The sequence below is a fragment of the Salmonella sp. SAL04196 genome, from assembly GCF_046550835.1.
Classification (GTDB): Bacteria; Pseudomonadota; Gammaproteobacteria; order Enterobacterales; family Enterobacteriaceae; genus Salmonella; species Salmonella enterica.
Genome location: NZ_JBGDXE010000002.1, coordinates 504,967 through 620,309, shown reverse-complemented (window position 1 = coordinate 620,309; position 115,343 = coordinate 504,967). Strand labels below are relative to the sequence as shown.

95 protein-coding genes, 3 tRNA genes, 1 other RNA gene and 4 pseudogenes (1 of these 103 running past the window's edge) are annotated in these 115,343 nt (G+C 49.9%); 59 read left to right on the top strand and 44 right to left on the bottom strand.

The window, feature by feature from the left end:
- Positions 1-1,102, top strand: the 3' portion of a protein-coding gene (gene pheA, locus ACLJPE_RS12495; RefSeq protein ID WP_000200082.1) for a bifunctional chorismate mutase/prephenate dehydratase. It extends 59 nt beyond the left edge of the window; the window shows 1,102 of its 1,161 coding nt (coding positions 60-1,161); the start codon falls outside the window, past its left edge; its stop codon occupies positions 1,100-1,102.
- Here the strand turns inward: pheA and ACLJPE_RS12490 are convergent.
- From ACLJPE_RS12490 to aroF, 3 genes are read right to left on the bottom strand one after another with little or no spacing between them, the layout of a single operon-like run.
- Positions 1,063-1,971, bottom strand: coding sequence for an SMP-30/gluconolactonase/LRE family protein (locus ACLJPE_RS12490; protein ID WP_023207663.1), 909 nt, complete (start codon positions 1,969-1,971; stop codon positions 1,063-1,065). The two genes, pheA and ACLJPE_RS12490, sit on opposite strands and share 40 nt — an antisense overlap.
- 57 nt (positions 1,972-2,028) lie before the next feature.
- Positions 2,029-3,150: a bifunctional chorismate mutase/prephenate dehydrogenase gene (gene tyrA, locus ACLJPE_RS12485; RefSeq protein WP_000225191.1), complete on the bottom strand. Its 1,122-nt coding sequence runs from the start codon at positions 3,148-3,150 to the stop codon at positions 2,029-2,031.
- 9 nt (positions 3,151-3,159) lie between these two features.
- Complete coding sequence (aroF, locus tag ACLJPE_RS12480) at positions 3,160-4,230, bottom strand: 3-deoxy-7-phosphoheptulonate synthase AroF (RefSeq protein ID WP_001168062.1); 1,071 nt, start codon at positions 4,228-4,230, stop codon at positions 3,160-3,162.
- Between the two features lie 439 nt (positions 4,231-4,669).
- On the opposite strand from aroF, the gene ACLJPE_RS12475 reads away from it, so the two are divergent.
- Positions 4,670-5,188 (top strand): YfiR family protein, encoded by a 519-nt coding sequence (locus ACLJPE_RS12475; protein ID WP_001212375.1) that lies wholly within the window; start codon positions 4,670-4,672, stop codon positions 5,186-5,188.
- Entirely contained in the window at positions 5,181-6,401 is a 1,221-nt protein-coding gene (dgcN, locus tag ACLJPE_RS12470) for a diguanylate cyclase DgcN (protein WP_001030990.1), read from the top strand. Before ACLJPE_RS12475 ends, dgcN begins: the two co-directional genes overlap by 8 nt.
- Before the next feature lie 156 nt (positions 6,402-6,557).
- Here dgcN and rplS read toward each other — a convergent pair whose 3' ends face one another.
- From rplS to ffh, 5 genes are all read right to left on the bottom strand, one after another.
- Positions 6,558-6,905, bottom strand: a complete 348-nt coding sequence (rplS, locus tag ACLJPE_RS12465; protein WP_000065257.1) for a 50S ribosomal protein L19 — start codon at positions 6,903-6,905, stop codon at positions 6,558-6,560.
- Between the two features lie 40 nt (positions 6,906-6,945).
- Positions 6,946-7,713, bottom strand: coding sequence for a tRNA (guanosine(37)-N1)-methyltransferase TrmD (gene trmD / locus ACLJPE_RS12460; RefSeq protein ID WP_000469807.1), 768 nt, complete (start codon positions 7,711-7,713; stop codon positions 6,946-6,948).
- A gap of 44 nt (positions 7,714-7,757) precedes the next feature.
- Entirely contained in the window at positions 7,758-8,306 is a 549-nt protein-coding gene (gene rimM / locus ACLJPE_RS12455; protein ID WP_000043266.1) for a ribosome maturation factor RimM, read from the bottom strand.
- A gap of 18 nt (positions 8,307-8,324) precedes the next feature.
- Positions 8,325-8,573: a 30S ribosomal protein S16 gene (gene rpsP / locus ACLJPE_RS12450; RefSeq protein WP_000256453.1), complete on the bottom strand. Its 249-nt coding sequence runs from the start codon at positions 8,571-8,573 to the stop codon at positions 8,325-8,327.
- Between the two features lie 252 nt (positions 8,574-8,825).
- Positions 8,826-10,187: a signal recognition particle protein gene (ffh, locus tag ACLJPE_RS12445; protein ID WP_000460052.1), complete on the bottom strand. Its 1,362-nt coding sequence runs from the start codon at positions 10,185-10,187 to the stop codon at positions 8,826-8,828.
- A gap of 165 nt (positions 10,188-10,352) precedes the next feature.
- Between ffh and ACLJPE_RS12440 the strand changes: the two genes are divergently transcribed.
- From ACLJPE_RS12440 to ACLJPE_RS12430, 3 genes are all read left to right on the top strand, one after another.
- Positions 10,353-11,144, top strand: a complete 792-nt coding sequence (locus tag ACLJPE_RS12440; protein WP_001537507.1) for an inner membrane protein YpjD — start codon at positions 10,353-10,355, stop codon at positions 11,142-11,144.
- Between the two features lie 19 nt (positions 11,145-11,163).
- On the top strand, positions 11,164-12,450 hold the full coding sequence (locus ACLJPE_RS12435) for an HlyC/CorC family transporter (RefSeq protein ID WP_127172650.1): 1,287 nt from the start codon (positions 11,164-11,166) through the stop codon (positions 12,448-12,450).
- 120 nt (positions 12,451-12,570) lie between these two features.
- A complete protein-coding gene (locus ACLJPE_RS12430; RefSeq protein WP_023136472.1) occupies positions 12,571-13,176 on the top strand; it encodes a hypothetical protein in 606 nt (201 codons plus the stop codon).
- Positions 13,177-13,210: 34 nt separating this feature from the next.
- Here the strand turns inward: ACLJPE_RS12430 and grpE are convergent, their stop codons facing one another.
- Positions 13,211-13,801 (bottom strand): nucleotide exchange factor GrpE, encoded by a 591-nt coding sequence (gene grpE, locus ACLJPE_RS12425; RefSeq protein WP_001518875.1) that lies wholly within the window; start codon positions 13,799-13,801, stop codon positions 13,211-13,213.
- A 122-nt stretch (positions 13,802-13,923) separates the two neighbouring features.
- Between grpE and nadK the strand changes: the two genes are divergently transcribed.
- From nadK to bamE, 3 genes are all read left to right on the top strand, one after another.
- Complete coding sequence (nadK, locus tag ACLJPE_RS12420; protein ID WP_001059160.1) at positions 13,924-14,802, top strand: NAD(+) kinase; 879 nt, start codon at positions 13,924-13,926, stop codon at positions 14,800-14,802.
- 85 nt (positions 14,803-14,887) lie between these two features.
- Entirely contained in the window at positions 14,888-16,549 is a 1,662-nt protein-coding gene (gene recN, locus ACLJPE_RS12415; protein ID WP_000880965.1) for a DNA repair protein RecN, read from the top strand.
- 148 nt (positions 16,550-16,697) lie between these two features.
- Positions 16,698-17,036: an outer membrane protein assembly factor BamE gene (bamE, locus tag ACLJPE_RS12410; RefSeq protein WP_001203445.1), complete on the top strand. Its 339-nt coding sequence runs from the start codon at positions 16,698-16,700 to the stop codon at positions 17,034-17,036.
- Between the two features lie 165 nt (positions 17,037-17,201).
- On the opposite strand, the gene ACLJPE_RS12405 is transcribed toward bamE, so the two are convergent.
- The gene (locus tag ACLJPE_RS12405; protein ID WP_001112990.1) at positions 17,202-17,492 is read right to left on the bottom strand and encodes an RnfH family protein; all 291 of its coding nucleotides are present in this window, start codon (positions 17,490-17,492) and stop codon (positions 17,202-17,204) included.
- Positions 17,482-17,919, bottom strand: a complete 438-nt coding sequence (locus tag ACLJPE_RS12400) for a type II toxin-antitoxin system RatA family toxin (RefSeq protein WP_204163673.1) — start codon at positions 17,917-17,919, stop codon at positions 17,482-17,484. Before ACLJPE_RS12400 ends, ACLJPE_RS12405 begins: the two co-directional genes overlap by 11 nt.
- A 188-nt stretch (positions 17,920-18,107) precedes the next feature.
- Between ACLJPE_RS12400 and smpB the strand changes: the two genes are divergently transcribed.
- The 9 genes and pseudogenes from smpB (at position 18,108) to ACLJPE_RS12355 (ending at position 38,693) form a co-directional block, all read left to right on the top strand.
- Positions 18,108-18,590, top strand: a complete 483-nt coding sequence (gene smpB, locus ACLJPE_RS12395; RefSeq protein WP_001518569.1) for an SsrA-binding protein SmpB — start codon at positions 18,108-18,110, stop codon at positions 18,588-18,590.
- 614 nt (positions 18,591-19,204) lie between these two features.
- A complete protein-coding gene (gene bapA, locus ACLJPE_RS12390) occupies positions 19,205-30,679 on the top strand; it encodes a biofilm-associated protein BapA (RefSeq protein WP_039514821.1) in 11,475 nt (3,824 codons plus the stop codon).
- Positions 30,680-30,743: 64 nt separating this feature from the next.
- Positions 30,744-32,153, top strand: coding sequence for a TolC family outer membrane protein (locus ACLJPE_RS12385; RefSeq protein WP_000533871.1), 1,410 nt, complete (start codon positions 30,744-30,746; stop codon positions 32,151-32,153).
- Positions 32,150-34,330: a type I secretion system permease/ATPase gene (locus tag ACLJPE_RS12380; protein WP_000196150.1), complete on the top strand. Its 2,181-nt coding sequence runs from the start codon at positions 32,150-32,152 to the stop codon at positions 34,328-34,330. Before ACLJPE_RS12385 ends, ACLJPE_RS12380 begins: the two co-directional genes overlap by 4 nt.
- A 7-nt stretch (positions 34,331-34,337) precedes the next feature.
- Positions 34,338-35,501, top strand: a complete 1,164-nt coding sequence (locus tag ACLJPE_RS12375) for an HlyD family type I secretion periplasmic adaptor subunit (RefSeq protein WP_072101562.1) — start codon at positions 34,338-34,340, stop codon at positions 35,499-35,501.
- Positions 35,502-35,572: 71 nt separating this feature from the next.
- Positions 35,573-35,935, top strand: a transfer-messenger RNA (tmRNA) gene (gene ssrA / locus ACLJPE_RS12370).
- Between the two features lie 164 nt (positions 35,936-36,099).
- Positions 36,100-37,329 carry an integrase domain-containing protein gene (locus tag ACLJPE_RS12365; protein ID WP_001389498.1) on the top strand — a complete coding sequence of 410 codons (1,230 nt, stop codon included), beginning with the start codon at positions 36,100-36,102 and terminating at the stop codon, positions 37,327-37,329.
- 17 nt (positions 37,330-37,346) lie between these two features.
- Positions 37,347-37,516: pseudogene (locus ACLJPE_RS12360) on the top strand (integrase); the annotation flags it as partial.
- A 163-nt stretch (positions 37,517-37,679) separates the two neighbouring features.
- Entirely contained in the window at positions 37,680-38,693 is a 1,014-nt protein-coding gene (locus ACLJPE_RS12355) for a hypothetical protein (RefSeq protein WP_031601921.1), read from the top strand.
- Positions 38,694-38,805: 112 nt separating this feature from the next.
- On the opposite strand, the gene pilV is transcribed toward ACLJPE_RS12355, so the two are convergent.
- From pilV to ACLJPE_RS12335, 4 genes are all read right to left on the bottom strand, one after another.
- Positions 38,806-40,269, bottom strand: coding sequence for a shufflon system plasmid conjugative transfer pilus tip adhesin PilV (gene pilV, locus ACLJPE_RS12350; protein ID WP_031601922.1), 1,464 nt, complete (start codon positions 40,267-40,269; stop codon positions 38,806-38,808).
- 52 nt (positions 40,270-40,321) lie between these two features.
- Positions 40,322-40,879, bottom strand: coding sequence for a type IV pilus major subunit protein BfpA (gene bfpA / locus ACLJPE_RS12345; RefSeq protein ID WP_000243504.1), 558 nt, complete (start codon positions 40,877-40,879; stop codon positions 40,322-40,324).
- 397 nt (positions 40,880-41,276) lie between these two features.
- A complete protein-coding gene (locus ACLJPE_RS12340) occupies positions 41,277-41,582 on the bottom strand; it encodes a conjugal transfer protein TraD (protein WP_031601923.1) in 306 nt (101 codons plus the stop codon).
- 10 nt (positions 41,583-41,592) lie between these two features.
- Complete coding sequence (locus tag ACLJPE_RS12335; RefSeq protein WP_031601924.1) at positions 41,593-41,937, bottom strand: hypothetical protein; 345 nt, start codon at positions 41,935-41,937, stop codon at positions 41,593-41,595.
- A gap of 647 nt (positions 41,938-42,584) precedes the next feature.
- On the opposite strand from ACLJPE_RS12335, the gene mobQ reads away from it, so the two are divergent.
- Together mobQ and ACLJPE_RS12325 are read left to right on the top strand one after the other, a co-directional pair.
- The gene (gene mobQ, locus ACLJPE_RS12330) at positions 42,585-44,051 is read left to right on the top strand and encodes a MobQ family relaxase (RefSeq protein WP_031601925.1); all 1,467 of its coding nucleotides are present in this window, start codon (positions 42,585-42,587) and stop codon (positions 44,049-44,051) included.
- A 78-nt stretch (positions 44,052-44,129) separates the two neighbouring features.
- Entirely contained in the window at positions 44,130-45,272 is a 1,143-nt protein-coding gene (locus ACLJPE_RS12325; RefSeq protein ID WP_031601926.1) for a hypothetical protein, read from the top strand.
- Between the two features lie 85 nt (positions 45,273-45,357).
- On the opposite strand, the gene ACLJPE_RS12320 is transcribed toward ACLJPE_RS12325, so the two are convergent.
- The 3 genes from ACLJPE_RS12320 to ACLJPE_RS12310 all read right to left on the bottom strand — a co-directional run bounded on the left by ACLJPE_RS12320 (position 45,358) and on the right by ACLJPE_RS12310 (position 46,757).
- Positions 45,358-45,633 (bottom strand): hypothetical protein, encoded by a 276-nt coding sequence (locus ACLJPE_RS12320; RefSeq protein ID WP_024705430.1) that lies wholly within the window; start codon positions 45,631-45,633, stop codon positions 45,358-45,360.
- Between the two features lie 10 nt (positions 45,634-45,643).
- A complete protein-coding gene (locus ACLJPE_RS12315) occupies positions 45,644-46,174 on the bottom strand; it encodes a lipoprotein (RefSeq protein WP_031601927.1) in 531 nt (176 codons plus the stop codon).
- A 304-nt stretch (positions 46,175-46,478) separates the two neighbouring features.
- Positions 46,479-46,757 carry a hypothetical protein gene (locus ACLJPE_RS12310; protein ID WP_072035442.1) on the bottom strand — a complete coding sequence of 93 codons (279 nt, stop codon included), beginning with the start codon at positions 46,755-46,757 and terminating at the stop codon, positions 46,479-46,481.
- A gap of 1,455 nt (positions 46,758-48,212) precedes the next feature.
- Here ACLJPE_RS12310 and ACLJPE_RS12305 point away from each other — a divergent pair.
- Positions 48,213-48,947 carry a replication/maintenance protein RepL gene (locus ACLJPE_RS12305; protein WP_031601928.1) on the top strand — a complete coding sequence of 245 codons (735 nt, stop codon included), beginning with the start codon at positions 48,213-48,215 and terminating at the stop codon, positions 48,945-48,947.
- Positions 48,948-48,974: 27 nt separating this feature from the next.
- A complete protein-coding gene (locus ACLJPE_RS12300) occupies positions 48,975-49,775 on the top strand; it encodes a hypothetical protein (RefSeq protein WP_031601929.1) in 801 nt (266 codons plus the stop codon).
- 72 nt (positions 49,776-49,847) lie between these two features.
- Here the strand turns inward: ACLJPE_RS12300 and ACLJPE_RS12295 are convergent, their stop codons facing one another.
- Positions 49,848-50,945 (bottom strand): hypothetical protein, encoded by a 1,098-nt coding sequence (locus ACLJPE_RS12295; protein ID WP_031601930.1) that lies wholly within the window; start codon positions 50,943-50,945, stop codon positions 49,848-49,850.
- A 170-nt stretch (positions 50,946-51,115) separates the two neighbouring features.
- Here ACLJPE_RS12295 and ACLJPE_RS12290 point away from each other — a divergent pair.
- The 4 genes and pseudogenes from ACLJPE_RS12290 (at position 51,116) to ACLJPE_RS12275 (ending at position 55,439) form a co-directional block, all read left to right on the top strand.
- Positions 51,116-51,595, top strand: a pseudogene (locus ACLJPE_RS12290) (DUF4756 family protein).
- A 521-nt stretch (positions 51,596-52,116) separates the two neighbouring features.
- Positions 52,117-52,995, top strand: coding sequence for a retron St85 family effector protein (locus ACLJPE_RS12285; RefSeq protein ID WP_049963436.1), 879 nt, complete (start codon positions 52,117-52,119; stop codon positions 52,993-52,995).
- A gap of 316 nt (positions 52,996-53,311) precedes the next feature.
- Positions 53,312-54,265 carry a retron St85 family RNA-directed DNA polymerase gene (locus tag ACLJPE_RS12280; RefSeq protein ID WP_031601932.1) on the top strand — a complete coding sequence of 318 codons (954 nt, stop codon included), beginning with the start codon at positions 53,312-53,314 and terminating at the stop codon, positions 54,263-54,265.
- 142 nt (positions 54,266-54,407) lie between these two features.
- Positions 54,408-55,439, top strand: a pseudogene (locus ACLJPE_RS12275) (IS630 family transposase).
- A gap of 97 nt (positions 55,440-55,536) precedes the next feature.
- Here ACLJPE_RS12275 and ACLJPE_RS12270 read toward each other — a convergent pair.
- From ACLJPE_RS12270 to ACLJPE_RS12245, 6 genes and pseudogenes are all read right to left on the bottom strand, one after another.
- Positions 55,537-55,833: a hypothetical protein gene (locus ACLJPE_RS12270; protein ID WP_031601933.1), complete on the bottom strand. Its 297-nt coding sequence runs from the start codon at positions 55,831-55,833 to the stop codon at positions 55,537-55,539.
- A 52-nt stretch (positions 55,834-55,885) separates the two neighbouring features.
- On the bottom strand, positions 55,886-56,176 hold the full coding sequence (locus ACLJPE_RS12265; protein WP_031601934.1) for a hypothetical protein: 291 nt from the start codon (positions 56,174-56,176) through the stop codon (positions 55,886-55,888).
- An 81-nt stretch (positions 56,177-56,257) separates the two neighbouring features.
- Complete coding sequence (locus tag ACLJPE_RS12260; protein WP_094882064.1) at positions 56,258-56,458, bottom strand: helix-turn-helix transcriptional regulator; 201 nt, start codon at positions 56,456-56,458, stop codon at positions 56,258-56,260.
- An 844-nt stretch (positions 56,459-57,302) separates the two neighbouring features.
- Positions 57,303-57,524: pseudogene (locus ACLJPE_RS12255) on the bottom strand (helix-turn-helix domain-containing protein); the annotation flags it as partial.
- 27 nt (positions 57,525-57,551) lie between these two features.
- Positions 57,552-58,091 (bottom strand): phase 1 flagellin gene repressor FljA, encoded by a 540-nt coding sequence (gene fljA / locus ACLJPE_RS12250; RefSeq protein ID WP_000388998.1) that lies wholly within the window; start codon positions 58,089-58,091, stop codon positions 57,552-57,554.
- Between the two features lie 67 nt (positions 58,092-58,158).
- Entirely contained in the window at positions 58,159-59,664 is a 1,506-nt protein-coding gene (locus ACLJPE_RS12245) for a FliC/FljB family flagellin (protein ID WP_023219298.1), read from the bottom strand.
- 91 nt (positions 59,665-59,755) lie between these two features.
- Between ACLJPE_RS12245 and hin the strand changes: the two genes are divergently transcribed.
- The 5 genes from hin (at position 59,756) to ACLJPE_RS12220 (ending at position 68,464) form a co-directional block, all read left to right on the top strand.
- A complete protein-coding gene (gene hin, locus ACLJPE_RS12240; RefSeq protein WP_000190917.1) occupies positions 59,756-60,328 on the top strand; it encodes a flagellar phase variation DNA invertase Hin in 573 nt (190 codons plus the stop codon).
- A 962-nt stretch (positions 60,329-61,290) separates the two neighbouring features.
- Positions 61,291-62,406, top strand: a complete 1,116-nt coding sequence (iroB, locus tag ACLJPE_RS12235) for a salmochelin biosynthesis C-glycosyltransferase IroB (protein WP_023233248.1) — start codon at positions 61,291-61,293, stop codon at positions 62,404-62,406.
- A gap of 80 nt (positions 62,407-62,486) precedes the next feature.
- Complete coding sequence (gene iroC / locus ACLJPE_RS12230; protein WP_031602334.1) at positions 62,487-66,143, top strand: salmochelin/enterobactin export ABC transporter IroC; 3,657 nt, start codon at positions 62,487-62,489, stop codon at positions 66,141-66,143.
- Positions 66,144-66,252: 109 nt separating this feature from the next.
- Positions 66,253-67,497, top strand: a complete 1,245-nt coding sequence (locus ACLJPE_RS12225) for an esterase family protein (RefSeq protein ID WP_023233246.1) — start codon at positions 66,253-66,255, stop codon at positions 67,495-67,497.
- 31 nt (positions 67,498-67,528) lie between these two features.
- A complete protein-coding gene (locus ACLJPE_RS12220; protein WP_023233245.1) occupies positions 67,529-68,464 on the top strand; it encodes an alpha/beta hydrolase in 936 nt (311 codons plus the stop codon).
- 41 nt (positions 68,465-68,505) lie between these two features.
- Here ACLJPE_RS12220 and ACLJPE_RS12215 read toward each other — a convergent pair whose 3' ends face one another.
- From ACLJPE_RS12215 to pipB2, 3 genes are all read right to left on the bottom strand, one after another.
- On the bottom strand, positions 68,506-70,680 hold the full coding sequence (locus tag ACLJPE_RS12215; protein ID WP_023233244.1) for a TonB-dependent siderophore receptor: 2,175 nt from the start codon (positions 70,678-70,680) through the stop codon (positions 68,506-68,508).
- Positions 70,681-71,210: 530 nt separating this feature from the next.
- Positions 71,211-71,543, bottom strand: coding sequence for a hypothetical protein (locus ACLJPE_RS12210; protein WP_077910037.1), 333 nt, complete (start codon positions 71,541-71,543; stop codon positions 71,211-71,213).
- Between the two features lie 174 nt (positions 71,544-71,717).
- Positions 71,718-72,710 (bottom strand): type III secretion system effector PipB2, encoded by a 993-nt coding sequence (gene pipB2 / locus ACLJPE_RS12205; RefSeq protein WP_001189823.1) that lies wholly within the window; start codon positions 72,708-72,710, stop codon positions 71,718-71,720.
- A gap of 516 nt (positions 72,711-73,226) precedes the next feature.
- Here pipB2 and ACLJPE_RS12200 point away from each other — a divergent pair.
- Positions 73,227-74,156, top strand: a complete 930-nt coding sequence (locus ACLJPE_RS12200) for a VirK family antimicrobial peptide resistance protein (RefSeq protein WP_023233243.1) — start codon at positions 73,227-73,229, stop codon at positions 74,154-74,156.
- Positions 74,157-74,449: 293 nt separating this feature from the next.
- Positions 74,450-75,346, top strand: a complete 897-nt coding sequence (locus tag ACLJPE_RS12195) for an antimicrobial resistance protein Mig-14 (RefSeq protein WP_000701508.1) — start codon at positions 74,450-74,452, stop codon at positions 75,344-75,346.
- Between the two features lie 721 nt (positions 75,347-76,067).
- Here ACLJPE_RS12195 and ACLJPE_RS12190 read toward each other — a convergent pair.
- From ACLJPE_RS12190 to tctD, 3 genes are all read right to left on the bottom strand, one after another.
- Positions 76,068-77,081 carry a HoxN/HupN/NixA family nickel/cobalt transporter gene (locus ACLJPE_RS12190; protein WP_001059353.1) on the bottom strand — a complete coding sequence of 338 codons (1,014 nt, stop codon included), beginning with the start codon at positions 77,079-77,081 and terminating at the stop codon, positions 76,068-76,070.
- Between the two features lie 132 nt (positions 77,082-77,213).
- The gene (locus tag ACLJPE_RS12185) at positions 77,214-78,629 is read right to left on the bottom strand and encodes a sensor histidine kinase (RefSeq protein ID WP_000872338.1); all 1,416 of its coding nucleotides are present in this window, start codon (positions 78,627-78,629) and stop codon (positions 77,214-77,216) included.
- Positions 78,616-79,290 (bottom strand): transcriptional regulator TctD, encoded by a 675-nt coding sequence (gene tctD, locus ACLJPE_RS12180; RefSeq protein WP_001237934.1) that lies wholly within the window; start codon positions 79,288-79,290, stop codon positions 78,616-78,618. Before tctD ends, ACLJPE_RS12185 begins: the two co-directional genes overlap by 14 nt.
- Before the next feature lie 154 nt (positions 79,291-79,444).
- Between tctD and ACLJPE_RS12175 the strand changes: the two genes are divergently transcribed.
- The 9 genes from ACLJPE_RS12175 (at position 79,445) to csiR (ending at position 89,986) form a co-directional block, all read left to right on the top strand.
- Positions 79,445-80,422 (top strand): Bug family tripartite tricarboxylate transporter substrate binding protein, encoded by a 978-nt coding sequence (locus tag ACLJPE_RS12175; protein ID WP_000744413.1) that lies wholly within the window; start codon positions 79,445-79,447, stop codon positions 80,420-80,422.
- Between the two features lie 11 nt (positions 80,423-80,433).
- Complete coding sequence (locus ACLJPE_RS12170) at positions 80,434-80,868, top strand: tripartite tricarboxylate transporter TctB family protein (RefSeq protein WP_001574835.1); 435 nt, start codon at positions 80,434-80,436, stop codon at positions 80,866-80,868.
- A 10-nt stretch (positions 80,869-80,878) separates the two neighbouring features.
- Entirely contained in the window at positions 80,879-82,393 is a 1,515-nt protein-coding gene (locus tag ACLJPE_RS12165) for a tripartite tricarboxylate transporter permease (RefSeq protein WP_039512705.1), read from the top strand.
- Between the two features lie 300 nt (positions 82,394-82,693).
- The gene (gene glaH / locus ACLJPE_RS12160) at positions 82,694-83,671 is read left to right on the top strand and encodes a glutarate dioxygenase GlaH (RefSeq protein WP_039512707.1); all 978 of its coding nucleotides are present in this window, start codon (positions 82,694-82,696) and stop codon (positions 83,669-83,671) included.
- 25 nt (positions 83,672-83,696) lie between these two features.
- A complete protein-coding gene (gene lhgO, locus ACLJPE_RS12155; protein WP_023233241.1) occupies positions 83,697-84,965 on the top strand; it encodes an L-2-hydroxyglutarate oxidase in 1,269 nt (422 codons plus the stop codon).
- A gap of 21 nt (positions 84,966-84,986) precedes the next feature.
- Entirely contained in the window at positions 84,987-86,435 is a 1,449-nt protein-coding gene (gene gabD / locus ACLJPE_RS12150; RefSeq protein WP_001176533.1) for an NADP-dependent succinate-semialdehyde dehydrogenase, read from the top strand.
- Between the two features lie 14 nt (positions 86,436-86,449).
- A complete protein-coding gene (gabT, locus tag ACLJPE_RS12145; protein WP_001095309.1) occupies positions 86,450-87,733 on the top strand; it encodes a 4-aminobutyrate--2-oxoglutarate transaminase in 1,284 nt (427 codons plus the stop codon).
- A gap of 133 nt (positions 87,734-87,866) precedes the next feature.
- A complete protein-coding gene (gene gabP, locus ACLJPE_RS12140) occupies positions 87,867-89,267 on the top strand; it encodes a GABA permease (protein ID WP_000531288.1) in 1,401 nt (466 codons plus the stop codon).
- 41 nt (positions 89,268-89,308) lie between these two features.
- A complete protein-coding gene (gene csiR / locus ACLJPE_RS12135) occupies positions 89,309-89,986 on the top strand; it encodes a DNA-binding transcriptional regulator CsiR (protein ID WP_000126152.1) in 678 nt (225 codons plus the stop codon).
- 21 nt (positions 89,987-90,007) lie between these two features.
- On the opposite strand, the gene lysM is transcribed toward csiR, so the two are convergent.
- Both lysM and ACLJPE_RS12125 read right to left on the bottom strand, forming a co-directional pair.
- Positions 90,008-90,457, bottom strand: a complete 450-nt coding sequence (lysM, locus tag ACLJPE_RS12130; RefSeq protein ID WP_000522406.1) for a peptidoglycan-binding protein LysM — start codon at positions 90,455-90,457, stop codon at positions 90,008-90,010.
- Between the two features lie 99 nt (positions 90,458-90,556).
- Entirely contained in the window at positions 90,557-90,715 is a 159-nt protein-coding gene (locus ACLJPE_RS12125) for a YqaE/Pmp3 family membrane protein (protein WP_000508175.1), read from the bottom strand.
- A 182-nt stretch (positions 90,716-90,897) separates the two neighbouring features.
- On the opposite strand from ACLJPE_RS12125, the gene ACLJPE_RS12120 reads away from it, so the two are divergent.
- The 3 genes from ACLJPE_RS12120 (at position 90,898) to ACLJPE_RS12110 (ending at position 91,992) form a co-directional block, all read left to right on the top strand.
- A complete protein-coding gene (locus ACLJPE_RS12120) occupies positions 90,898-91,197 on the top strand; it encodes an ArsR/SmtB family transcription factor (RefSeq protein ID WP_000137432.1) in 300 nt (99 codons plus the stop codon).
- A 9-nt stretch (positions 91,198-91,206) separates the two neighbouring features.
- Positions 91,207-91,734: a rhodanese family protein gene (locus ACLJPE_RS12115; RefSeq protein ID WP_000022011.1), complete on the top strand. Its 528-nt coding sequence runs from the start codon at positions 91,207-91,209 to the stop codon at positions 91,732-91,734.
- A 78-nt stretch (positions 91,735-91,812) separates the two neighbouring features.
- Positions 91,813-91,992, top strand: coding sequence for a hypothetical protein (locus tag ACLJPE_RS12110; protein ID WP_000494935.1), 180 nt, complete (start codon positions 91,813-91,815; stop codon positions 91,990-91,992).
- A gap of 89 nt (positions 91,993-92,081) precedes the next feature.
- On the opposite strand, the gene stpA is transcribed toward ACLJPE_RS12110, so the two are convergent.
- On the bottom strand, positions 92,082-92,483 hold the full coding sequence (stpA, locus tag ACLJPE_RS12105; protein ID WP_001051100.1) for a DNA-binding protein StpA: 402 nt from the start codon (positions 92,481-92,483) through the stop codon (positions 92,082-92,084).
- An 899-nt stretch (positions 92,484-93,382) separates the two neighbouring features.
- On the opposite strand from stpA, the gene alaE reads away from it, so the two are divergent.
- Positions 93,383-93,832, top strand: coding sequence for an L-alanine exporter AlaE (gene alaE / locus ACLJPE_RS12100; protein WP_000492669.1), 450 nt, complete (start codon positions 93,383-93,385; stop codon positions 93,830-93,832).
- Between the two features lie 34 nt (positions 93,833-93,866).
- Here alaE and ACLJPE_RS12095 read toward each other — a convergent pair whose 3' ends face one another.
- A complete protein-coding gene (locus tag ACLJPE_RS12095) occupies positions 93,867-94,217 on the bottom strand; it encodes a DUF2002 family protein (RefSeq protein WP_000281304.1) in 351 nt (116 codons plus the stop codon).
- Between the two features lie 161 nt (positions 94,218-94,378).
- On the opposite strand from ACLJPE_RS12095, the gene ACLJPE_RS12090 reads away from it, so the two are divergent.
- Positions 94,379-94,705: a DUF883 domain-containing protein gene (locus ACLJPE_RS12090; protein WP_001519557.1), complete on the top strand. Its 327-nt coding sequence runs from the start codon at positions 94,379-94,381 to the stop codon at positions 94,703-94,705.
- 83 nt (positions 94,706-94,788) lie between these two features.
- On the opposite strand, the gene ACLJPE_RS12085 is transcribed toward ACLJPE_RS12090, so the two are convergent.
- Positions 94,789-96,123 (bottom strand): PLP-dependent aminotransferase family protein, encoded by a 1,335-nt coding sequence (locus ACLJPE_RS12085; protein ID WP_001528710.1) that lies wholly within the window; start codon positions 96,121-96,123, stop codon positions 94,789-94,791.
- Between the two features lie 88 nt (positions 96,124-96,211).
- Between ACLJPE_RS12085 and ACLJPE_RS12080 the strand changes: the two genes are divergently transcribed.
- From ACLJPE_RS12080 to emrB, 12 genes are all read left to right on the top strand, one after another.
- A complete protein-coding gene (locus ACLJPE_RS12080; protein WP_000209807.1) occupies positions 96,212-96,643 on the top strand; it encodes a carboxymuconolactone decarboxylase family protein in 432 nt (143 codons plus the stop codon).
- A 271-nt stretch (positions 96,644-96,914) separates the two neighbouring features.
- Positions 96,915-97,160, top strand: coding sequence for a glutaredoxin-like protein NrdH (gene nrdH / locus ACLJPE_RS12075; protein ID WP_000028870.1), 246 nt, complete (start codon positions 96,915-96,917; stop codon positions 97,158-97,160).
- The gene (nrdI, locus tag ACLJPE_RS12070) at positions 97,157-97,567 is read left to right on the top strand and encodes a class Ib ribonucleoside-diphosphate reductase assembly flavoprotein NrdI (RefSeq protein WP_039512715.1); all 411 of its coding nucleotides are present in this window, start codon (positions 97,157-97,159) and stop codon (positions 97,565-97,567) included. Before nrdH ends, nrdI begins: the two co-directional genes overlap by 4 nt.
- Complete coding sequence (gene nrdE, locus ACLJPE_RS12065; RefSeq protein ID WP_371245649.1) at positions 97,567-99,684, top strand: class 1b ribonucleoside-diphosphate reductase subunit alpha; 2,118 nt, start codon at positions 97,567-97,569, stop codon at positions 99,682-99,684. The genes nrdI and nrdE overlap by 1 nt, the downstream gene beginning before the upstream one ends.
- 10 nt (positions 99,685-99,694) lie before the next feature.
- Entirely contained in the window at positions 99,695-100,654 is a 960-nt protein-coding gene (nrdF, locus tag ACLJPE_RS12060) for a class 1b ribonucleoside-diphosphate reductase subunit beta (protein WP_000777903.1), read from the top strand.
- Positions 100,655-101,008: 354 nt separating this feature from the next.
- A complete protein-coding gene (gene proV / locus ACLJPE_RS12055; protein WP_000985529.1) occupies positions 101,009-102,211 on the top strand; it encodes a glycine betaine/L-proline ABC transporter ATP-binding protein ProV in 1,203 nt (400 codons plus the stop codon).
- Positions 102,204-103,268, top strand: coding sequence for a glycine betaine/L-proline ABC transporter permease ProW (gene proW, locus ACLJPE_RS12050; protein WP_000775021.1), 1,065 nt, complete (start codon positions 102,204-102,206; stop codon positions 103,266-103,268). The genes proV and proW overlap by 8 nt, the downstream gene beginning before the upstream one ends.
- 69 nt (positions 103,269-103,337) lie before the next feature.
- On the top strand, positions 103,338-104,333 hold the full coding sequence (gene proX / locus ACLJPE_RS12045; protein ID WP_001216613.1) for a glycine betaine/L-proline ABC transporter substrate-binding protein ProX: 996 nt from the start codon (positions 103,338-103,340) through the stop codon (positions 104,331-104,333).
- A 164-nt stretch (positions 104,334-104,497) separates the two neighbouring features.
- The gene (locus ACLJPE_RS12040; RefSeq protein WP_039512720.1) at positions 104,498-105,682 is read left to right on the top strand and encodes an MFS transporter; all 1,185 of its coding nucleotides are present in this window, start codon (positions 104,498-104,500) and stop codon (positions 105,680-105,682) included.
- A 496-nt stretch (positions 105,683-106,178) separates the two neighbouring features.
- Positions 106,179-106,709 (top strand): transcriptional repressor MprA, encoded by a 531-nt coding sequence (gene mprA / locus ACLJPE_RS12035; RefSeq protein WP_000378431.1) that lies wholly within the window; start codon positions 106,179-106,181, stop codon positions 106,707-106,709.
- Between the two features lie 126 nt (positions 106,710-106,835).
- On the top strand, positions 106,836-108,008 hold the full coding sequence (gene emrA, locus ACLJPE_RS12030) for a multidrug efflux MFS transporter periplasmic adaptor subunit EmrA (protein ID WP_001275602.1): 1,173 nt from the start codon (positions 106,836-106,838) through the stop codon (positions 108,006-108,008).
- A 16-nt stretch (positions 108,009-108,024) separates the two neighbouring features.
- Positions 108,025-109,563, top strand: a complete 1,539-nt coding sequence (gene emrB, locus ACLJPE_RS12025) for a multidrug efflux MFS transporter permease subunit EmrB (RefSeq protein ID WP_001187297.1) — start codon at positions 108,025-108,027, stop codon at positions 109,561-109,563.
- A 48-nt stretch (positions 109,564-109,611) separates the two neighbouring features.
- Here emrB and ACLJPE_RS12020 read toward each other — a convergent pair whose 3' ends face one another.
- From ACLJPE_RS12020 to ACLJPE_RS11985, 8 genes are all read right to left on the bottom strand, one after another.
- A complete protein-coding gene (locus tag ACLJPE_RS12020) occupies positions 109,612-110,982 on the bottom strand; it encodes a carbohydrate porin (RefSeq protein ID WP_000645133.1) in 1,371 nt (456 codons plus the stop codon).
- Positions 110,983-111,327: 345 nt separating this feature from the next.
- The gene (gene luxS / locus ACLJPE_RS12015; protein ID WP_001130194.1) at positions 111,328-111,843 is read right to left on the bottom strand and encodes an S-ribosylhomocysteine lyase; all 516 of its coding nucleotides are present in this window, start codon (positions 111,841-111,843) and stop codon (positions 111,328-111,330) included.
- A gap of 149 nt (positions 111,844-111,992) precedes the next feature.
- Positions 111,993-113,549, bottom strand: a complete 1,557-nt coding sequence (gshA, locus tag ACLJPE_RS12010; RefSeq protein ID WP_000611821.1) for a glutamate--cysteine ligase — start codon at positions 113,547-113,549, stop codon at positions 111,993-111,995.
- A 76-nt stretch (positions 113,550-113,625) separates the two neighbouring features.
- Positions 113,626-114,051, bottom strand: a complete 426-nt coding sequence (locus tag ACLJPE_RS12005) for a YqaA family protein (RefSeq protein WP_001279499.1) — start codon at positions 114,049-114,051, stop codon at positions 113,626-113,628.
- Positions 114,048-114,614: a fructose-1-phosphate/6-phosphogluconate phosphatase gene (yqaB, locus tag ACLJPE_RS12000; RefSeq protein ID WP_000271296.1), complete on the bottom strand. Its 567-nt coding sequence runs from the start codon at positions 114,612-114,614 to the stop codon at positions 114,048-114,050. The genes ACLJPE_RS12005 and yqaB overlap by 4 nt, the downstream gene beginning before the upstream one ends.
- Before the next feature lie 235 nt (positions 114,615-114,849).
- Positions 114,850-114,926: transfer RNA gene (locus tag ACLJPE_RS11995), tRNA-Arg, on the bottom strand.
- Positions 114,927-115,122: 196 nt separating this feature from the next.
- Positions 115,123-115,199, bottom strand: a tRNA-Arg gene (locus tag ACLJPE_RS11990).
- 62 nt (positions 115,200-115,261) lie between these two features.
- Positions 115,262-115,338, bottom strand: a tRNA-Arg gene (locus ACLJPE_RS11985).
- Between the last annotated feature and the right edge of the window lie 5 nt (positions 115,339-115,343).

The window sequence follows — 115,343 nt, the reverse complement described above, 5'->3', positions numbered from 1 at the left end:
GTTACTGGCCTTACTGGCAAAACGACGCGCGCTGGCGATTGAAGTGGGACAAGCAAAACTACTGTCGCATCGTCCGGTTCGGGATATCGATCGTGAACGCGCGCTGCTGGACAGGCTCATCCATCTCGGTAAAGCCCACCATCTCGACGCACACTACATTACCCGTCTGTTCCAGCTTATCATTGAAGACTCCGTGCTTACTCAGCAGGCGCTGCTGCAACAACATCTGAATAATACTCACCCTCATTCGGCACGTATTGCGTTTCTTGGGCCGAAAGGCTCCTATTCTCATCTCGCGGCGCGCCAGTATGCCGCACGCCATTTTGAGCAATTTATTGAGAGCGGTTGCGCAAAATTCACCGATATTTTTCATCAGGTCGAAACCGGCCAGGCCGATTACGCCGTGGTTCCGATAGAGAACACCAGCTCCGGCGCTATCAACGATGTGTACGACTTATTGCAACACACCAGTCTGTCGATTGTCGGTGAGATGACCGTCACTATCGATCACTGCGTGCTGGTTTCCGGCGCTACGGATCTGAATACCATCGAAACGGTGTACAGCCATCCGCAGCCGTTCCAGCAGTGCAGTAAGTTTTTGAGCCGCTATCCGCACTGGAAAATCGACTATACCGAGAGTACGTCGGCAGCGATGGAAAAAGTCGCGCAGGCGAACTCTCCGCGCGTCGCGGCGCTCGGCAGCGAGGCAGGCGGCATGTTGCACGGTTTACAGGTGCTGGAACGCATCGCCGCAAACCAGACGCAGAATATCACCCGCTTTCTGGTACTGGCGCGCAAAGCCATCAACGTTTCCGATCAGGTTCCGGCAAAAACCACTCTGTTAATCGCCACCGGGCAACAGGCAGGCGCGCTGGTCGAAGCGCTGCTGGTGCTGCGTAACCACAATCTCATCATGACGAAACTGGAGTCGCGCCCCATTCACGGCAATCCGTGGGAAGAGATGTTTTATCTCGATGTTCAGGCGAACCTGGAGTCGCAGGTAATGCAAAGCGCGCTAAAAGAGCTGGGCGAGATCACGCGCTCAATGAAAGTGCTTGGCTGCTATCCCAGCGAAAACGTCGTGCCGGTAGAACCTGCCTGACGTTCAATAAAACGGCTTTTCTTCATCCCTGCGACGGCTACCTGCAGGGTGAAGATGGCGCCGGAGAGCGGATAATCCGCCACTTCCTGAGCAGACATATTTTCTCTGGTAGTTGTAATAAACAGCGTTTTCATGTCTGCGCCGCCAAAACAAACCATCGTCGGACAACGTACCGGCAACCGGTACTCTTCCAGCTGCTCTCCTTGCGGTGAGAAACGCGCCACGCGCCAGCCGTCAAACATCGCGCTCCAGTAGCACCCTTCGCTATCCATCGCCGCGCCGTCGGGAAGTCCTTCTCCTTCGCCAAAATGGCGAAAAAGTTCACGCTTGCCCGGTTCGCCATGTTTATCAAGTAACGTGCGGTATATCACGCCATTCGGCGTATCGGAGGTATACATCCACTGGTTATCCGGGCTGAACGCCAGGCCGTTGTGTCCTTGGATATCGCACTGGATCACTTTTGCCGTCAGGTCATGATCGATCCGCATCAGCAACGCGCCATTATAGTCACCTGGCGCCCAGAACGTTCCGGCATAAAAACGTCCATCGCCATCAGTGCCGCCATCGTTGAAACGCGCCAATTTCGTATTAGAGGGATTGTCGCAAACCTTACGCTGCAATAATCCATTTTTATCGGCCAGCCAGATAGCATGACGCATGGCCACAATAAATCCGCCCTGCTCACGCAAGGCAAAACAGCCCACCTCTTCCGGAAACGCCAGCACGCTATGCGTCCCGCTAGCCGGATGGTAACGATGGATCTCCTGTTCCAGGATATCGGTCCAATATAGCGTGCTTTCATCCTCGCTCCATGTGGGGCATTCTGGTAAATGTCCGGCGTAATCAAATAAAACGTGCGGCGTAGTCATAACGGTTCCTTAAACGAAAAAAGCCAGCAAAGCTGGCTTTTAGTATAGATGTCATCATTATGGTCGGCTGTCATTCGCCTGACGCAATAACACACGGCTTTCATTCTGGAAGCGTCTGGCATAATCGCCAAACCAGTGTTCAACTTTGCGAAAACTGTCGATAAAAGCCTGCTTATCGCCCTGTTCCAGTAACCCGATCGCATCGCCAAAACGTTTATAGTAACGCTTGATAAGCGCCAGATTGCGCTCTGACGACATAATTATGTCCGCATACAGTTGCGGGTCCTGGGCGAACAGACGCCCGACCATCGCCAGCTCCAGTCGATAAATCGGCGATGATAGCGCCAGAAGCTGCTCAAGCTGGACGTTCTCTTCCGCCAGATGCAGCCCATAAGCGAAGGTAGCAAAGTGGCGCAACGCCTGGATAAAAGCCATGTTCTGATCGTGCTCGACAGCGCTAATTCGGTGCAACCGCGCGCCCCACACCTGGATTTGCTCAAGGAACCACTGATACGCTTCCGGTTGACGCCCATCACACCAGACCACCACCTGCTTCGCCAGGCTCCCGCTGTCCGGACCAAACATCGGATGCAAGCCCAACACGGGGCCATCATGGGCCGCCAACATTGCCTGCAACGGACCGCTTTTCACCGATGCCAGATCGACCAGAATACAGTCGGACGGCAAGGGCGGCAGTTGCGCTATGACCTGTTCAGTAACATGAATCGGCACGCTGACGATCACCATTCCGGCATCGGCAACAATGTCCCTGGCGCGCGGCCAGTCCTGCTGTTCCAGAATACGGACCTGATAGCCCGACAGCGTGAGCATTTTTTCAAACAGACGCCCCATCTGTCCGCCGCCGCCCACAATGACGACCGGACGCAGAGAAGGACAAAGCGTTTTGAACCCCTTATCATTTTCGCTGGAGTAAGATTCACGCATTACCCGGCGCAGGACATCTTCAATGAGATCGGGCGGGACACCGATCGCTTCTGCTTCCGCCCGTCGTGAAGCCAGCATAGAGGCCTCACGCTCCGGCACGTAAATAGGCAGGCCAAAACGGCTTTTCACCTCGCCGACTTTGGCAACCAGTTCCAGGCGCTTAGCCAGTAAATTCAACAACGCTTTATCGACATCATCTATTTGATCGCGTAACGCGGTCAATTCAGCAACCATAACAACCTCTTATGCGACGCGCACCGCCAGCTGGCCGCTCAAATCTTTATGAATTTCACGTAACAGGGCATCGGTCATCTCCCAGCTAATACAAGCATCGGTGACGGAAACTCCATACTTCATTTCGCTGCGCGGCTGTTCGGAAGACTGATTACCCTCATGAATATTACTTTCAATCATTAAGCCAATGATTGAACGATTGCCATCTTTAATCTGCGCAACCACAGATTCGGCAACGGCTGGCTGGCGGCGATAATCTTTATTGGAGTTACCATGACTGCAATCTACCATCAGCGAAGGACGTAGTCCCGCCTGTTCCATCTCTTTTTCACACTGAGCGACATCTGCCGGGCTATAGTTTGGCGCTTTGCCGCCACGCAGAATCACATGACCATGCGGATTTCCCTGGGTTTGCAATAACGCAACCTGACCGGCCTGGTTAATGCCAACAAAGCGATGGGGTTGAGCAGCGGCGCGCATGGCGTTAATCGCTGTCGCCAGGCTGCCATCCGTGCCGTTTTTAAAGCCGACCGGCATAGAAAGACCAGACGCCATTTCGCGGTGGGTTTGCGATTCGGTTGTGCGCGCGCCTATCGCCGACCAGCTAAACAGATCGCCCAGGTATTGCGGGCTGTTCGGATCCAACGCTTCGGTCGCCAATGGCAACCCCATATTCACCAGTTCCACCAGTAGCTGACGCGCTATTTTCAACCCGGCTTCCACATCAAATGAGCCATCCATGTGAGGATCGTTAATCAGCCCTTTCCAGCCGACGGTAGTCCGCGGCTTTTCAAAATAGACGCGCATTACCAGATAGAGGCTATCGCTGACCTCTGCGGCAAGGGCTTTAAATCGACGGGCATATTCCAGAGCGGTTTCAGGATCGTGAATAGAACAAGGACCGCATACCACCAACAGACGCGGATCGCGCCCGGCAATAATGTCAGAAATGATTCCCCGGGACTGCGCTATCTGCGCTTCCTGCGCCAGGCTCAACGGAAAGGCCGCTTTAAGCTGCTCCGGCGTCATTAATACCTGTTCATCGGTGATACGTACGTTATTCAGCGCGTCTTTTTGCATGATGGCGATCCTGTCTTTTCTTGTTTGCGATAGTTGATCCTCCACGAGGATGTTTAAACCATACCACAAAAAGTAAAGATTTCAATCCATATTACGTAAAACAAACTTTACACCACACGCAATAGTAGATGAAACCCCTCCATTTCGTATCAAAAACTTTACACAACAAGTGAATTATTTTATTCCCAGCCTCAGAAAAGCGGTAAAATGAGCGATGCTCGCTATTTTTTGATTATTTTTTCTTCGCACACATATTTTTACTTTCTGATATAGGGTGATTAATACCATTATCACAAGAATTTAATATCAGGGACGCCAATTAAATTATTCATATTATCAATAAGACATAATGACGATATGGCAAAATAATGTTATTTTGCTACAAACAATCACGGATGTATTTTAATGCTTTACGACTGAAGATGGTGGGGACTTGTTAATGCGTTTTTCTCACCGATTTATCCTTCTGTTATCGCTATTATTAGCAAGCTTGCCTCTGTATGCTCAACGCGTCACGGAAGAAGAGAAATCCGTACGCGCCATCGTCTCCGGTATCGTCAGTTATACACACTGGCCGGCGTTATCCGGGCCGCCAAGGCTATGCATATTTTCATCTGCGCGTTTTGTCAGGGTACTTAGCGAAGAGGCTGACTGGGCTTTCCCTTATCAACCGCTTGTCATCCGTACCACACAAGAAGCCCTGAGCGCCCACTGTGATGGTTTTTACTTTGGCAATGAATCGCCAGCTTATCAGGTGGAGTTAACGCGTCATTATCCAGTTAATGCCTTGTTATTAATTGCCGAGCAAAATACCGAATGTATTATTGGCAGCGCATTTTGTCTGATCATTAACAATGATGAAGTCAAATTTTCCGTCAACCTGGACTCCCTCGCGCATAGCGGCGTGAGAGTGAATCCAGAAGTATTAATGCTTGCACGGAATCAAAAGCATGAATAAGGAATTTTCTCTGTCCAGACCAACATTTAAACGCACACTACGGCGGATTAGTATAATCAGCGTGCTGCTTACGATGACATTGATCTGGCTATTAATTTGCGTTGCGTCTGTCCTTACGCTCAAACAGTATGCGCAAAAGAATCTCGATTTGACCGCCGCCACAATGGCCCATAGCCTTGAAGCGGCACTGGTATTTTCCGATAACACGGCCGCAGCGGAAACGCTCGCCACACTGGGACGCCAGGGACAATTTTCAGCGGCGGAGGTCCGCGATAAAAATGGCCGTATTATCGCCTCATGGCGCTATGATGCGCGAGCCGCAGACGATAAGCTCATTGGCTTAATTAGCCACTGGCTTTTTCCATTGCCGGTATCACAACCCGTCTGGCACAACGGCAGGGCCATCGGCGAAGTACGGCTTGTCGCCCGCGACAGCCTTATTGGTCATTTTATCTGGCTATCGCTGGCAGTGCTGACAGGATGTATTCTGCTGGCATCCGGCATTGCCCTGCTGCTCACGCGTTATTTACACAATGGCGTTGTGGATGCGCTGCAAAATATTACTGAAGTTGTACACGACGTTCGCACTAACCGAAATTTTTCACGCCGGGTACCTGATGAGCGTATTGCGGAATTTCACCTGTTTGCGCAGGATTTCAATAGCCTTCTGGATGAGATGGAAGAATGGCAGCTACGGCTTCAGGCTAAAAATGCCCAGTTACTACGTACCGCGCTGCACGATCCGCTGACGGGGCTTGCCAATCGCGCAGCATTTCGCAGCTGTATTAACGCGCTGATGAAGGACAATTCCGCTCGTAGCAGTTCGGCATTGTTATTTCTGGATGGCGATAACTTTAAATATATTAATGATACCTGGGGACATGCGGCAGGCGACCGGGTACTTATAGAGGTTGCCAAAAGATTAGCGGAATTCGGTGGTAGCCGTTATCAGACTTACCGACTCGGCGGCGATGAATTTGCGATGGTGCTTTACGGTGTACATTCGGAGTATGAAGTACAACGTATTTGCGCAGCGCTATCCCAGGCGTTTAATCGACCTTTTGAACTGCATAACGGCCAGCGGATAACGATGACCCTGAGTATTGGCTTTGCGCTGACATGGGAACATGCCACTGCCGAAAAACTACAAGAACTGGCCGATCGAAATATGTATCAGGCTAAACACCGGCGTGCGGAACGCTCGCTAAACTAAGGAACGGGCCTGGCCGTTTCTGACTCAGCGTTGAGACCACAGACCCGGCCTAATCATGCAACCGTCTATGGCGTGGAGCAACCCATAAAAAAAGGGGCCAGCGTAATGCCAGCCCCTTCTTTTCTACAAGCTTTCGGATGTTGCGAAAGCGCGTTCTTAGTTAAGACGCTCTTTGATACGAGCCGCTTTACCAGTACGCTCACGCAGGTAGTACAGTTTAGCTTTACGAACAGCACCACGACGTTTAACAGCAATGCTGTCAACTACCGGAGAGTGAGTCTGGAAGACACGCTCAACGCCTTCGCCGTTGGAAATTTTACGAACAGTGAATGCAGAGTGCAGACCGCGGTTACGAATAGCGATAACCACGCCCTCGAATGCCTGCAGACGTTTCTTGGTACCTTCAACAACCCATACTTTCACTTCCACGGTATCGCCCGGACGGAAGGAAGGTACGTTCTGCTTCATCTGCTCTTGTTCAAGTTGCTTAATAATGTTGCTCATAATTTAATCTCTTATCCTGGGTAAACTGATATTCGGGGGCCTATGCCATCCCATCATGTTTATGCTGCTGTTGTGCGTGTTCTGTTTTGAACTCCGCCAGCAACCTTGCTTGCTCTTCAGTCAGAGCCAGGTTTTCCAGAAGTTCAGGTCTTCTAAGCCAGGTTCGGCCCAGCGACTGTTTCAAACGCCAGCGACGTATCTCGGCATGGTTTCCCGACAGCAATACTGGCGGTACTTCCATCCCCTCTAACACTTCAGGGCGCGTATAGTGCGGACAATCCAGCAACCCATCAGCAAACGAATCTTCGATTGCTGATGCTTCATGCCCCAGAACTCCCGGTATAAACCGGGCGACGGAGTCAATCAGCGTCATTGCCGGTAGTTCGCCACCGCTGAGAACGTAATCGCCAATTGACCATTCTTCATCAATTTCGGTCTGAATTACGCGCTCATCTACGCCTTCGTAGCGACCACACACCAGAATGAGTTTCTGATTCGTGGCCAGCTCGCTAACGCCCGCTTGATCAAGCTTGCGTCCCTGAGGCGACAGATAAATCACTTTAGCGCCTTCACCTGCCGCGGCTTTTGCTGCGTGAATGGCGTCCCGCAAGGGTTGCACCATCATTAACATCCCCGGTCCGCCGCCGTAAGGACGATCGTCCACGGTACGGTGCCGGTCATGCGTGAAGTCGCGAGGACTCCAGCTTTGGATGTTCAGCAGGCCTTTTTTTACTGCCCGGCCAGTTACCCCGTAATCGGTAATTGCGCGGAACATTTCAGGAAACAGGCTAACTATGCCAATAAACACAAGCCAATCCCCATAACGCCATTTATTACCGTTTATTCGGTGGTTTAAAAACCAGGATCCCAGTCTACTTCGATAGTACGAGTAGCGAGATCGACTTTCTTGATAACCTGCCCATCGAGGAACGGTACTAGTCGTTCCTTGATACCAAATGCATCTTTCAGGTTCGCCTTAATGACGAGAACGTCATTCGACCCGGTTTCCATCATGTCGATAACTTTACCGAGATCGTAGCCTTCAGCGGTGACTACCTGGCAGCCCATCAGGTCTTTCCAGTAGTAGTCTCCCTCCTCAAGCGCAGGAAGTTGCGAGGAATCCACGACAATTTCGCAATTCGTCAGAAGATTCGCGGCATCTCGATCGTCAACGCCTTTCAGCTTGATGATCAGATCCTGATTGTGGTGCTTCCAGCTTTCCAGCTGTACCTGCTGCCACTGACCCGCCTTCTGGATAAACCAGGGCTGATAGTCAAAAATGCTTTCGGCGTCTTCAGTGGAGGAAAACACTCTGAGCCAACCACGGATACCGTATGAAGAACCCATTTTCCCCAGTACAACCGGTTCAGCGGGTACTTGTGCGGCGAGTTGCTTGCTCATCATGACCACCGTGACAGATTAAGCTGCTTTTTTTACTTCTTTGATCAGCGCCGCAACGCGATCGGAAATGGTTGCGCCCTGGCCAACCCAGTGAGCGATGCGATCCAGATCCAGGCGGGTGCCTTCTTCTTTTTCGCTAGCGATTGGGTTGAAGAAACCAACGCGCTCAATGAAGCGACCGTTACGTGCATTACGGCTGTCGGTGACAACAACCTGGTAGAACGGACGCTTTTTAGCGCCGTGACGAGCTAAACGAATAGTTACCATAACATCCTCTTGTGTGAATAAAACAACCGGGCCCCATCGAGGAACGGAGCCCGGCGTCATATTAAAAGCCCGAAAATTTTACTGATTTCTGGGAAAAAAGCAATCAACATGTGATGAAGCTTGATTCCAGGGCGTGACCGTTGCAGCCAGTTTGGCGTCGGCGTGCGCGCAGAAAGCGGAGCGTACACGCAGTACGTGAGCATTTCGAGCACACTCCGGCGTCAAAATGGCAAATAAGGTAGCCCGATATATTTATCTACCCGGGAAGCCTGGCGGCATCATCCCCTTCATACTGCGCATCATCTTCGCCATCCCGCCCTTCTTCATCTTCTTCATCATGCGCTGCATGTCGTCGAACTGTTTCAGAAGGCGGTTAACGTCCTGCACCTGCATCCCACAGCCCTGCGCGATACGACGCTTGCGGGAACCTTTGATGATTTCCGGCTTCGCGCGCTCTTTCAGCGTCATCGAATTGATGATCGCCTCCATACGCACCAGCACCTTGTCATCCATCTGCGATTTAACGTTGTCCGGAATCTGCCCCATGCCCGGTAATTTGCCCATCAGACTGGCCATACCGCCCATGTTTTTCATCTGTTTGAGCTGTTCCAGGAAGTCGTTCAGGTCGAAACCGTCGCCTTTCTTCAGTTTGGTCGCCAGCTTTTCAGCCTGTGCGCGGTCAACTTTGCTTTCGATATCTTCGATAAGAGACAGTACGTCGCCCATGCCGAGAATACGTGAGGCGATACGATCCGGGTGGAACGGCTCCAGCGCGTCGGTTTTCTCGCCGACACCGAGGAATTTAATCGGCTTGCCGGTGATATGACGAATAGAGAGCGCCGCACCGCCACGCGCATCACCATCGACCTTGGTCAGCACCACGCCGGTTAACGGCAGCGCTTCGTTAAAGGCTTTTGCGGTATTCGCGGCATCCTGACCGGTCATCGCATCGACGACAAACAGCGTTTCTACTGGCTTGATAGAAGCGTGGACCTGTTTGATTTCGTCCATCATCGCTTCGTCAACGTGCAGACGACCGGCGGTATCCACCAGCAGCACGTCGTAGAATTTTAGCTTCGCTTCTTTCAGCGCGGCGTTGACGATATCAACCGGTTTCTGGCCGACATCAGACGGGAAGAAATCCACGCCAACCTGTTCAGCCAGCGTTTCGAGCTGTTTGATCGCCGCCGGGCGATAGACGTCGGCAGAGACGACCAGCACTTTCTTCTTGTGCTTCTCGCGCAAGAATTTACCCAGCTTACCGACGCTGGTGGTTTTACCCGCCCCCTGCAGACCCGCCATCAATACTACGGCTGGCGGCTGCGCAGCTAAATTCAGCGTCTGGTTCTCTTCGCCCATCGCCGCAACCAGTTCGCTACGGACAATCTTGACGAACTCCTGCCCTGGGGTCAGGCTCTTGTTAACTTCATGACCAACCGCTTTCTCTTTTACGCGATTGATGAACTCACGCACTACCGGCAGCGCAACGTCAGCCTCCAGCAGCGCCATGCGCACTTCGCGCAGCGTCTCTTTAACGTTGTCTTCAGTAAGGCGCCCACGGCCACTGATATTGCGCAGCGTGCGCGACAAACGATCGGTTAAATTATCAAACATTGTCTCTCGCCTGGGGTGGAAACGGTTGGTCGCCGCAGCGACACAGTTACAGAATTTCGCCACAGTATACCATGAAGCCGTCTTTGTTGTTATGCAACGGTTGGAGCTGCGGTCACGTAACGCTATACTGCTTCTCTTTCTCACTGGTCAACTGTCGACACAACTATGCCCGTTTTTGCTTTACTTGCCCTTGTCGCCTACTCCTTCAGCCTCGCGCTGATCGTTCCCGGACTGTTGCAAAAAAACAGCGGCTGGCGGCGTATGGCTATTCTTTCTGCGGTCATCGCGCTGGTGTGCCATGCTGTCGCGCTGGAATCGCGTATTCTGCCCGGCGGCGACAGTGGACAAAACCTGAGCCTGCTGAATGTCGGTTCGCTGGTCAGCCTGATGATCTGCACGGTAATGACCATTGTCGCGTCGCGTAATCGCGGCTGGCTACTTCTGCCCATTGTCTATGCTTTTGCGCTGATTAACCTGGCCTTCGCCACGTTCATGCCTAATGAATATATTACGCATCTGGAAGCGACCCCAGGCATGATGGTGCACATCGGTCTGTCGCTTTTCTCTTACGCGACGCTGATAATCGCCGCGCTGTATGCGCTACAACTGGCGTGGATCGACTATCAGTTGAAGAACAAAAAGCTGGCGTTTAGTAATGAAATGCCGCCATTGATGAGCATTGAGCGCAAAATGTTTCATATCACGCAGATTGGCGTCGTACTGCTGACCCTTACTCTGTGTACCGGCCTGTTTTACATGCATAACCTGTTCAGTACTGAAAATATTGATAAAGCCGTGCTCTCTATCGTGGCATGGTTTGTCTATATCGTTCTGCTGTGGGGGCATTACCATGAAGGCTGGCGGGGTCGGCGGGTCGTGTGGTTTAACGTCGCAGGCGCGGGTATTCTGACGCTGGCCTATTTTGGTAGCCGCATATTACAGCAATTTGTAAGCTAAGCTTTTAAAGGAGTTTCCCCTGGAACACATCTCCACCACCACGCTGATTATCATATTAATCATCATGGTGGTCATCTCGGCCTATTTTTCCGGTTCCGAAACTGGAATGATGACGCTAAACCGTTACCGTTTACGCCATATGGCGAAGCAAGGTAATCGCTCGGCAAAACGGGTAGAAAAATTACTGCGTAAACCCGACCGACTGATAAGCCTGGTGCTGATCGGCAATAACCTGGTCAACATTCTTGCCTCGGCGCTCGGCACGATTGTGGGTATGCGGCTTTACGGCGACGCCGGCGTGGCTATCGCCACCGGGGTACTGACGTTTGTCGTGTTAGTTTTTGCCGAAGTCCTGCCCAAAACTATCGCCGCGCTCTATCCGGAAAAAGTGGCCTATCCCAGCAGCTTCCTGCTGGCGCCGTTACAGATACTGATGATGCCGCTGGTGTGGTTACTTAACACCATCACCCGCCTGCTGATGCGTCTGATGGGAATTAAAACGGACATCGTGGTTAGCGGGTCGTTAAGCAAAGAGGAATTACGCACTATCGTGCATGAGTCCCGTTCGCAAATCTCTCGCCGCAATCAGGATATGCTGCTATCGGTCCTCGACCTGGAAAAGGTCAGCGTGGATGACATCATGGTACCGCGTAATGAAATTATCGGGATCGATATCAATGACGACTGGAAATCTATCGAGCGGCAGCTTACCCACTCCCCGCACGGACGCATCGTGCTCTATCGCGATTCGCTGGATGACGCCATCAGTATGCTGCGCGTGCGCGAAGCCTGGCGGTTAATGGCCGAGAAAAAAGAGTTCACCAAAGAGATGATGCTGCGCGCCGCCGATGAAATCTATTACGTCCCGGAAGGTACGCCGCTCAGTACGCAACTGATCAAATTTCAGCGCAATAAAAAGAAAGTCGGACTGGTCGTCAACGAATATGGCGATATCCAGGGGCTGGTCACCGTGGAAGATATTCTCGAGGAGATCGTTGGCGACTTCACCACATCGATGTCGCCGACACTGGCGGAAGAGGTCACGCCGCAAAACGACGGTTCGGTCATTATTGACGGTACCGCCAACGTCCGGGAAATCAATAAAGCGTTTAACTGGCACCTGCCGGAAGACGACGCGCGCACCGTCAACGGGGTGATTCTGGAGGCGCTGGAGGAAATTCCGGTTGCTGGCACGCGCGTGCGCATTGAGCAGTACGATATCGATATTCTCGATGTACAGGAAAATATGATTAAGCAGGTAAAGGTTGTACCGGTGAAACCGCTGCGCGAGAGTGTGGCGGAGTAACATAATGGCGAACTCCGGTTCGCCTTTTTTATCGCCGTCTTTTAAGATTCCATCAATTCCTGCCATTTACTTAACAATGCAATAATGACTTTTCAAGCATTCAGAAAGGATATTGATGTTATGTCAGAAGATTATGTAATTGAATGGGATAAGAATTTTGCAGACGACCTCAACGTCGTCGCCAGCGTTTTTTTATCGCACAACCCAACCTTATGGCCCACTATTTTCTCTCAACTTTCGACGCAACCTGAAATCTTTGAAGACGAAGATGAAGACGAATATGGGTTGCAGGACGTTCTGGATTGTAGCGGTGGCGATCTCGGAAATAACGATCTGGCACAGGCATTTTTACAAGTTCTACGCGGCGAAGGATTAATTCACCTCGTTGACTGGAAAGGTGAAGATGAAGAAGGCGAACTGGCTAATTTTGCCGCAGATCGCTTTTATGAACTCACAAAAAACCTGACGGATTCTGAGGAATTAAGAAATCTTCTTGTCGAAATAACCCAAGAGGATGAAATCTCCGATGTCTGTGAAGCCGGAGACCGTTACCTTGACGAGATCTTTGAACGCATTCAGACCGAACTCAATAAAAGGGGCTTCCAGATTTTTGATCTGAATGAAGGAGCTGACACCTATAATGTGGTCGTTCTGCCAATGAGCGAATATAAAAAAATAGAGGATTTCAACACGCCGTGGCTGGAAGTGCAGGATTTTTTAAGCTAAAAAAATGGCCGACTTTACATCGGCCATCAGACTTTTACTTCGCCTTCGCTACCGTCACCATCGCCGCGCGAATGGTACGACCGTTCAGCGTATAGCCTTTCTGCATAATACCCAGCACATTGCCTGCCGGAACCTCTTCCGACTCCACCATCGCAATCGCCTGATGCACGTTCGGGTCCAGCGGCACGTTGGTCTCAGCAATCACTTCCACGCCGAACTTACGCACCACATCCAGCATAGACTTCAGCGTCAGCTCAATCCCTTCGACCATTGCCGCCATATCCGGATTGGCTTTGTCTGCGACTTCCAGCGCGCGATCCAGGCTATCGATTACCGGCAGCAATTCGTTGACGAACTTCTCGAGAGCGAATTTATGCGCTTTTTCGATGTCCTGTTCAGTACGACGGCGCAGGTTTTCCATTTCCGCTTTGATGCGCAACACGGTGTCGCGTTCGCGAGTCTGGGCTTCTGCAAGCTGAACTTCCAGATTCGCAATTTTTTCATCGCGCGGATCCACCTGCTCAGCAGAATCGTTTGGTTCAACTGCCTCAACCTCTTCGTGCTGATCCATGATAATTTCTTCCGGGGCTTGCCCCTCAGGCGTTTTCTGTTCTTTACTACTCATGAATTTCTCCGCGTTTTTTTCGCATTCATCTCGCTAACTTCGCTTATTATGGGGATCAGATTCAGGGTTTCAAGGGAAGTACTCACATTGTCATCAATCTTCGCTACAAGGACCTCAGAAAAATGAATAATCATTTCAAGTGTATCGGCATTGTGGGGCATCCGCGTCATCCCACCGCACTCACGACACATGAAATGCTCTACCGTTGGCTATGCGATCAGGGTTATGAGGTCATTGTGGAGCAACAAATCGCCCACGAATTACAGCTAAAAAATGTACCAACCGGTACGCTGGCGGAAATTGGTCAACAGGCGGATCTGGCGGTAGTCGTGGGCGGCGACGGCAATATGCTTGGCGCAGCGCGTACGCTGGCGCGTTATGACATCAATGTGATTGGCATTAACCGCGGTAATCTTGGCTTCCTGACCGATCTCGATCCGGACAACGCCCTGCAACAATTATCTGATGTGCTGGAAGGGCGCTATATCTCCGAAAAACGTTTTCTGCTGGAAGCGCAGGTCTGCCAACAGGAGCGCCAGAAGCGTATCAGCACAGCCATTAATGAAGTGGTGCTACATCCGGGAAAAGTGGCGCATATGATCGAATTCGAGGTTTATATTGATGAAACCTTCGCTTTTTCACAGCGATCTGATGGTCTGATCATTTCTACGCCGACAGGCTCCACCGCCTATTCGCTCTCCGCAGGCGGCCCTATTCTGACCCCTTCACTGGATGCAATCACCCTGGTGCCGATGTTCCCGCATACCTTGTCGGCGCGCCCGTTAGTCATTAACAGCAGTAGCACGATTCGTCTGCGTTTTTCGCATCGCCGTAGCGATCTGGAAATTAGCTGCGACAGCCAGATAGCGCTGCCTATTCAGGAAGGAGAAGATGTGCTGATTCGCCGCTGCGACTACCACCTCAACCTGATACATCCCAAAGACTATAGCTATTTCAATACATTAAGCACAAAACTCGGTTGGTCAAAAAAATTATTCTAATTTTACGTTAGCCTCTTTACTGTATAAAAAACCAGTTTATACTGTATTTAATTACAGTCATGGTTTTTCATACAGGAAAACAGCTATGTTGGCGCAACTGACCATCAGCAATTTTGCTATCGTTCGTGAGCTTGAGATCGATTTTCAGAGCGGAATGACCGTCATTACTGGTGAAACCGGCGCGGGTAAATCTATTGCGATTGATGCCCTGGGTCTGTGTCTGGGCGGTCGCGCTGAGGCCGATATGGTCCGTACCGGAGCGACCCGCGCCGATTTGTGTGCCCGCTTTGCGCTGAAAGACACGCCTGCGGCATTGCGCTGGCTGGAAGAAAACCAGCTTGAAGAAGGTCGCGAATGCTTACTTCGCCGCGTTATCAGCAGCGATGGCCGCTCACGGGGCTTTATTAACGGCACCGCTGTGCCCCTGTCTCAATTACGCGAGCTCGGTCAGTTGCTGATTCAAATTCATGGTCAACATGCGCACCAGCAGCTTACCAAACCCGAACAGCAAAAATCGCTGCTGGATAGCTATGCCAACGAAGCCGCTTTAGCGCAGCAGATGGCTGCCCGCTACCAATTATGGCATCAAAGCTGCCGCGATCTCGCCCATCACCAGCAACAAAGCCAGGAACGCGCCGCGCGCGCGGAACTGCTGCAATATCAGTTAAAAGAGTTGAACGACTTTAATCCGCAGGCCGGCGAATTCGAGCAAATTGACGAAGAGTACAAACGGCTGGCCAACAGCGGGCAGTTGCTTACGACCAGCCAGAACGCTCTGGCGCTACTCGCGGACGGCGAAGACGTTAACCTGCAAAGCCAGTTATATAGCGCAAAACAACTGGTTAGCGAGCTGGTGGGTATGGACAGCAAGCTTTCCGGCATCCTGGATATGCTGGAAGAAGCCACTATTCAACTCACCGAAGCCAGCGATGAATTACGCCACTATTGCGAGCGGCTGGATTTAGACCCCAATCGCCTGTTTGAGCTTGAACAGCGCATCGCTAAACAAATTTCGCTGGCGCGAAAACATCACGTCAGCCCGGAAGCGTTGCCGCAGCTTTATCAGTCACTGCTCGAAGAACAGCAGCAGCTCGACGATCAGGCCGATTCGCTGGAAACGCTGACGCTGGCGGTTAATAAGCATCACCAACAAGCGCTGGAAACGGCGCAAGCGCTGCATCAACAGCGTCAGTTTTACGCCCAGGAGCTGGGGCAGTTGATCACTGAAAGTATGCATTTACTTTCAATGCCGCACGGTCTGTTTACTATCGACGTGAAATTTGATGAGCATCATCTGAGCAACGACGGCGCCGATCGCGTGGAGTTTAAAGTGACGACAAACCCAGGTCAGCCGCTGCAACCTATCGCTAAAGTCGCGTCTGGCGGTGAACTGTCGCGCATTGCGTTGGCTATTCAGGTGATTACCGCGCGCAAAATGGAAACGCCGGCGCTGATTTTTGACGAGGTCGATGTTGGCATCAGCGGCCCAACCGCCGCCGTGGTCGGTAAACTCCTGCGTCAGCTTGGCGAATCCACTCAGGTGATGTGCGTCACTCACCTGCCACAGGTAGCCGGGTGCGGTCACCAGCACTTCTTTGTCAGTAAAGAAACAGACGGGGCAATGACCGAAACACATATGCAACCTTTGGATAAACGTGCGCGTTTACAGGAACTGGCCCGCCTGTTGGGAGGAAGTGAAGTTACGCGTAATACGCTGGCAAACGCAAAAGAACTGCTGGCGGCGTAAACTTTTTTACCTCCCGAAGGTCTGAGTTCACAACAAAAACGCCGTAAGACCCGACAGCAAAAGGTTTTAAAGTGATGAAAGGTCTATTATCATCGGCATATTAATATGAGCCACGTACTGCTCAGGCCCGAAAAGGAACCCAATCACTATGCGCTGTAAAACGCTGACTGCTGCCGCAGCAGTACTCCTGATGTTGACCGCAGGCTGTTCCACTCTGGAGCGAGTGGTTTACCGACCTGACATCAATCAGGGGAACTATCTTACACCTACGGATGTCGCCAAAGTGCGTGTTGGTATGACGCAACAACAGGTTGCGTATGCTTTAGGCACGCCGATGATGACCGATCCTTTTGGTACGAACACCTGGTTTTACGTCTTCCGCCAGCAGCCAGGACATGAGAACGTGACGCAGCAGACTCTGACGCTCACCTTTAACAGCAGCGGCGTGTTAACCAATATTGATAACAAACCGGCGTTGACGAAGTAATTTTGTGATACCGCCTGATGAGGTTACGTTCATCAGGCCTGCAAACCTCTCCCCCGCCATTTGGTACGAATTTGCCTGATGGCGCTACGTTTATCTGGCTTACAGGCACGCCTGTGCTTCAGGTGTGGTACGGCTTCCACACCGTTATCCGGCAAAAGAGGCTAATTATCTGCCAGCCGATTTTTCGGCGCGCTGGCGGCGTAACGCTTTTGGATCGGCGATTAAGGGACGGTAAATTTCAACCCGATCGCCATCCTGCACCGTATCGGTGAGTTTTACCGGACGACTATAGATACCTACTTTATTTTTCGCCAGATCGATATCCGTGCGCAATTCCAGCAAGCCGGAAGCGCGAATCGCCTCTTCGACCGTCGCGCCCTCCTCCAGCGTTACGCGCTGCAAATACTGCTTTTCCGGCAGCGCATAAGCCACTTCAACCACAAGTTTATCCGGCACGGTAAACCTCTTTGGCGCGAGCCGTAAACGCCTGCACCATGTTGGACGCTAACTCTTTGAATACACGACCAAACGCCAGCTCAATGAGTTTATTGGTAAACTCAAAATCAAGCTGAAACTCAATACGGCACGCCTCGGGGCTGAGCGGGGTAAATTTCCAGCCGCCGATCAGCTTTTTAAAGGGGCCATCCACCAGATGCATCAGAATGCTCTGGTTACGCGTTAGCTGATTACGCGTCGTAAACGTCTTGCTGATACCCGCCTTCGACACGTCAACAGCCGCCGTCATCTGTGCTGGCGATGACTCCAGGACGCGACTACCAACACACCCAGGCAAAAACTGGGGATACGATTGCACGTCATTCACTAACTGATACATCTGTTCCGCACTGTAGGGGACTAAAGCAGTCCGACTAATCTGAGGCATAGCAATTCCCATCAACATAAATCGTGTAAATAATACCACTTATCAGCGAGTAAAAAAAATGCTGTCCCCAACCGTCATGCCTTAATTGTGCGTGCATAGCCCAACTCATGCTAAGATAGATTTTTGCACCTCATCAGGACGTAATGGGGTGTTTTCGATATCAGATTACCTATGAATTCACGACACTTATGACGAAGAAAAAAGCACATAAACCGGGCTCAGCCACCATCGCGCTGAATAAGCGCGCCCGGCACGAATACTTTATCGAAGAAGAGTTCGAGGCTGGTCTCGCCCTGCAAGGCTGGGAAGTAAAATCTCTGCGCGCAGGAAAAGCCAATATCGGCGACAGTTACGTTATCCTCAAAGATGGCGAGGCCTGGCTGTTTGGCGCAAACTTTACGCCGATGGCGGTCGCCTCGACACATGTCGTATGCGACCCAACCCGAACCCGCAAACTGTTGTTAAATCAGCGTGAGCTTGATTCGCTGTATGGCCGTATTAATCGTGAAGGTTATACTGTCGTCGCGCTTTCTCTGTACTGGAAAAATGCCTGGTGCAAAGTGAAGATCGGCGTGGCGAAAGGTAAAAAACAACATGATAAACGTTCCGATCTTAAAGAACGTGAGTGGCAACTGGATAAAGCACGCATTATGAAAAATGCAGGCCGATAATAGACATTTTTTGTGACCAGCTTCTCAGTATGAAGCTGGTCAATATTCATATCTCATTCATGCCTCGAAAATATATTCTCTGTGTCTGACGCTGATCAATAGCAATAAACACGACAACAAGAATATATTCTTTGTTTAAAAAATTTTTATAGCCTAATAACACAATACTTCAAATGATTTTTATAAAATTTAATATTGCTGAATACCTTCACAAAAAGTATTGTTTTCATGTTAAAAAAGAAAAAGAAGAAGAAATTAAAATTCATTATAAAACATAAAGATAAATAAAAAATCATCATGCGTTGTTAGCCCACCCCACCTCTCCTTAACACAAACTCCGTTATATTTCAGACGCACTAACACCTTTATCAATAGATCTTAATTTGCAGAAAGATTTTTTTCTGACTATATCATCTAATACGAAAGCACTAGTCAGGCACAAAAAATAAAGGGTTATTCGGCGAGAAAACCAGACCTGCACCTACGCTCATAAAAAAGAATATGGCTACGGAAATTCATCTCTCATGATGAACGGGAAGGCTCGTCTACGCATTTTGCCCTGAACGTCGTGCCCGTTAATTAATACACAGAGCAAATCCATCAGGAGCTAATTTATGCGTCTACTCGCCGTGGTTTCGAAATTGACTGGCGTCTCCACCACTGTGGAATCCTCAGCGGTCACTCTTAACGCCCCGTCAATTGTTAAATTATCAGTGGCCCGGGAAGAAATTAGTCAACTTACGCGCATTAATCAGGATCTGGTGGTGACGCTCCATTCCGGCGAAACGATCACGATTAAAAACTTTTACGTTACCAACGATCTGGGCGCAAGCCAGCTGGTACTGGCGGAAAATGATGGCACGTTATGGTGGGTAGAAAATCCGCAAGCCGGGCTACATTTTGAACAAATCGCTGATATTAATGAGCTGCTGGTCACTTCCGGCACTTCCCATGAAGCAGGCGGCGCCGTTTGGCCGTGGGTACTGGCTGGCGCGGTGGCGGCTGGCGGCATTGCCGCTATCGCGTCTTCCGGCGGCGGCGATTCCCACCATCATTCGGATGGCGATAATCCGCCCCCCGATAACACCAATCCTGACGGTAATCCCCCTGATAACAGCAATCCCGGCGGCAGTAACCCTAACGGCAATACTCCAGGTAGCAGTAATCCTGTAGATACTACCCCGCCTCTCGCTCCCGGCAAGTTGCTGATTTCAGCGGACGGAAAAACGGTGAGCGGCGAGGCCGAAGCGGGCAGTACCATTACCATCAAAGATCCTTCAGGTAACGTCGTTGGCGAGGGCAAAGCGGATAGCGACGGTAAATTTAGTATTGATCTAACAGCGCCACAGATTAGCGGCGAACAACTTACCGTGACCGCGACTGACGATGCCGGCAATACCGGCCCATCCGCAACCATTGATGCGCCCAACATTCCTCTCCCCGATACACCGATTATCACCGCCGCTATCGATGATGCCGCTCCCCTCACCGGCACGCTGAGCAATAACCAGTTTACGAACGACAATACCCCCACTCTGGAGGGAACCGGCAGCGCAGGCACAGTCATCCATATTTACGCCAATGGTCAGGAAATAGGCTCAACAACGGTTGATAGCCGCGGAAACTGGCATTTTGCCATTACCAGCGCGCTAGCGGATGGGGAAAATCATTTCACCGCCATTGCGACTAACGTTAAAGGCGAAAGTAGCGAATCAGCCCGCTTTTCGCTGACTATCGACACACTCAGCCCCGATGCCCCACGCGTTGAACTGATTGCCGATAACACCGGTTTGCTCACCGGGCCGCTACAGAATAATGACCGGACTGACGAGGCAAAACCGCTATTTTCCGGGCAGGGAGAGGCTGGCAATACCATCACGATTAAAGAGGGTTCAACCGTTATCGGCAGCGCTACCGTAGACGAAAATGGGCGCTGGACCTTTACGCCGACTACACCGTTAAGCGATGGCGAACATACCTTTACCGTCGAACAAAGCGACAAAGCCGGAAACGTGAGCCGCGTGACGACAACGCCTACTATCATTGTGGACACCACGCCGCCTGACGCCGCTATCATTGATAATGTCGCGAAAGACGGCACAACCGTTAGCGGTACCGCTGAAGCTGGCAGTACCGTGTCGATCTATGACCCGGCGGGAAATTACCTGGGCTCCACGATTACCGGAGAAAATAACCACTTCAGCATCACGCTGAATCCGGCCCAGACCCACGGCGAGCGTCTGGAAGCGCGTATTCAGGACGCCGTCGGTAACATCGGCCCCACCACGGAGTTTACCGCTTCTGATTCTCAGTATCCTGCCCAGCCGACTATCCTTACCGTGACGGATGACGCTGGCACCGTTACCGGGCTGCTGAAAAATGGCGATGCCACAGATGATAACCGCCCAACTCTCAGCGGTATTGCCGAACCAGGCAGTACGATATCGATTAACGATAATGGCTTTCCTGTACCGACCTTTCCGCCCATTGTCGCTGACGCTGACGGCAAATGGAGCTTTACCCCCTCGCTGGCACTTGCCGATGGCGACCATATCTTTACCGCTACCGCGACCAACGATCGCGGCACCAGCGGGCAGTCCGCCTCCTTTACCATTGATATCGACACGCAGCCGCCGGTGCTGGAAGGCCTGGCGGTTAGCGACGTCGGCGACAGACTTACCGGCACTACGGAAGCTGGCAGTACTGTGGTTATCAAAGACAGCCAGGGAAATACGCTCGGTAGTGGAACGGCAGGCGACGACGGTACCTTCTCAATAGGTATTAGCCCGGCGAAAATTAACGGCGAAACATTAAGCATTAGCGTTACCGATAAAGCCACGAATAGCGGTCCGGTAGAAACGCTGAACGCGCCGGATAAAACTGCGCCAGCGGCACCGGACGGCCTTATCGTGGCGACCGACGGTCTGTCCGTAAGCGGTCAGGCGGAAGCCGGGGCAACGGTCACTATCCGCGACAGTAGCAACACCGTACTTGGCAGCGCCGTCGCTAACGGCAACGGACAATTTATCGTTCCGCTGAATACGGCGCAGACTAACGGCCAGGCGCTTATCGCTACCGCCACCGATGTCGCGAAAAACGAAAGCGCCGCCGCGACGGTTATCGCGCCGGACAGTACCGCGCCGGAAATGCCAAAAAACGTGGTAATTAGTGAGGATGGCACTAGTATCAGCGGCACCGCCGAACCGGGTAGCGCCATCACGATCGCCACGCCGGACGGCACGCCGCTCGGCAGCGGCAAAGCAGATGGCGAAGGTCATTTTACCCTTCCCCTCGTCCCCGCACAGACCAACGGCGAACAGGTTACCGTCACCGCCACCGACAGCGCCAACAACGTCAGCCCGCCAACCACAGCGCAAGCGCCCGATATCACCGCCCCGGATAAGCCCATTATCACTCAGGTGCTGGACGATGTTGAAAGCTTCACCGGGCCGCTGGTTAACGGACAAACCACCAATGACAACCGCCCCACCCTTAGCGGTACGGCGGAGGCTGGCGCGCGTGTCGAAATTTTTGATAACGGTGTTTCGCTGGGACTCGCCACGCTACAGCCCAACGGCACCTGGACGTTTACGCCGTCGCAAAATTTAGGTGAAGGCGCGCATCGACTGACCGTAATCGCAACCGACGCTAAAGGCAATGCCAGTCCGGCCGCGTCATTCGACCTGGTGGTCGATACGCAATCGCCGCAGCAACCGGTAATCACCTTCATTACAGATGATGCGCCGGGTATTCTCGGTAGCGTCGCGCATCTGGGGCTCACTAACGACAGCACGCCAACGATTAACGGTACAGGTGAACCGGGTTCCACAGTACACCTGTATCAGAATGGCGCCCGGATAGCGGATATTATCGTCGGTAATTCCGGCGTCTGGAGCTACGCTTACACCACGGCCTCGCCACTGGCGGACGACACCTACACCTTTACCGTGACGGCCAGCGACAGTAACGGCAACACCACGCCTTTTTCGACCGATTTTACGATTACCATTGATACCCAGGCCCCTGCCGCCCCCGGCGTTATCGGCGTAGCTGACGGCGACGGAAATACGATTGATACCAATCAGATTACCCAGGAATCCCAGCCCCGGTTGAGCGGTAGCGGCACCGCAGGCGACACAATCATCCTTTACGATAACGGCAATGCCATAGGTCAGGCGCTGGTCGGCACAGACGGGCGCTGGCAGTTTACGCCGCCTGCCGCGCTGGGCGACGGCGACCACCTTCTGACCGCTCGCGCCAACGATCCGGCAGGGAACGAAAGTCCCGAATCCCTCAGCTTTACCCTACGCATCGATACCCAGGCACCGGATGCGCCGCAGATCGTGTCTGCCGCCATCACCGGCGGAGAAGGTGAGGTGCTACTGGCAAACGGCAGTATTACCAATCAGCGTATGCCGACCCTCAGCGGCACCGGCGAACCCGGCGCCATCATCACCCTGTACAATAACGGCGTAGAACTGACTACCGTCCAGGTCAATCCACAGGGTAGCTGGACCTATCCGCTAACCCGTAATCTGAGCGAAGGGTTAAACATCCTGACGGCCACCGCCACGGATGCCGCAGGCAATAGTAGCCAGACCTCCGGCGTTTTCTCCGTTACCCTTGATACCCAGCCTCCAGCGCAGCCTGACGCGCCGCTAATCAGCGATAACGTCGCGCCGGTTATCGGCAACATCGGCAATAATGGCGCAACGAACGATACCACGCCGACCTTCAGCGGCACGGGAGAGATCGGCAGCACGATAATTCTCTACAATAATGGCAGTGAAATTGGTCGCACAACGGTAGGCGATAACGGAAGCTGGAGCTTTACGCCTGCGGCACTGACGCCAGAAACCTATACCATTACCGTCACGGAAACCGATATAGCGGGTAATATCAGTCCACCTTCCGCCTCAGTCACTTTTACGCTAGACACCACTGCGCCCGCCAATCCAGTTATCACTTTTGCCGAAGATAACGTCGGCGAAGTCCAGGATACTATTGTCAGCGGCGCAACCACTGACGACAATACACCGGTCATTCACGGCACTGGCGACATCGGCAGCATTATTACGCTCTATAACGGCAGCAGCGTTTTAGGCGTAGTCACCGTCGATGAGACCGGCACCTGGACGCTGCCGGTGACCAGCGCGTTGCCGGATGGCGTCTACACCCTGACCGCCATTGCCGCCGATGCCGCCGGAAACAGCAGCGGCGTATCGAACAGCTTTGCCTTCACCGTCGACACCGTTCCGTTGCAGCCGCCCGTCGTCAATGAGATCCTTGACGATATTGCGCCAGTGACCGGGCCATTAACCGATGGCGCCTTTACTAACGATCGGACGCTGACTATCAACGGCAGCGGCGAAAACGGCAGCACCGTCACGATTTACGACAATGGCGTGGCAATCGGTACGGCGCTCGTCACCGACGGGGGCTGGACATTCAATACGCCCGAATTGTCAGAAGCCAGCCATGCGCTAACCTTCAGCGCGACTGACGACGCTGGAAATACCACGGCGCAAACCCAGCCGATCACCATTACCGTGGATATCACCGCCCCGCCCGCGCCAACGATCCAGACGGTGGACGACGATGGCACGCGCGTCGCCGGACTTGCCGATCCTTACGCTACCGTTGAAATTCATCATGCCGATGGCACCCTGGTCGGCAGCGCTGTCGCTAATGGCACCGGTGAATTCGTCGTTACGCTCAGTCCGGCGCAAACCGATGGCGGTACGCTGACGGCAATTGCTATCGATCGCGCGGGGAATAACGGCCCGGCTACGAATTTTCCCGCTTCCGACAGCGGTCTGCCCGCCGTCCCGGCCATCACGGCGATTGAAGATGATGTCGGGAGCGTACAGGGGAATATTGCGGCGGGCGGCGCCACGGACGACACCACGCCGACGCTGCGCGGCACTACGGATATCGGCTCTACCGTTGAAATTTTCATTGATGGCGATTCGGCAGGCTTTGCCACCGTTGACGCCAGCGGGAACTGGATCTTTGAGATTGCGACGCCATTAAGCGAAAGCACACATTACTTCACCGTCCAGGCAACCAATGCGAATGGCCAGGGCGGCCTGTCCGCACCGGTCGGGATCACTGTCGATCTTAGCGCGCCGGCGCAACCGGTTATTACCAGCGCAACGGATGATGTCCCCGGCATGACCGGTACGCTGGATAACGGCGCGCTCACCAATGATTCACGCCCGACGCTCAACGGAACGGGAGAAGCAGGCGCCACCATCCGCATTCTGGATAACGGCGTAGAAATCGGTTCCGCCACGGTAGATCAAAGCGGCAACTGGCGCTTCACCCCGAACGCGCCGCTGGAGAACATCGCACACATCTTTACCGCCGTGGCGACCGATCCCGCCGGCAATAGCGGCCAGCCTTCGGACGGCTTTACGCTGAACATTGACGCGCAGGCGCCAGATGTGCCGGTTATCACGTCCGTGATTGACGATAACAATCAACCGACCGTCCCGGTGTTACCGGGGCAATCCACCGACGATCGGCAGCCAATACTGAACGGAACTGGCGAACCTGGCGCGACAATCACCATTTTTGATAACGGTACGCCGCTTGGCACGGCTCAGGTAGGCGAAAACGGTAGCTGGACCTTCCCGGTGCCCCGCAATTTGTCAGAGGGAAGCCATAATCTGACGGTTAGCGCTACCGATCCGGCGGGCAATACCAGCGCGGTCTCCGCGCCGTGGACGATCGTGGTCGATATTACGCCTCCGGCGATCCCGGTTCTCACCTCCGTCGTGGATGACCAACCCGGTATTACCGGCAACCTGGTAAGCGGGCAGCTAACGAACGATGCGACGCCCACCCTGAACGGGCGCGGAGAGGCTGGCGCGACGATTAATGTCTATCTTGACGGTAATCCCGCGTCCATCGGTACCACAACGGTGAATAGCGACGGCACGTGGAGTTTCACGCCGCAGACGCCACTTGCAAACGGTAGCCACACGTTCACCCTTAGCGCCACCGATCCGGCGGGTAATAGCAGCGCGGTGTCCAGCGGATTTGTGCTGACGATTGACGCCACACCGCCCGCCGCGCCGGTTATCGCCAGCGTGGCAGACAATACGGCGCCGGTAACGGGCATCGTCCCCAACGGCGGCTCGACGAACGAAACGCGACCAACACTCTCGGGTACCGGTGAGGCGGGTGCAACCATCTCGATTTATAATGGCAGCGCGCTGGTCGGCACGGCGCAAGTTCAGGCCAACGGTAGCTGGAGCTTTACGCCGTCTACCTCGCTGGGCGCGGGCGTCTGGAACCTGACGGCGACAGCAACCGATGCGGCAGGCAATACCAGCGCCGCGTCCGAAATACGCTCGTTTACTATTGATACCACGGCTCCCGCCGCGCCTGTTATTGATACGGTCTACGACGGTACGGGCCCCATTACCGGCAATCTGAGTTCAGGACAGATCACAGACGAGGCGCGCCCTGTCATTAGCGGCACTCGTGAAGCCAACACAGCTATTCGTCTCTACGATAACGGCACGCTGCTGGCTGAAATTCCCGCCGACAATAGCAGTAGCTGGCGCTACACGCCCGATGCCTCTCTGGCGACGGGCAACCATGTAATTACCGTCATTGCCGTTGATGCCGCAGGCAACGTCAGTCCCGTTTCAGACAGCGTTAATTTCGTCGTCGATACCACGCCGCCGCTGACGCCGGTAATCACATCAGTCAGTGACGATCAGGCGCCAGGCCTCGGCACGATTGCGAACGGCCAAAATACCAACGATCCTACGCCAACCTTCAGCGGCACCGCAGAAGCCGGCGCCACGATTACGCTCTATGAAAATGGTACGGTCATTGGCACGACAACGGCTCAGCCTGACGGCGCGTGGAGCGTCTCCACCTCAACGCTGGCAAGCGGAACGCACGTCATCACCGCCGTCGCCACCGATGCCGCAGGAAACAGCAGCCCGAACAGTACGGCTTTCACCCTGACGGTCGATACCACCGCGCCGCAAACGCCAATCCTGACGTCCGTGGTGGATGACGTCGCGGGCGGGGTCACAGGAAATCTCGCTAATGGTCAGATAACCAATGATAACCGCCCCACGCTGAGCGGCACTGCCGAAGCGGGCAGCGTGATCAGTATCTATGATGGCAACACTCTGCTTGGCGTCACCTCGGCTAACGCGGGCGGCGCGTGGAGCTTCACGCCAACGACAGGGTTAAACGACGGCACGCGCACATTAACAGTGACCGCCACCGACCCGGCAGGTAACGTTAGCCCGGCCACCAGCGGTTTTACTATCGTGGTCGATACCCTTGCGCCAACGGTTCCGCTTATAACCAGCATCGTTGATGATGTCCCGAACAGTACCGGCGCCATTGGCAATGGACAATCGACCAATGACACACAGCCGACGCTCAACGGTACAGCAGAAGCCAACAGCGCGGTAAGCATCTTCGATAATGGCGTGCTGGTCGCGACCGTGAACGCCAATGCCAGCGGCAACTGGAGCTGGACGCCAACCGCCGCGCTCGGCCAGGGAAGTCACGCCTATAGCGTTAGCGCCGCCGATGCGGCTGGCAACGTTAGCGCCGCTTCGCCATCGACAACGATTATCGTGGATACCATTGCGCCCGGCGCGCCCGGCAACCTGGTCATCAATGCTACCGGTAATCGGGTGACGGGCACCGCGGAAGCAGGCAGTACAGTGACGATTACCTCTGAGACTGGTGTGGTACTGGGAACCGCCACCGCCGACGGTACAGGCAGCTTCACCGCCACACTCACGCCCGCGCAGACCAATGGTCAGCCGCTACTGGCATTTGCCCAGGATAAAGCAGGCAACACAGGCATTGCCGCCGGATTTACCGCGCCCGATACGCGTGTGCCGGAAGCACCGATCATCACCAACGTAGTAGATGATGTGGGTATTTATACCGGCGCTATCGCCAACGGCCAGGTCACTAATGACGCACAACCTACATTGAATGGTACCGCTCAGGCGGGCGCCACGGTGAGCATTTATAACAACGGGGCGCTGCTCGGCACCACCACGGCGAACGCCAGCGGAAACTGGAGCTTTACCCCGACAGGCAATTTGACCGAAGGCAGCCACGCCTTCACCGCCACCGCGACTAACGCCAACGGTACAGGCAGCGTCTCCACCGCCGCGACGGTGATTGTCGATACGCTGGCGCCCGGTACGCCGTCAGGTACGCTCAGCGCCGATGGCGGTTCACTTTCCGGACAGGCAGAGGCAAACAGCACCGTAACCGTCACGCTGGCGGGCGGCGTGACGCTCACCACCACCGCCGGCAGCAACGGCGCATGGTCTCTCACCTTGCCGACAAAACAAATTGAAGGTCAACTCATTAACGTGACGGCCACTGACGCTGCGGGTAACGCCTCCGGCATGTTAGGCATTACCGCGCCGGTTCTGCCGCTGGCGGCAAGGGATAACATCACCAGTATTGATCTGACCTCTACCGCCGTCACCAGCACGCAAAACTATTCGGATTACGGCCTGCTGCTGGTTGGCGCGCTTGGCAATGTCGCCTCGGTTTTGGGTAACGATACCGCTCAGGTTGAGTTCACCATTGCTGAAGGTGGTACGGGCGACGTCACCATTGATGCCGCCGCAACGGGAATCGTGCTTTCGCTGCTCAGTACTCAGGAGATTGTGGTACAGCGCTACGACACCAGCCTCGGCGCCTGGACGACGATCGTCAACACCGCCGTTGGCGACTTCGCGAATTTGCTTACCCTGACCGGGAGCGGCGTTACTCTGAACCTGAGCGGCCTGGGCGAAGGCCAGTACCGGGTACTCACTTATAACACCAGTCTGCTCGCCACCGGGTCATATACCAGCCTGGATGTCGATGTACACCAGACCAGCGCAGGTATTATTAGCGGGCCAACCATCAGTACCGGCAACGTCATGGCTGATGATACCGCGCCGACGGGCACCACGGTCACCGCCATCACCAACGCCAACGGTGTCAGTACGCCGGTCGGCGCGGGCGGCGTGGATATCCAGGGGCAATACGGCACGCTGCACATTAATCAGGATGGCAGTTACACCTACACGCTGACTAAGCCCACGGCGGGATACGGACATAAAGAGAGCTTCACCTACACCATTACCCAGAATGGCGTCGGTAGCAGCGCCGCGCAACTGGTTATCAATCTGGGTCCCGCGCCTGTACCGGGCAGCGTGATAGCGACAGACAATAACGCCTCACTGGTCTTTGATACTCACGTTAGCTACGTCAACAACGGTCCCTCGACACAAAGCGGCGTCACGGTATTAAGCGTCGGACTTGGTAATGTACTGAACGCGAATCTGCTTGATGATATGACTAATCCGATCATCTTTAACGTTGAAGAAGGCGCTACGCGAACCATGACGTTACAGGGAACCGTCGGCGGCGTCTCACTGGTTTCCACGTTCGATCTGTACGTTTATCGCTTCAACGATGCCATTCAACAATATGAGCAGTTCCGGGTGCAAAAGGGCTGGATTAACACCCTGCTGTTAGCCGGACAGTCCCAGCCGCTGACCCTGACGTTGCCTGGCGGCGAATACTTGTTCGTGCTGAATACCGCCAGCGGCATTAGCGTCCTCACTGGCTATACGCTGGCGATTTCCCAGGACCACACCTATGCCGTTGACAGTATCACCGCCAACACCACCGGCAACGTACTGACCAATGATGTCGCCCCTACGGACGCCCTCCTCACTGAAGTAAACGGCGTGGCGATTGCGGCGACCGGCACGACGGAGGTAAACGGGTTGTATGGCTCGCTCATCATTGACGCAAGAGGCAACTATACCTACACGCTGAAGAATGGCGTCGGTGCCGACAGCATTAAAACGCCGGACAGCTTTATCTATACGGTCAAAGCGCCAAACGGCGATACCGATACGGCCTCGCTCAATATCACGCCAACCGCCAGGGCGCTGGATGCGATTAATGATGTCAGCGATACCCTTAGCGTCGCCACGCTTCAGGATACCGCTGCCTGGCTGGACTCCAGCGTCGGCAGCGCCAGTTGGGGGCTACTCGGTAAATCGGGCAGCGGGAGCGGCACCTTTGACGTTGCAACGGGCACCGTACTTAAAGGCGCGTCACTGGTCTTTGATGTCTCCACGCTCATTACGCTGGGCAATCTGAATATTAGCTGGGCCATTCAGGAGAACGGGACCGTCATACGCAACGGAACCGTTCCGGTGGCGAATATCACGCTGGGCAGCGCGACGGTGACCGTCAACCTGAGCGGCCTGGAGCTGGATGCCGGAACGTACACGCTTAACTTTACCGGCACCAATACCCTGGCCGGGGCGGCGACGATCACGCCACGCGTCATCGGCACCACCGTCGATCTGGATAATTTTGAAACGTCCGGAACGCATACCGTTCTCGGCAATATTTTTGACGGCAGCGATGCGGCGGGGGCGATGGATCAGCTTAATACGGTGAATACCCGCCTGAGCATTAGCGGGTATAACGGCAGCGCCGCCACGCTGGACGCCGCGGCGAATACCACCAGCGCCACGATTCAGGGACATTACGGCACATTGCAAATTAACCTCGATGGCGCTTACACCTACACCCTGAATAATGGCGTCGCGATGTCGTCCATCACCAGTAAAGAGGTCTTTACCTATCAACTGGATGACAAGATGGGTCATACGGATAGCGCCACATTGACCATTGATATGGCGCCGCAAATCGTCAGTACCAACCAAAACGATGTTCTCATCGGCTCCGCCTATGGCGATACGCTGATTTACCACCTGTTAAACGGTGCGGACGCGACCGGCGGCAATGGCGCCGATCGCTGGCAAAACTTCTCCACCGCGCAGGGCGACAAGATCGATATCCACGAACTGCTGACCGGCTGGGATCATCAGGCGGCGACGCTGGGTAACTTTGTTCAGGTTCATACCAGCGGCGCCAATACGGTGATATCCGTCGATCGCGACGGCGTCGGCAGCGCGTTTAAATCCACTGACCTTGTCACTCTGGAGAATGTGCAGCTCACGCTAAATGATCTTTTGCAAAACAACCACCTGATAACCGGCGGTTGATAAAAAAGCCCCGAACGCCACGACGTTCGGGGCAACAAGCGGTGATATTTAAAAGGGATAAACTATGGGAAGAGTCGCGCCTGTCGCCATCGTACTGGCATTTGCTTTGTTTCATCACCAGCCCCGGGGCGCAGAAGCGCCGCCAATGATTACATCCGAAGGATTAGCAACAGACCAGATGCTTCCTTCGCTGGATGGCTCCGCCGCTGAGTTGCCGCTCAGCGCCGCCGCGCCGGGCAACCTGACGCTCAATGACGCGGTCAATCGCGCCGTTAGCTGGCATCCTTCTATTCGCGAAGCCGTCGGCAAACTGCTCGCACAGAATGAACAAATAGAGGTCGCCAAATCGAAATATTATCCGCAAGTCAGCGCTGGTGTGAACAATGGGTACAGCAATACCTACACCGATCACGGGTATAGTCCCTCGCTGGTGCTGTCGGTATCGCAAATGCTTTATGACTTCGGCAAAGTGGCAAGCCAGGTTCGCGCCGAAACCGCAGGCGCAGCGCAGCAACAGGCCAATGTGTTGCTCAGTATTGATACCGTCGCGCACGAAACCGCCAACGCCATTGTACAAACGCAGAGCTGGCAGCAAATGGTAGAAGCGGCGGAAGAACAGCTCGTCGCGCTGGACAGCATCGGTAAACTTATCCGGCAGCGCAGCGATGAAGGCGCTACGTCGCTATCTGACGTAGTGCAAACCGAAGCCAGAATCGAATCCGCCCGCTCGCAACTGGCGCAGTATCAGGCCAATCTCGACAGTGCGAAAGCCTCACTGATGAGCTGGCTGGGCTGGAATTCGCTTAACGGCATCAATAATGACTTCCCGGCGAAACTTGCTCGCAGCTGTGAGACGGCAACTCCCGACGATCGACTGGTGCCCGCGGTACTGGCCGCCTGGGCGCAGGCCAACGTTGCGCGGGCGAATCTGGACTATGCCAGCGCGCAAATGACGCCGACAATTTCGCTCGAACCTTCCGTTCAACATTATCTTAATGATAAATATCCCAGTCATGAAGTGCTGGATAAAACCCAGTATTCCACCTGGGTGAAAGTTGAGATGCCGCTTTATCAGGGCGGAGGGCTGACTGCCCGACGCAACGCCGCCAGCCATGCGGTAGACGCGGCTCAGTCGACCATTCAGCGCACCCGGCTTGATGTCCGCCAGAAACTAATGGAGGCACGCAGCCAGGCAATGAGTCTTGCCAGCGCGTTACAAATCCTTCGTCGGCAACAGCAGCTTAGCGAACGCACGCGCGAACTGTATCAGCAGCAATACCTTGACCTCGGTTCCCGCCCGCTGCTCGACGTGCTGAATGCGGAGCAGGAAGTTTACCAGGCGCGTTTTGCCGAACTGCAAACGGAAAGCCAGTTGCATCAGTTGCAACTGAACTGTCTGTATAACACCGGCGCGCTTCGTCAGGCGTTCGCGTTAAATCATCGCAGCATTCAATCCGTGGAGATCCAGCCATGACCCGCGCCGCCCCCGATGTAGAAGAGGTACTCAGTGAGCGCGCGCTAAGCCAATGGGCGCAGGCCATCAGCTATGTCGCCGGTCATTATCGCGTTGCCTGTTCTCCCGGTTCAATTCAGGCCAACGCCCCGTGGTTTAGGGGTAAAAGCAGAACGACCGCCTTAACGCAGCTCGCGCGGCAGGCGGGTTTATCCTTTCATGCACCAGACATAGACAAAACGGCATTTAGTCAGTGGCGATTGCCGTTGGTTGTCGAGCTCCGGGACGGGCAGTTATTGGTCATCGAGCATGTTAATGGCGAAGATGCGGCAGACGTTTTTGTGATTGAAGAAGAGGGTCAGCGTAACCGCCTGACGCTCAGCGAGTTATTGCCGGAGATCCTCTATGTTGCCGCGCTACGCCCGCTATCGGCGCTCAAGGATAGCCGCGTCGACCGCTATATCTCCCGCTTTAAACCCGACTGGATGCGCGAGCTGGTTCTGCAGGATATTCGCCCTTATCTACCGGTAATGGTCGCCGCCTTTCTGATTAACGTGCTGTCTCTGGCCGGGATTGTGTTCTCTATGCAGGTTTACGATCGGGTGATCCCCGCTCAGTCATATCCTACCCTGTACGTGCTCTCCTTCGGCGTGCTGGTAGCGGTGCTGTTCGGTTTTCTGCTGCGTGAAGCGCGTACGCACATTATGGACGTGCTCGGTAAACGCGCCGATATGCGCATTTCCGATCGGGTATTCGGTCATGCGTTAAGGCTGCGCAACAGCGCTATCCCCCGTTCCACTGGCAGTTTTATCTCGCAGTTACGCGAACTGGAGCAGATCCGCGAGATGATTACCTCTTCAACGCTGGCGACCATTGTCGATCTGCCTTTCTTTTTCCTGTTTATGGTAGTCCTGGCGATTATTGCCCCACCGCTGGCATGGATAGCGCCCGTGGCGGCGCTGCTGATGATCCTGCCGGGCGTCGCACTGCAAAAAAAACTGGCTGTCCTCGCCAACCAGGCCGCCCACGAAGCGACGCTACGCAATGCAGTCTTGGTCGAAAGCGTTCAGGGACTGGAAGATATTAAACTGATGCAGGCGGAGAACCGCTTTCTTCAGCAGTGGAATAGCTATATCCGTATCACCGGCGAGTCGGGTCTACGCACCCGCAAACTCACGCAAGGGCTTATCAGTTGGGGGATGTCGGTACAAAGTCTGGTGTATGCCGCAGTGATTATGTTCGGCGCGCCGATGGTCATTGAAGGCAGTATGACTACCGGCGCCGTGGTCGCCGCGTCGATGCTCGGCTCGCGGATGATCGCGCCAATGGCTAACCTGTGCGGCGTGCTGGCGCGCTGGCAGCAGGTGAAAGCGGCGAAGATGGGTCTCGACAACATTATGCAACTGCCCACCGAGACACAGCATGACGATAGCCTGATACACCGCGACATCCTCCACGGGCATTACCTCTTTGAAAACGCTCAGTTTCGTTACCATAACGACGATCAACGCATACCGTTGCGCCTCGTGCGTCTGGAGATCATGCCAGGCGAGCGGATTGCGATACTGGGGCGTAACGGTGCGGGTAAATCCACACTTTTACAGGCGATGGCGGGTGGCCTGGAGATGATTCAGGGAGATGCCCGGCTTGATAATCTCAGCTTGTCGCACATCGATATGGCGGATTTACGCCGCAACATCGGCTTTCTTAGCCAGAACGCGCGGCTTTTCTTCGGCACCCTACGAGAGAACCTGACGCTCGGCGCGCCGCACGCCAACGATGAACAGATTTTTGACGCGCTCGAAGTCAGCGGCGGCGCCGTCTTCGTCAGGCGGCTGGCAAAAGGGTTGGATCATCCCATTATGGAGGGTGGTAACGGCCTGTCCGGCGGGCAGCGTCAGTCCCTGTTGCTGGCGAGAATGCTGCTGCGCTCCCCCAATATTGTGCTACTTGACGAACCCAGCGCCTCGCTGGACGAGCATACGGAGCGAGAGTTTATTCAGCGGTTACATCAGTGGCTTGGCAATCGTACCCTGGTCGTCGCGACGCACCGGGTACCAATACTGGAGCTGGTTGAGCGTGTCATTGTCCTGAAAGAAGGACAACTGGTGATGGATGCGCCAAAAGCGCAGGCGCTTAACGCGGATCGGATGCAAAGTCACCGTCGGGAGTGGAAAAATGAAAATCAATCAGCATGATGCCGCGATGGACGATTTCGATATTCAGCGTGAACGGGCGTTTTCCGGCGCGAGTCGTATTGTTCTGATCTGCTCACTGTTATTTCTCATTCTCGGCATCTGGGCGTGGTTTGGCCGGCTGGATGAGGTTTCCACCGGCAACGGGAAAGTGATCCCCAGTTCACGCGAACAGGTTCTGCAGTCGCTGGATGGCGGCATTCTGGCGCAGTTGACGGTGCGGGAAGGCGACAGAGTTCAGGCTAACCAGATTGTCGCCCGGCTTGATCCGACGCGTCTGGCGTCCAATGTTGGTGAAAGTGCGGCAAAATATCGCGCTTCACTCGCCTCCAGCGCACGGTTAACTGCGGAAGTCAGCGACTTACCTCTCGCCTTCCCCGCTGAGCTGAACGGCTGGCCGGATCTGATCGCCGCAGAGACGCGTCTCTATAAAAGCCGCCGCGCGCAGCTGGCCGATACCGAAGCCGAGCTACGGGATGCGCTGGCGTCGGTTAATAAAGAGCTGACCATTACCCAGCGGCTGGAGAAAAGCGGCGCGGCCAGTCATGTTGAAGTGCTACGCCTGCAACGACAAAAAAGCGATTTAGGCTTAAAAATTACCGATCTGCGCTCACAATATTATGTGCAGGCACGCGAAGCGTTATCGAAAGCGAACGCTGAGGTCGATATGCTCTCCGCCATTTTAAAAGGACGCGAGGATTCCGTCACCCGCCTTACCGTGCGTTCGCCGGTACGCGGCATTGTTAAAAATATCCAGGTCACGACGATTGGCGGCGTGATCCCGCCTAACGGCGAGATGATGGAGATAGTGCCGGTAGACGATCGTCTGCTGATTGAAACCCGCCTTTCGCCGCGTGATATCGCCTTTATTCATCCCGGCCAACGCGCATTGGTTAAAATTACTGCTTACGATTACGCCATTTACGGCGGGCTTGACGGCGTGGTGGAGACCATTTCACCGGACACCATTCAGGATAAAGTGAAACCGGAAATTTTCTACTATCGCGTGTTTATCCGCACCCACCAGGACTATCTACAAAATAAATCAGGACGCCGTTTTTCGATTGTTCCAGGCATGATCGCCACGGTGGATATCAAAACCGGTGAAAAAACCATTGTCGACTATTTAATCAAACCGTTTAATCGCGCGAAAGAAGCGCTGCGCGAGCGGTAAATCGTTGAAGATAAGAAGATACGGGGGCTGGTCACGCGTGTCACAAGTCTGTTATACTTACCTTACACATTGGGGCTGATTCTGGATTCGACGGGATTTGCGAAACCCAAGGTGCATGCCGAGGGGCGGTTGGCCTCGTAAAAAGCCGCAAAAAAATAGTCGCAAACGACGAAACCTACGCTTTAGCAGCTTAATAACCTGCTTAGAGCCCTCTCTCCCTAGCCTCCGCTCTTAGGACGGGGATCAAGAGAGGTCAAACCCAAAAGAGATCGCGCGGATGCCCTGCCTGGGGTTGAAGCGTTAAAACGAATCAGGCTAGTCTGGTAGTGGCGTGTCCGTCCGCAGGTGCCAGGCGAATGTAAAGACTGACTAAGCATGTAGTACCGAGGATGTAGGAATTTCGGACGCGGGTTCAACTCCCGCCAGCTCCACCAAATATTGATACACTAAAGTTCAGTGAAGTTCACTAAGCCCGCACAGCACAAGCTCTGCGGGCTTTTTTACGTTCACTATAGTTCAGGGAGAATTGCTGAGAACCACAACTTATGGCACCCTTTTTGGGACCCAACGGAAAGGGTCCAAAACTTGAGGGTCCCAAATGGCAAAGCTCGCAAAAAAACTTACTGATACTGAAATCAAAAATACCAAACCCGGCGATAAGGAAATCAACCTCTTTGATGGAGATGGATTACTGCTACGCATAGCGCCAGACACAAAAGGAGGGAAGAAAAACTGGTATTTCAGGTATTCAGTGCCAGTGACCAAAAAACGCACAAAAATGAGTCTTGGAACCTACCCTCACCTTACCTTGGCTAAGGCACGAACTTTGCGGGATGAGTATCTCTCCCTACTTGCCAACGGTATCGATCCTCAAGTCCATAACAACGAAAAAGCCAATGCACTAAAAGATGCGACTGAAAACACGCTACAGGCTGTTGCAAGAAAGTGGTTGGATGAAAAGATTAAGACTTCCGGTATATCCCAAGATCATGCACAAGACATCTGGCGTAGCCTTGAACGGAACATCTTTCCCACTCTGGGTGATGTCCCTATCAAAGAGATCCGCCCCAAAATGCTCAAGCAGCATCTCGACCCAATTGAACAACGGGGTGTGCTTGAAACTCTACGTCGCATCATTTCCCGCCTGAATGAAATTTTTCGCTATGCTGCCACAGAAGAACTCATTGAGTTCAACCCAGCCGACAACCTTGGTCAACGTTTCAGTAAGCCCAAAAAACAAAATATGCCAGCATTACCACCAAGCGAAATCCCCCGGTTTATGATTGCACTGGCTAACGCATCCATCCGTCTGGAAACCCGTATGCTGATTGAATGGCAACTGCTGACATGGGTTCGTCCCGGTGAGGCTGTTCGTGCTCGTTGGGCTGATATTGATACAGAGAATAAAATCTGGAACATCCCACCAGAGTTTATGAAGATGAAACGGCCTCATAAAGTGCCATTAAGCAAAGAGGCACTTCGCATTCTGGAAAACATGCAGCCTATCAGCGGTCATCGTGAATGGGTATTTCCCAGCATAAAAACACCCTTGACCCACATGCATGAGCAGACAGCTAACGCCGCATTGATTCGTATGGGGTTGGGTGGTGAACTGGTAGCTCATGGTATGCGTTCTATTGCCAGAACAGCCGCCGAAGAGAGTGGCAAATTCAGAACAGAAGTTCTTGAAGCAGCATTGGCCCATACCAAAAGCACTGAAATCATAGCAGCCTACAATCGAGCTGAATATTTAGGAGAGCGAGAAGTGCTTATGCAATGGTGGGGTGATTACGTTAAGGCGCAGAAATATAGGGCTATGGCAGCTTGATAATGGAGATAGATCACTTCCGTGATTGGGCTGGCAAAACCACATAATATCAACGTGAAGTGATTAAACATGTGTTGCTCACCAGTTGGCAGATAAGGCAGAGGCTACGTATCAACGTGGGACGTTATGGCCTAAGCGGGTGGCGTTGATGGATGAATGGTCGGGGTATTGTGCGAATAATAGCTAATATGCTTAGGAAATGTATTACCAACAACTGACATTAGTATATCATATGATTTCTGACATCATTGATGCGCAATCCCGCTAACTTCAAGATTAACAACGAGATGTTAGCTCCACTTTGAAATATGACTTCTTGAATATATTTGCAGGCAAAGGAAAAACCCGACATGGAAAATACTGACAAAAAATATTTACATGAAATATATAGAAGCATCAAGAAAAATTCACTCAGTTTATTTAAAAACATCGATAAAGCAATTGTATTCATAATATTCGTATGTACTTTTACTGGATCATGGTTTATATATAGCTTTGTTCGTACTCATGGTGTGAAATTCATAGATTTAATACAAACAAACTTATTAATAAGTTTTGGTGCACTTTCATTCATTACAATATTTGTCATTATTTTAATCTTTATGATTTCTTTTTTCATCTCACCAATTATAGTCAGAAATTTATATTTTAATTTCATCTTAAAAGAAAAAATCAAAAAGAACAAGAACCGAAAAATTCTTTACTTCACTTATTATGCTTCATGCGGAGTTATAGCATTTGTGTTTTTTTATAACTTTACATGCGGGTTATTACTACTGTTTATTTTAGTGGCGTGCTATCATTTCATCATTATACAAAACCCATTCTGTTATAAAAAATTATTTAAAACAATAAAACTATTTATAAGCACAGCATTACTGATAATAATTCCTTGTTTAATTTTATTATTCCTCTCTATCACATTAAATTTCAATATCGAAGGTTCATTAACTTTTAATTCTATACTACAGGCCGCATTTATATTATTTACCATTATCATCCTTGCTGGTACTGGATTCGCAGATAGACATCAAAGAATTCGTGATACAAAAAATAGGATTCAATACTATTTGATTTTTTCAGTGGCAATTTGTTTATATATGTTCACAGCTTTTTCTGCGGGCATATCAGAAAAAATTGTTGATTTGATAGGGTTAGGATATCAATATAGATGTTATTATGATACGGATCTTAATCAATATCTTATTCCTGATGAATTCATTCAAGATAAATTCAATAATAAAACGAAGCTATTTGTAGTCGCAGACATAGATGGCAAAATGTATATCGCCCCCAAAAACAAACGCACTACATCATTCTATTTCACTGCGAAGGAATTAGCTCAAGTGAGCTGTAATAAATAGTATCACAGCCATATGCTATGGAATATTTAAATGGCAGAAGGGTCTCCCGGCCCTTTTACATCTTACATCCACCTCAAATACCACAATGATATCTATTGCTTAATGCTAGCTTTTATCTACAAGCATATAACCTTCTAAAATTACTATAACAATGTGTATTCTTACTACCACTACAACGCTCCTCATTATACTCTGCAATAAGGGTTCCAGATATATAGCCAAACTGAGGACTATACGTTGACCCCGGACAGGCACATGTCCCAGTGTCACTATTCGGTATTACACACTTATATCCAGATACTTGATCGGTTATTGTTATAAAAATACCTTTCAGGCCATCACCACTTGCTGTCTGCCATTTACCGTTAACACACGATAACACTCGACCTGTACTGTCTCGCCCAACCAAACCATTAGGCGTACATTTTGCGTTCAACGTTGCCTGTCCATTCAAATGAAGATATTCACCTGCTTTGATTCTTCCAACTGATTCAATTGTACCATTGGATTTTATCGTTCCGGCAGTTAGATTACCTGACGCATAAATATTACCCGCGTTGTTCATGTAAGCTTTAACTGTTTTTCCTGTTCCAACACCAACAGTTCCAGACGCATACAAATCATAGGTGCGAACACCGCCAGCCCAGCCAGCAGGCAGATCGTTTGGATTAAGTCCGTTCGTCGCGATACGGCTACCAAATCTCGCCAGACCTGTTGTTGAAAGCGTATTCAGATAAGTATCAGATTTTACCTTCAGGTTGTTGTTGATATTTACAGGACCATTAAGGGTCGAGGCTCCACCCACAGTCAGATCTGATGCAACAGACGCATTACCCGTTGTCTTAAGTGCTCCGGTAGTTGTTGTCCCTGATGCCGTCATATCTTTGATGTTTTTGATGCTCTTACCACCAAGATTCAGATCACCCGTCATCGGCAACGTTCCGTCACGACGCAGATAAACAGAATACATTGAAGAGTTATACCCCACACGATAAGCCAGTAATCCACCACCCGTGATATTGCTGTAGCTGTTAGAGTTCTCACTCCACTGACCACCATAGCCGGAAGCTATCTTGGTGTTTCTGCTCATCCCGCCATCAACACCAGCCGCCTGAACCGCTTTACCTAACAGGTCATAACGAATACGACCACCTTCTTCCCACGGGCTGGCGGTTGTTATAAGGCCATTAATGACGTAATCCGACGCTGTTCCTGAACGTTTTAACACAATTTTGTAAGATGCTTTTTGCGCGTTAGTTCCTGTATAACCTACAGGCAACAGACCTTCATTAATTAACGTCTGATAAGTGATTTCGCAACCAGCAGCCGAACAGGTTCTTGGCCCCGGATCGCTGCTTTGGTTGTTGGATGATGACAGTGTGGAAATTTTGTCATAGCGAATACTGATATAGCGGTTAACTGCTTCTCCAAGCTGTTTAATCTGTGTTCCGACATTATCAGCCAATACCGCTTCCTGATTGTTTCTCATATCCTGAAATTTCATAAAAGCGATAAGCGTTCCAATACCTAAAACAATAGTCACTTCCAGTAAGGTAAATCCTTTTTTCTTTATCATAATTATCTCCCTGTTTTAGCAATAAGAAAGAAAAGGGTCTGCGCCCTCTTCATTAAATAGACGTGAAAACTAATGTATTACTTGTGGCGTTATTACAGGCCGCTGCCGTAGCAGCCACATCGAGTGTTCCATCCGAAGCCTTCACAACTTTTGAACCGACTTTAGCGGTATAAAAGTTGCCTGCCGCCGCAGTGGTTATTTTCACACATTCCGCTGCTGGCACATTATCGTATGTAATAGTGAAAGAAGAGCCAGCCGCTGATGATGGGCCAGTTGCTGCCGCAGCCAGCGTCACATTACCTTTAAAGGCATTGATGGGTTTAGCCGCATTGCCTGTTCCACTTAACATATTGTCAGGGAAGATTTTTGCCTGAACAGCCACAGTATTTGTCAGGCCAGTAAAACTTGAAGCCGACGTGTATAACGCTTTAACACCTGCCTGTATGGTGGCAATGTTATTGGATTCTGCCTGTGCTCTTTGTGAAGCCTGAACCTTGGGATACACGATAAAAGCCGCTACCACTAATGCAGCAATGATGCCTAAAACAAGTAATAGTTCGAGTAGTGAGAAACCTTTCTTGCTCTTTCTTTTGTTATTTAATAAAACCATTATTATCTCCTTTTTTGTTTTAATGATACCTCCTGTTATAACGCTTCTCTCATATCTGGCAATAGAAATAGCAAGATATATTTAACTCTGTCTGACAGACGGATGAATTAAAAAAGGCAAAGATTTCTCTTTGCCTTCCGGGAGATTTAAAAACAACATTTGTTATCACTACCACTGTCATTATTACTTCTTCATGGGATATTTATCATATCTGATAAAAAAGTAATAATGACGTTCACTACATAAAGATAAAAATTAACAGATTACTGGTCGAACAGAACGCTTGATTGAAAAGGAAAAAATATTAATAAAGGATTATCCTGCATTCTGTTCTTTTATATAGATAACAGATAATAATTAGATATCAATACCTGAATCACAATAAATTTAAATATTTTTATTTTTGTCTTCCATCCATTTGCGCGAGAAACTTCCTGCCTGCTTTTATATACGTTATTTTTTCAATATCATTCAGGTCAGATGCTGAAAGCAAAATCCCCATAACAAGTTCTTTATCCACCTGTTCGATACTACAATTAATAGCCTTAGCCACTTCTGCACCAAGTATAATCTTTAGCCTTGTTTCAACTTTCTTTCGTTCTGATTTTTCCAGAGACTTAAGGCGGTTTAGTTCAAGCTGAGCAAAAGCGACCTTTTGCCTTAATGTTTTTTCTGTTCTTGTTTTTTTACTTTCATCACTCATATACTTCACCTTAAAAATACGTACACACTTTTTCATTACCGCTCATGACAATGATATCATTGAATATCAAAATTGATTCCGCCAGTTTCCCTGCCTCATATGAATCGAGACGTTCAAAAAAATCCATCACTTCGATTTCATCATAATGTATTATTTCTGCCTCAACCTGTATCTGCCATTCAGCTACTGCGAACAAAGCAGCTTCGAAGAACAACTGAAACCGTTCCATATCTTTACCACAATATTTTACTACACCGCTTTTATGCTTTGTCATAAAGATATCTGTTATTCTTTTATTGTTGGCCTGAAGAATACAGGTATCGGCATTAAGCACATATATCATGTGTTCATTCATTTTTATCTCCTTGAATTATCAAATGTGATATTTAATTATCATCAAAGAGAAATGACGTCAAATTTAGCCTGTTTTGTTTAGGTATATGATTACGGTTTACTCTAAAATAAAAATGTGCAACACATGTGATAGTAATTACTAACTTAAAATACCCCGCACTCTCCGCGTTACTTATTTTTGCGCATTCGTGCTTTTATTTTCACCTGTCAATTTTTAACTCTATTTCTCCACCTCAACCTGTGAATTGTGCAACACATAACACTCCCTGTTTTATTAGCTTTTTTCTTCAATTAACGCTATCCCGCCTTACGGCGGGAATAATTAATACTTCTTTTGCCCTTACGGGCCTTTTCTTTACTCTTTTTGTCCTGCGGACGTGAAACCTACACCTTTAATCCAGTTTGCGCCGCTTAACCCGGCGTATTATTTTACAACCATACATATATTTCGTATTAATTAATAAGAGGGGCATTTTACATTGGCTTATTTTATTAAAGACAATGCCCACCTATACACTGCTACGCAGTGTGTGGGGTCTACCGACGGTTGCTGCCGCAGGCTAAAAGCAAAACCAAGGTCAACGTCAACCCCGACGTTTTTCTTACGAAAAACTAACAGCATTACTTTTATTTGAGGTTATATTTTTCATGGCGATTTTTCATCTGGATTTTAAAATTGTGAAACGAAGCGAAGGTATGACTTCCGTTGCGAAAGCTGCCTACCATGCCCGTACACGTATTACAGATGATCGCATTGGCGAAACATTTGATTTCAGCCACAGAACAGATCTTCATGGTCATATTATATTATCTCCGGTTGCCACACCTGCTCATATTATTGAAAACTCCTCAGCACTCTGGAATGAAGTTGAAAGAGTGGAACGCCAGAACAACGGTCAAACAGCCCGTTATTTTGATGTCGCTATCCCCGTAGAACTCAACCATGATGACAAGAAAAAATTGGTTGCCGAATACTGCCAGAAGAACTTTGTTGATAAAGGAATGATTGCTGATATCGCATTCCACGATTTAGACAGTAAGAATCCACATGCTCACGTCATGTTAACTCTGAAAACTATTGGTCCCGAAGGCTTCGGTAAAAAAGAAAGAAGCTGGAATGATAAGAAGATAATGATCCAATGGCGTGAGTCATGGGCCACAATGTCAAACAGCTACCTTGAAGCCGCAGGCAGTGAAGAACGTATCGATCACCGTTCTCTCAGGACGCAATGTGCTGATGCCCTTGCCCAAGCAGAAGAAGCATTCAGCGCTGAAGAGAAAGCATTCTGGCTTGCCAAAGCAACGGAAACAAACCGCCCGGCAATGCAACGTGTTCATCGTGCTAAATGGAATGACAAAGAGTCTCAGGAACAGCGAGCTACTGAACAAGCTCAACGCGATCATCAAATTGAGGAAGCAAAAAAGGTCTACACCACATTCAGTGAGCTACCACTGGAAATCGTTGTTGATGTCAGAAGCTTTACGATTACACATCTTGCTGACCCCGAAGAGATTGTTCTTCCAGACTACCCGGCAACAGTAGAACAGCAGTCGATTGTGGCAACAGCAACTACAAGCAGAAGACCACCTGTAAAATCATACCGTGATCCCAATAAGGTCAGTAAAGTAAATGTTTCAGGGAAGAAATCCCCTGTTCTGGTTGCGCCTGAACCAACTGCATCCACTAAATTGAAAACCCCATATCTTCAAAACACCAGAGCGATGAACCGTGCTCCTGTGAGAAGTAGGAAACAGACCAAGCCCCGCCAGAATGGTTTGTTTAAACGTTTCACACTACTGATAGTAGGTTATATAAGAGAGAAATTTATATGGGCCAGAAGGAAACCCGATACCACTGATGCTGACCATGATAAGCGTATCGCAGAGAACTATGTCTATGATGAACTGCTGGGTGTCAATGTTCCACGCTCGGAGTTTGAAAAACGTACCAAATTTAACAATGGTGACTATAAATTAACATCTGATGAGATCAAGCGTTTCCCAAGCCGTCCTAATCAGGAACAGCCGGAAGTAAATAGAAGCTTAGATCTCACACCTTCAATGCCACCAGAACACATGAGGCAAGGAAGCGCGCCAAAACTGAGTCCACCGTAATACATGACTCCTATAATGCTGTAGAATAATAGTTAATGCTGTTCATTTCTTATCATGATAAAAAAGAGATAAAATTATATGGAAATCAATGAGTGGTTTGACAAAATAAACAATCTTCCATTAGAGAAAAGCAAATGGTGTTCCTTGGGGACTTTTTATCGAGCATTCATTGAACGGTCGAACTTACTCACTGATGAGTTATTCCCCCACATAAGTATCTCATTAGAAAAGTCATCCTTTCAGTTATATATCATTTCTATCTTTAACAAAAGATACAATACCAATATAAATTACAATGTATTAACTGAAATAATAAAACACAACCATAGAGATATGAAAGATATTATGAACAATTCATATAAAAACGTTCATGGCTCGGAGGATAACACATACATCACTTCTAATTACAAATATTATTACATCGGTGCTTTATTGTTTGAAAATTATATGGACATGAAAAACAAGTCAGCCATTATCGACATGAAACAGGCCAAAATAATTGAAAAGAAATATAATGAAATTAAAATCAATATTAATAATGTTGATTCTCAATTTAAAAGATACAAGTTATTAAGCTTAAACGAAAACATTTTAATATGTAATGATAAAGATAGTCAAACAATAGTAGACAAACGAATAGGTGCCCATTTTTGGATACCTGTCCCACGAAAATTATTAACTACACTTCAGGCTTTAATAGACTTAGAGCTTATCACTAACATTTCATTTAGAATAGATAACATAACCGACTACATTCCATTTTTTGAAGACATGGAGGTTGGTTCACCTCTAAAGTTGAATGTGGCAGATCTCCCCTCACTTTCAAAATTTTATTCTATTGATAACTACGCGAATAGCTTTTGGGTTCATCATGATTCAAGAGAGAGAAGTATCACTTTTGAAGAATTAAGAGATGACTTTCAGATGGTAAATGATGATGTCATTACACAGGTTATTCACCTTGAGTATTTCAACCTTAATAATGTATTTTATATACAACATTTAGACCATGAACTCATATCCTATACGTTAGAACAATATGAGGAAAAATTATTAGATTCCAAAATCAAAGGCTATAAAAAAACAAAGTCATTTAAAATTGATAATGCCAAAATCCCTTTTATGTTTAAGAACAATAACGAGTTTTTATTATTTCAGGTTCTAGACTCATATTTTAAAAACTCCGACTTAATTTCAGAATATTTCAACAACATTCAATAAGGATGTGAGTTTTATTTCAGGGAATAAGATAATAAACCACCACCACAATGCGGGTTGGTAGTGGTTTATTATTTATAGCTGCTAGCTACATTCTTCGCCTAAACACAACATTATCAGAGAATATCGCCTTACCAGCTATAAACCCAACAACAGCGATTACTGGCAAGCTGATAGTAGCCCCCGCCATGCCTGTTGACATACCGATCAACGCCGATAAACCAAAAGTCAACAGCAAAACAACAGCAGCATACCAACCGGGATAAGTGCCATATAACACCGTCGCTAAACAGCCTGTACAGACGTGAACCCCACGCTGACTCTCTTTGAAGCAAAACGGGCATTTGATGGTATTGTTTTCCATGATGGCGTCCTTAATTGGCTTTCCAACCATTACTGGTTTTAACGAGATTCATTGCACCATCAGCAGGTTCATTCATTCCTTTGACGCTGGTGAACGCTTTTTTGTCAATCCAACTCGGAACATCAACCAGCTTCCACGTATAAGACACGCGAACGACTTTCTGATTACCGTTGCCCGGCTCAGTCCATTCCTTAATCTCGTCAACAGCACGACGACCAACACAGGCACCGTCTGTTGTGCTCCAGACTTTGGCTTTTTTGCCTTCCTCTGTTATCCCTAATACATTCGAGTCATAGCCCTGTTCAAAAACCATCAGGCCCTGCTCAATAAAACCGTCGAGGATCACTGAATTCGTCCCTGTGCCAGTCGAATCAAGTAGTGGCTTGGCAAGACGGATGGGGAAGCTGGTGTTATTGTTATCCAGCGAGAAGCAGTATTTGTCCTGCCCAATCTTGGTATTAATCGCTTTCTCAAAATCACCTTTCTCACCACATCCCGCCAGTGCCAGAGCTGCGCCAGCAACGAGTAAAATCTTCTTCATCTGCTTATCCATCCTGATAATCAAAGTGCCTAAATTTTTGACCTAATCCGGTCAGGGCTAGAGTTGTTGCGGGATCCGGCTGATATCACATGGCAAAACCACCGCTTAACCAATTGATAGGATTCAATTCTTTTAGCGTCTCGTCATATCGTTTAAAACGATCAAAAACAACCACATGATAGTTTTTAACTATCATAAATTGATATTCGATCGATTGCAACAATTAATAACCGATCGATATCGCGATTTTAATCGCTATAAACTATCAATAACTCATTATCGATCTTTTATATCGATCGTTATTTCAAGTTCTGATAGCCTTGCAACGCCGAGACCGACGCCATGAGTTCTGCGTGAGTTCAGAAACCAATCGAATATAAATATTCTTTAACCTGTGTTTATCGCAACGACTTGCAGACTCTGATAACAGATAATGACTATAATTATTGACACAAATGTTGTTGCCGTTTTCAAGAGTTAATTTCAATCCAAGTGCTGTATCTTCTACTTTGTTTATAATACAGATCATAAATGGTGTTTTTTCATGGGGATGGAAGAGTGTGATCATTTTGATATTGTTCATTATAATTTCTTTTTATTATTTTATTACTGTTTAATACTCTATCGTAAGCGTAAAAATCAAATATATTTGTGTTTTCTTCATACTATTACTTATTATTTTTAAACTTCTTTTGAAAAGATCTTTATCTCTGTGCTTACGCACGGCTACGCCCTAACACTGACATTTTGTATTTGAACAAAGCCAGATCTATTTTTCTTTATAAATTTAATTCGGCTCCTATGGTTAAACATAGCATTTTCCCTCTGACATATAGCATTTGCTCTTAAATGTATAGGAAAACTATATTTTTAGTAGCAGCACTTCGTGATTGTTGCCAACAATCACTTTGCTGAACAGGGCTTGCCCCTGTTAATGATGGATTTATCCAAAAAAAGATCGCGTCGTAGATACATATAAAGTAAAAGGAAAATTAATTAAACGCTCACAATAAAAAGCAGCATTTCGTGATTGTTGCCGACAATCACTTTGCTGGACAGGGCTTGACCCTGTTAATGATAGTTTTTTCAATTAATAATTTTTTCCATATAAATTACTGCCTGTAATCAGTTATAAGAGCTTTAAGGCGAAGATGGTTATATGTGTTATCTTCCTGCTTCCAACGTCTTAGAAAGCTTCCTATGCGATTTATTAACAGTTTACAGAACACTTTTACTGATATTTATTTTTACCTGATACATTCAATTATTATCTTTTGAAAACACATCCCTTGTGCTGGCGCACGGCTACGCCCCTGATACTGTTGTAAAACTATTTTCCTTGTTCATCTATAATGCATTAATGTTTTATCAGTGAAAAACAAATAGATCAGTATAAAGATCATTCCCTCCACCGAGTTAGAATTCAGCTCCTATGCGAACATAACATTCTCTCTCTGACATATAGCATTTGCTCTTAAACACATAGGAAAACTATATCCTTAGTAGCAGCACTTCGTGATTGTTGCCAACAATCACTTTGCTGGACAGGGCTTGCCCCTATTAATGATGGATTTATCCAAAAAAAGATCGCGTCGTAGACGCTAATAAAACAAAAGAAATCTTAATTAAGCTCTCACAATAAAAGCAGCGGTTCGTGATTGTTCGAAACAATCACTTCGCTGATAGCAATTATTAAGGAATACAATGCCCCCTGAAAAACCACTAAAACATAACACAAAAGTAAAACTTGACTCTCTTAACTTCTTACTAATTATTTAATTATAAGCATAGTCCCGGACCAGTAAAATCGCGGCTTCACAACTTTTTTTCCTATGTTTAAACATAGCAAACTCCTATGTTCAAACATAGATCCGTCCTATGTTTAAACATAGCAAGATCTATGTTTAAACATAGCTTTTTTAACATATAATATTGTCATAATAATATACTTCCTATTTTATTTATAGTTCTACTATTGACTTTCACTTTTTTGCATAGTATTAAAATACATATAACAAAAATAATAAGAGAGAATAATATGAATACAAACGACGCTGACCTATTACACTTATTTGAATCATTAACTACAGAACAAAAGATTGATATCGCAAGACGCTTACTACAAAACAAAGAAATAAAATCAACGACAGTTATTTCTTCTGAGGAAGATAAAGCTATTTCGTTTTCACAACCTTATGTGTTTGCTTTTACTTCCAACTTTCGAGTTTTCTCTGATCTTGACATATCCAAGAATGAATTCCGTGTATTAACCTATATCTTGGAGTATATGGAGTTTGGAAATCTGATCAATCTTTCGCAATCATCGCTGTGCAAAGCATTGAACATCGCTTCCGGTAATATGTCTAACATTTTTAAAAAACTCAGACAGAAAGGAATACTCGTCGAGCATCATGGTCATCTCTATATCAACTCTAACATTTTCGCAAAAGGGATGAGTCATCAACTGGATCAGAAACGTAAAGAACAGTTGAGCAATGCTCGCAATCTTTGCGCAGAGATAGAGCAGTATCCAGAAAACTATACGAAACATTCACAGGAAGAAAGAAGAAAACTTACATTAGAAACAGAGGTTAAAGAAATCTATACTGACGCATTTGTTTTCAGTAAGAAGAAAAAGAATAACGCTGTTCCTAATCCCAATAACAGCATACATGTTGATAAACCACGAAAAGTATATAAAAGAACAAAGGAAAATGAGGAAGCAAGAAGAAACTCTGTTGACGCAGACTCTCATATGCAGAAAGTATCCTGATAAAATAATAACAACAAGGAAATAACAATGAAAAAACTACCCGGTTCGCTTGAGATTAAGCTCCACGAAAAACTATCCAAGAGTGATATACTAAATATATTGGCTGAGCAGATGACCATGCTTGAGGAAACATTTGGCATTCAGGAGTTTAAGATTTTCTCTTATCTTGAATGCTACATTGGAGATAAGAAACAAGCATTATATTACAGAAGTCGCAACAGTGCCGTAGCCACATTTAAATTAAAGGGTCTTGAATCCCCTGTAAACACGGCTAAGCTCATATCAAAAGAAAACGGACAACGCATTGTTTCCTTTGATAAAGAACTGGATATAAACAGAATATCTGCTACAGTCCGAAACATACAAAACAATAATCCTTATCGTGGGTGGTCTGAAGGTATCAGTGTTGTTCCTGCCACAATCATTAGTAAAATAATCCAAGAGGATATAATACGAGCGCAGGAAGAACAAGGCAGACTTAATCGTATTGAAGAACAGCGCAAGAAAGAAGAACAAATACGCAAAGCGAAAGAAAGAGAGGAGTATGAACGACCTTTAAAGGCTTTTATTTCTTCAAAAATAAAAGAAAGTGGTTTATCTGAGAAGGATTTCAAAAAGCAGGTTTGTTCAAGCTGCGACTATCTGAAAGATCGCGCAACAAAATCAAGATACTTTACTGAACGACCGGACTTATTAGAAAAATATTATAATGAAAGATTAATTCGTTTCTCGATAAAAGGCACTGATGGTAAAGTATTTAAAATAGAAATTTATACAGACACAGGTGAGCTTATTTTTGAAAGATATAAAATTCTTCACATTATTTAGTACCGGAACTATAAAGGGGACGCTGATATCCCATTTTATTTCATTGTATTTCAATTTACAATATAGAATATTTTAATCCCATAAGTTTTCGATACCAACAAGTCCGTAAGACTTAGCTTCACTAAAACCACTATTTAACGACAAGCCACAACATTCACACACTAAACGATATGTGTAGTCATAGGCATTAATTAAATTTCCTTCATCATCAAGTTCTAGCTCACTATCTTTGTAAGCTATTAATGTATCCACTCCGCATACAGGGCAATTTTTTACTGATGAATTTTCATGTTGAGTAATAGCCTCAACAATTTTTCTTGCTCTTAACTTTTCTTTATTATCAAGTATTTTTGCGAATGTCATTATACGTGAAGAGTGAGTTGCTTCAGTCAACGGGTTATTATAGGCCGCTCTTCCCAGCTCCTTTAGTAATGCAATCTTTCGTGTATTAACAGGTTCTGTTGATTTATACTCTTTAATAAGCTCATCAATTATAGAAATTTTACAATTTAATTTTTTATATTTCCAAAGGTGGTCATTACCACTAAACTGATTTAAATTTACAAACTCAACGACCAGTGGCAGAATAAAATTACAAACAAACTCATCTAATGCTTTGTATCGTAATATATATAAACCTCGATGCCAAATCCTATTTCTCAAAACATTTAACTCTGTTAATACTTTCATATTACTATGAATAAAATTTAATTTCTTATAATCATTGATTCTCTTTTTTTTAATTAAATCTGTTAGCCTTGTTATTGTTTCACTGAATTCAATTGAACGTAGCGACGATTCTTCTTCTACTGATAATGATTCACCTTTCAACAATTTATGTAAGGCAACAACCTTTTTGGATGCTTCATTGACAAGTAAAGGATGTTCATCTTTTAAAATCTTTTTACATGCAAGCTCAAAGAAATGCTGAAAGTGAACAATAGTTTCAATACATGATTTATAATAAGAGTTATGATAACTGATGTCTTCCTCTGATACATCATTATCTGTTTTCACTAAAACACCAATATAGCTATGGCAATCCTGATAGGTAGTAAAATAAGACATTAATGCAATCTTCAATGAGGTAAATGCTATATCAAGCTCATCATTATTATTAGACTCTTGCAATATAAATCCATCTTTAATAACATCGTTTAATCTTTTCATTTTATTCTCGTCTTTATAACAATTTCATTGCGATTATTATCATTTATATAGAAAACAAAAAACCAATTTATAAAAATAGTCATTTTATCATATTTTTAAATTTAATTAAACTTGATTAAAATGAGATATAATTTAAAATAAATTATTGCAAACACTAATGAGGATTTTATATGAGAAAAGTTAAAACAGACAACAGTGATTTAATCGAATATTTAGATACAGTAAAAGAGCTAAAAAATCATATTTCGATAGAAGAATACAGAAATGAATATCGCAAACTGCGTTCCGATGATATTCCATTGATTAAGGCTCAGAAATTTAAATCTGCACATACCGAACTACGCAGACTTGAAAATAAGAGAGAATCTCTTATTGAATACTTTATTGACGAGTTAAATCCCATCAGCAGTTCAAAAGCTAACACATCAGCGAGATCAACTGGTAATCTCGATTTATTTAACGAACGCGTGTTATACCGTAAGGCGATTTCAGAAAAGAGTGATGAAGAAATAGTAGCCTTGGTGATAAAACAACGCACAGAAGCCGCTGTTGAGTTCCAGCGTTCAATTTAAAATAGTCTTGAGCAACTATCTCGTATCTCGTCAGAGTTCGAACCATCAAGCCAGAAGCGCAGGAAAATGTCTATTTAAAACGACTCTATGCTATTCGTGTGAAATAGGATTCTTTAGATTGCTTAAACGATAATGTTTACTATATTATTTACTGACTGTTTTTTTTGATTTTTCCAACAGCACCGTAAGCATTATTTTTATTAATCGCCCATTTTAAAACACCGAATGGCATACTATGAGTAATGTTCTTAAGGCACTAAACAATAATTGCACACTTCGCTCACTTGCTCATGAAATAGCTCTTGAGACTGTGGTATATATGGTTTAAAAGTTCGCTACTCTAGTCGAAGTTCGCCGTTAGGAATAAAAACGAAGCCTGTAAATTTCAAAATGAATGTCAAACTAAGTTTCAATTTTTCTGCCTAATCAATGTTAGAAAATGGTATTATTCATTTTCACTAAAAAATCTTTACTCATATCGTTAGACATTAAAAATTTTATAATACTTAGCAAGAATTGTGACATTTATCGTGCAACAACACATTTTTTATAATAGAATATCAGAACATCTATACATAATGCCATTGTTAGGAATGATCATGAAATCACCCAAACAGAGCATCATAAATAAATTTCCAGATCTACATGTTCATCAAACTATAGATGATATTAGAGATCTTTTAATAAATGGATTTGATGATTCACAAAAAACTATTTTTTTATGTGGAAAGGATAAATCGGATAAAAAAAGTCTTCGCCATAAATTTTCAACTTTTCTTTCTCAGGAAAAAGGAATAACTCTTACTTATCCAGAAGATTTATTTGAAGACCTTCTTGAAGGGCAAGGAAAAAATAGCCTTTTATCCCTTGAAACACAACTTGCAAACTCTGTTGACCTGATAGTTCTTATACCTGAAAGCCCCGGTTCCTTTGCTGAGTTAGGGGCATTTTCCATGGATAAAGCCTTAGCAAAAAAAATGCTTGTCATAAGAATGGGAGAATATAAATCAGGGAAAAGCTTTATAAATCATGGGCCTATAAGACTCGTTAGAGCTTATGGTGGTGAAATATTTGATATTCCGAAAAATTTCGATGAAAAGAACCCAAATCATGTAAGAGCAGTTCTAGACAAAATTAAGGATACGCTTCCGAATGGACGGAAGAAAAAAGAACTTGATAATATTTTATTATATTCAAAACATATTCTTCTTTTAACATATCTTTTTGATGATTTAAGTTTACGATCAGTATATAAAATAATGGAATTGATCATGGGCCGTAAGTTTGAAAATAGAGATAATATTGCCTGTAAAGCTGCAACACATTCACTCATCAGAGCAGGGCTGATCAATCAGCATGAGGGCTCATTTACCATAACTAAAATTGGCTATACCTCAATAAGTAATAGTTTTCATTTGAAATCATCGCTCACTGAAATAAGGACAAAAATAATGAATAAACAATATGCTAGACACTGAATCTAATCCATCATAAAATCCTAAAGTGTGCTAGTTTTTAAGCAGGTGGTTTTTCTAGTTCGCTAGTTAAATCCACAGTGGATGGAGAGTCTCTCCGTTCCCGCAGTTCATCACAGAGATAGCGTGATGATCGAGTCCCCCAACTCCCGCCCGCCGTGATTTGGGGGACTCGTACATCCGCCTACGGAAGGATGCTTCGCATCCATACCTTATCAGGTATGTCTGCTCATCCCCTTCCTCGCTGTAGTCGTTAAAAACTAGCACACAATTTTATCGCGTAAAACAGAAAATGCCCCTTTGCTATGATGAAATAGATATGAATGCTCATCAAGGAAAATACACCCAGCAACTTTTATCCCTTCCGATTCTTGAGAATGTGGATGATTTATCGCACGCCCTCAGGCTTCCAAAAGAAGTTATTTTGAAATTTAGCTTTAATAATGATAAATACTATCACCGCGTAGAAATGAAAAAAAAGACTGGTGGTATTCGACATATCGAGAGCCCACTAAGAGAATTAAAAGCGATACAGCGATGGGTCCTAAGAACTATCTTAGATAAATTATCCCCATCTGTTTATGCGAAAGGATTTGTCAGAGGAAAGTCAATTCTTGATAACGCGAAACCACATGAAGGGAATCAGTATGTTTTAAATCTCGATTTACAAGATTTCTTTACAAATGTAAAAGCATCACATGTATATACTCTTTTTAAAAATATAGGATATAACAACAACATTGCTTTTATACTTACATCTTTTTGCACTAAAGGTGGCTATTTACCTCAAGGTGCGCCAACTTCACCAGCCTTATCTAATCTTGTATGCTTAAGGCTTGACCACCGTATATCTACATATTGTAAGAAACGGGCTTTAACATATACACGTTATGCTGATGACCTTTGTATATCAGGAAATAAAATACTAATTTTACAAAAAGCTTCTTATTTAATAAAGGATATAATCTGCAATGAAGGTTTTATAATCAATTCTAAAAAAGAAAAGTTCTTAGGCCCAAAAGTGCGAAGAGAAGTTACAGGCCTAACAGTCACGCCTAAAATAACAATTAGCAAAAAGAATTATTGTATTTATAGAAAAAGAATTTATGATTTGGTGAGAAATAACATCCCCAACAAATATGAAATAATAGAAGGCATATTATCTTTTGTCAAAAGTATTGATAAAGACAAAGAAAAGAAACTTTCTATATTTTATCAGAAACAAAAAGCTATTATTGAAAGTGCTGGCGAAGTTGTCGATAATTCAGTATAATTTCTAACTCATTTTTAGAAGTAATCGCTCAAGCGATAACTAAATAGCTGCGCGGAATTGTAGATCACTTAAAGGGAACTCAGTCCGGATTGTGCGATCTGATCAATCGCCAAATATCCCAAATCACCCACCGGACTGAGCGATGCCGATCATAGCACCAATCCCCCGTAACGAACGACGCCTGATGCAGAAAGCTATCCATAAAACTCGCGATAAAAACCATACCCGCATACTCACGGCTATGCTGATGCTTCATCGGGGCGAACGGGTCAGCAATGTAGCCAGAACACTCTGCTGTGCCCGTTCATCCGTTGGGCGCTGGATTAACTGGTTTACGCAGTCAGGTGCTGAAGGCCTGAAATCCTTACCCGCAGGACGCTCCCGGCGCTGGCCTTTTGAGCATATCTGCACTCTGCTACGTGAACTGATAAAGCATTCTCCCGGCGATTTTGGTTATCAGCGTTCACGCTGGAGCACCGAATTACTGGCAGTAAAAATCAATGAGATAACCGGGTGCACGTTACATGCAGGAACTGTCCGGCGCTAGCTACCGTTGGCCGGTTTAGTCTGGCGCAGAGCCGCGCCAACCCTGCGTATCCGTGACCCGCATAAAGATGAAAAGATGGCGGTAATCCATAAAGCACTTGACGAATGCAGCGCAGAGCACCCGGTTTTTTATGAGGATGAAGTGGATATCCATCTCAACCCAAAAATCGGCGCAGACTGGCAACTTCGCGGGCAGCAAAACCGTGTGGTCACGCCGGGCCAGAATGAAAAATACTATCTTGCCGGGGCCTTACACAGCGGCACAGGAAAAGTCAGTTACGTTGGTGGCAACAGTAAAAGCTCGGCGCTGTTCATCAGCCTGCTGAAACACCTTAAAGCCACATACCGGCGGGCAAAAACCATCACGCTCATCGTGGATAACTACATTATCCATAAAAGCCATGAAACACAGAGCTGGCTGAAAGCGAATCCAAAGTTCAGGGTAATTTACCAGCCTGTTTACTCACCGTGGGTGAACCACGTTGAGCGGTTATGGCAGGCGCTTCATGACACAATAACCCGTAATCATCAGTGCCGTTCAATGTGGCAGTTGCTGAAAAAAGTTCGTCATTTTATGGAAACCGCCAGCCCATTCCCGGGAGGAAAACATGGGCAGGCAAAAGTGTAGCGGTATTAAGCGCAGCTATTTAGAAAAGTTAAGTTTGCTCACCATAAGCTATCCGATTATCAGCCCCATGAAGGGGGCCGATAGACGTCAGAATATATTAACATATTGATTCCGACAGAACGGTGTAATGCATTTTGGCTAATGCCTGCTTAACCTCTTTAAAATCCACAACAGACAGTTTTTCAGCAGCATTCTTTTTCCATGCTTTTTTCAGAAGATGCTTCTCAGCATTCCTCATCGCCAAATCGATTAGCTTACAGACAAACTCATGATCCATTACATGCGTTATAATCATATTACTGGTCGTTTTATCCTTTGAGTTAAAAAGCTCCGCATAGATATGCAAGGACACAACATAAAAGATTTCAGTGTTTTTATTTTTAAATGTATTCATTTTTATTTCCCCTTTAGTTTAATATTAGAATAGCAAAATATTTGTATAAGTATTAGCGGTATACGCATTTATAGACAATCCAAAGCTGACGAAGGTGTTGCTTTACCTTACTGTGGCTTACTTCTCCATAAATCCGATTCCTTTTACCTTCTTCTGTGTCATCATAAAAATGATATCTCGTTTTTTTAATGATACTTTCCATAATGTCATTCATATTGTATTTATTGTTGAGAAAATAATAAAAATCATCTGGTGCATTCCTATGCAATCCGTCCATATAGTTTCTGAAATAATATTCGGCTTGTTCAATAAAATGTTTTGTCGTAATAAGTTCTATCTTCATATACTTCTCCATTATTATTTAGGGTAATAAGATGCCCTGTGCGAACAGTTATCTGTTCGACACGAGATCTTGTTTCTGTTTTTATGCAGCGTTCTGGCGTGAGTTTCGAATAATAGCTTCAATCCATTCATCAATCTCACTTTCAATAAATGCTATTGTTCTTGCACCAGTCTTTATAGGTTCAGGGAATTCACCCCGCTTGATAAGGTGATAAATCCATGTTTTGCCATAGCCAGTTCTGTTGATAACTTCAGGTAAACGAATAAATCTTCTTACTGCCATATATTTCTCCATTGTTGTTTTGATGGAGTTATTATTCGAATATCGCGTATGACAATCAACACCTGCTTTGCCGGAATTATTTCGTTATTGAGCATTTTTTACACAAATGGCGAAGAGCAGCGTGGATGAGGTGACAGGACGAGGCTTTAAGGACTTTAGCAAAAAGTGCTATAAGTTTGGCTGTTTTAACCTATTTTAAAATATTAATATTTATTAGGGCATTACGAGTAATCAGTTTAAATTCTGCACTAATCATGTTTGAAGGACAGCATTTTCTAAGACGTGAGGTCGAGCTTTACCCTCTTTAGCTCAACCTTTCGCCCTGATTGATATGGTAGTGGTGGCAATACCAATCTTCATCTCGTTTATAGCAAACAGAGAGGGTTTTGTTGTGATGACTTTGAATTCAACTCCCTGATGGTAGCTGAACTGATGGTTGTGCTATCTTGCCCATCATATGGTTGATAAGAAATGCGGCAATACCAGATAGTTTAGATTTAATGGTTCCTTTTTAGCACCCTAAATGATTATTAAATCAAATAACCTTTTATTTATCATGTTATTACATAACTAATTACAGAGACGCCAGCCTTTTTAGTTGTTTGAAGTACAATGAAGTCTACTAAGCCCGCACAGCACAAGCCCTGCGGGCTTTTTTACATCTATTGCCGCCTGGTGAGGATTGCTGAGAGCCTCACGGGCATTGACGTCAAATGACGCAATGGGTGACAGGGCAAAACGCCAAAAGTCTCACCAATAACTCCCGAAAGAATTGGAATACGAGAGTCAAAGAAAATAGAACACTCACTGAGAGTCCTGCCTGGCTGGGGCAAAGCTCGCAGTCAGACTGTCGAGCATAAAGATAAGCAGTTGCCCGTGAGACGCCAGGATGTTGGGCTACGGTATCCATAGATTTACGAAGATTCAGCAGACCTTCTTTGCGAAGCTTAATGATCAATTCTTTTCTGTCAGCTGCTTTAAGCGTCCTGGCCGTAGTGGCACGAGCAGCGGCGAAACTATCTATGCGCTGTCGAATGGTCTCTGTTCCTCCAGGATCAATATTTTCTCACGGAATTTTTTATTACCGTATGCGTTATTCAGCGTAGTCCGAAGACGTGATCCTGCTCACCCAGTCAAACATAACTTGCATATGATTGCCATTGGGTTTCCTCACACCAACCTGACACGCATTTACGCCTGTCGTTTTGCCAGTCAAAACCTGTCCATACTTCATATAGATTTTGATACCGACTCCCTGTTTATAGCACTTATTGCAAATCGAGAAATAATCTCTTCTTGATGGAGTATCTTGCTGAAGATTAAATTCGTCAGCCGGCACCAGCGAAAGATTAAAAGCGTCATTACCTGATAATTCTTCAAGAATTGCCAGAGACTCTAATTTAACTTCAATGCGCTTATTTCCTTTAGGTTTATCCGAAGCCAGAATCAAATTTTCCCTCGGATTAAACTTCGCAATGTAGCCTGTGATTATCCGGGCATTATTACTCACCAATCGAACAGGGATATCATTAAAACGTAGAAATTGAACTCGACGAGCAAGCATAGAATAATCCCGCGGCCATATTTCAGCCTCTCGCCCGTAGGAAATATCATTTACAGCCATACATTCCATAAAGATATATTCATCTATGCTGAATGAAAAAGCCCCGAATTCACGGGGCTGAATAAAACGAAATAAATTAACGTAACAGAGACAGCACGTTCTGCGGGACCTGGTTAGCCTGTGCCAGAACGGAAGTACCGGCCTGCTGCAGGATCTGCGCGCGAGACATGTTGGAAACTTCGGTCGCATAGTCGGAATCTTCGATACGGCTACGCGCTTCAGACAGGTTGTTTACGGTATTGCCCAGGTTGGTGATAGCGGAGTTGAAACGGTTTTGTACCGCACCCAGATCAGAGCGCAGCGCATCCACCTGCGCCAGCGCGGCATCAATTTTCTGCAGCGGGTTTTCGGTGGTTTTAGCGGCTGCTTCAGCCAGCTCTGGTTGTGCTTTGAAATCATGACCAGCGGCTTTGCTGGCATTGTAGGTTTTACCGTCGATAGTAACGACTTCGGTTTTACCATCTACGCCACCCAGTTGGTTAGCCGCTGTTTTGGTAGTGCCGTCAGCAGCAGTATAACTTGTGGTTTTAGCTTTAATTGCTCCTGTCGCTTCATCGTAATCTGCGGCGTAATACTTATCGCCAGCTTTAAGCGCATAACCGCCTTCAATTGTCTTACCATTTTTATCGGTATAAGACATTTTGACCAATGTCGCGGCACTTGCATCCGCAGATGAAACGCCCCCATCTTGTAAGGCTTTTTTCGTGGCAGCATCTGCTGCTACAGGAGCATTAACCTGTACCTTAGTAACAGCGGTATCACCTGTAACAGTAGATTTAGTTGGGGTAGCACCGAATGATACAGCCCCTGTAGCACTATCAACGGTAACTTCATATTTGCCATTTTTGGCAGTATCCCCCGCATCGGTATAACCACCTACAGTGGCATAATATTTACCATCCTTAAAGGATACGGTGGCAGTCAATGTATCGCCAGTTACTGTCGGGTTGCCTAATGCAGCTTTAATCTCAGTTGCAGTTGGTGCCGTAAGCGCCTGAGTACCATCACTATAGGTAGAACTGATAACGTCTGTCGCAGAAACATCATACGCTTTCTGCACGTTCAGTGAATCCAGGCCCAGGGTCTGAGAGTTGATCTGCTTCAGATCGATATCGATAGTTTCACCGTCGTTGGCACCAACCTGGATGGTCAGGGTGTTGTCCTGCGCCAGGACTTTCACGCCGTTGAACTGAGTCTGGCCGGATACACGGTCGATTTCGTTCAGGCGCTGGGTGATTTCAGCCTGGATGGAGTCGAGGTCAGACTGGGAGTTGGTGCTGTTAGCAGACTGAACCGCCAGTTCACGCACACGCTGCAGGTTGTTGTTGATTTCGTTCAGCGCGCCTTCAGTGGTCTGCGCAATGGAGATACCGTCGTTAGCGTTACGGGAAGCCTGAGTCAGACCTTTGATGTTCGCGGTGAAACGGTTAGCAATCGCCTGACCTGCCGCATCGTCTTTCGCGCTGTTGATACGCAGACCAGAAGACAGACGCTCGATAGCGGTGCCCAGTGCGGACTGGGATTTGTTCAGGTTATTCTGGGTCAGCAGCGACAGACTGTTAGTGTTGATTACTTGTGCCATAAAATTTTCCTTTTGGAAGGTTTTTGATAAAACAATCTCCCATGAGAAAAGCGACTAAAATTCTTCTTTATCTGATGTAAAGGAGAAAATCATGGCTACTATTGGGTATATTCGGGTGTCAACAATTGACCAAAATATCGATTTACAGCGTAATGCGCTTACTAGTGCAAATTGTGACCGCATTTTTGAGGACCGTATCAGTGGCAAGATTGCAAACCGCCCCGGCCTGAAACGAGCGCTAAAGTATGTAAATAAAGGCGATACTCTTGTCGTCTGGAAATTAGACAGACTGGGCCGCAGCGTGAAAAACCTGGTGGCGTTAATATCAGAATTACATGAACGTGGAGCTCACTTCCATTCTTTAACCGATAGTATTGATACCAGTAGCGCGATGGGGCGATTCTTTTTTCATGTAATGTCAGCACTGGCCGAGATGGAGCGAGAATTAATTGTCGAGCGAACCCTTGCCGGACTGGCTGCCGCCAGAGCGCAAGGACGACTGGGAGGGCGCCCTCGGGCGATCAATAGACATGAACAGGAACAGATTAGCCGGCTATTAGAGAAAGGCCATCCTCGGCAGCAATTAGCTATTATTTTTGGTATTGGCGTATCCACCTTATACAGATACTTTCCGGCAAATCGTATAAAAAAACGAATGAATTAAAATAAAAGTCACAACAGGATGGATATAACATTTTTGTAATACAGACGTATGGCATGAATAAACCGAAAGGGTATACGAAAAAGACAGCATCTAATAAAAAAGAGAAAAAATTCAACGCATTAACATATATAGTATAACACACTCACGATAAAGCCTATGTTATATCCAGCTATAGACGACATCGCTCAAAACACTACCAGACGCAGTGTTCACATAGAAAGGCTTTTTAATCAAACTGTTAGATGTAAGCATTTACGGATAGAAAAAGTAGTAAAGTTTATGCCTTAAGTGTCGATAACCTGGATGACACAGGTAAGCCTGGCATAACATTGGTTATCAAAAACCTTGGTTTTCAAGAACCAATAAATCGTGTGGCTGATGCGCTATAAAAATCGCAGAGCGGTGACGATATTCCGCATAAGGAGCTGTTCGTTCGCAACATTCGAACGGTGACGTTAAAGCCGGTTTCATTGGCTAATGAAGACGAAGGGGACAAAATTACTACAGAGTTGATACCACAGAGATAGTCCAGGCTCGCAGGTGATACGGGATTTAACGCCGGAAAGTCTGCACAGAACACGATCTGCCGCCGGATACCATTAAATTGCCCCGCAACGCGTTATCAATACTACTACCGACGTTTCCCGTTACCTTGTTGTCGGTACGCTTACCTCATTGTCTGAAAGGTTATTTACGAAGTTATGATTAATAATCAACGGGCGTCTGGTATGCGAATCCAGTTCCCCAATCCTGGCGCTTTGCCTGTGCGACCATACGCACATAAATAAGCCTGAAACCAAACTTCACCGCTTAACGCTCTCCTCTTTCCCGATTTTTACGCAAAAAATCATCACATGATCAAGTGTCGTATTAGTTATTGCATTTTACAAATGATATTGGTAATTATTATCATTCTCATTAACAGCTTGTTCGATTTATGACGTGGAGAGAGAGGATTTCTCATGCGTATTCTGTTTGTCGGTCCACCACTGTATGGACTGCTATACCCTGTGCTGTCCCTGGCGCAAGCGTTTCGTGTTAATGGCCATGAAGTACTGATTGCAAGCGGTGGAAAATTTGCACAGAAAGCAGCCGAAGCTGGGTTGGTGGTATTTGACGCTGCGCCTGGTTTCGATTCGGAAGCGGGTTATCGCCGTCAGGAGGCATTGCGAAAAGAAAATAACATTGGAACAAAAATGGGGAACTTCTCATTCTTCAGCGAAGAGATGACTGACCCACTGGTCGCGTTCGCCGGGCAGTGGCGGCCAGATCTCATCGTCTACCCTCCCCTTGGGGTCGTTGGACCACTGATTGCCGCTAAGTATGACATTCCGGTAGTGATGCAAACCGTCGGCTTCGGTCATACGCCCTGGCACATCAAAGGCGTGACGAAATCACTTTCTAACGCCTACCGCCGCCATGGGGTCAGCGCGCCACCAAGAGATCTGGCGTGGATAGACGTCACACCGCCCAGCATGAGCATACTGCAAAATGACGGAGAGCCGGTTATCTCCATGCAATACGTCCCGTATAACGGCGGCGCCGTCTGGGAAGAATGGTGGGAACGTACACCTGATCGCAAGCGTCTTCTGGTCAGCCTCGGCACCGTCAAACCGATGGTGGATGGCCTGGATCTGATTTCCTGGGTAATGGATTCTGCCGGCGAAGTAGATGCCGAAATCATCCTGCATCTTCCGGCAAACGCCCGCTCGGATTTGCGTTCACTGCCGCTGAATGTCCGTCTGGTCGACTGGCTTCCGATGGGCGTTTTCCTTAACGGTGCCGACGGTTTTATCCACCATGGCGGCGCAGGCAACACCCTGACGGCACTACATGCCGGCATTCCGCAGATAGTCTTTGGTCAGGGTGCCGACAGACCCATCAATGCCCGCGCCGTGGTCGAGCGCGGATGCGGAATTATTCCCGGTAAGAGCGGGCTTACGAGCAGCATGATCAATACCTTCCTCGGTAATCGCGCGCTTCGCGAGGCGTCGCAGGAGGTCGCGGCGGAAATGGCGGCCCAGCCTTGCCCGACCGAGGTGGCAAAAAAACTGATCGCCATGCTGCAACACGGCTAACCGCGGCAGCGCAATGACAATGTGGCGGCTGAACCCAGCGTGTGTCGCCATATCTCATCTTTCACCGATAAGGAGGCTTAATGCCCGCGACTCATTCCCCCATGCCCGCTCGTGCCTGGATAGTTCGCCTTGCCCGCGTGTGTTGGGAACGTAAAACACTGAGTATCATTGTCATCGTAGCATCAGTATCGACCATTTTACTGGCTGCGCTGACGCCGTTAATAACGCGTCAGGCCGTCAATGACGCGATAGCAGGCGATACGACCCGCCTGCCGTTACTTGCCTGCGGCCTGCTATTAATTGCCCTTTTTGATTTTATCGGGAATTACGTGCGCCGCGGCTATGCCGGAGAACTCTCGTTGTGGGTTCAGCATACGTTACGTAGCCGTGCGTTCGACAGTATTCAAAAACTGGACGGCGCAGGCCAGGACGCCTTGCGTACCGGGCAGGTCATTTCGCGTACCAACAGCGATCTTCAACAGGTACACACCTTGCTACAGATGTGTCCGGTGCCGCTGGCGGTGCTCACTTACTATGTGGCCGGTATCGCGGTGATGCTATGGATGTCGCCATCCATGACGCTTATCGTGATTTGCGTACTGGCCGCCCTTGCTATTACCGCCCTGCGCGCCCGTCGCCGTGTTTTCGCGCAAACGGGGCTTGCCTCAGACCGGCTGGCGCACATGACGGAGCATATGCGCGAAGTATTGGAACAGATCTCAGTGGTGAAGTCCTGCGTGGCGGAGTTGCGCGAAACGCGTTGGCTCGATGGTCAATCGCGGCAGATGGTGCGGGTACGCATCGGCGCCGCTATCTCGCAGGCGATGCCGGGCGCAACCATGCTGGCGCTACCGGTGATAGGGCAGATCGTCCTGCTGTGCTATGGCGGCTGGTCGGTAATGAATGGGCGCATCGATCTGGGAACCTTCGTTGCGTTCGCGAGTTTTCTCGCTATGCTGACCGGCCCTACCCGCGTACTGGCATCGTTTTTGGTTATCGCACAGCGCACACAGGCGTCGGTGGAGCGCGTCTTCGCGCTTATCGACACGCGTTCTCGCATGGAAGACGGTACTGAGTCGGTTGAAGGTCAGATTATCGGGCTGGACGTGGAGAAGATGAGTTTCCACTACGACAACGGTAACCGTATCCTCAATGAGATCTCGTTTTCCATTCACGCCGGTGAAACCGTGGCAGTGGTTGGCGCATCCGGCTCAGGGAAATCAACGTTGCTGATGTTGCTGGCGCGCTTTTACGATCCCACCTCTGGCGGGGTGTGGCTCAACACCACTGCGGGTCAACAGAATATTCGCGACCTGAAACTGACGGCGCTTCGTCGTCGCGTTGGCGTAGTGTTTGAAGACGCGTTTCTGTTTGCCGGTACGGTGGCGGAAAACATCGCCTATGGGCACCCGCAAGCGACTCAGGACGACATTCGACGCGCCGCCGATGCCGCAGGCGCCAGCGGGTTCATCAATGCGCTACCGCAGGGGTTCAACACCCGACTGGCCGAACGCGGAAGCAACCTCTCCGGCGGCCAACGCCAGCGTATTGCGCTAGCCCGGGCACTGATTACCGCGCCGGAACTGCTGATTCTCGATGACACCACCTCGGCGGTCGATGCCGGTACTGAAGCGGAAATTAACACGGCTCTTGGTCGTTATGCCGATAATGAGCATATGCTGCTGGTGATTGCACGCCGCCGTTCAACACTGCAGTTAGCCGATCGGATCGTCGTGCTGGATAAAGGCCGCGTCGTGGATATCGGTACCCAGGCGGAGCTGGATGCAAGGTGTCCGACGTTTCGCTCGCTGATGAGCGGCGAGGGTGATTTTCTCGCCCTCGCCCCGGCGGAACAACGTGCGCTATGGCCAACAACGCCGACGGTAAAATCCGACGACGCGCATGAGCGCCAGACACCCGCCGGAAAAGGTTTTGTCGACCGGATGACGCGCGTTCCGGAACGCGCCGTACAGATGGCGCTGGCAGGCCACGGGCGTCAAGTCTCATCGCTGCTGACGCCAGTAGCCTGGATGTTCGTCATCGCCGCCCTGCTTATCGCGCTTGATTCCGCCGCAGGCGTTGGCGTGCTGGTGCTTTTGCAGCGCGGTATTGACTCAGGCGTTGCCGCAGGGGATATGTCGACTATTGGCATATGCGCTCTGCTCGCGCTGTGTCTGGTAGCGATCGGTTGGTGCTGCTATGCGCTGCAAACGATCTTCGCCGCCCGCGCGGCAGAGTCGGTACAGCATACGGTACGCTTACGCAGCTTCAGCCACCTGCTACGCCTGAGTCTTCCCTGGCACGAGAAGCACATCGACTCGCGTCTTACTCGCATGACCGTCGACGTTGATTCACTCGCCCGATTTCTGCAAAACGGTCTTGCCAGCGCGGCCACCAGCATCGTGACGATGGTCGCTATCGCCGCGGCAATGTTCTGGCTTGACCCCATTCTTGCGTTAACGGCATTAAGCGCCGTGCCTGTAGTGGTGCTGGCGACGTGGATTTACCGCCGTTTGAGCTCGCCTGCCTACGCCCAAGCACGGCTGGAAATTGGTAAGGTGAACAGTACGCTTCAGGAAAAGGTCTCCGGTATGCGGGTAGTACAGTCACACGGCCAACAACAGCAGGAAGCCGCCAGGCTACGGGCGTTATCAGACAACTTCCGCGCCACCCGCGTGCGGGCGCAAAAATACCTTGCCGTTTATTTTCCGTTCCTGACCTTCTGCACCGAGGCTGCCTATGCCGCCGTGCTTTTAATCGGAGCGACCCGGGTCGCCGAAGGCGAAATGACGCCCGGGATACTGGCGGCGTTCTTCCTGCTATTGGGACAATTTTATGGCCCGGTACAGCAGTTGTCAGGCATTGTTGATTCCTGGCAGCAGGCGACCGCCAGCGGCAAACATATCAATGCGCTATTGGCGACTGAGGAAACGGAGAATATTGAACCGTCATCCATAACGCCTGGCACTGGCGGCGCGCTACGTCTGGAGGCATTGACATTCCGCTATCCCGAAAAAACGCAACCTGTGCTTGATAAGCTCTCGCTCACCATTCCGCCAGGAACGGTAGTCGCGGTGGTCGGACGTAGCGGCGCCGGCAAATCGACGCTGATCAAGCTGCTGGCCGGGCTCTACTCTCCCGGCAGCGGGCAAATCCGTGTCGGTGAGCGCCTAATTGATGCCGCGTCGCTTAGTGATTATCGTCGCCAGACGGGGCTGGTCACTCAGGATGTCGCATTATTTAGCGGCGATATTGCCGAAAATATCCGCTATTCGCGGCCAGACAGCAGCGACACGGAGGTGGAGATCGCGGCGCGACGGGCGGGACTCTTTGAAACTGTGCAACATCTGCCGCTGGGGTTTCGTACTCCGGTCAATAACGGCGGCACGGATCTGTCCGCGGGCCAGCGTCAGTTGATTGCCCTCGCCCGCGCCCAACTGGCGCAGGCGCACATTCTGCTGCTCGACGAGGCGACAGCGCGTATCGACCGCAGCGCCGAGGAGCGCTTAATAACCTCGCTTACCAGAGTGACGCATACCGAGAAACGCATCGCGCTTATCGTCGCGCACCGGCTGACCACCGCTCGCCGCTGCGATGTTATTGTCGTAATCGATAAAGGATGTATCGCTGAATATGGCAGCCATGAGCAGTTGATAGCGGCTCATGGTCTGTATGCTCGTCTGTGGCGGGCCAGCGTCGGCCAGACACGCGATACGCAAGGAGAGGTCGTAGGATAGTTTTTATCGCCACGATTTACGCAAAAGAAAGCCCGCAAGCGGCTGTTCCTGTAACAGCCGCTTTAGCTATTGATACTGACCGAAATATAAACGAGATGGAATACAAAGAATGAGACTGAGCCCGCCCCTCGCTCCTGTCGCTATACAGACCGCTACGCGCCTTCGCCGTCAACTCGCCGCCGGAAGCCAGGTTGACGCTTCTCACTTCTGGCGAGAAGCAAACTCGCTCGCGCTGCCGCTGGTGACAGCCATTAACGACGCAGACGATGAACGGGAAGTCACCTTCCTATGGCGTGCCGCCTCTCCTCTGCGGGGGGTTTATGTTCGCCTGAACCGTGTCACCGATAAAGATAACGTGGCGAAAGGTATGATGACGCAACTGCCCACAACGGATATCTGGCATCTGACGCTTCGCTTACCGGCGTCCTACTGCGGTTCCTATACGATGGTCGAAATACCACCGGAAACCCCGGACGAGACGGTGTTGCAGCTTGGAAGCCGTTTCGCCTCCCTTGTCGGGAAGGCGGACCCGCTGAACAGCACGCCGGGAATAAATGTTCGGGGCAATGCGCAGGAATCCGTTCTGGCGCTGGATCACGCCCCGGCACAGGAGGAGTGGTCAGGCTGTCGCGCTTACGCCGGGCAGCTTTTCACCTCAGAACATCGGCTCGCCGGACAACGTCGCCGTGTGCGGCTGTATCTTCCTGACGTTCCTGTCGTACAACCGCTGGGCTTACTGGTACTCACGGATGGCGAGATCTGGTTCGACCATCTTGGGGTAAGTGCCGCCATTGACGCTGCCATCCGCAGCGGACGCATCGCGCCGGTGGCCGTACTCGGCATTGATAACATCAACGCGCGTGAACGCGTCGCAATCCTCGGCGGTCGCCGCGAGCTGGTGCTCGACATTGCCGAACGCCTGCTGCCAACCCTTCGCGCCAAATACCCGGAACGGCGGTGGGCGGACCGTACACAAACGGTGCTGGCAGGGCAAAGCCTCGGCGGCGTGACCGCGCTGATGGCGGCCCGCCACGCGCCAGAGAGCTTCGGCCTGGTGCTGAGCCACTCCCCCTCAATGTGGTGGACGCCGGACAACCGCAATCGCCCGGACCATTTCAGCGCAGAAGAGCGCTCATGGGTCAGCGAACATGTGTTATCCGCGCCCTCGCCAGCCGTACGTACGCATCTGTGCGTGGGATCGCTGGAAGGTTCGACGGTCCCGCAGGTCAAACAGTTGCATGAAAAATTGCGCGCCGCCGGCGTCGAAAGCCATTGCAGCGTGTACACCGGCGGTCACGATTATGCCTGGTGGCGCGGCGCGCTGATTGACGGATTACGTCTACTGCCCCGATAAAACTTCACCTGCCAAAAAGGAATCACATCCGATGTATGGTCGCCAGTACCACAACAAGTGCTATCGCATGGCGCTATTTTTAGTGAGTTTTTGTTTTAGCGCGCTGAGTTATGCGCAGCCGGATATGCAGCCATTAGGGCCGAATATTGCTGATAAAGGTTCGGGATATTACCATTTTAGGGTCAATGACTTTCAATCTGCTGATGGCGCAAGACATTACCGGGTATGGACCGCTATTCCCAATAAAGCCGCCCCGCCGTCGGGTTATCCTGTTTTATATATGCTGGACGGCAACGCAGTGATGGACAGGCTGCCGGAGGCGTTGCTTAAACAACTGGCAGACCACTCGCCGCCGGTGATTGTGGCGATTGGCTATAAGACTAACCTGCCGTTTGATCTTAACGGCAGAGCTTATGACTATACGCCGGCGCCGGGAATCGATCGCGATGGCAGTGAAAATAACCCGCGTTTTCATCGTAAAACCGGCGGCGGGCCAGCGTTCCGCCAGCTACTGGAGAGACATATCGCGCCGCAGGTGGAACAAGGAATAACCATCAACCCCGAACGGCGCGGGGTATGGGGACATTCTTATGGCGGCCTGTTCGTTTTGGACTCCTGGCTGTCGTCATCCTTCTTTCATATCTATTACAGCGCCAGCCCGTCACTCAGCAGGGATAATTTTGCCCTGTTGAATCGCCTTACGACAGTGAAGCCGTCGCCGTTCTGCCATAAAAAACTCATCATAATGGAAGGTTCAGCGTCGAATGGGGATAGCAGGCAACGCCAGATGGCCGAGCTCCTGCAAAAAGTTCAGGAGACCGTGAGAACGCTTGAGAACAACGGCGTTAACGCGGCCCTGCAGCATTACCCGGGCCTGGGCCACGGGCCCATGTTTAACGCCTCTTTTCGCAGTGCATTGCTGGATATCAGTCGCGAACCGGCAAGCCAAAAACCACGCTGCCATTAACCCGCCGCCAGATTATGCCCGCCAGCGGCGGGCATAATCCATCAAAACGAGGCCGTCACACCGGCATAATAAGCCCGACCCGGTTCGTTATAGGTATTTGCCCCTTCGGCGGAGCGATAGATCTGTTTATCGAAGATATTGCTGATACCGACATTAAGACGCAGGTTCTTATTGATATCGTAATTAACGTTAGCGCCGACCAGTGAGTAAGCCCCCAGCGCTTTCCCGGACAATCCTTTGGTCTCTTCACTACGCGACTCCGCATGTGTTCGCGGTTTTTGCTTGCCGTATAACGTCCAGTTGACGTTAGCGGAGAGCGCGCTGGTAATAGTCCAGTCGAGGAAGGTATTCACCGTATATTTCGGGATTATCGATAAGGGATTGCCGGTATCTTTTTGCTCAGAAGCGATCATATAAGTCGCATTGGTATTCCAGTTCAGACGGTCCGGCATCAGCGGAACAGCCATGCTGGCTTCAATACCTTCAATCAGCGCTTTACCGCCGTTCTGCCACTGCAATACATAAGCGCCAGATGCGCTTCTGCCAATAATTTTATCACCTGCGACAATCTTATTCTGATAATCGTTACGGAAATACGTGACGCTTGCGTGGTAATCGTCTACGGTAAATTCCAGCCCAATCTCTTTATTGATACTAATTTCAGGATCGAGATTCTTATTACCGACCAGGTAACAGCCGCCCGACGTAATATCTTTTGGACAACCGTTGCCTTTCGAATAGAGTAAATACCCCTCACTGGTTTGATACAAGTTCGGTGCCTTAAAGGCCCGGGCAATACCGGCTTTCACCTTGACGTATTCACCTAACTCCTGGGAAAGGTTAAGACTGGGACTAAAATTACTCCCGGATTCGCTCAAATAGTCAAAACGCAGACCCGGAATAATATTGGTACCGGCCATGGGTTCGATATTATCTTCAACGTACAGCGCACTGATTTCCGATTTATTTTTGCTGCTACGGTTAGCCGCCGAACCGGGAATCCCGGCGATATTGCTATCCTTAACCGTCAGACTGGTAGAGGAAGGATCGTTCAGCTCATCGCGGTTCCACTCCGCGCCGACGGTGAGCGTTTGCTCAAATAGCCATATCACCGGGACATTCACCTCGCCGCTGGTGCGATACGAGGTCAGGCGGTTAGTGGTGAACGTCTGGTCGTTGGTAATACGCCCCTCGCCGCCGCCGGAGAGCCCCTCATTCATGCGGGTATTATCGGTTTTTTCATAGTAGAACCCCAGGCGGCTTTGCCCCCAGTCCCAGATGCCGTTATGAGTTAGACCGTAATTCTGCCGGTACAGGCGATTGGTCTCCCGCCCGGACTGCGCGAGACTTTTGGTAACCGCGTTTGAAGTACTGTTTTGCGTATCGCCGGCATAGATATTCCCCTGCCGACTGTATCCCGCTTCAAAATCAAGGATTTGCTGCGGGGTCATTTTCCATGAGAAGACGCTATTAATATCTTTATTGGTGACCCCCTCCCGTCCGGCGGCATTCTTGGTACCGGCGGAGGAGTTAATATCCCAGCTGTCGGCATCGGTTCTGTTGAGATTACCGTACAGGCGCATCGTCAACGTATCTCCAGCCAACGGGCCGCTAAGGCTAAAGTTACCCCGCCGGGTGTTACCTTCTTTGCTGCTTTCCGGCTGGTTGGTATAGAGCGACAGCGAGCCGTGCCAGTCATTAGTGGGGCGTTTGGTGATGATATTCACCACCCCGCCAGCGGCACCGGAGCCATAGCGCGCGGCGGCGGGCCCACGGATCACTTCAATACGTTCTACCATCTCCGGCGGCACCCAGTTCGTATCGCCACGGGTGTCGCGTTCTCCGCGCCAGCTATAGCGAACCGAATTTCGCGACGTCACCGGCACGCCGTCAATCAGCACTAAGGTATTTTCCGGCCCCATACCACGAATATCAATTTGTCGGTTATTTCCGCGCGTCCCCGAGGCGCTATTGCCGGTAAGATTAACCCCAGGCATCTTACGAATAATATCGGCAAGATCGTTAACGGGAGGATTCTTCTGAATATCGTCACGAGTAATAATCGAAACGCCCGGCTGTTGCTTTAATACTTGCTCGGCAGTGGATTCAACCACCATCGTTTCGCCGTTGTCGTCAGTAGATTCTGCTGCTGATAATGGACTATTAACCCCTGTAGAAACCACGGTTATTAACCAGAGGAACTTATTAACTCTCATACCCATTCCCTAAATAATGTCTAAAGTAGCGCTGTTGCCCTCAAGCTCACATCCTTGCCAGGTTACGTCTATATAGTAATTATTATCATATGCTAATGATAATAATTATCATTCAATTAAGGAAAAGGCAATCTTTCGACCACAAAAATCTGGTAATAAAAAAACGGAAACGGGATTTTGCAATATGACTCTCTGTCCGGGCTCCGCTTTGCCAGTAAATCCGGGAAGGGGGGCAGAATGCGCCTACTGAACGGAGGTTTTACAAAACAGGAGTAGAGAAATAAAACTATTTTTCAAAGCGTTAATGACAAGAAACACCCTGGTAAGATGGTATAGCGCGGTTCAGGGTTCACCGGCGCTTCCCTGCCGACGGCGAACCGTTCTTACAGTTTGCCAGCGACTTTCCGTCTGGGTAATGGTGGGATCGGATACGATTGTAGTCATTCGATATATGACAATGAAAGTGATGTTGGCTCCAAAATACAAAGCGCCTGGTAATAATTATCAGGCGCTTTGCAGACAGAAAACCGTCAGACATCGGTTTCTCGTTCTCCATGATCTACCGGGAAAAATGGCAACCCACAGTTAGTGGGTTTTACTGTCGGGTCTTGCCAGGGATGTTGTGTTACCCCCGTGTCTTTTAAAAGACGTCGTGCCATCACTAACTCCCTGGGTGTCATTTTTTGCTTTGGTTCACCCTCTTTAGGCGGACGAATATCCTCCTGACTATTACATGTAACACAATAACCTTTTAACTCTATCCATTTAGGCGCGGGGGGGCCCTTAGGATCGGGAGGCGTCGGGCTGGCAACGCATGAACAGGCACTTATACATCCAGGCATAGCGTTTTCCTTTTCAAACAATTCGCTTTAGTTGGAAGTTCTACTTGAGAAAATAGAAATAGTTATTCAGATATTTTTACCGTCGCATACTCCTGTAATAATAAAAGATACTGTAAATAATTTACTCTCAGCTACTATTCAGTAGCAGATTGTTATTCTTACATTGCTTTTATTTTCGATTTACGTCAAAAAGGACTAAATATCTTCACTATAAAATTCGTTAAAAAGTGCTTGTGTACTTGTAGACATTGTGGCGTCTTCGGTACATGAACCGGTTAGTGTACAATCTTTAAAACTGGTATTTTTTAAATTAGCCTCGGACAAATCAACCTCGCCCAGGTTAGTAGAAATGAAACTCGCCTTTTGCAGGTTTGCCCGGGTTAAGACAGCGCCTTCCATATCAGTAGCCATTATAGTAGCACCCTTTAATGTCGCACCGCTCATATCGGCAAGTATAAGGTTTGCGCCTGAAACATTAGCGTGATTCATATTCGCACCGGAACAATTACATTCTACCATGCTACAGCCTAACAGACTCGCGTGTTGTAAATTGGCGCCAGTAAGATTAGCGTGATCGAGGATAGCGCCACACATAATAGTATCTTCCAGACAGGCGTTCGTTAAGTTACTGTTGCCTAATAATGCTCCCGATAGATTTGCGCCGCTTAAGTCTGCGTCACATAAATTTTCTGCCGTCAGATTTGCTCCGGGAAGGACAGCGCCTTTAAGATTCATGCCTCCCTGGGCAGTTAATATTACAGAATCCTGAGGGAGAGAAAACTCGGTTCTGAATAGTAAAGCTCGACATATTTTTTCAAAAGAGGCAAGCGGAATTTCTCTCATCTCAGAATGGTCGCCTTTACTGACTCGTACAATAACTTGTCCAGCTTCGTTATTCTCACCAGGAAGATTAAATTCGACACGACACCCGCCCATATCCTCCAGTATAATGTTTTCTGGCAACGGAGCACCTCTGCCAGGCATTGAACTATTCAATGTATCAGCCATAACCTCTATCAATTCCTTATACTGTGTTTCATTTCTCCGACGTACCCCACCACAGGTAAAAAAGTTAATGATATGTTCCAGAATAGTTTTGGGAGAGGTGGCTTGCCGCATAGCAGCATAAGTCCCCGCGCCAAAAGCAGATGTAGCCATACCGGCCAGACTACCGAGTGAACGCTGCATAATATTTTCTCCCAGAGAGCAACATAGTACATGATAAAATTTATCATATAGATTTGCATTTAGAGATAAGGTGAATACCCCCTTTGCGTCTGGTTACATAATCACGCATCACGACGCTTTGCTGTCTGACTTACACAATACCAGCCAAATAAATATATTGGCTTATACTCGTCATACTTCAAGTTGCATGTGCTGCGGCTGCGTTCCCTCACCCCAGTCACTTACTTTAGTAAGCTCCTGGGGATTCGCTCGCTTGCCGCCTTCCTGCAACTCGAATTATTTAGAGTATAAACATTATTTAAAATAATAAACACGGCATTCGTTTTAATACTACGTTCAGGACTCATCCCACTCATTAGCAGAAAATCTATTAAAAAGCGTGTTCAGGCGTTTTATTGCTGCCATTGATAAACTGTTTAACAACGTCGTCTGTACAGGCCTTCTTCGTTGCCTTTACGTTTAACTCAATCAGGCTACCGTCTCGGTTATAAGTCTATCGAGTAGTAGGGACGTAGTATGACGATGCAGCAAAGTGATATGGAAAGATATAATCCATTATTAATGTTAAAAGAAGTCATGGCGCAGACGCCTTATCGCCATAAACGCTGGGGAGAGCGTAAGTTTCGCTATAAATTTGTATTACGTTGCCTTATTAACCCTGTAACGACAATTAAATACTTCAATGAATTATGCCATCTGTCTCAGCCCAGAACGCTGATCATTCATCGTCCACTGTTGCCGGCAAAAATCCAGCGGCCCTATTTGTATACCGGGCTTAGCATACGTTGCCGGGCAAAAGCTATTCTGGAACACTACCAGTTCGTTCAGTCCTTTCCGGAAAATAAAATTAAAAAGATCCTCCTGTCCGAGGAACAAATCTTGCTCGCTCACCTGGAAGGAAAAAACGGCGCTCTGGTGGATATCTACTGCGGTCCCTGTGGCTATGACAGGGAAGGTGAACTGACATTAACGCTGTGCTTCAATGATACGCCGTTGGCACGTTTATCATTTTCCTTTATCCGCCATGAAGGGAAGCAAATAGCGCTGGTTGCCGGGTTACAAGGGCCCAGTAAACATATCGGCCCACAAGTCATACGTAACGCCACCAAAGATTGTTACGGTCTCTTTCCTAAACGGATGCTGTATGAAGCATTTGCGACATTGATGCAGGCCTGTAATGTCGACGAGATTTATGCGGTAAGTGAAAACAACCATGTTTATCGTCAACTCAGGTACTTATTCCAGAAGAAAAAAACTTTTGTGGCCAGCTATAGTGAATTCTGGGAGTCGCTAAACGGCGTTAAGAAAGGTGCCTTATATCATCTGCCATCACAGGTGATGCGTAAAGCGCCTGAAAGTATCCCCAGCAAAAAACGCGCAGAGTATCGGAAACGCTATCATATTCTGGATACAATAATACAAGAGGTTAACAGCCTCTCCCGGTAGAACTATTTCATACGCGGATGTGCAGATCCTGCTACCGTTCAGCGGATCTCTTTGAAATCTGTATCGCTACTGAATGATTAAATACAGAATGGCTTGCGAGTGAATAGCGCGGCATTAAACCGTCGCTTTCACTCATGCTATGATCAACATCTTAATCTTATTCCCTTCACCATAACGTCATCGATTAGCATGTTAACCATTAAATACAAGCTAAACATTTGTCACATTTTTATTTGGTTAAGCAAAAAAATAATACAAAATAGAATTTTCAGTAAGCCAAGTCAGGAGTTTTGGTGAAAATACAAGAAGTTAAGCGTATATTAACCCGCTGGCAGCCGTCTTCCTTTACCCTATACCGGGAGGTGTTTGCGCAATACGGCGGTAGTATCAATATGCACCCAGATATTGTTGATTATTTTATGAAGCGCCATAACTGGCATTTTAAATTCTTCCACTATGAAGAAGATGATAAGATTAAAGGCGCCTACTTTATTTGTAATGATCAGAATATTGGCATCCTGACGCGCAGAACCTTCCCGCTATCGTCAGACGAGATACTTATTCCGATGGCACCAGATTTACGCTGCTTCTTACCCGATCGTACTAACCGACTTTCGGCGTTACATCAGCCACAAATACGCAATGCCATATGGAAACTCACCAGAAAAAAACAAAATTGTCTGGTCAAAGAAGCGTTCTCTTCTAAGTTTGAAAAAACACGCCGTAATGAATATCAGCGATTTCTTAAAAAAGGCGGAAGTGTAAAAAGCGTTGCTGATTGTTCTTCTGATGAACTGACTCATATTTTTATCGAGTTATTTCGGTCTCGTTTCGGCAATACTTCATCCTGCTATCCCGCTGATAACCTTGCCAACTTTTTTAGTCAACTGCATCACCTTCTGTTTGGGCATATTCTTTATATTGAAGGGATACCCTGTGCATTTGATATCGTACTGAAATCTGAAAGCCAGATGAACGTCTACTTTGACGTATCTAATGGTGCAATTAAAAATGAGTGCAGGCCACTCAGTCCCGGCAGCATACTAATGTGGCTAAATATTAGCCGCGCCAGAAATTACTGCCAGGAAAGACAAAAAAAATTGCTTTTTTCCATCGGCATACTAAAGCCTGAATGGGAATATAAGCGCATGTGGTCGACCCCCTATTTTACCGGGAAATCGATTTGCTAAAAAGAAAGCCTGGACGTAAATATGTTTTTTACGTCCAGATTTTTCATAAATCCTGATGAACTGATAAAAAACTAAAATTTAATCAGAATTTAAAAAATAAGTTAACCACCATATAATCATAATGACAATTACTCGAAATTCACTTACACTATACTCGGTTTTATGGAATTGATTAACACGGTATGTTACAGATAACGTGCTAAAAAGCGTGCAGCGGTTATACATTTTCATATGTGTGTGTCATTAACCTGGCGTCAGGAACAGATGATGATGACAACCACCATTTTATCTCTTCTGGCCTGGCATACCGTCAGTAGATTAAAGGTGTAGCCTTGCTTTATGGCATTACAAAAATGCGGGTGGGGTCTATGCTCAATGCATACGTTATTTGTAACAACGCTCTTGTGCATAAACAATACGTTATTGTCAACAGCACTGAACGGGTACAGTGGTTCTTGCTGACAACAGGCTTAAAGATCGCCTTAACACGGGATACCTGATAACTGGATTATATTATGACACATGCAGACTGGCTGATTCTTGGGTATACAACTGTTATTATTATTTTTGGTATTGTATGTTATATCGGATTGCTTAAATTGATAACGAAAGGCAAGCATGAAAAATAACGCACTTACCGGGAAGAATATACTCTCAGGAGATAAAATGCTTCGGCAATGATATGACACCACTGCCGAAATGTTATTTTTACAGAAATCAATCAGGTATTGAGGGTGATTTTATCATAGCCGCGCCAGCGATAATTCAACAACGAGAGCAGCCAGAATAGCACAAAAGCGCCCACTACCCAGAAGCCCACATTCCCCATATGATCGTTAAGCGTGCTTACGGTCTGCCAAAATGTTCCGCTTAACTGTAACGTATCATCAATCAACCCCAGCGCCTCAAGCCCGCCAATCGCCAGCGCGACAATGACAGATGCGGCGGTAATGGTCATATTATAATAAAGCTTACGTAATGGATGCGAGAAAGCCCAACCGTAAGCGCCGACCATGACAAAGTTATCCAGGGAATCCACCAGCGCCATCCCGGCGGTAAACAGCACAGGAAAAATCATCATCGACCAGAGAGATAGCCCCTGGTTAGCTGCTGAAGCGGAAATGCCCAGCAACCCAACCTCGGTTGCGGTATCAAATCCCAGACCAAACAGAAAACCGACAAAATACATATGCCAACTGGAAGTGACCAAACGAAACGTACGCTGAAATATACGCGTCATCAGCCCGCCAGGTATCGCCTCGTCATGCGCCCTCACTGACTCGCCGCGGGTAACCGAGCGAAATTGCCGCCAGACGTTGAACAAAATAAACAGGTTAAGCAGGGCCATCGCCAGCAGAAAAAAAGCGGAAACAGCCGTACCAATCAACGAACCATATTGATGCAAAACATCAATACGATCGCGAAATGCCATCGACGTCACAACAATCGCCAGACATGCCAGAACGACAATGGTCGAATGACCCAATGAAAAAAACGCCCCCACGCCTAAAGGCGTTTTACCCTGCTGCATCAGTTTACGGGTGACGGTATCGATGGCTGCGATATGATCGGCATCAACCGCATGACGCAGCCCAAAGCTATACGCCAGTATGGCTGCGCTTAGCATGACTGCATGGTGATGAAAAACACAGAACGCCCAAATCCAGGCCAGGATGTTAACCCCAACAAGAAAGACGGTTAATGCTATTCCCCGTCGTTTAGTATGATTATTCATGCCCCTGCACCCACTATATTTTTAATTAACGCTACGGTTTGTAGGGGAAATGTATGATCATTTGATTAAAACGTCACACCTCAAGATGCGACTTTTTGTAAACGTGCTTTACCGCTGACACATTTGTGCGCATTACTGCGGAACAAGGCTTAAAAAGCGTATCCGAACGTATAACCCTCCCAACGCTTCGCTACGGGAAAAATGGGGATGAGTACGGTGCAGGCGTGCGATATCATTGACCAAAGCCAGACCAATGCCCGCCCCGGCCACATTTCCTACATTATCGAGCCGGTGGAACGGCTGTAGCGCCAGATGGATGTGTTCATCATCAATGCCGGGGCCGCTATCTTCGACAACCAGCGTCACGGCATCGCCATCCCGTTCAAGCCGCGCGGTGACGATGCCTTGCTCAGGCGTGTATTTCAGCGCATTATCCAGCAAGTTTCCGCACAGCTCGCTAAGCAGTACCTCATCCCCCTCGATCCACATCGCTTCCTGTTCGCCTTCGTAGCCCAGGTCGATATGTTTACTCCGCGCCTGCGCCAGGCGGGTAAAGCAGCCGCTCTGTACGATATCGTACAGATTGACCGGGGAAAAACGCCGCTCGCCCTGCTCTTTATGCTTTACCGCAGAAAGTTGCAACAATCTTTCCGTGAGCTGAATGGTGCTATCCAGCGTTACGCTCATCGCCTGCAGACTTTCGTACCAGTGATGAGGGTGCTGGCTGGCTAACGCCACCGCCGCCTGCGTTTTTAACACCGCCAGCGGCGTTTTTAACTGGTGAGAAGCATCGGCGCTAAAGCGTTCCTGCCGGGAGAGGATGCCGCGGAGCCTGTCAATGTAGCGATTAAACGCCACGATTAACAAGCGTGTTTCCGACCACGGCAGCAGTTCCGGCAGCGGCGTTAGCAGACCCGGTTCGCGGCGTACCATTAATGACGAAAGTTGACGCATAGGGCGCAGGATCCGGCGTAATAACCAGCCAACCAGCACCAGGGTCAGCAACACCAGCAGCCCCTGTGAGATCCAGGAAGAGAACAGCAGTTGGCCCGCCAGATAACGACGGGACTGCAGCGTCTCTGCGACATAAATCTCCGCCATGCCGATAATGCCGCCTTCGTTGACCGGCTGTAGCAAACGCGCCACGCGGATCGCCTCGCCGCGATACTCGGTATGATAGAACCACGCCAGCGCCGGATAAAGCCGGGTACGAGGCGTAGCAGGCGGCATGGCGGGCAGATCGTCATAACCGGAAATGACCTTTCCGGAAGGGTCGACGACTTTGTAATAGAGTCGATCATTCATATTAAGCTCGAAGCTATCCAGCACCACCCAGGGCACGTTAACTTCCAGATGGTTATTGCGCACCACCAGCCGTTCCGATACCGTTCGCGCCGAGGAGAGCAACGTACGGTCATAAGCCTGAGTGGCGGCCTGTAGCGCATTGACATAACTGTTAAACGCCGACAGCCCCCATAGCAGAATCAGCGGCAACCCCAGGAACAGCAAGAGTTGCAGGTACAACGATTGCGGCTTAACCCACTTCATCGCCGCGCTCCAGCACATAACCCAGGCCGCGCAGCGTCGTAATTCGTACATCGCTTCCCTGGAGTTTTTTACGCAGTCGATGAATATAAAGTTCGATGCTTTCAGGGCTTACCTCATCGTTCAGGCTGAACACCTGTTCAAAAAGCTGCTGACGCGAAACCGGCCGCGTTCGTCGGTACATCAATACGGTTAAGAGCGCCTGCTCACGCGGCGTCAGCGCTAACGGCTGTCCCTGTAACAGAAAATACCCTTCATCATGAAAGATCAATTCCCCCAGTTGCTGAACTTCATGAACCTGCCCAGCGCTGCGTCGGAGCAAGGCCCGTAAACGGGCATCCAGCTCTTCCAGTTCAAAGGGTTTCGGTAGATAGTCATCCGCGCCGACGTTGAGACCTTTTACGCGATCCGCCACCGCGCTTCGCGCCGTGAGCAGCAAAACGGGCAAGGTCTGACCGCGTTTACGCAGCCGTTGCACCACCTCCAGCCCATCCATTCCCGGCATATTGATATCCAGCACCGCCAGCGCGTACATTTCACTATGCAGAAGATGGTCAGCCGCCAGGCCGTCAAATACGCAGTCCACGGCAAAGCCGTTTTGCACCAGCGCTTTCTCCAGCCAGTGAGCCAGCTCACGGTTATCTTCCGCCAATAAGAGACGCATATCACATCCTGTAAAGTTTCTGCCGCATTGAAAGGGAATTGAAAGGTTATTGTTTTAACAATCACGCAACCGAACTGCTACATGTCGGCTCACATAATCACAAAAATCTTCTTCCGAACCTGAAAAATCCGGACGTCCGGCGTGAGGATAAAAAATGAAAAAACAATTACTTCGTACCCTTACTGCAAGCATTTTATTAATGAGTACCTCTGTTCTGGCGCAGGAGGCGCCGTCGCGAACGGAATGTATCGCGCCAGCCAAACCTGGCGGCGGTTTCGACCTCACCTGTAAGCTGATTCAGGTGAGTTTGCTGGAGACTGGCGCTATCGAGAAACCCATGCGGGTAACGTATATGCCCGGCGGCGTCGGCGCTGTGGCTTATAACGCGATAGTCGCCCAACGCCCTGGCGAACCCGGGACTGTGGTCGCCTTTTCCGGCGGTTCGCTGCTCAACCTGTCGCAGGGGAAATTTGGTCGCTACGGCGTGGATGATGTGCGCTGGCTGGCAAGCGTGGGCACTGATTACGGCATGATCGCCGTGCGTGCGGATTCCCCGTGGAAAACGCTGAAAGATCTGATGACGGCGATGGAAAAAGATCCCAACAGCGTGGTCATTGGCGCTGGCGCCTCTATTGGCAGCCAGGACTGGATGAAGTCGGCGTTGCTGGCGCAAAAGGCGAACGTCGACCCGCACAAGATGCGCTACGTTGCCTTTGAAGGCGGCGGCGAGCCGGTGACAGCATTAATGGGCAACCATGTTCAGGTTGTCTCCGGCGATCTCAGTGAAATGGTGCCTTATCTGGGCGGCGACAAAATCCGCGTGCTTGCCGTCTTTTCAGAAAATCGTCTGCCGGGCCAGCTTGCCAATATCCCTACCGCTAAAGAACAGGGCTACGACCTGGTGTGGCCGATTATTCGCGGCTTCTACGTCGGGCCAAAAGTCAGCGATGCCGATTACCAGTGGTGGGTGGATACCTTCAAGAAGCTCCAGCAAACCGACGAGTTTAAAAAGCAGCGCGATCTGCGCGGCCTGTTTGAGTTCGACATGACCGGCCAGCAGCTCGATGACTACGTGAAAAAACAGGTTACTGATTACCGTGAACAGGCGAAAGCCTTCGGACTCGCGAAATAATCGCGGAGGCAATGATGAGCGATCGTATCTTTGCGGGTATCTGGCTGTTGCTCTGTATCGCCGGGCTATTCATCGCCTGGCAGATCCAAAGCGAATACAGCTATGAACCCGTCGGCCCCCGCCCTTTTCCGCTGGGGATTATCGGCCTGATGGCGCTCTGCGCGCTGGCGCTGTTATTACGCCATCCCGACACGGTGAGCTGGCCGCGCCGCCATGTTCTGCAAAAGCTAATTACCATGATCATCATCCTGTTGATGTACGCCTGGGGATTCGAATGGCTGGGTTTTCCCATCGCCACCGCGCTTCTCACCATGGTTATCGGGATGCTGTTCGGCGCCACGATTCCGGCGGCGGGTATCTCCGGCGCGGTATTGGGCATTCTGCTGTGGTATGCCTTTGACCGGCTGCTTGATGTCACCTTACCTCTCGGCGCCTGGCTGAGTTAACGGAGCAACAATGGATACCTGGATATATCTTTCTCAGGGCTTTGCGGTGGCGATGACGCCGGAAAACCTGGTTATCGCGTTGATTGGCTGCTTCGTGGGCACGATCGTCGGTCTGCTGCCGGGCCTGGGACCGATCAACGGCGTGGCAATCTTACTGCCGCTGGCCTTTGCGTTGCATCTGCCTGCTGAGTCGGCGCTAATTCTACTGGCGACGGTGTACATTGGATGTGAGTATGGCGGCAGGATCTCCTCCATATTGCTCAACGTCCCCGGCGATGCGGCGGCGATCATGACGGCGCTGGACGGTTACCCGATGGCGCAGCAAGGGAAAGGCGGCGTAGCGCTGTCGATTTCCGCAGTCAGCTCATTTTTCGGTTCATTAATCGCTATCGGCGGCATCATTCTGTTCGCCCCTTTACTGGCGCAATGGTCGCTGGCCTTTGGTCCGGCGGAATATTTCGCCTTAATGGTTTTTGCCATCGCCTGTCTTGGCAGCATGATGGCGCAAAACCCGCTTAAATCATTTCTGGCAGCGCTGATCGGTCTTGGCCTTGCGACCGTCGGCGTGGACGCCAACACCGGGGTTTATCGCTTTACCTTTGACAGCGTTCATCTTTCCGACGGCGTACAGTTTATCGTCGTGGTGATCGGCCTGTTCTCGGTATCAGAAATACTTTTAATGCTGGAACATACCAGCAGCGGGCAAACAATGGTCCGCAAAACGGGTCGAATGTTGTTCAACCTGAAAGAAGGCGCGCAGTGTATCGGCACCACCCTGCGTTCTTCGGTAATCGGCTTTTTTGTCGGCGTATTGCCCGGCGCCGGGGCGACCATCGCCAGCGCCATTACCTATATGACCGAGAAAAAACTCAGCGGCAACAGCGATAGCTTCGGCAAAGGGGATATTCGCGGCGTCGCGGCGCCGGAGGCGGCAAACAACGCCTCTGCCTGCGGCTCCTTCATCCCGATGCTGACGCTGGGCGTTCCCGGTTCCGGCACTACGGCAGTGATGATGGGGGCGCTGACGCTGTACAACATCACGCCAGGCCCGGCGATGTTCACCGAACAGCCGGATATCGTCTGGGGACTCATCGCTGCGCTGCTGATTGCGAACGTGATGCTGCTGATCATGAATATCCCGTTGATCGGTCTGTTCACCCGTATGCTCACCATTCCGCTGTGGTTCCTGGTACCCGCCATCGCTGCCGTATCGGCGGTAGGGGTGTATGCGGTACACAGCACCACCTTCGATCTGATGCTGATGGTCGCGCTCGGCGTGTTAGGGTACATTTTACGTAAAATGCACTTCCCCATGTCGCCGCTGATCCTGGGATTCGTACTGGGGGAAATGCTGGAGCAGAACCTGCGTCGCGCACTCTCCATCAGTAACGGCAATATGGCGATTTTGTGGCAAAGCGGCGTTGCCAAAGCCCTGCTGATCATGGCGATCATGGTCATTGTCGTACCGCCAGTGTTACGTCTGATCCGTAAACACAGCCGTAAACCGCAGGTTGACGCCGGTTAATTGACTGCTGAAATACGTTGTACTTGTCCGGCCTACGCGCTCATGTGCCAGGCCGGGCAACCCCGCCAGCATCACTCTCCCCATAACTCGCTCATTTTCCCCCTTCTTGCCGTTGTCAGGCTAGTGGCGCCGTTAACCTCACCTTTCGCATTGTTAATTATTTGTTGTTTTTGATCACAATAATTAAACAAAAGCGGTTATTTCATACGCGTTCCTGAAAAATGTCGATATTTTTAATTTATGGCTACGAAATGAGCATCGCCATGTCTCCCTGACCATCTACCGAGAGGAATGATTCTGATGAATGCACTGACTGCCGTAAAAGCGAACACAGATGATTTAGCCCAACGCCATACTGGTTTCACCCTTGCCCCTTCGGCGCAGTCGCCGCGCCTGCTGGCGTTAACGTTTACGGCGGATACCACAAGACAATTTCTCCATCAGGTTGCGCAGTGGCCGGTGCAGGCGCTGGAATACAAATCTTTCTTACGTTTCAAAATCGGCAAGATCCTCGACGATCTGTGCGGCAATCAGCTACAACCGCTGTTGATCAAAACGCTCCTCAACCGTGCACAAGGCGCGCTGTTGATCAGCGCCGAAGGGATCGATGATGTCGCACAGGCAGAAGAGATGGTCAAACTGGCGACGGCGGTGGCGCATCTTATTGGTCGCTCCAACTACGATGCGATGAGCGGCCAGTATTACGCGCGTTTCGTGGTCAAAAACGTCGACAACTCCGACAGTTATCTGCGCCAGCCCCACCGCGTAATGGAACTGCACAATGACGGTACCTATGTTGAGGAGGTGACCGACTACGTGCTGATGATGAAAATCGACGAACAAAATATGGAAGGCGGTAATTCGCTGCTGCTGCACCTTGATGACTGGGAACATCTGGAGTCGTTTTTTACCCATCCGCTGGCGCGTCGCGTCATGCGCTGGGCGGCGCCGCCAAGCAAGAATGTTATCCATGACGTCTGGCACCCGGTGTTTGATGTCGACCAACAAGGCCGCCCGGTCATGCGTTATATCGACCAGTTCGTCCAGCCAAAAGACTTTGAAGAAGGCGTCTGGCTCAGCGAGCTTTCAGACGCGCTGGAAACCAGTCAAAACATCCTCTCCGTACCGGTACCGGTCGGCAAATTCCTGTTGATTAACAATCTGTTCTGGCTACATGGACGCGATCGTTTTACGCCGCATCCTGACTTGCGTCGCGAACTGATGCGCCAGCGCGGTTACTTCGCCTACGCCGCCAGCCATTATCAAACTCACCAATAAGCGCCACGGCGAAGGAATTACGCGGATGTATGATTTTGTGATTATCGGCGGCGGCATTATCGGCATGTCGACCGCCATGCAACTTATTGATCTCTACCCGGATGCGCGCATCGCGTTGCTGGAAAAAGAGTCCGCGCCAGCCTGCCACCAGACCGGGCATAACAGCGGCGTAATCCATGCCGGGGTGTACTACACGCCCGGCAGCCTCAAAGCGCAGTTTTGTCTGGCAGGCAATCAGGCGACCAAAACCTTTTGCGATCAAAACAACATCCGCTACGACACCTGCGGCAAAATGTTGGTCGCCACCTCGGAGCTGGAAATGGCGCGGATGCGCGCGCTATGGGAGCGGACGGCGGCCAACGGCTTAGAGCGCGAGTGGTTAAGCGCGGCGGAACTGCGTGAACGCGAACCCAATATCATTGGCCTGGGCGGGATTTTTGTCCCTTCCAGCGGGATTGTCAGCTATCGCGATGTCGCGACGGCCATGGCGAACCGCTTTCAGGCCAAAGGCGGCGAGATCATCTACCATGCCGAGGTCAGCGCGCTAACAGAACATGCCGCTGGCGTTGTCATTCGCACCTCGCAAGGTCGGGAAATCGAAACCGCTACGCTTATCGGCTGTGCAGGGCTAATGGCGGATCGGCTGGTCAAAATGCTGGGCGTGGAGCCCGGTTTTATTATCTGCCCTTTCCGCGGCGAGTACTTTCGTCTGGCCCCGCGACACAACCGGATCGTTAACCATTTGATCTACCCGATCCCCGATCCGGCAATGCCGTTTCTCGGCGTCCATCTTACCCGCATGATCGACGGCAGCGTCACGGTCGGGCCGAATGCGGTGCTGGCGCTTAAACGCGAAGGCTACCGTAAGCGCGACGTTTCCTTCACCGACACTCTGGAGATTTTTCGCTCCGCCGGCATCCGTCGCGTACTGCAAAACCATCTGCTTTCCGGACTGGGCGAGATGAAAAACTCGCTGTGCAAAAGTGGCTATTTGCGGCGAGTACAAAAGTATTGCCCCAGCCTGACCGTCAACGATCTCCAGCCCTGGCCGGCAGGCGTGCGGGCGCAGGCGGTTTCGCCGGACGGCAAACTGATTGATGATTTTCTGTTTGTCACGACGCCGCGTTCCATTCACACCTGTAACGCCCCCTCCCCGGCGGCGACATCCGCGATACCTATCGGCGCGCATATCGTCAGCAAAGTTCAGGCGCTACGCGCAAGCCAGAGCAACCCCGGACGTACGCTGCGTGCGGCACGCAGCGTGGACGCATTACACGCCGCATTTACCCGTTAACCCTTCAGACAGGAAGCAATTATGCAACTTAACGACTCTACCCTGTTCCGCCAGCAGGCCTTTATCGATGGCGACTGGCGCGACGCGCGCGGCGGCGATGTCATCCCCGTGAGCAACCCCGCCAACGGGAAACCGCTCGGCAATGTGCCCAAAATGGGGGCGGAAGAGACGCGCGACGCCATCAACGCCGCCAATCGCGCCCTGCCCGCCTGGCGCGCGCTCACCGCCAAAGAGCGAGCCAATATCCTGCGTCGCTGGTTCAATCTGATGATGGAACATCAGGACGATTTGGCGCGTCTGATGACGCTGGAACAGGGCAAACCGCTGGCGGAAGCGAAAGGCGAAATTAGCTACGCCGCCTCGTTTATTGAATGGTTCGCCGAAGAGGGGAAACGTATCTATGGCGACACGATTCCAGGTCATCAGGCCGATAAACGGCTGCTGGTGATTAAGCAGCCCATCGGCGTCACCGCCGCGATTACCCCGTGGAACTTTCCCTCGGCTATGATCACCCGTAAAGCCGGCCCCGCGCTGGCCGCAGGCTGCACAATGGTACTCAAACCCGCCAGCCAGACGCCGTTTTCCGCGCTGGCGCTGGCGGAACTGGCCCGGCGCGCCGGAATTCCCGCAGGCGTATTTAACGTCGTTACCGGTTCGGCAGGCGATATCGGCGGCGAGCTGACCAGCAACCCGCTGGTACGCAAACTGTCGTTTACCGGCTCGACGGAGATTGGCCGCCAGCTAATGGAACAATGCGCCAAAGACATTAAAAAAGTGTCGCTGGAGTTGGGCGGCAATGCGCCGTTTATCGTCTTTGACGATGCCGATCTGGATAAAGCCGTCGAAGGCGCGCTGGCTTCGAAGTTTCGCAACGCCGGGCAGACCTGTGTCTGCGCCAATAGATTGTATGTTCAGGACGGCGTTTACGATCGTTTTGCGGAAAAACTCAACCAGGCGGTAAATAAGCTCGCGGTCGGCGACGGCCTGCAAGCCGACGTCGCTATCGGGCCGCTGATTGATGAAAAAGCCGTGGCGAAAGTCCAGGAGCATATCGCCGATGCGCTGGAAAAAGGCGCCCGCGTCATTACGGGCGGTGAAGCGCACAAATTGGGCGGCAACTTCTTTCAACCGACCATTCTGGCGGATGTTCCTGATAACGCGAAAGTCGCCAAAGAAGAGACATTCGGGCCGCTCGCGCCTCTGTTCCGCTTCAGCGACGAGGCGGATGTCATCAGGCAGGCTAACGATACCGAGTTCGGCCTGGCAGCCTATTTTTATTCACGCGATTTAAGCCGCGTTTTCCGCGTCGGCGAAGCGCTGGAATACGGCATCGTCGGTATTAATACCGGCATTATCTCCAACGAAGTCGCGCCTTTCGGCGGCATTAAGGCCTCCGGATTAGGCCGTGAAGGTTCCAAATACGGCATCGAAGATTATTTAGAAATCAAATATATGTGCATCGGCCTTTAACAGGAGAGTCGCTAATGAATACTAATCACGCTTTAATGCAGCGCCGTCATAACGCCGTTCCTCGCGGCGTGGGCCAGATTCACCCGATTTTCGCCGAGCGGGCGGAAAATTGTCGGGTCTGGGATGTCGAAGGCCGTGAGTATCTCGATTTCGCAGGCGGCATTGCCGTCCTGAACACCGGTCATTTACATCCGGGCATTGTTTCAGCGGTCGAAGCGCAGTTGAAGAAATTGTCGCATACCTGTTTTCAGGTGCTGGCCTATGAACCGTACCTGGCGTTGTGCGAACGCATGAACCAGAAGGTACCTGGCGATTTCGCCAAAAAAACGTTGCTGGTCACGACCGGTTCAGAAGCGGTTGAAAACGCCGTGAAAATCGCCCGCGCGGCGACAAAACGCAGCGGCGCTATCGCGTTTAGCGGCGCTTACCACGGTCGTACCCACTACACGCTCTCTCTGACCGGGAAAGTACACCCGTACTCTGCTGGTATGGGATTGATGCCAGGCCATGTCTACCGCGCGCTTTATCCTTGCCCGCTACACAACATCAGCGACGACGACGCGATCGCCAGCATTGAACGCATCTTTAAAAATGATGCCGCGCCGGAAGATATCGCCGCCATTATTATTGAGCCGGTACAGGGCGAAGGCGGATTTTACGCCGCCTCTCCCGCGTTTATGCAGCGACTGCGCGCGCTATGCGACCAACACGGCATTATGTTGATTGCCGACGAAGTGCAAAGCGGCGCGGGCCGGACCGGTACGCTGTTCGCCATGGAACAGATGGGCGTTGCGGCAGATATTACCACGTTTGCGAAATCGATCGCCGGCGGCTTTCCGCTGGCAGGCGTTACCGGCCGGGCAGACGTGATGGACGCTATCGCGCCGGGCGGTCTGGGCGGCACCTATGCCGGAAACCCGATTGCCTGCGCCGCCGCGCTGGCGGTACTGGACATTTTCGAGCAGGAAAATCTACTGCAAAAGGCGAATACGCTTGGCAAAACGCTGCGCGATGGCCTGATGGAGATAGCGGAAACGCACCGTGAGATTGGCGACGTGCGCGGACTGGGCGCCATGATCGCCATTGAGTTGTTCGAAAATGGCGACCCCGGCAAACCGAACGCGGCTCTGACCGCCGACATTGTGGCCCGCGCCCGCGAGAAAGGGTTAATTCTGCTCTCCTGCGGTCCTTACTACAACATCTTGCGCATCCTCGTTCCACTCACTATTGAGGCCTCGCAGATTCGGCAAGGCCTGGAGATTATCGCCCAGTGCTTTGATGAGGCGAAACAAGCGTAATGTCCAATAAGCAGCGTCGGATGGCGACATAACTGTCTTATTCGGCCTACAAAAACCGTTTCGATTGTAGGCCGAATAATTAAGCCAGGCGCCATCCGGTAAACGAGCGCAATAACAATAAAGAGGTTTTAGGATGGGGCAATTGTCAGAATCACATGCATTAGGGGGCGGGCTGAAATCACGCCACGTCACCATGTTATCGATCGCCGGCGTCATCGGCGCCAGCCTGTTTGTCGGTTCCAGCGTGGCGATTGCGGAGGCCGGCCCTGCGGTACTGCTGGCCTATCTGTTCGCAGGACTTTTAGTCGTCATGATTATGCGAATGCTGGCTGAAATGGCCGTCGCCACGCCGGATACCGGTTCTTTTTCCACCTATGCGGATAAAGCGATCGGCCCCTGGGCCGGGTATACCATCGGCTGGTTATACTGGTGGTTTTGGGTGCTGGTTATTCCGCTGGAGGCCAATATTGCCGCCATTATTCTGAATTCATGGATACCGGGTATTCCGGTGTGGCTATTTTCATTAGTGATTACGCTTGCCTTAACCGGAAGCAATTTATTGAGCGTCAAAAATTACGGCGAATTCGAATTCTGGCTGGCGCTATGTAAAGTGATTGCTATCCTGGCGTTTATCGCGCTGGGCGCGACGGCGATTAGCGGTTTTTATCCATATGCCGAGGTAAGCGGTATCTCCCGGCTATGGGATCACGGCGGTTTTATGCCTAACGGCTTCGGCGCGGTGTTAAGCGCCATGTTGATCACCATGTTCTCTTTTATGGGCGCGGAAATCGTCACTATTGCTGCCGCGGAATCCGATACGCCGGATAAACATATCGTACGCGCCACCAATTCTGTTATCTGGCGAATTTCCATCTTTTACCTGTGTTCCATTTTTGTGGTGGTGGCGCTGATCCCGTGGAATATGCCGGGTCTGAAAAGTGTAGGTTCGTACCGTTCGGTACTGGAGCTGCTTCATATTCCGCACGCAAAATTCATTATGGATTGCGTGATTTTGTTGTCGGTGACCAGTTGTCTGAACTCCGCATTATATACCGCGTCCCGGATGCTCTATTCCCTTAGCCGCCGCGGCGATGCGCCTGCGATAATGGGAAAAACTAACCGTAGCAAAACGCCCTGGGTGGCGGTTCTCCTCTCTACCGGCGCGGCCTTTTTAACCGTTGTCGTCAATTATTACGCCCCAGCAAAAGTGTTTAAATTTCTTATCGACAGTTCTGGCGCCATCGCGCTGCTGGTCTATCTGGTGATTGCGATTTCGCAATTGCGGATGCGTAAAATTCTGCTGGCGCAGGGCGGAGAAATTAAGCTGAAAATGTGGCTTTATCCGTGGCTCACCTGGCTGGTTATCGGCTTTATCTGCTTTGTTCTGGTGGTGATGCTATTTCGACCGGCACAGCAATTAGAAGTCATTTCGACGGGGCTGTTAGGGCTGGGCATAATAGGTACTGTCCCCATTATGTCTCGCTGGAAAAAACTGATAAGGTGGCAAAAAGCCCCCCTGCAAAATCTACGTTAGTTATTCCCGGCGTCAGCCGGGAAGCTTCTCAGGAGTAAAAGATGACCGCCCTTTCCCAACCGACGGCCATAGATGGCTATCGCTGGCTTAAAAATGACATTATTCGCGGCACTTATCAGCCGGATGAGAAACTGCGGATGAGTTTATTAACCGCCCGCTATGCGCTCGGCGTAGGGCCGCTGCGTGAGGCGCTGTCACAACTGGTGGCGGAACGGCTGGTCACCGTGGTGAATCAAAAAGGCTATCGCGTGGCATCCATGTCAGAGGCGGAACTCCTCGATATTTTTGACGCGCGCGCCAATATGGAAGCGATGCTGGTACGCCTGGCGATTGAACGCGGCGATGATGCGTGGGAGGCGGAGATCCTGGCGCGAGCGCATATGCTCAGTAAACTGGAAGCCAGCGATGCCAGTGAACATATGCTCGATGAATGGGACCAGCGCCACCAGGCGTTCCATTCCGCCATTGTCGCCGGGTGCGGCTCCCACTATCTGCTACAGATGCGTGAACGCTTATTTGACCTGGCGGCCCGCTACCGCTTTATTTGGTTACGTGAAACCGTTCTGTCCGTCGAGATGCTGGAAGATAAACATATTCAGCATCACACGCTAACCGAAGCGATACTGGCGCGCGAGGCGGCACGCGCCAGCGAATTAATGCGTCAGCATTTGCTGACGCCGATTCCCATTATTCGCCAGGCGATGGCAGGAAAAATGTAGCCTGGCGCGGCCTGCTAGCCATTATTCTTCAGGAATACGCAACACTTGTCCCGGATATATTTTTTCCGGGCTTTTCAGCATCGGTTTATTTGCCTCGAAGATTTTATTATACAGATTGGCGTTACCATACACTTGCTTTGAAATAGCGCTCAGGGTGTCGCCTGATTTTACGGTATAAAACTGACTTTCAGCCGCCGGCGTCGTGGTTTTAACCTGATCGTCAACGCTGCTAATCCCGGCGATATTCCCCACGGCAACCAGAATTTTTTCTTTTGCCTCCTGACTCAGCCCATCACCCGTCACTGTCGCTTTTCCATCAGCAATTTGCACATTCACTTTGTCAGCGTCGGGTATTCCCGTTTTATTTAAATGTTCCTGGACTTTTTTCGCCTGATCGTCCTTATCATGATTAGCGGTTACCGCGTCCCAGAGTTTTTCACCTGCATCTTTTACAAAATTGAAAAGTCCCATATTCACCTCGCTTGTCAAAAATACACACAAAGAAAAGTGTAGCAGAGGGAATGAGGTTATCCTGATAAGCGGCGCTTATGCGCCGCCGGTGGCCGGTAATTAATGACGCATCTGAACCCAAAATGCGTGGATAAGCCCCGGAATATATCCGAGTAATGTCAGCAGGATATTAAGGATAAATGCCCAACCGAACCCTTTTCCTAAAAGTACGCCGAGCGGAGGCAAAATAATCGTAAATACAATTCTCCAGAAACCCATATACACTCCATACAAGCAAAATTAGTCATTGTTTAAAAAGAGATTTTATCTCTAAGCATAGTCAGTTTACCTGAGCCTGCCAGTCGCGCGCCGCGCTTTTACCCTCCTTTACGCTCTTTACGCTGGCATTAGGTTGATGTTTATTTTAGAATTAACTAAATTTAGAAAATACTTAAATAACTATGACAGAGCTTGAACAACTTCAGGCCAGCGCAGAACAGGCGGCGGCCCTGCTCAAAGCGATGAGCCACCCAAAAAGATTACTGATTTTATGTATGCTTTGCGGTTCGCCAAAAACCAGCGCAGGCGAACTGGCGCGCATTACCGGGCTAAGCCCCTCCGCGACGTCGCAACATCTGGCGCGGATGCGGGAAGAAGGACTGATTGATAGTCAACGCGATGCCCAGCGCATTCACTATTTCATTAAAAATGAGGCGGTTAATACGATTATCGCCACGTTAAAGAATCTCTATTGTCCATAAGGAGGCACGATGTCCATTGGGATAGTTTCCCCCCGTGAGGCGCAAGCGCTGATAGCGCAAGGCGCGAAACTGATTGATGTGCGCGACGCCGATGAATATCTGCGCGAGCATATTCCACATGCGCAACTGGCGCCGCTTTCCCGGCTTGAACAGGGCGATTTGCCCGCCAACCTGCGAGCGGAACAGATTATTTTTCACTGTCAGTCCGGTAAACGAACCAGCAGCAATGCAGCAAAACTACAGGCCATTGCCGCCCCTGCTCAGGTCAGTCTACTGGAAGGCGGTATCGACGGATGGAAAGCGGCAGGATTGCCCGTCACAGAAGACAAATCGCAACCGTTGCCACTGATGCGTCAGGTGCAAATCGCCGCCGGCGGGTTGACGTTGCTTGGGGTGATTCTGGGCTATACGGTCCACGGCGGCTTTTTCCTCATTAGCGGTTTTGTCGGGGCCGGGTTAATGCTGGCAGGCATGACCGGCTTCTGCGGAATGGCGCGACTACTGGAAAAAATGCCCTGGAATACCCGTACTCATTAAGCGGTACCTTCACCACGCGTCGGTAAGTGTGTAGTAGACTGAAGGCGGGTTTATAGCATTGTTCAACAGGAGGGCGTGATGTTCACACCAGGCGATTTTGTACAGCCCCGAATGGGGGGGCCGAAACTGAAAGTGATTGAAGTCAACGAGGATCATATTGTCGCGGTACAGGCCAGCAATGAGCAGGGCGAAAAATTGATCCTCAAAGCGGAAGATGTCACCCCCTATTGCGAAGAGGGCGATTTTGGCGTGTGCTGATTTATCAGAATGAGCATGGCGCAACGTTCCCTGAGTCCCGGTTAATAGAGACAGGAAACGAAGCGCCATCCGTTAAAGGTTATCCGTGATTAGATTAAGAAATCATCCAGAGATTTCCCCGCCGCCAGCGCCTGGGCAATCGGTTTAGGCGTACGACCTTGTCCGGTCCAGGTTTTTTCTTCGCCATTGAAATCAGTAAAACGATATTTTGCCGGACGCGGCTGGCGCTTTTTAGCAGAACGCGGCATTGCTGAATCCATGGCAAATAACTCTTCCGGGTTAATACCGTCTGCTTTCATCAGCTCCAGAAAGGCATTAATTTTCTCCTGCTTCTCGGCAAGCTGGCGTTGCTGCAATTCTTCTTCTTCGCGTCTTTCTTTAGTGACAACCCTGAATTTTTCGAGCATTTCTTCAAGAACGTCAATGGAGAATTCGCGAGCCATAGCACGCAGCGTGCGGATATTATTTAAGTTCTGTAACATCAAATTCATATCAATAAAAACCTTTTAACGCAGAAAACAAAAAACTATTACAGGCGGTATTGTATGCGATTATTGATTATATTTCCAGATCCTAAAGTTCATACAGATATACTCAGTATAACTCCATTAATTATATTAATCTGTTAACCAGAAGGTTATATTCATTACCCCCTGTGTATTTCAGGTTATTCTGCCTACGGTATATCTGTAGGTTTCCCGTTCAGCTGTTTATACCCTTCATACTTCAAGTTGCTTATGTGTTGGCTACGGATTACCCGGCCCATCCATGGGCCTCGCCCTGACGGGCCGTCGCACGCGACGTTCAAATCTGCTCCCGGCAGATTTGCCGCTCACCCCAGTCACATCGTTATCTATGCGCCTGGTGACTCACTCTCTTGCCGCCTTTAAGCAATTCGAAATCCATAGAATATATAGCGTATTGCGTATCTCAGTAGCCACGGTGACCCTCACGGTGGCTGACCTTATACAGAAGTGAATATTTCAGCACAATAATAGATTAACCATTCAAAAATCATCATCAGAGCTTTATGCTAAAAATCACCCTGCAATAGCTATAATTATGCTGAGAAAAGTAGAGCGCGTGCCGTTAGCCGAGAATAGATCGCATCAGACAACATTTGGAATGTGGCTGAAAATCGCCAGAAAAACAATGCATTATAATGCATTGATTTAAAAGTAATTAATGACTAACAACAACGAAAATCTCGCCGCGAGCAAAAAACACACAATCGTAGAGTATTTTATCGACAAAAAGCCTATAAATAAAAATATTACACTAGTTGATAGTTATTATATAGGGATATACTCTATGCAAAGACAAAAGTGCTTTATGATTTCACTACCAACCATCACTTCATTCTGATCGATACGCTACAAGGAGCATTAACATGTTCTCTCCACAGTCACGCTTGCGTCATGCCGTAGCAGACACGTTTGCGATGGTTGTTTACTGTTCTGTTGTGAACATGTTGATCGAGATATTCCTCTCCGGAATGAGCTTTGAGCAGTCGCTTTCTTCCAGGCTGGTGGCGATACCTGTCAACATTTTGATTGCATGGCCATACGGCGTTTACCGCGATCTGATTATGCGCGTCGCGCGTAAGGCAAGCCCGGCGGGATGGGCCAAAAACCTGGCGGATGTATTGGCTTATGTCACCTTTCAGTCACCCGTTTATATTATCATCTTACTGACCGTCGGCGCCGGCTGGCATCAGATAGTGGCCGCCGTGAGTTCAAACATTGTTGTTTCAATGTTAATGGGCGCGGTTTATGGCTACTTCCTGGATTATTGTCGTCGCCTGTTTAAAGTGAGCAGCTATCATCAGGCTAAGGCATAAGTTAACGTCGCGACTGGCATTGCCAGTCGCGCTTTTAGTCGCTTTTTTCGTCGCCAAAAAGCCCGTTCAGATAACGTTCTAACGCTATTCGGGAGCTAAAGCCGTGGGGAATACCGTAATGTTCGTGGGTCTCGCCGCCTAAATAGAGCGGAAAATTTTGGTAGTGATCGCAGGTTTTAATATCCGAAGCCGGGTCAGCCAGTGATGAGCTACGGTCTTTTAATCTGGGGTGAATGATCAGCGCGGTACGCCCCATACGCGCCTCGCGGTTAACATAAACATAATTCTCGCCGCGTCGATAACCATACGTCTTATTCGTCACCACATCGACGGTAAACCCTGCCTTTTCCAGTACCCGCGCCACCTCGTCAGGTCGTAAATACATATTTTATCCTCATTCTCTTTTACTGCGGGCTTACCTTACCCGATAGCGCGTTATCAACGCTTTCAGAAAAGTCCAGAAACGCATGATATCGCCGTAACAAGCCTCAGCAGGTAAAAATATGAACTACACTGAAAGCTACATCGAAATCAATGGAGGATCATATGCTTAACAAACCGAACCGAAACGACGTCGATGATGGTGTTCAGGATATTCAGAATGATGTCAATCGATTAGCCGACAGTCTGGAAGATGTCCTTAAATCCTGGGGAAGCGATGCGAAAGACGAAGCCGAGGCTGCGCGACGTAAAGCACAGGCGTTGTTGAAAGAGACCCGGGCGCGGATGCAGGGTCGTACTCGCGTAAAACAAGCCGCCTGTGATGCGATGGGGTGCGCGGATACGTTTGTGCGTGAAAAACCCTGGTGTAGCGTAGGAACCGCCGCAGCGGTAGGGATTTTTATCGGGGCGCTGCTCAGCCTGCGTCGCTAACGACGTGCGCTGCCGGATGGCGACATACTTTATTGGGCCTGCATCATTGCCGCAGGCCCAGGTCGCGCCATTCGGCGAAACGGTTACTGTATCGCCTGTCGCAGCTGCCATGCGACCTGTTTCGCCATGCCAGCGGAAGTAATATTGGTAAACGACAGTAAAATGCCCCCCTTTCCTGATGAAACCACTCGCCAACGGCTTAGCGCCTGTACCGCCAGTCCGGCCTGATTCGCTTTCGCTACCTGCGCTTTATCATCGCCTTCAACCTCAATAACCAATTGAATACCGCCTTTCTGTAATGTCACAACAAATCCCTGTTCTGCCAGCGCCTCTTCAATCCATAACCGTCGCTGAGCATAATGTTGACGCATCTTTTTCAGATGTCGCCAGAAATGGCCATCACGGATAAAATCAGCCAACGTGTGCTGCCATAACAACGGTACGCTACAGGGCATCAGCGACGCCTGCTGGCGGAAATGCTCAATCTGCTTTATCGGCACCACCAGCCAGGCGGTACGTAATGCCGGAAAGAGCGACTTACTGAACGTTCCGGCGTAAATCACTCGCTGCGGGGCATCCAGACTCTTGAGCGGCGGAAGCGGTTTACCGTGATAACGAAATTCGCTGTCGTAGTCATCTTCAATAATCCAGGCCTGCACATTCGCCGCCCATGCCAGAAGTTGCCGTCGGCGAGTTAACGACAGCGCCACCCCCAACGGACTTTGGTGGGCGGGCGTCACCAATGCAAAGCGTCCCTGCGGGCAATCCCGCATCCCCGCCGTGACATTCAGCCCATCGGCATCGACCGGAATCGGCGCCAGCGTAATCCCCTCCTGCGTTATCACCGGGCGAATTAACGGAAAGCCGGGATCTTCCACCCACATGCTGTCTCCCGGCACAGACAATGTACGCAGGATCAGCCGCATAGAATCCGCATATCCGGAGGTAATAAATACCTGTTCCGGCAGGCATTCAATGCTACGCGAAACCCGCAGGTAATCGACTATCGCCTGGCGCAAAATCGCCTCGCCGCAGACGTCGCCTAATGCCAGATCGAAGCGCGTCTGCGTGCGCAACCGACGCCCCATCACTCGCGCCCACTTCTCGCGCGGAAAGAGATCCAGCGCCGGTAACCCCATCTGAAAAGGTTTCGGTTCCGGACTTTCTCCGGCAAAAACAGCGGGTATCGGCGGCGCCGTCTCAAACCGTAGAGCGTTGCTCACAAACGTGCCTGCCTGGCCACGTCGCTCCAGCCAGCCCTGCGCCACCAGCTCGCCATAGGCATTTTCCACCGTGGCGCGAGAAACGCCCAGTTCCTGCGCCCACGTCCGACTGGACGGCAAACGCGTTCCGGGCGCGAGTTCTCCTTGCTCAATGGCCGTTTTTAACTGACGAGCAATGTGTTGATAGCGCGGCATATGGTCTGCTTTTTCTGTAAAAATATGGCTCTCTTTTACAGACCATTATAGTGCTACAGTGCTCGTCATCAACACGAGGAGAAACATGATGACGACGTTACGCCAACCCTATTATGAACTGAGCCCGGAGGTTTACAGCGCTCTGGTGCAGGCGAAAAACGCGCTGGAAAAGAGCACGCTTGACCTCACTCTGATGGAGCTGATTTACCTGCGTGTTTCGCAAATAAATGGCTGTGCATTTTGCCTGGAGATGCACAGCAAAGCGCTGCGTAAGGCTGGCGTAAATCAAGCTAAATTAGATGCGCTGGCAGGATGGCGGGTAAGCCACCATTTCAGCGAGCAAGAGTGCGCGGCGTTAGCCTGGGCGGAATCGGTGACGCACATTGCTGAAACCCACGCCGAAGATAATGTTTACCTGCCGCTGCTCGATCATTTCAGCGCGCGTGAAATCAGCGATCTGACCTTCGCCATCGGTTTAATGAACTGCTTTAACCGTCTGGCGATCGGTATGCGAATGTGACGCATTGTTGCCGGATGGCGCTGATGTCAGCCAACTCTGTTATGCGTGAACCTGCAGGCCGGATCGGGTGTTCACGCCGCCATCCGGCAAAAATTAGCCATGCCGCCCCTACCCCGCTGCGTTCATCAGCGACGTTAAAACCAATCGAAAATTCCCATATCTTGTATGGTTGAATCTTAATTCAACTACATCTAGTATTTCCTGTATCAACATCCGACAATCCGACGCGTTTCATCGCGCCGTTTTCTCATTTTAAATGGAAATACGAATCATGAGCATTACTATTTACACTCGCAATAACTGTGTTCAGTGCCACGCCACAAAGCGGGCGATGGAAAGCCGTGGATTTGAATTTGAGATGGTGAACGTCGATCTGGTGCCGGATGCAGCGGATACGCTCCGGGCGCAAGGATTTCGTCAATTACCGGTGGTGATGGCGGGCGATTTGAGCTGGTCTGGCTTCCGCCCGGACATGATTAACCGTCTGCACCCGACACCCCACGCGGCAAACGCATGAGCGCGCTCGTCTACTTCTCCAGTAGCTCTGAAAATACGCACCGTTTTATGCAGCGTCTGGGGCTGTCTGCCACGCGTATTCCGCTCAATGAACGGGAGCGAATTCAGGTAGACGAACCGTACATTCTGGTTGTGCCGTCATACGGCGGCGGCGGGATGGCCGGTGCGGTGCCGCGACAGGTGATCCGCTTTTTAAATGATGAACACAACCGGGCGCGCATTCGCGGTGTTATCGCCTCCGGTAATCGCAATTTCGGCGATGCCTGGGGATGCGCTGGCGATGTGATAGCACAAAAATGCGGCGTTCCCTGGCTGTACCGCTTTGAGCTCATGGGCACACAACGCGACATCGATAACGTCCGAAAAGGAGTAAATGAATTTTGGCAACAACTATCCCGGAGCGCGTAATGCAGGAAACCATGGATTACCACGCCCTGAACGCGATGCTGAATCTTTATGATAAAGCAGGCCATATTCAGTTCGACAAGGACCAGCAGGCGATCGACGCCTTCTTTGCCGCCCACGTCCGCCCGCATTCCGTGACGTTTGCCAGCCAGCATGAACGTCTGGAGACGCTGGTTCGGGAAGGGTATTACGATGACGCTGTCCTCGCGCGTTACGACCGCGCCTTCGTCCTCCGCCTGTTCGAGCACGCCCACGCCAGCGGCTTTCGCTTCCAGACGTTTCTTGGCGCCTGGAAGTTCTATACCAGTTACACGCTGAAAACCTTCGACGGCAAACGTTATCTGGAACACTTTGAAGATCGGGTGACAATGGTGGCGTTGACGCTGGCGCAGGGTGACGAAACGCTGGCCACCCAACTGACCGATGAAATGCTTTCTGGTCGCTTTCAGCCTGCTACCCCGACTTTTTTAAATTGCGGTAAACAGCAGCGTGGGGAACTGGTCTCCTGCTTCCTGCTCCGTATCGAAGACAATATGGAGTCGATCGGGCGAGCGGTGAATTCGGCGCTGCAACTCTCCAAACGCGGCGGCGGCGTCGCGTTTTTACTCTCCAATCTGCGCGAGGCGGGCGCGCCGATCAAACGCATTGAGAATCAGTCTTCCGGCGTGATCCCGGTGATGAAAATGCTGGAAGACGCATTTTCGTATGCCAACCAGCTTGGCGCGCGTCAGGGGGCCGGCGCGGTTTATCTCCATGCGCACCACCCGGATATTCTGCGTTTTCTGGATACCAAACGGGAAAATGCTGACGAAAAAATCCGGATCAAAACGCTCTCTCTCGGCGTGGTGATCCCGGATATCACCTTCCGGCTGGCGAAAGAAAACGCGCAAATGGCGCTCTTTTCGCCCTATGACGTACAACGACGCTACGGCAAACCGTTTGGCGATATCGCCATTAGCGAACGGTACGATGAATTAATTGCCGATCCGCACGTGCGTAAAACCTATATTAACGCCCGTGACTTTTTTCAAACACTGGCGGAGATTCAGTTCGAATCCGGGTATCCCTACATCATGTTTGAAGATACGGTAAACCGCGCGAATCCCATTGCTGGTCGCATTAATATGAGCAACCTGTGCTCGGAAATTTTACAGGTCAATAGCGCCTCCCGTTACGACGATAACCTTGACTATACCCACATCGGGCATGACATCTCCTGCAATCTCGGCTCGCTGAATATCGCTCACGTCATGGATTCACCGGACATTGGCCGTACCGTAGAAACCGCTATTCGCGGCCTGACGGCGGTGTCTGACATGAGCCATATACGCAGCGTGCCCTCAATAGCCACCGGTAATGCCGCCTCTCATGCCATCGGTCTGGGCCAGATGAATCTGCATGGCTATCTGGCGAGAGAAGGCATTGCCTACGGTTCGCCGGAGGCGTTGGATTTCACCAATCTCTATTTTTACACCATTACCTGGCATGCCGTGCATACTTCAATGCGGCTGGCCCGCGAACGCGGCAAAACCTTCGCCGGATTTGCGCAGTCGCGCTATGCCAGCGGCGACTATTTTACGCAGTATTTACAGGACGACTGGCAACCGAAAACAGCGAAAGTCAGGGCGCTATTTGCCCGCAGCGGCATTACGCTGCCCACACGAGAAATGTGGCTAAAGCTGCGCGACGATGTGATGCGCTATGGCATCTATAACCAAAATTTGCAGGCGGTGCCGCCGACCGGTTCGATTTCTTACATTAATCATGCGACCTCCAGCATTCATCCGATTGTGGCCAAAATTGAGATTCGCAAAGAGGGCAAAACCGGGCGTGTGTATTACCCCGCGCCGTTTATGACCAATGAAAATCTGGACATGTATCAGGATGCTTACGATATCGGTCCGGAAAAAATTATTGATACCTATGCCGAGGCCACGCGCCACGTCGATCAAGGGCTGTCGCTCACCCTGTTTTTCCCCGATACCGCCACGACCCGCGATATCAACAAGGCGCAGATCTATGCCTGGCGAAAAGGTATTAAGTCACTGTATTACATCCGGCTTCGCCAGTTGGCGCTGGAAGGTACTGAAATTGAAGGCTGCGTATCCTGCGCGCTATAAGGAAAGCCATATGAAATTATCTCGTATTAGCGCCATCAACTGGAACAAGATCCAGGACGACAAAGATCTGGAGGTGTGGAACCGGCTGACCAGTAACTTCTGGCTGCCGGAAAAAGTGCCGTTATCGAATGATATTCCGGCCTGGCAGACGCTGAGCGCCGCCGAACAGCAGCTCACCATTCGCGTGTTTACGGGTCTTACGCTGCTTGACACTATCCAGAACATCGCAGGCGCGCCGTCGTTAATGGCAGATGCCATCACGCCGCATGAAGAGGCAGTACTGTCGAACATCAGCTTTATGGAAGCGGTACACGCCCGCTCTTACAGTTCTATTTTTTCCACGCTGTGCCAGACAAAAGAGGTTGATGCCGCCTACGCCTGGAGCGAAGAAAACCCGCCGCTACAGCGTAAGGCGCAGATTATTTTGGCTCATTACGTCAGCGATGAACCGCTAAAGAAAAAGATTGCCAGCGTCTTTTTAGAGTCTTTTCTGTTCTATTCCGGCTTCTGGCTACCGATGTATTTCTCCAGCCGCGGTAAGCTCACGAACACTGCCGACCTGATTCGTTTAATCATTCGCGATGAAGCGGTTCACGGTTATTATATTGGCTATAAGTATCAGATAGCGCTACAAAAACTATCGGCAATCGAGCGTGAAGAGTTAAAGCTTTTCGCGCTGGATTTGTTAATGGAACTGTACGACAACGAAATCCGCTACACAGAAGCATTATATGCGGAAACCGGCTGGGTTAACGACGTCAAAGCCTTCTTGTGCTACAACGCCAATAAAGCCTTAATGAACCTGGGTTATGAGGCGTTATTTCCGCCGGAGATGGCAGACGTGAATCCCGCAATCCTTGCCGCGCTCTCGCCGAATGCCGACGAAAACCATGATTTCTTTTCCGGCTCAGGTTCATCTTATGTGATGGGGAAAACAGTCGAAACCGAAGACGAAGACTGGAATTTTTAACCTTACGGGCATGGGAAATAACGTTACATTCCCCATGCCTTTATTTCAAGCAATAGCGGGTTAAATCGCGCAAATATTACAACATGTCCTACACTCAATACGAGTGAGATTATTCACCTGGATTCCCCCAATTCAGGTGGATTTTTGCTGGTTGTCCCAAAAAATATCTCTCCCTCTCCATTCGCGTTCAGCCCTTATATCATGGGAAATCACAGCCGATAGAACCTCGCAATATTCATGCCAGAAGCAAATTCAGGGTTGTCTCAGATTCTGAGTATGTTAGGGTAGAAAAAGGTAACTATTTCTATCAGGTAACATATCGACATAAGTAAATAACAGGAATCATTCTATTGCATGGCAATTAAATTAGAAGTGAAGAATCTGTATAAAATATTTGGAGAGCATCCGCAGCGTGCCTTCAAATATATTGAAAAGGGACTATCGAAAGAGCAAATACTGGAAAAAACGGGGCTATCGCTTGGCGTTAAAGACGCCAGTCTGGCCATTGAAGAAGGCGAGATATTTGTCATCATGGGATTATCCGGCTCGGGTAAATCCACAATGGTACGCCTTCTCAATCGCCTGATTGAACCCACCCGCGGGCAGGTACTGATTGACGGTGTTGATATTGCCAAAATATCAGACGCTGAGCTTCGCGAGGTGCGCAGGAAAAAGATTGCGATGGTCTTCCAGTCATTTGCGCTCATGCCGCATATGACCGTGCTGGATAATACGGCATTCGGTATGGAATTAGCGGGCATCGCGGCGCAAGAGCGTCGCGAAAAAGCGCTGGACGCCTTGCGTCAGGTAGGGCTTGAGAATTACGCTCACGCCTACCCGGATGAACTTTCCGGTGGGATGCGTCAGCGTGTTGGGCTTGCCCGCGCGCTGGCAATCAACCCTGATATCTTATTAATGGATGAAGCATTTTCCGCCCTCGATCCATTAATTCGTACCGAAATGCAGGATGAGCTGGTGAAATTACAGGCGAAACATCAGCGCACCATTGTCTTTATTTCCCACGATCTTGATGAGGCTATGCGTATTGGCGACAGGATTGCCATCATGCAAAATGGCGAGGTCGTACAGGTTGGTACGCCGGATGAGATCCTGAATAATCCGGCAAATGATTATGTCCGCACGTTCTTCCGTGGCGTGGATATTAGTCAGGTCTTTAGCGCCAAAGATATTGCCCGTCGCAGTCCGGTCGGATTAATTCGTAAAACGCCAGGTTTTGGTCCCCGTTCGGCACTGAAATTATTACAGGATGAAGACCGTGAATATGGTTACGTCATTGAGCGTGGCAATAAATTCGTGGGCGTCGTGTCCATCGACTCATTAAAAGCGGCATTAAGCCAGGCGCAAGGGATTGAAGCGGCGCTTATCGACGACCCTTTAGTCGTTGATGCGCAAACCCCACTCAGCGAGTTGCTCTCTCACGTCGGCCAGGCGCCCTGCGCGGTGCCGGTTGTCGATGAAGAACACCAGTATGTTGGCATTATTTCAAAACGTATGTTGCTACAGGCTTTAGATCGCGAGGGGGGTAACAATGGCTGATCAAACGAATCCGTGGGATACCGCACAGGTGGCCGATACTACGACGCAAACGGCTGATGCCTGGGGAACACCGGCAGGCGTAGCCACGGACGGCGGCAGTACCGACTGGTTGAACAGCGCGCCCGCGCCAGCCCCTGAACACTTTTCTCTTCTGGACCCGTTCCATAAGACGCTGATCCCGCTGGATAGCTGGGTCACAGAGGGAATCGACTGGGTCGTCACCCATTTCCGTCCCCTTTTTCAGGGGATTCGTGTGCCGGTGGATTACATTCTTAACGGCTTTCAGCAACTGCTGCTGGGAATGCCCGCCCCTGTGGCGATTATTCTCTTTGCGCTGATTGCCTGGCAGGTTTCCGGCGTGGGCATGGGGATCGCAACGCTGATATCGCTGATCGCGATCGGCGCGATCGGTGCCTGGTCGCAGGCGATGATTACCCTGGCGCTGGTGTTGACCGCCCTGTTGTTCTGCGTCGTGATCGGATTACCGATGGGAATCTGGCTGGCGCGCAGCCCGCGCGCAGCCAAAATAGTTCGTCCGCTGCTGGATGCGATGCAGACCACGCCCGCGTTTGTCTATCTGGTGCCGATTGTCATGTTATTCGGCATCGGTAACGTGCCGGGCGTGGTGGTGACGATTATTTTTGCTCTACCGCCGATTATACGCCTGACGATCCTGGGCATTAACCAGGTGCCTGCCGACTTAATTGAAGCGTCGCGCTCGTTCGGCGCCAGCCCGCGCCAAATGTTGTTCAAAGTGCAACTACCGCTGGCGATGCCCACCATTATGGCAGGCGTTAATCAGACGCTGATGCTGGCTCTCTCAATGGTCGTCATCGCCTCGATGATTGCGGTCGGCGGGCTTGGCCAGATGGTATTACGCGGCATTGGTCGTCTTGATATGGGGCTGGCAACCGTGGGCGGCGTCGGCATTGTGATTCTCGCCATCATTCTGGACCGTCTGACGCAGGCCGTCGGGCGCGACTCGCGTAGCCGCGGTAACCGTCGCTGGTATACCACCGGTCCTGTTGGGCTAATCACCCGCCCTTTCGTTAAGTAACTCTCCTGACGCCCGGTGACATTGCGCTTACCGGGCTTACAACTCCCTACCATAATTAAAGGAACAACGATGCGACATACTGTGATATTTGCCTCAGCGTTTGCCACCCTTGTCACCGCCAGCGCTTTCGCTGCCGACCTGCCTGGCAAAGGCATTACCGTCCAACCAATCCAAAGCACGATTTCTGAAGAGTCCTTCCAGACGTTACTGGTCAGCCGGGCGCTGGAAAAGTTGGGTTATACCGTAAATAAGCCGAGTGAAGTCGATTACAACGTAGGCTATACCTCCATCGCCTCTGGCGATGCGACGTTTACCGCCGTGAACTGGCAGCCGCTGCATGATGATATGTATGCCGCAGCAGGCGGAGACAAAAAGTTTTACCGCGAGGGTGTCTTCGTCTCCGGCGCTGCGCAGGGCTATCTGATCGATAAAAAAACCGCCGAGCAGTACAACATCACCAATATCGCTCAGCTAAAAGATCCGAAAATCGCCAAAATCTTCGATACCAATGGCGACGGAAAAGCGGACATGATGGGCTGCTCGCCGGGCTGGGGCTGCGAAGCCGTGATCAATCACCAGAATAAAGCGTTTGATCTGCAAAAAACCGTTGAGGTCAGCCACGGTAACTATGCGGCGATGATGGCTGATACCATTACCCGTTTTAAAGAAGGCAAGCCGGTGCTGTATTACACCTGGACCCCGTACTGGGTGAGCGACGTAATGAAGCCGGGTAAAGATGTCGTCTGGCTACAGGTGCCGTTCTCCTCCCTGCCGGGCGAACAGAAAAATATTGATACTAAACTGCCGAACGGCGCGAACTATGGGTTCCCGGTTAATACCATGCATATTGTCGCCAATAAGGCATGGGCGGAGAAAAACCCGGCGGCGGCGAAACTGTTCGCCATCATGAAGCTGCCGCTGGCGGATATCAACGCGCAGAACGCCATGATGCATGCCGGTAAATCGTCTGAAGCCGATGTTCAGGGCCATGTGGACGGCTGGATCAACGCCCACCAGCAGCAGTTTGACGGCTGGGTGAAAGAAGCGCTGGCCGCGCAGAAATAAGATCGTTTTTTATGCCGGATAAGGCGCAGTTCATGCGCTGCTATCCGGCCAACGCAATCTCTCCTCAAAGCGCACGATTCATCACGTCACCGTTCCCCTTTATTCATCAACATCCGCTATGATTGTTTTCCCAGGAAATAATTATCTGAATCACGATTACCATCATGACGAAACCCACTCATGGGCTTAGCCCGGCGCTGATCGTTTTAATGTCTGTGGCCACGGGTCTGGCGGTCGCCAGCAACTACTACGCCCAGCCGCTGCTTGATACCATCGCGCATCACTTTTCGCTTTCCGCCAGCTCCGCAGGGTTTATCGTTACCGCCGCGCAGTTGGGCTATGCCGCTGGCCTGTTGTTTCTGGTGCCGCTTGGCGACATGTTTGAACGCCGAACGCTGATTGTCTCCATGACGTTGCTGGCGGCTGGCGGAATGCTAATCACCGCCAGCAGTCAGTCGCTTAGCATGATGATACTCGGAACGGCCTTAACCGGACTGTTCTCCGTGGTGGCGCAGATTCTGGTTCCGCTGGCCGCCACGCTTGCGACGCCCGTCACCCGCGGTAAAGTGGTCGGCACCATTATGAGCGGCCTGTTGCTGGGGATCCTGCTGGCGCGAACGGTCGCCGGACTGCTGGCAAACCTCGGCGGTTGGCGCACCGTATTTTGGGTAGCGTCGGCGCTGATGGCGCTGATGGCCGTCGCGTTATGGCGCGGACTGCCAAAGCTCAAATCCGACACCCATCTTAACTACCCGCAACTGTTGGGTTCTGTATTCAGCCTGTTTATTCACGATAAGCTGCTGCGTACCCGCGCAATGCTGGGCTGCCTGACCTTTGCTAATTTCAGCATCCTCTGGACGTCAATGGCCTTTTTGCTCGCCGCGCCGCCGTTTAGCTATTCCGAGGGGATGATTGGCCTGTTTGGCCTGGCGGGGGCCGCCGGTGCTTTAGGCGCGCGTCCGGCGGGCGGATTTGCCGATAAAGGTAAATCTCACCTCACCACCACGTTCGGCTTACTGCTGCTGTTACTCTCCTGGCTGGCTATCTGGCTTGGGCACACCTCGGTACTGGCGCTGATTATTGGCATTCTGGTACTGGACCTCACCGTTCAGGGGGTACATATCACCAATCAGACGGTCATCTATCGTTTGCATCCGGATGCGCGTAACCGGCTCACCGCCGGCTATATGACCAGCTACTTTATCGGTGGCGCCGCAGGGTCGCTGATTTCCGCCTCCGCCTGGCAACATGCCGGCTGGGCCGGCGTTTGTCTGGCGGGTGTCACGGTAGCCTTACTTAATTTACTGGTCTGGTGGCGAGGTTTTCACCGACAGGAAGCCGTAAATTAAGCGGATAGTGAGCGTTTACCTTTGTTTAAGCTCCTTAGGGTGTTAAGGAGCTCCCCAGTCTGTTAAGGTTATGCTATTCATTTATCATGGTTATTTTTATACCGGTGAAGAATAATATAATTCTATGGAAAGCCCTGCATCCCCATCTGCTCCCAGGCCAATAGCGCCCGTTCAAGGATTCGAAGGTCGTTCACCGATAGCTATCCGTGATATTCCGGTGGCTTTTGCATCGGGTTGTAAGGCCGTTTACCCGGCTTTCGCCCCTCCCGCTTATCGTTCTCTCCTGATTTTTTCATGCAGGCACTCACGCTTTTCTCGTCATTCCTGGATTTGCCGCAGGCGGCGCTTTACCGGGCCCAATGCTCCCGTTGACGTCTCAGTCTGCGTATCATTGGTTGCTTTATAGCCTGAAAGAATGATTTTGTATTAATAATACATTTACTTTATTTGTCACTGTCGTTACTATATCGGCTGAAATTAATGAGGTCATGCCCAAATGGATAGTTCGTTTACGCCCATTGAACAAATGCTAAAATTTCGCGCCAGCCGTCACGAAGACTTTCCTTATCAGGAAATTCTTTTGACTCGTCTTTGTATGCACATGCAAGGCAAGCTCCTGGAAAACCGCAATAAGATGCTGAAGGCTCAAGGGATTAACGAGACGTTGTTTATGGCGTTGATTACGCTGGAGTCTCAGGAAAACCACAGTATTCAGCCGTCTGAATTAAGCTGCGCGCTGGGTTCATCTCGCACCAATGCGACACGCATTGCAGATGAGCTGGAAAAACGCGGCTGGATTGAGCGTCGTGAGAGCGATAACGACCGCCGTTGCCTGCATCTGCAATTAACGGAGAAAGGCCAGGCATTTTTGCAAGAAGTGCTTCCGCCTCAGCATCATTGTCTGCATCAACTCTGGTCATCACTTAGCACTGCCGAAAAAGATCAACTTGAGCACATCACTCGTAAACTCCTGACGCGTCTTGATCAAATGGAGCAGGAAGGCACTGTTCTTGAGGCGCTGCGCTAAAGCGCCGACCCGCTCAAAAATCCAGATTAATAACAGGAAAGCGGACAGGCCGGCACGCGTTACTGCTGGCCTTTCTGACAACAGGTCGGCTCAGCCGATGTGAATAATAAGATCGTGGAGAACAACATGAGCGCAAATGCGGAGATCCAAACCCCGCAGCAACCGGCTAAGAAGAAAGGCAAACGCAAAACAGCGCTGCTACTTCTTACCTTGCTCTTTGTTATTATTGCCGTGGCATATGGAATTTATTGGTTTTTAGTATTGCGTCATATTGAAGAGACAGATGATGCTTACGTGGCAGGGAACCAGGTTCAAATCATGGCGCAGGTGTCAGGCAGCGTGACGAAAGTCTGGGCTGATAACACCGACTTTGTAAAAGAGGGCGATGTTCTGGTCACGCTCGATCAGACTGACGCCAAACAAGCGTTTGAAAAAGCCAAAACGGCGCTGGCCTCCAGCGTGCGTCAGACGCACCAGTTGATGATTAACAGCAAGCAGTTGCAGGCGAATATCGACGTGCAAAAAACCGCCCTGGCGCAAGCGCAAAGCGACCTTAACCGTCGTGTGCCGCTGGGTAACGCCAATCTTATTGGCCGTGAAGAGTTGCAACACGCCCGCGATGCCGTCGCCAGCGCGCAGGCACAGCTGGATGTTGCCATTCAACAGTACAATGCCAACCAGGCAATGATACTCAACAGTAATCTGGAAGATCAGCCTGCGGTTCAACAAGCGGCGACCGAAGTGCGTAACGCCTGGCTGGCGCTGGAGCGTACTCGCATCGTCAGCCCAATGACTGGTTATGTCTCCCGCCGCGCCGTCCAGCCTGGCGCGCAAATCAGCCCCACCACGCCGCTGATGGCTGTGGTGCCTGCAACCGATCTGTGGGTGGACGCTAACTTTAAAGAAACCCAATTAGCGAATATGCGCATTGGGCAGCCAGTGACGATTATTACTGACATTTATGGCGACGACGTAAAATACACCGGTAAAGTCGTCGGTCTGGATATGGGGACAGGCAGCGCCTTCTCCCTGCTGCCCGCGCAAAATGCGACGGGTAACTGGATTAAAGTGGTTCAACGTCTGCCGGTACGCGTCGAACTGGACGCCCGCCAGTTAGAACAACATCCGCTGCGCATTGGTTTATCGACGCTGGTCACCGTGGATACCGCTAATCGCGACGGTCAGGTACTGGCCAGCCAGGTACGAACGACGCCGGTTGCCGAAAGTAACGCACGCGAAATTAATCTCGCGCCGGTCAATAAACTGATCGACGACATCGTACAGGCTAACGCGGGTTAATCCTGAGGTGCGTGTGATGCAACAGCAAAAACCGCTGGAGGGCGCGCAGCTCGTCATCATGACGATCGCGCTGTCGCTGGCGACATTCATGCAGGTGCTGGACTCCACCATTGCCAACGTGGCGATTCCGACCATCGCCGGGAACCTGGGTTCTTCCCTAAGCCAGGGGACATGGGTTATCACCTCTTTCGGGGTGGCGAACGCTATCTCGATTCCCTTAACCGGCTGGCTGGCGAAACGTTTTGGCGAAGTCAAACTGTTCATGTGGTCGACGGTCGCCTTTGCCGCGGCCTCCTGGGCCTGTGGCGTATCCAGCAGCCTGAATATGCTGATCTTCTTCCGCGTGGTGCAGGGCGTGGTCGCCGGGCCGCTGATTCCGCTCTCGCAAAGCCTGTTGCTGAATAACTATCCGCCTGCAAAGCGCTCCATTGCGCTGGCGCTCTGGTCAATGACCGTCATTGTCGCGCCGATTTGCGGCCCGATTCTGGGGGGCTATATCAGTGATAATTACCACTGGGGATGGATTTTCTTCATCAACGTGCCGATTGGCATCGCCGTCGTCCTGATGACGTTACACACGCTGCGCGGGCGTGAAACGCATACCGAACGGCGACGTATTGACGCCGTCGGGCTGGCGTTACTGGTGATTGGCATCGGCAGCCTGCAAATTATGCTCGACCGCGGTAAAGAACTGGACTGGTTCTCCTCGCAGGAAATTATCATCCTGACCGTGGTCGCCGTCATCGCCATCAGTTTCCTGATCGTCTGGGAACTGACCGACGATCACCCTATCGTCGATCTTTCTCTTTTTAAATCGCGTAACTTCACTATTGGCTGCTTGTGCATCAGCCTTGCCTATATGCTCTATTTCGGCGCCATTGTTCTACTGCCGCAGCTTTTGCAAGAGGTGTACGGCTATACCGCAACGTGGGCAGGTCTGGCGTCGGCGCCAGTCGGTATTATTCCGGTAATTTTGTCGCCGATTATCGGACGCTTCGCGCATAAACTGGATATGCGCAGGCTGGTCACGTTCAGCTTCATTATGTACGCCGTCTGTTTTTACTGGCGCGCCTGGACGTTCGAACCGGGTATGGATTTCGGCGCTTCCGCATGGCCGCAGTTTATTCAGGGATTTGCCGTCGCCTGCTTCTTTATGCCGCTGACCACCATTACGCTCTCCGGGTTACCGCCCGAACGGCTGGCGGCGGCATCAAGCCTGTCGAACTTCACGCGAACGCTGGCGGGCTCCATCGGCACCTCGATTACCACCACTATGTGGACCGATCGTGAGTCGCTACACCATGCGCAGCTCACCGAGTCGATTACGGCGTATAATCCAAACGCTCAGGCTATGTACGATAAACTGGAAGGCTTAGGGATGACGCACCAACAGGCGTCAGGCTGGATAGCCCAGCAAATCACGAATCAGGGGCTGATTATTTCCGCCAACGAAATCTTCTGGATGTCGGCGGGGATCTTCCTGGTGCTGCTCGGCCTGGTGTGGTTCGCCAAACCGCCCTTCGGTGCGGGCGGCGGCGGTGGCGGCGCGCACTAACTATCTGATAAAAGGGATCTGCGGATCCCTTTTTTAGTAGACCAACAATCAGAAGAAATATTTGAATCTCAGACGCCCGCCGTAACGCGCATCTTCACTGTTATCGCCATTATTCGGATTGGCCTCTACCCATGAAGCATAGGCACCGAGGTAGATGTTAAAGTTTTTCATATCCATCACGTTGGGGAATAAATATGAGGCATGAATAGTGTGAATATCATAATTGCCGGGATCGGTGATCCAGCAATCGTCCTCACAAACGGCATCGATATTGGTAGCATTGAAGGCTTCGATTTTGTTATGCGCATAGATATAACCCAGTTCAAATCGATGCCACAGCGCATTCACCCCAGCGGTAAAATCTGTCTCATCGGTCGCATCCATATAGGCGGTATTCAGGTTAATCACTGCGCCATCTTCCGGGTCAGTTTTTTGACCATTCCAGGTCATGGTAAAACCATAGCCCGTACGATCTGACTGATCGATCCACTTCCCATTCTCATAATAGCCATAGGCGTTGTTAACGACGTTACTTTCCATCGCTATCGCCGTTGAAAAACGCCCGTTTTGCCAGGCGATAACCGGACGGACGTAAGCCACGTTTTTATCGTTGCTTAAATCCATTCCATGGTACTGCTTCTCGGTATATAACGTACTGCCATTTTCCAGCAATGTGTTAACTTCGAAATACCAGTTGTCGATGGTTTTACTCAGCAGGAAGTTACCCCCACTGTCGCTACGTCCCCGTCCTTCTTTCATCATATAGATATAGCCGTAACCGTCACTGTAAAGATCGTTCGCTGTATTCCCCGAATATTCAATAAACGTATCCTGATTCAGCGGGAACATATCGTAGGCTTCAAAACGACCAACCTTAATTTTCCAGTCATTCTCACGACCAAAGAAGAAAACGGCATCATCAAGGTTCATTTTTCCGGTCAGGTCCGCCAGAGGCTGTACAGAGAATCCGGCAAAATTACCGTTGTCCAGCCGCTGGTAGCCATCAAAGCCCAGCAACAGGCGTCCGTTAATATCCCAGCGTTCATTGGTTCCTGATGCCCAATCTTTATTCGCTGACGTTCTCATCGAGGTCAGGCTACCGGAACGGCTTGCCGCATCCATATTAAATTCGACATCGCCATAGAACTTAATATCGCTGAATCCGGATAAGGTCAGCTTCGGCGGCGTTTTATCTGCTGCAATGGGCTCGGCGGACTGGACATTCACCGTCGGCGTAGCGGCGACCTGCTGCTGTTTCAGCGAGCGAATTTGCGCCTCGGCATCGGATGCCCGTTTTTCAGCATTAACAACACGTTGCTCCAGTTCAGCCAGACGCTGCTCAATAGTGATATTATTCGCTGCCCAAAGGTTATGAGAAAAGCAAGCACCGATCATCAGCGCCAAATATTTAGCCTTCATTTTTTATCCCTTAAGTTTGATGTATACCAGATAAGATTTGCTAAAAACCCCATCGACCGGCTATTAGTAGAGTCTTGTTATTACCTGGATATCTGGCGCATTCCATTATGTTTTTCTATTAATTATTTATGATTTTTAGTTTATGTGATCAATACACTCTGGCATCGTGAGTTATCCGCCTTTTCTGTTTGCCAGATCACATTTTATTATTTAACAGGCCAGGCATTACTTAATTTAAAACGTATTCTCGCCGCAAATATAATAAACGCAAATTATATTAAGCAATAAAAAATCCCGGCCATAAACCGGGGTTAATTTAAATACTGGAACCGCTTACCAATAAGACTAAATATGCAGTTCCTGCAGTTTTTCTTTCGGTAGCGCCAGCTCTTTATTGCTGTTCACGCGTACATCACGCTCCAGAATATGACGGGCAATGTCCTGCGCTTCACTGAGCGAGTGCATCTGATACGTACCGCACTGGTAAACGTTCAGCTCCGGGATCTGGTTTTGATCCTGCACTTTCAGCACATCCGCCATCGCCGCTTTCCACGCGTCGGCAACACGCTGCTCGTCCGGCGTGCCAATCAGGCTCATGTAGAAACCGGTACGGCAGCCCATCGGCGAGATATCGATAATCTCAACGCCGTTACCGTTGAGGTGGTCGCGCATAAAGCCAGCAAACAGATGCTCAAGCGTATGAATCCCTTTTTCCGGCATCACTTCTTTGTTCGGAATGCAAAAACGCAGATCAAACACGGTGATTGCGTCGCCATGCGGGGTGTTCATCGTTTTTGCAACCCGGACCGCCGGCGCTTGCATCCGGGTATGATCGACTGCGAAGCTATCTAATAATGGCATTTAGTCACCTCCGATAATTTTTTAAAAATAAACTGAACTCTTTGTTCCGGGGCGAGTCTGAGTATATGAAAGACGCGCATTTGTTATCATCATCCCTGTTTTCAGCGATGAAATTTTGGCCACTCCGTGAGTGGCCTTTTTCTTTTGGGTCAGGCGTGTTTCGCAAGCCACGCGGCAAACGGCTCGGTATCCGCCGCCTCAATCTCCTGCTGACGACGTACTGAAGCGTCACGTTCAGCAATAAACTCTTCTTCCTGTAAAATCTCCAGCGGCTCTTCGCGTAACAGATTACGGTAAGCCTCACCGAACGCTTTCCCGGTGCCGCCAATGCCTTCATCAATCATAGACCGTAGGATCCGGGCGGAGAATGTCAGTTCAGGATTATCAAAGCAGGCGACCAACTCATCACACACCTTTTGATACTCCTCTCCCCCGTGGATACTGTCCAGCGTTTGCGCCACGCGTTTCAGATCGCGGAAGAGATCTTTCCCTACTTTGGGCAGCGGGAACTGCGCAGTTTCACAGCCAATGCCTAACGTCAGGCCCGGCTTACGCCCTTCCAGAATAACGCGATTCCAGTTTGTACGCGTACATAACAGCTCATCGCTACTCATTTCCGGCGCATCGGCCAATACGCACCAGACCATAAACAGATCGAGGAAGCGCACCTGTTGCTCGTCTACGCCGATCGGTGAGAACGGGTTAATATCGAGAGAACGAACTTCAATATACTCAATACCACCACGCAGAAGCGCGTCAGAAGGCGATTCGCCGCTGCGCGTCACGCGCTTGGGACGAATGGGCGCGTACAGCTCATTTTCAATTTGCAGAACGTTGCTGTTAATCTGTAGCCGCTTACCGTCTTTTTCCACACCAATCCGCGCGTACTCCTCGGAAGGGGTTTTAATCGCGCGCTTCAGACCTGCCACATACTCATGCAAATCGTTAAACGTAATTCCGAGATTGCTTTGCGACTTATTGGTATAACCCAAATCGCTCAGACGTAGCGACGTCGCGTACGGCAGGTAGTACATGCCGCAGTCCGTTTTTTCAAACGGTAATGTGGTTGGCTTTCCTTGCAGGAAAGAGGAACAAATGGCCGGAGACGCGCCAAACAGATAGGGGATGACCCAGCCAAAACGGTAATAGTTGCGAATCAGACGAAAATAGCCGGCAGAAATTTTTTCTTTTGCCGCTTCGCCTTCCGTAACGCCGCATTTCGCCTGCCAGAACGCCATCGGTAATGAAAAATTGTAATGTACGCCGGAGATGGTTTGCATCAAGGCGCCATAACGATTTTTCAGCCCTTCGCGATAGAGCGTCTTAAAGCGCCCGGTATTTGATGTGCCGTACTGCGCCAGCTCTATGTCCTGCCCTTCCGCAATATAGCAGGGCATACTTAATGGCCACATCCGCTCATCGCCCAGTTTCCTGGCCGTATACCGATGGAGATCGCGCATAAAAGTGAGCATATGCTGGATATCGCCATCGACTGGCGTAATAAACTCCAGCAGGGCTTCCGCAAAATCCGTGGTAATCCATTTATGGGTCAGCGCTGAACCTAACGCTTCAGGATGACCTGTTGTCGCCAGCGTGCCATCAGCATTGACACGCAGCGTTTCGCGCTCTAACCCGCGCTGTATCCCCTTTAACGCCTGAGGATGTTTTTCCAGCCAGGCCAGAGCCTGTGATACGTCCGGGATCAAATTGACCTCCCGCCTGTCCAAATCGTTTTAATAAGCATAACTGTAATGGCGGCCATACATGCCAAACCTACAATTATTACCACCACATCATGCCCTGAACCGTCGCCGCTGCGAGCGCAACATAGCGCAGCGCCTTACCAAGACACAAAAAAAAGATCGTCCGCCCCCACGGGATGCGCATCCATCCCGCTAACAGGCACAACAAATCACCGATGACCGGCATCCAGCTTAATAATAGTGTGGCTGCGCCATAACGCTTTAGCCAGCCAGTCGCTTTTTCCTGCCAGCGCGACGTTTTGCGCAGCGGAAAGAAACGCCCAAGAATAACGTTAGTTACCCCTCCAAGGCTATTACCCATTGTTGCTGTTAAGACTAAGACCCAGGGATGACTGACGCCGGAGACCAGCATAGCAACCAAAACCACCTCAGAATTACCGGGTAACAGCGTTGCGCTGAGAAAACTACTGGCAAACAGAGACAGGAGCGACAGTCCGTCACTCACAATAGTCGAACATCCACGGCATCCATTCCCGCCGCCCGCGCCGCCTGTAAACCAAAATCGGCATCTTCAAATACCACGCACTGCGTCGGCATGACGCCCATCCGCTGGGCGCACAGTAGGAAGGTGTCAGGCGCGGGTTTGTGATGCTGTACGTGATCTGCCGCCACAACCGCATCAAAATAACGACGCAGCCCCAGATGCGCTAACAAGGCTTCCGCGATAGCGCTTTCGCTACCGGTACCGACCGACATGGGGCGCCGCCCATGCCACGCTTTAACCACCTCAACCAGCGGCAGTGGTTCTACGCAGTCCAGCAGGATGCTTTTTACCGCGTCGGTTTTCTCACGCGCCAGTGACAGGGGATCAAGATCGGCATGGTTAAGCTCAATGATTGACTGGGCGATAAGCCAGGTTGGCGAACCGTTAAGCGCGACCATTGCCTGTTCATCAAAACGAAGACCATAGCGCCCCAAAACCTCACGCCACGCTTTGCGATGCGTGGGTTCGGTATCCAGGAGAGTACCGTCCATATCAAAAATCAAACCAGCATAACGTGCGTACATCGTGTTCTCGCAAACCGAATAACCAGACAGTACTTTATCGCAATTGGTTGATTTTGTCGCTAATAGAGATGAAGAGGTATATTCAGGATAAGGGGAAAAGCGATTGCAGGGCAGTGACGTATCCGGGAGGATTATTCGCCTTATGGGCCGTTGCTGACGCAACGTTATCCTTCTGATGCCAGCGGTGATTACCGCTATCTTATCTGCATCTTCATCGCTGAAAGTATGAAGAATATGGTGCATCCGGGAGGATTCGAACCTCCGACCGCTCGGTTCGTAGCCGAGTACTCTATCCAGCTGAGCTACGGATGCATTGGGAAACTTGCTTTACTGCTGATATTGATACCGCGGTGAAAGCCGTATCAATTAAGAGATGGTGCATCCGGGAGGATTACTCGCCTTACGGCTCGCCCTTCGGGCCGTTGCTGACGCAACGTTATCCTTCCTGGTGCCAGCGGTGATTACCGCTATCTTATCCGTATCTTCATCACTGAAAGTACGGAGAATATGGTGCATCCGGGAGGATTCGAACCTCCGACCGCTCGGTTCGTAGCCGAGTACTCTATCCAGCTGAGCTACGGATGCATCGGAAAACTTGCTTTACTGCCGATATTGATACCGCGGTGAAAGCCGTATCAAGTAAGAGATGGTGCATCCGGGAGGATTCGAACCTCCGACCGCTCGGTTCGTAGCCGAGTACTCTATCCAGCTGAGCTACGGATGCATCGG

Excerpts from the sequence above, each read along its gene's own strand:
- proW (WP_000775021.1), top strand. The coding sequence starts at position 102,204 with ATGGCTGATCAAACGAATCCGTGGGATACCGCACAGGTGGCCGATACT.
- nrdF (WP_000777903.1), top strand. The coding sequence starts at position 99,695 with ATGAAATTATCTCGTATTAGCGCCATCAACTGGAACAAGATCCAGGAC.
- rimM (WP_000043266.1), bottom strand. The coding sequence starts at position 8,306 with ATGAGCAAGCAACTCGCCGCACAAGTACCCGCTGAACCGGTTGTACTG.
- ACLJPE_RS12430 (WP_023136472.1), top strand. The coding sequence starts at position 12,571 with ATGTCAGAAGATTATGTAATTGAATGGGATAAGAATTTTGCAGACGAC.
- glaH (WP_039512707.1), top strand. The coding sequence starts at position 82,694 with ATGAATGCACTGACTGCCGTAAAAGCGAACACAGATGATTTAGCCCAA.
- ACLJPE_RS12310 (WP_072035442.1), bottom strand. The coding sequence starts at position 46,757 with ATGAACAATATCAAAATGATCACACTCTTCCATCCCCATGAAAAAACA.
- gabP (WP_000531288.1), top strand. The coding sequence starts at position 87,867 with ATGGGGCAATTGTCAGAATCACATGCATTAGGGGGCGGGCTGAAATCA.
- ffh (WP_000460052.1), bottom strand. The coding sequence starts at position 10,187 with ATGTTTGATAATTTAACCGATCGTTTGTCGCGCACGCTGCGCAATATC.
- stpA (WP_001051100.1), bottom strand. The coding sequence starts at position 92,483 with ATGAATTTGATGTTACAGAACTTAAATAATATCCGCACGCTGCGTGCT.
- gabD (WP_001176533.1), top strand. The coding sequence starts at position 84,987 with ATGCAACTTAACGACTCTACCCTGTTCCGCCAGCAGGCCTTTATCGAT.
- ACLJPE_RS12365 (WP_001389498.1), top strand. The coding sequence starts at position 36,100 with ATGGCAAAGCTCGCAAAAAAACTTACTGATACTGAAATCAAAAATACC.
- ACLJPE_RS12220 (WP_023233245.1), top strand. The coding sequence starts at position 67,529 with ATGTATGGTCGCCAGTACCACAACAAGTGCTATCGCATGGCGCTATTT.
- ACLJPE_RS12125 (WP_000508175.1), bottom strand. The coding sequence starts at position 90,715 with ATGGGTTTCTGGAGAATTGTATTTACGATTATTTTGCCTCCGCTCGGC.
- ACLJPE_RS12245 (WP_023219298.1), bottom strand. The coding sequence starts at position 59,664 with ATGGCACAAGTAATCAACACTAACAGTCTGTCGCTGCTGACCCAGAAT.
- bamE (WP_001203445.1), top strand. The coding sequence starts at position 16,698 with ATGCGCTGTAAAACGCTGACTGCTGCCGCAGCAGTACTCCTGATGTTG.
- csiR (WP_000126152.1), top strand. The coding sequence starts at position 89,309 with ATGACCGCCCTTTCCCAACCGACGGCCATAGATGGCTATCGCTGGCTT.
- ACLJPE_RS12340 (WP_031601923.1), bottom strand. The coding sequence starts at position 41,582 with ATGAGTGATGAAAGTAAAAAAACAAGAACAGAAAAAACATTAAGGCAA.
- aroF (WP_001168062.1), bottom strand. The coding sequence starts at position 4,230 with ATGCAAAAAGACGCGCTGAATAACGTACGTATCACCGATGAACAGGTA.
- hin (WP_000190917.1), top strand. The coding sequence starts at position 59,756 with ATGGCTACTATTGGGTATATTCGGGTGTCAACAATTGACCAAAATATC.
- ACLJPE_RS12085 (WP_001528710.1), bottom strand. The coding sequence starts at position 96,123 with ATGCCGCGCTATCAACACATTGCTCGTCAGTTAAAAACGGCCATTGAG.
- tyrA (WP_000225191.1), bottom strand. The coding sequence starts at position 3,150 with ATGGTTGCTGAATTGACCGCGTTACGCGATCAAATAGATGATGTCGAT.
- ACLJPE_RS12400 (WP_204163673.1), bottom strand. The coding sequence starts at position 17,919 with ATGCCTCAGATTAGTCGGACTGCTTTAGTCCCCTACAGTGCGGAACAG.
- ACLJPE_RS12280 (WP_031601932.1), top strand. The coding sequence starts at position 53,312 with ATGAATGCTCATCAAGGAAAATACACCCAGCAACTTTTATCCCTTCCG.
- ACLJPE_RS12315 (WP_031601927.1), bottom strand. The coding sequence starts at position 46,174 with ATGAAGAAGATTTTACTCGTTGCTGGCGCAGCTCTGGCACTGGCGGGA.
- gabT (WP_001095309.1), top strand. The coding sequence starts at position 86,450 with ATGAATACTAATCACGCTTTAATGCAGCGCCGTCATAACGCCGTTCCT.
- ACLJPE_RS12375 (WP_072101562.1), top strand. The coding sequence starts at position 34,338 with ATGGACGATTTCGATATTCAGCGTGAACGGGCGTTTTCCGGCGCGAGT.
- alaE (WP_000492669.1), top strand. The coding sequence starts at position 93,383 with ATGTTCTCTCCACAGTCACGCTTGCGTCATGCCGTAGCAGACACGTTT.
- ACLJPE_RS12300 (WP_031601929.1), top strand. The coding sequence starts at position 48,975 with ATGAAAAAACTACCCGGTTCGCTTGAGATTAAGCTCCACGAAAAACTA.
- rpsP (WP_000256453.1), bottom strand. The coding sequence starts at position 8,573 with ATGGTAACTATTCGTTTAGCTCGTCACGGCGCTAAAAAGCGTCCGTTC.
- dgcN (WP_001030990.1), top strand. The coding sequence starts at position 5,181 with ATGAATAAGGAATTTTCTCTGTCCAGACCAACATTTAAACGCACACTA.
- emrB (WP_001187297.1), top strand. The coding sequence starts at position 108,025 with ATGCAACAGCAAAAACCGCTGGAGGGCGCGCAGCTCGTCATCATGACG.
- ACLJPE_RS12260 (WP_094882064.1), bottom strand. The coding sequence starts at position 56,458 with ATGGCAGTAAGAAGATTTATTCGTTTACCTGAAGTTATCAACAGAACT.
- ACLJPE_RS12185 (WP_000872338.1), bottom strand. The coding sequence starts at position 78,629 with ATGAAGTGGGTTAAGCCGCAATCGTTGTACCTGCAACTCTTGCTGTTC.
- ACLJPE_RS12115 (WP_000022011.1), top strand. The coding sequence starts at position 91,207 with ATGTCCATTGGGATAGTTTCCCCCCGTGAGGCGCAAGCGCTGATAGCG.
- proV (WP_000985529.1), top strand. The coding sequence starts at position 101,009 with ATGGCAATTAAATTAGAAGTGAAGAATCTGTATAAAATATTTGGAGAG.
- iroC (WP_031602334.1), top strand. The coding sequence starts at position 62,487 with ATGCCCGCGACTCATTCCCCCATGCCCGCTCGTGCCTGGATAGTTCGC.
- ACLJPE_RS12295 (WP_031601930.1), bottom strand. The coding sequence starts at position 50,945 with ATGAAAAGATTAAACGATGTTATTAAAGATGGATTTATATTGCAAGAG.
- ACLJPE_RS12120 (WP_000137432.1), top strand. The coding sequence starts at position 90,898 with ATGACAGAGCTTGAACAACTTCAGGCCAGCGCAGAACAGGCGGCGGCC.
- tctD (WP_001237934.1), bottom strand. The coding sequence starts at position 79,290 with ATGCGTCTCTTATTGGCGGAAGATAACCGTGAGCTGGCTCACTGGCTG.
- luxS (WP_001130194.1), bottom strand. The coding sequence starts at position 111,843 with ATGCCATTATTAGATAGCTTCGCAGTCGATCATACCCGGATGCAAGCG.
- rplS (WP_000065257.1), bottom strand. The coding sequence starts at position 6,905 with ATGAGCAACATTATTAAGCAACTTGAACAAGAGCAGATGAAGCAGAAC.
- ACLJPE_RS12215 (WP_023233244.1), bottom strand. The coding sequence starts at position 70,680 with ATGAGAGTTAATAAGTTCCTCTGGTTAATAACCGTGGTTTCTACAGGG.
- iroB (WP_023233248.1), top strand. The coding sequence starts at position 61,291 with ATGCGTATTCTGTTTGTCGGTCCACCACTGTATGGACTGCTATACCCT.
- ACLJPE_RS12325 (WP_031601926.1), top strand. The coding sequence starts at position 44,130 with ATGGAAATCAATGAGTGGTTTGACAAAATAAACAATCTTCCATTAGAG.
- ACLJPE_RS12190 (WP_001059353.1), bottom strand. The coding sequence starts at position 77,081 with ATGAATAATCATACTAAACGACGGGGAATAGCATTAACCGTCTTTCTT.
- ACLJPE_RS12320 (WP_024705430.1), bottom strand. The coding sequence starts at position 45,633 with ATGGAAAACAATACCATCAAATGCCCGTTTTGCTTCAAAGAGAGTCAG.
- fljA (WP_000388998.1), bottom strand. The coding sequence starts at position 58,091 with ATGGAATGTATGGCTGTAAATGATATTTCCTACGGGCGAGAGGCTGAA.
- lhgO (WP_023233241.1), top strand. The coding sequence starts at position 83,697 with ATGTATGATTTTGTGATTATCGGCGGCGGCATTATCGGCATGTCGACC.
- ACLJPE_RS12110 (WP_000494935.1), top strand. The coding sequence starts at position 91,813 with ATGTTCACACCAGGCGATTTTGTACAGCCCCGAATGGGGGGGCCGAAA.
- smpB (WP_001518569.1), top strand. The coding sequence starts at position 18,108 with ATGACGAAGAAAAAAGCACATAAACCGGGCTCAGCCACCATCGCGCTG.
- ACLJPE_RS12080 (WP_000209807.1), top strand. The coding sequence starts at position 96,212 with ATGACGACGTTACGCCAACCCTATTATGAACTGAGCCCGGAGGTTTAC.
- ACLJPE_RS12265 (WP_031601934.1), bottom strand. The coding sequence starts at position 56,176 with ATGAAGATAGAACTTATTACGACAAAACATTTTATTGAACAAGCCGAA.
- ACLJPE_RS12355 (WP_031601921.1), top strand. The coding sequence starts at position 37,680 with ATGGAAAATACTGACAAAAAATATTTACATGAAATATATAGAAGCATC.
- proX (WP_001216613.1), top strand. The coding sequence starts at position 103,338 with ATGCGACATACTGTGATATTTGCCTCAGCGTTTGCCACCCTTGTCACC.
- mobQ (WP_031601925.1), top strand. The coding sequence starts at position 42,585 with ATGGCGATTTTTCATCTGGATTTTAAAATTGTGAAACGAAGCGAAGGT.
- ACLJPE_RS12335 (WP_031601924.1), bottom strand. The coding sequence starts at position 41,937 with ATGAATGAACACATGATATATGTGCTTAATGCCGATACCTGTATTCTT.
- ACLJPE_RS12020 (WP_000645133.1), bottom strand. The coding sequence starts at position 110,982 with ATGAAGGCTAAATATTTGGCGCTGATGATCGGTGCTTGCTTTTCTCAT.
- emrA (WP_001275602.1), top strand. The coding sequence starts at position 106,836 with ATGAGCGCAAATGCGGAGATCCAAACCCCGCAGCAACCGGCTAAGAAG.
- bfpA (WP_000243504.1), bottom strand. The coding sequence starts at position 40,879 with ATGGTTTTATTAAATAACAAAAGAAAGAGCAAGAAAGGTTTCTCACTA.
- ACLJPE_RS12440 (WP_001537507.1), top strand. The coding sequence starts at position 10,353 with ATGCCCGTTTTTGCTTTACTTGCCCTTGTCGCCTACTCCTTCAGCCTC.
- ACLJPE_RS12090 (WP_001519557.1), top strand. The coding sequence starts at position 94,379 with ATGCTTAACAAACCGAACCGAAACGACGTCGATGATGGTGTTCAGGAT.
- ACLJPE_RS12095 (WP_000281304.1), bottom strand. The coding sequence starts at position 94,217 with ATGTATTTACGACCTGACGAGGTGGCGCGGGTACTGGAAAAGGCAGGG.
- grpE (WP_001518875.1), bottom strand. The coding sequence starts at position 13,801 with ATGAGTAGTAAAGAACAGAAAACGCCTGAGGGGCAAGCCCCGGAAGAA.
- ACLJPE_RS12200 (WP_023233243.1), top strand. The coding sequence starts at position 73,227 with ATGACGATGCAGCAAAGTGATATGGAAAGATATAATCCATTATTAATG.
- ACLJPE_RS12165 (WP_039512705.1), top strand. The coding sequence starts at position 80,879 with ATGGATACCTGGATATATCTTTCTCAGGGCTTTGCGGTGGCGATGACG.
- ACLJPE_RS12475 (WP_001212375.1), top strand. The coding sequence starts at position 4,670 with ATGCGTTTTTCTCACCGATTTATCCTTCTGTTATCGCTATTATTAGCA.
- ACLJPE_RS12270 (WP_031601933.1), bottom strand. The coding sequence starts at position 55,833 with ATGAATACATTTAAAAATAAAAACACTGAAATCTTTTATGTTGTGTCC.
- ACLJPE_RS12305 (WP_031601928.1), top strand. The coding sequence starts at position 48,213 with ATGAATACAAACGACGCTGACCTATTACACTTATTTGAATCATTAACT.
- ACLJPE_RS12385 (WP_000533871.1), top strand. The coding sequence starts at position 30,744 with ATGGGAAGAGTCGCGCCTGTCGCCATCGTACTGGCATTTGCTTTGTTT.
- mprA (WP_000378431.1), top strand. The coding sequence starts at position 106,179 with ATGGATAGTTCGTTTACGCCCATTGAACAAATGCTAAAATTTCGCGCC.
- nrdE (WP_371245649.1), top strand. The coding sequence starts at position 97,567 with ATGCAGGAAACCATGGATTACCACGCCCTGAACGCGATGCTGAATCTT.
- ACLJPE_RS12040 (WP_039512720.1), top strand. The coding sequence starts at position 104,498 with ATGACGAAACCCACTCATGGGCTTAGCCCGGCGCTGATCGTTTTAATG.
- recN (WP_000880965.1), top strand. The coding sequence starts at position 14,888 with ATGTTGGCGCAACTGACCATCAGCAATTTTGCTATCGTTCGTGAGCTT.
- ACLJPE_RS12380 (WP_000196150.1), top strand. The coding sequence starts at position 32,150 with ATGACCCGCGCCGCCCCCGATGTAGAAGAGGTACTCAGTGAGCGCGCG.
- lysM (WP_000522406.1), bottom strand. The coding sequence starts at position 90,457 with ATGGGACTTTTCAATTTTGTAAAAGATGCAGGTGAAAAACTCTGGGAC.
- nadK (WP_001059160.1), top strand. The coding sequence starts at position 13,924 with ATGAATAATCATTTCAAGTGTATCGGCATTGTGGGGCATCCGCGTCAT.
- ACLJPE_RS12490 (WP_023207663.1), bottom strand. The coding sequence starts at position 1,971 with ATGACTACGCCGCACGTTTTATTTGATTACGCCGGACATTTACCAGAA.
- ACLJPE_RS12225 (WP_023233246.1), top strand. The coding sequence starts at position 66,253 with ATGAGACTGAGCCCGCCCCTCGCTCCTGTCGCTATACAGACCGCTACG.
- bapA (WP_039514821.1), top strand. The coding sequence starts at position 19,205 with ATGCGTCTACTCGCCGTGGTTTCGAAATTGACTGGCGTCTCCACCACT.
- yqaB (WP_000271296.1), bottom strand. The coding sequence starts at position 114,614 with ATGTACGCACGTTATGCTGGTTTGATTTTTGATATGGACGGTACTCTC.
- pipB2 (WP_001189823.1), bottom strand. The coding sequence starts at position 72,710 with ATGCAGCGTTCACTCGGTAGTCTGGCCGGTATGGCTACATCTGCTTTT.
- pilV (WP_031601922.1), bottom strand. The coding sequence starts at position 40,269 with ATGATAAAGAAAAAAGGATTTACCTTACTGGAAGTGACTATTGTTTTA.
- nrdH (WP_000028870.1), top strand. The coding sequence starts at position 96,915 with ATGAGCATTACTATTTACACTCGCAATAACTGTGTTCAGTGCCACGCC.
- ACLJPE_RS12175 (WP_000744413.1), top strand. The coding sequence starts at position 79,445 with ATGAAAAAACAATTACTTCGTACCCTTACTGCAAGCATTTTATTAATG.
- ACLJPE_RS12285 (WP_049963436.1), top strand. The coding sequence starts at position 52,117 with ATGAAATCACCCAAACAGAGCATCATAAATAAATTTCCAGATCTACAT.
- nrdI (WP_039512715.1), top strand. The coding sequence starts at position 97,157 with ATGAGCGCGCTCGTCTACTTCTCCAGTAGCTCTGAAAATACGCACCGT.
- ACLJPE_RS12170 (WP_001574835.1), top strand. The coding sequence starts at position 80,434 with ATGATGAGCGATCGTATCTTTGCGGGTATCTGGCTGTTGCTCTGTATC.